The 115,343-nt window shown below is 33.6% G+C and carries 103 protein-coding genes and 1 tRNA gene (2 of these 104 cut by a window edge); 61 read left to right on the top strand and 43 right to left on the bottom strand.

Features of this window, described 5'->3' with window-relative positions:
• From B0I10_RS01580 to B0I10_RS01465, 24 genes are all read left to right on the top strand, one after another.
• Nucleotides 1-261: the final stretch of a glycosyltransferase family 2 protein gene (locus B0I10_RS01580; RefSeq protein ID WP_112084726.1), read on the top strand. It extends 771 nt beyond the left edge of the window; 261 of the gene's 1,032 nt are visible here — the last part of the coding sequence; the start codon falls outside the window, past its left edge; it ends in the stop codon at nt 259-261.
• Between the two features lie 5 nt (nt 262-266).
• Nucleotides 267-1,424, top strand: a complete 1,158-nt coding sequence (locus B0I10_RS01575) for a polysaccharide pyruvyl transferase family protein (protein WP_112084725.1) — start codon at nt 267-269, stop codon at nt 1,422-1,424.
• A 1-nt stretch (nt 1,425) separates the two neighbouring features.
• Nucleotides 1,426-2,616 carry a glycosyltransferase gene (locus B0I10_RS01570; protein ID WP_112084724.1) on the top strand — a complete coding sequence of 397 codons (1,191 nt, stop codon included), beginning with the start codon at nt 1,426-1,428 and terminating at the stop codon, nt 2,614-2,616.
• Nucleotides 2,558-3,802, top strand: a complete 1,245-nt coding sequence (locus B0I10_RS01565) for a glycosyltransferase (protein ID WP_112084723.1) — start codon at nt 2,558-2,560, stop codon at nt 3,800-3,802. The genes B0I10_RS01570 and B0I10_RS01565 overlap by 59 nt, the downstream gene beginning before the upstream one ends.
• A 5-nt stretch (nt 3,803-3,807) precedes the next feature.
• Nucleotides 3,808-5,244 (top strand): MBOAT family O-acyltransferase, encoded by a 1,437-nt coding sequence (locus B0I10_RS01560; protein WP_112084722.1) that lies wholly within the window; start codon nt 3,808-3,810, stop codon nt 5,242-5,244.
• A gap of 5 nt (nt 5,245-5,249) precedes the next feature.
• On the top strand, nt 5,250-6,179 hold the full coding sequence (locus tag B0I10_RS01555) for a hypothetical protein (RefSeq protein WP_112084721.1): 930 nt from the start codon (nt 5,250-5,252) through the stop codon (nt 6,177-6,179).
• Complete coding sequence (locus tag B0I10_RS01550; protein WP_112084720.1) at nt 6,180-7,139, top strand: hypothetical protein; 960 nt, start codon at nt 6,180-6,182, stop codon at nt 7,137-7,139. It begins immediately after the preceding gene.
• A gap of 27 nt (nt 7,140-7,166) precedes the next feature.
• Nucleotides 7,167-8,327 (top strand): glycoside hydrolase family 88 protein, encoded by a 1,161-nt coding sequence (locus B0I10_RS01545; RefSeq protein WP_112084719.1) that lies wholly within the window; start codon nt 7,167-7,169, stop codon nt 8,325-8,327.
• A gap of 165 nt (nt 8,328-8,492) precedes the next feature.
• Nucleotides 8,493-9,044, top strand: coding sequence for an acyltransferase (locus B0I10_RS01540; protein WP_112084762.1), 552 nt, complete (start codon nt 8,493-8,495; stop codon nt 9,042-9,044).
• Nucleotides 9,045-10,595: a lipopolysaccharide biosynthesis protein gene (locus B0I10_RS01535; protein ID WP_112084718.1), complete on the top strand. Its 1,551-nt coding sequence runs from the start codon at nt 9,045-9,047 to the stop codon at nt 10,593-10,595.
• Nucleotides 10,595-11,707: a glycosyltransferase family 4 protein gene (locus B0I10_RS01530; RefSeq protein ID WP_112084717.1), complete on the top strand. Its 1,113-nt coding sequence runs from the start codon at nt 10,595-10,597 to the stop codon at nt 11,705-11,707. The genes B0I10_RS01535 and B0I10_RS01530 overlap by 1 nt, the downstream gene beginning before the upstream one ends.
• Complete coding sequence (locus B0I10_RS01525; RefSeq protein WP_112084716.1) at nt 11,704-12,915, top strand: glycosyltransferase; 1,212 nt, start codon at nt 11,704-11,706, stop codon at nt 12,913-12,915. Before B0I10_RS01530 ends, B0I10_RS01525 begins: the two co-directional genes overlap by 4 nt.
• 176 nt (nt 12,916-13,091) lie before the next feature.
• On the top strand, nt 13,092-14,003 hold the full coding sequence (locus B0I10_RS01520) for a hypothetical protein (protein ID WP_112084715.1): 912 nt from the start codon (nt 13,092-13,094) through the stop codon (nt 14,001-14,003).
• Between the two features lie 3 nt (nt 14,004-14,006).
• Nucleotides 14,007-15,104 carry an EpsG family protein gene (locus tag B0I10_RS01515; RefSeq protein WP_146740290.1) on the top strand — a complete coding sequence of 366 codons (1,098 nt, stop codon included), beginning with the start codon at nt 14,007-14,009 and terminating at the stop codon, nt 15,102-15,104.
• The gene (locus tag B0I10_RS01510) at nt 15,105-16,034 is read left to right on the top strand and encodes a glycosyltransferase family 2 protein (RefSeq protein ID WP_112084713.1); all 930 of its coding nucleotides are present in this window, start codon (nt 15,105-15,107) and stop codon (nt 16,032-16,034) included. It abuts the gene before it with no gap.
• The gene (locus tag B0I10_RS01505; RefSeq protein ID WP_112084712.1) at nt 16,035-17,012 is read left to right on the top strand and encodes a DUF6625 family protein; all 978 of its coding nucleotides are present in this window, start codon (nt 16,035-16,037) and stop codon (nt 17,010-17,012) included.
• On the top strand, nt 16,990-17,988 hold the full coding sequence (locus tag B0I10_RS01500) for a glycosyltransferase family 2 protein (protein ID WP_112084711.1): 999 nt from the start codon (nt 16,990-16,992) through the stop codon (nt 17,986-17,988). Before B0I10_RS01505 ends, B0I10_RS01500 begins: the two co-directional genes overlap by 23 nt.
• A 15-nt stretch (nt 17,989-18,003) precedes the next feature.
• A complete protein-coding gene (locus B0I10_RS01495) occupies nt 18,004-19,152 on the top strand; it encodes a glycosyltransferase family 4 protein (RefSeq protein WP_245942927.1) in 1,149 nt (382 codons plus the stop codon).
• Nucleotides 19,153-19,224: 72 nt separating this feature from the next.
• Nucleotides 19,225-19,827: a sugar transferase gene (locus B0I10_RS01490; RefSeq protein ID WP_112084709.1), complete on the top strand. Its 603-nt coding sequence runs from the start codon at nt 19,225-19,227 to the stop codon at nt 19,825-19,827.
• Nucleotides 19,817-20,437: an acetyltransferase gene (locus tag B0I10_RS01485; RefSeq protein ID WP_112084708.1), complete on the top strand. Its 621-nt coding sequence runs from the start codon at nt 19,817-19,819 to the stop codon at nt 20,435-20,437. Before B0I10_RS01490 ends, B0I10_RS01485 begins: the two co-directional genes overlap by 11 nt.
• Nucleotides 20,430-21,569 (top strand): DegT/DnrJ/EryC1/StrS family aminotransferase, encoded by a 1,140-nt coding sequence (locus B0I10_RS01480; protein WP_112084707.1) that lies wholly within the window; start codon nt 20,430-20,432, stop codon nt 21,567-21,569. The genes B0I10_RS01485 and B0I10_RS01480 overlap by 8 nt, the downstream gene beginning before the upstream one ends.
• Before the next feature lie 60 nt (nt 21,570-21,629).
• Nucleotides 21,630-23,597: a polysaccharide biosynthesis protein gene (locus B0I10_RS01475; RefSeq protein WP_112084706.1), complete on the top strand. Its 1,968-nt coding sequence runs from the start codon at nt 21,630-21,632 to the stop codon at nt 23,595-23,597.
• A 66-nt stretch (nt 23,598-23,663) separates the two neighbouring features.
• The gene (locus B0I10_RS01470; protein WP_112084705.1) at nt 23,664-24,419 is read left to right on the top strand and encodes a polysaccharide biosynthesis/export family protein; all 756 of its coding nucleotides are present in this window, start codon (nt 23,664-23,666) and stop codon (nt 24,417-24,419) included.
• Nucleotides 24,420-24,421: 2 nt separating this feature from the next.
• Nucleotides 24,422-26,785, top strand: a complete 2,364-nt coding sequence (locus tag B0I10_RS01465) for a GumC family protein (RefSeq protein ID WP_112084704.1) — start codon at nt 24,422-24,424, stop codon at nt 26,783-26,785.
• Here B0I10_RS01465 and B0I10_RS01460 read toward each other — a convergent pair.
• The 3 genes from B0I10_RS01460 to B0I10_RS01450 form a co-directional block, all read right to left on the bottom strand.
• Nucleotides 26,762-27,508, bottom strand: a complete 747-nt coding sequence (locus B0I10_RS01460; RefSeq protein ID WP_112084703.1) for a tyrosine-protein phosphatase — start codon at nt 27,506-27,508, stop codon at nt 26,762-26,764. The two genes, B0I10_RS01465 and B0I10_RS01460, sit on opposite strands and share 24 nt — an antisense overlap.
• A 52-nt stretch (nt 27,509-27,560) precedes the next feature.
• Complete coding sequence (locus tag B0I10_RS01455; RefSeq protein WP_112084702.1) at nt 27,561-27,773, bottom strand: hypothetical protein; 213 nt, start codon at nt 27,771-27,773, stop codon at nt 27,561-27,563.
• A gap of 109 nt (nt 27,774-27,882) precedes the next feature.
• A complete protein-coding gene (locus B0I10_RS01450; RefSeq protein WP_112084701.1) occupies nt 27,883-29,472 on the bottom strand; it encodes a peptide chain release factor 3 in 1,590 nt (529 codons plus the stop codon).
• 187 nt (nt 29,473-29,659) lie between these two features.
• Here B0I10_RS01450 and B0I10_RS01445 point away from each other — a divergent pair, with 187 nt between their 5' ends.
• The 5 genes from B0I10_RS01445 to B0I10_RS01425 are packed head-to-tail and all read left to right on the top strand — an operon-like array spanning nt 29,660 to nt 36,010.
• Nucleotides 29,660-31,627 carry a peptidylprolyl isomerase gene (locus B0I10_RS01445; RefSeq protein WP_112084700.1) on the top strand — a complete coding sequence of 656 codons (1,968 nt, stop codon included), beginning with the start codon at nt 29,660-29,662 and terminating at the stop codon, nt 31,625-31,627.
• Complete coding sequence (locus tag B0I10_RS01440; RefSeq protein WP_112084699.1) at nt 31,627-32,478, top strand: hypothetical protein; 852 nt, start codon at nt 31,627-31,629, stop codon at nt 32,476-32,478. Before B0I10_RS01445 ends, B0I10_RS01440 begins: the two co-directional genes overlap by 1 nt.
• A complete protein-coding gene (locus tag B0I10_RS01435; RefSeq protein WP_245942926.1) occupies nt 32,462-33,874 on the top strand; it encodes a peptidylprolyl isomerase in 1,413 nt (470 codons plus the stop codon). The genes B0I10_RS01440 and B0I10_RS01435 overlap by 17 nt, the downstream gene beginning before the upstream one ends.
• A 36-nt stretch (nt 33,875-33,910) precedes the next feature.
• A complete protein-coding gene (locus B0I10_RS01430; protein WP_112084697.1) occupies nt 33,911-34,864 on the top strand; it encodes an AAA family ATPase in 954 nt (317 codons plus the stop codon).
• 24 nt (nt 34,865-34,888) lie between these two features.
• Nucleotides 34,889-36,010, top strand: coding sequence for an acyltransferase family protein (locus tag B0I10_RS01425; protein WP_112084696.1), 1,122 nt, complete (start codon nt 34,889-34,891; stop codon nt 36,008-36,010).
• On the opposite strand, the gene B0I10_RS01420 is transcribed toward B0I10_RS01425, so the two are convergent.
• A complete protein-coding gene (locus tag B0I10_RS01420) occupies nt 36,011-37,150 on the bottom strand; it encodes a hypothetical protein (protein ID WP_112084695.1) in 1,140 nt (379 codons plus the stop codon).
• 22 nt (nt 37,151-37,172) lie between these two features.
• On the opposite strand from B0I10_RS01420, the gene B0I10_RS01415 reads away from it, so the two are divergent.
• From B0I10_RS01415 to B0I10_RS01405, 3 genes are all read left to right on the top strand, one after another.
• Nucleotides 37,173-38,318: an acyltransferase family protein gene (locus B0I10_RS01415; RefSeq protein WP_112084694.1), complete on the top strand. Its 1,146-nt coding sequence runs from the start codon at nt 37,173-37,175 to the stop codon at nt 38,316-38,318.
• Nucleotides 38,293-39,408, top strand: coding sequence for an acyltransferase family protein (locus tag B0I10_RS01410; protein WP_112084693.1), 1,116 nt, complete (start codon nt 38,293-38,295; stop codon nt 39,406-39,408). Before B0I10_RS01415 ends, B0I10_RS01410 begins: the two co-directional genes overlap by 26 nt.
• A gap of 247 nt (nt 39,409-39,655) precedes the next feature.
• A complete protein-coding gene (locus B0I10_RS01405; protein ID WP_112084692.1) occupies nt 39,656-41,923 on the top strand; it encodes an aconitate hydratase in 2,268 nt (755 codons plus the stop codon).
• A gap of 62 nt (nt 41,924-41,985) precedes the next feature.
• On the opposite strand, the gene B0I10_RS01400 is transcribed toward B0I10_RS01405, so the two are convergent.
• The 3 genes from B0I10_RS01400 to B0I10_RS01390 all read right to left on the bottom strand — a co-directional run bounded on the left by B0I10_RS01400 (nt 41,986) and on the right by B0I10_RS01390 (nt 45,967).
• A complete protein-coding gene (locus B0I10_RS01400; RefSeq protein ID WP_112084691.1) occupies nt 41,986-42,711 on the bottom strand; it encodes a hypothetical protein in 726 nt (241 codons plus the stop codon).
• A 269-nt stretch (nt 42,712-42,980) separates the two neighbouring features.
• Nucleotides 42,981-44,432 (bottom strand): glyceraldehyde-3-phosphate dehydrogenase, encoded by a 1,452-nt coding sequence (locus B0I10_RS01395; RefSeq protein ID WP_112084690.1) that lies wholly within the window; start codon nt 44,430-44,432, stop codon nt 42,981-42,983.
• 146 nt (nt 44,433-44,578) lie between these two features.
• Nucleotides 44,579-45,967 (bottom strand): S1C family serine protease, encoded by a 1,389-nt coding sequence (locus B0I10_RS01390; RefSeq protein WP_112084689.1) that lies wholly within the window; start codon nt 45,965-45,967, stop codon nt 44,579-44,581.
• Between the two features lie 131 nt (nt 45,968-46,098).
• Here B0I10_RS01390 and dapF point away from each other — a divergent pair, with 131 nt between their 5' ends.
• The 5 genes from dapF (at nt 46,099) to B0I10_RS01365 (ending at nt 50,131) form a co-directional block, all read left to right on the top strand.
• A complete protein-coding gene (gene dapF, locus B0I10_RS01385) occupies nt 46,099-46,881 on the top strand; it encodes a diaminopimelate epimerase (RefSeq protein WP_112084688.1) in 783 nt (260 codons plus the stop codon).
• Nucleotides 46,882-46,893: 12 nt separating this feature from the next.
• Nucleotides 46,894-47,424 carry a GNAT family N-acetyltransferase gene (locus B0I10_RS01380; RefSeq protein ID WP_112084687.1) on the top strand — a complete coding sequence of 177 codons (531 nt, stop codon included), beginning with the start codon at nt 46,894-46,896 and terminating at the stop codon, nt 47,422-47,424.
• A 12-nt stretch (nt 47,425-47,436) separates the two neighbouring features.
• Nucleotides 47,437-48,477, top strand: coding sequence for an endolytic transglycosylase MltG (gene mltG, locus B0I10_RS01375; RefSeq protein WP_112084686.1), 1,041 nt, complete (start codon nt 47,437-47,439; stop codon nt 48,475-48,477).
• Complete coding sequence (locus tag B0I10_RS01370) at nt 48,478-49,395, top strand: DUF2279 domain-containing protein (RefSeq protein ID WP_112084685.1); 918 nt, start codon at nt 48,478-48,480, stop codon at nt 49,393-49,395.
• A 97-nt stretch (nt 49,396-49,492) separates the two neighbouring features.
• The gene (locus tag B0I10_RS01365; protein WP_112084684.1) at nt 49,493-50,131 is read left to right on the top strand and encodes a peptidoglycan-binding protein LysM; all 639 of its coding nucleotides are present in this window, start codon (nt 49,493-49,495) and stop codon (nt 50,129-50,131) included.
• Between the two features lies 1 nt (nt 50,132).
• Here B0I10_RS01365 and B0I10_RS01360 read toward each other — a convergent pair whose 3' ends face one another.
• The 3 genes from B0I10_RS01360 to dnaA form a co-directional block, all read right to left on the bottom strand.
• Nucleotides 50,133-50,855, bottom strand: coding sequence for an SAM-dependent methyltransferase (locus B0I10_RS01360; protein WP_181456868.1), 723 nt, complete (start codon nt 50,853-50,855; stop codon nt 50,133-50,135).
• Nucleotides 50,856-50,913: 58 nt separating this feature from the next.
• Nucleotides 50,914-51,378, bottom strand: coding sequence for a low molecular weight protein-tyrosine-phosphatase (locus B0I10_RS01355; protein WP_112084683.1), 465 nt, complete (start codon nt 51,376-51,378; stop codon nt 50,914-50,916).
• A gap of 66 nt (nt 51,379-51,444) precedes the next feature.
• The gene (gene dnaA / locus B0I10_RS01350) at nt 51,445-52,872 is read right to left on the bottom strand and encodes a chromosomal replication initiator protein DnaA (RefSeq protein WP_112084682.1); all 1,428 of its coding nucleotides are present in this window, start codon (nt 52,870-52,872) and stop codon (nt 51,445-51,447) included.
• 198 nt (nt 52,873-53,070) lie between these two features.
• On the opposite strand from dnaA, the gene B0I10_RS01345 reads away from it, so the two are divergent.
• A complete protein-coding gene (locus B0I10_RS01345; protein ID WP_112084681.1) occupies nt 53,071-53,487 on the top strand; it encodes an acyl-CoA thioesterase in 417 nt (138 codons plus the stop codon).
• On the opposite strand, the gene B0I10_RS01340 is transcribed toward B0I10_RS01345, so the two are convergent.
• Genes B0I10_RS01340 through ribD form a run of 4 tightly spaced genes read right to left on the bottom strand, consistent with a single transcriptional unit; the run spans nt 53,484 to nt 56,601 of the window.
• The gene (locus tag B0I10_RS01340; protein ID WP_112084680.1) at nt 53,484-54,098 is read right to left on the bottom strand and encodes an IMPACT family protein; all 615 of its coding nucleotides are present in this window, start codon (nt 54,096-54,098) and stop codon (nt 53,484-53,486) included. The two genes, B0I10_RS01345 and B0I10_RS01340, sit on opposite strands and share 4 nt — an antisense overlap.
• Before the next feature lies 1 nt (nt 54,099).
• Nucleotides 54,100-54,960 (bottom strand): DMT family transporter, encoded by an 861-nt coding sequence (locus B0I10_RS01335; protein ID WP_112084679.1) that lies wholly within the window; start codon nt 54,958-54,960, stop codon nt 54,100-54,102.
• Entirely contained in the window at nt 54,957-55,565 is a 609-nt protein-coding gene (locus B0I10_RS01330) for an HAD family hydrolase (RefSeq protein ID WP_112084678.1), read from the bottom strand. The genes B0I10_RS01335 and B0I10_RS01330 overlap by 4 nt, the downstream gene beginning before the upstream one ends.
• On the bottom strand, nt 55,558-56,601 hold the full coding sequence (gene ribD / locus B0I10_RS01325) for a bifunctional diaminohydroxyphosphoribosylaminopyrimidine deaminase/5-amino-6-(5-phosphoribosylamino)uracil reductase RibD (protein ID WP_112084677.1): 1,044 nt from the start codon (nt 56,599-56,601) through the stop codon (nt 55,558-55,560). Before ribD ends, B0I10_RS01330 begins: the two co-directional genes overlap by 8 nt.
• A gap of 76 nt (nt 56,602-56,677) precedes the next feature.
• Between ribD and B0I10_RS01320 the strand changes: the two genes are divergently transcribed.
• Together B0I10_RS01320 and prmC are read left to right on the top strand one after the other, a co-directional pair.
• Complete coding sequence (locus tag B0I10_RS01320; RefSeq protein ID WP_112084676.1) at nt 56,678-57,157, top strand: GNAT family N-acetyltransferase; 480 nt, start codon at nt 56,678-56,680, stop codon at nt 57,155-57,157.
• 11 nt (nt 57,158-57,168) lie between these two features.
• On the top strand, nt 57,169-58,020 hold the full coding sequence (prmC, locus tag B0I10_RS01315) for a peptide chain release factor N(5)-glutamine methyltransferase (protein WP_112084675.1): 852 nt from the start codon (nt 57,169-57,171) through the stop codon (nt 58,018-58,020).
• A gap of 549 nt (nt 58,021-58,569) precedes the next feature.
• Here prmC and B0I10_RS01310 read toward each other — a convergent pair.
• Entirely contained in the window at nt 58,570-59,817 is a 1,248-nt protein-coding gene (locus tag B0I10_RS01310; protein ID WP_112084674.1) for an ABC transporter permease, read from the bottom strand.
• A 255-nt stretch (nt 59,818-60,072) separates the two neighbouring features.
• Here B0I10_RS01310 and hisS point away from each other — a divergent pair, with 255 nt between their 5' ends.
• Nucleotides 60,073-61,440: a histidine--tRNA ligase gene (gene hisS, locus B0I10_RS01305; protein WP_112084673.1), complete on the top strand. Its 1,368-nt coding sequence runs from the start codon at nt 60,073-60,075 to the stop codon at nt 61,438-61,440.
• Nucleotides 61,441-61,494: 54 nt separating this feature from the next.
• Here hisS and B0I10_RS01300 read toward each other — a convergent pair whose 3' ends face one another.
• The 17 genes from B0I10_RS01300 to B0I10_RS01215 form a co-directional block, all read right to left on the bottom strand.
• Nucleotides 61,495-61,908 carry a type II toxin-antitoxin system VapC family toxin gene (locus B0I10_RS01300; protein ID WP_112084672.1) on the bottom strand — a complete coding sequence of 138 codons (414 nt, stop codon included), beginning with the start codon at nt 61,906-61,908 and terminating at the stop codon, nt 61,495-61,497.
• Nucleotides 61,905-62,156, bottom strand: coding sequence for a DUF6364 family protein (locus B0I10_RS01295; RefSeq protein WP_112084671.1), 252 nt, complete (start codon nt 62,154-62,156; stop codon nt 61,905-61,907). Before B0I10_RS01295 ends, B0I10_RS01300 begins: the two co-directional genes overlap by 4 nt.
• Nucleotides 62,157-62,259: 103 nt before the next feature.
• Nucleotides 62,260-62,547, bottom strand: coding sequence for an addiction module antidote protein (locus B0I10_RS01290; protein WP_112084670.1), 288 nt, complete (start codon nt 62,545-62,547; stop codon nt 62,260-62,262).
• Nucleotides 62,548-62,550: 3 nt separating this feature from the next.
• The gene (locus tag B0I10_RS01285; RefSeq protein ID WP_245942925.1) at nt 62,551-62,877 is read right to left on the bottom strand and encodes a type II toxin-antitoxin system RelE/ParE family toxin; all 327 of its coding nucleotides are present in this window, start codon (nt 62,875-62,877) and stop codon (nt 62,551-62,553) included.
• Nucleotides 62,878-62,906: 29 nt separating this feature from the next.
• A complete protein-coding gene (locus B0I10_RS01280) occupies nt 62,907-64,007 on the bottom strand; it encodes a pyridoxal phosphate-dependent aminotransferase (RefSeq protein ID WP_112084668.1) in 1,101 nt (366 codons plus the stop codon).
• A 242-nt stretch (nt 64,008-64,249) separates the two neighbouring features.
• Nucleotides 64,250-65,089, bottom strand: coding sequence for a hypothetical protein (locus B0I10_RS01275; protein ID WP_146740289.1), 840 nt, complete (start codon nt 65,087-65,089; stop codon nt 64,250-64,252).
• Nucleotides 65,090-65,330: 241 nt separating this feature from the next.
• A complete protein-coding gene (locus tag B0I10_RS01270; protein ID WP_112084666.1) occupies nt 65,331-70,610 on the bottom strand; it encodes a LamG-like jellyroll fold domain-containing protein in 5,280 nt (1,759 codons plus the stop codon).
• A gap of 739 nt (nt 70,611-71,349) precedes the next feature.
• Entirely contained in the window at nt 71,350-72,399 is a 1,050-nt protein-coding gene (locus B0I10_RS01265) for an endonuclease (RefSeq protein WP_112084665.1), read from the bottom strand.
• 330 nt (nt 72,400-72,729) lie between these two features.
• Nucleotides 72,730-73,692 carry a hypothetical protein gene (locus B0I10_RS01260; RefSeq protein ID WP_146740288.1) on the bottom strand — a complete coding sequence of 321 codons (963 nt, stop codon included), beginning with the start codon at nt 73,690-73,692 and terminating at the stop codon, nt 72,730-72,732.
• 342 nt (nt 73,693-74,034) lie between these two features.
• On the bottom strand, nt 74,035-74,292 hold the full coding sequence (locus B0I10_RS01255; protein WP_112084663.1) for a GIY-YIG nuclease family protein: 258 nt from the start codon (nt 74,290-74,292) through the stop codon (nt 74,035-74,037).
• A gap of 119 nt (nt 74,293-74,411) precedes the next feature.
• Nucleotides 74,412-74,669, bottom strand: coding sequence for a GIY-YIG nuclease family protein (locus B0I10_RS01245; RefSeq protein ID WP_112084662.1), 258 nt, complete (start codon nt 74,667-74,669; stop codon nt 74,412-74,414).
• Between the two features lie 223 nt (nt 74,670-74,892).
• On the bottom strand, nt 74,893-75,852 hold the full coding sequence (locus B0I10_RS01240; protein WP_181456867.1) for a DUF6371 domain-containing protein: 960 nt from the start codon (nt 75,850-75,852) through the stop codon (nt 74,893-74,895).
• A 78-nt stretch (nt 75,853-75,930) separates the two neighbouring features.
• Nucleotides 75,931-76,125 (bottom strand): hypothetical protein, encoded by a 195-nt coding sequence (locus B0I10_RS01235; RefSeq protein WP_112084661.1) that lies wholly within the window; start codon nt 76,123-76,125, stop codon nt 75,931-75,933.
• Nucleotides 76,125-77,174 carry an AAA family ATPase gene (locus tag B0I10_RS01230; RefSeq protein WP_112084660.1) on the bottom strand — a complete coding sequence of 350 codons (1,050 nt, stop codon included), beginning with the start codon at nt 77,172-77,174 and terminating at the stop codon, nt 76,125-76,127. The genes B0I10_RS01235 and B0I10_RS01230 overlap by 1 nt, the downstream gene beginning before the upstream one ends.
• Nucleotides 77,175-77,180: 6 nt before the next feature.
• Nucleotides 77,181-77,672, bottom strand: a complete 492-nt coding sequence (locus B0I10_RS01225; RefSeq protein ID WP_112084659.1) for a ribbon-helix-helix domain-containing protein — start codon at nt 77,670-77,672, stop codon at nt 77,181-77,183.
• 2 nt (nt 77,673-77,674) lie between these two features.
• On the bottom strand, nt 77,675-77,971 hold the full coding sequence (locus tag B0I10_RS01220) for a helix-turn-helix domain-containing protein (protein WP_112084658.1): 297 nt from the start codon (nt 77,969-77,971) through the stop codon (nt 77,675-77,677).
• A 108-nt stretch (nt 77,972-78,079) separates the two neighbouring features.
• Nucleotides 78,080-79,078, bottom strand: coding sequence for a hypothetical protein (locus tag B0I10_RS01215; RefSeq protein ID WP_112084657.1), 999 nt, complete (start codon nt 79,076-79,078; stop codon nt 78,080-78,082).
• Nucleotides 79,079-79,204: 126 nt separating this feature from the next.
• On the opposite strand from B0I10_RS01215, the gene B0I10_RS01210 reads away from it, so the two are divergent.
• From B0I10_RS01210 to B0I10_RS01155, 12 genes are all read left to right on the top strand, one after another.
• Entirely contained in the window at nt 79,205-79,762 is a 558-nt protein-coding gene (locus B0I10_RS01210; RefSeq protein ID WP_112084656.1) for a restriction endonuclease subunit S, read from the top strand.
• A gap of 1 nt (nt 79,763) precedes the next feature.
• Nucleotides 79,764-81,287 (top strand): type I restriction-modification system subunit M, encoded by a 1,524-nt coding sequence (locus tag B0I10_RS01205; protein WP_112084655.1) that lies wholly within the window; start codon nt 79,764-79,766, stop codon nt 81,285-81,287.
• Between the two features lie 4 nt (nt 81,288-81,291).
• Nucleotides 81,292-82,380: a Fic family protein gene (locus tag B0I10_RS01200; RefSeq protein ID WP_112084654.1), complete on the top strand. Its 1,089-nt coding sequence runs from the start codon at nt 81,292-81,294 to the stop codon at nt 82,378-82,380.
• Nucleotides 82,381-82,498: 118 nt separating this feature from the next.
• Nucleotides 82,499-82,687 carry a hypothetical protein gene (locus tag B0I10_RS01195; RefSeq protein ID WP_112084653.1) on the top strand — a complete coding sequence of 63 codons (189 nt, stop codon included), beginning with the start codon at nt 82,499-82,501 and terminating at the stop codon, nt 82,685-82,687.
• The gene (locus tag B0I10_RS01190) at nt 82,665-83,921 is read left to right on the top strand and encodes a restriction endonuclease subunit S (RefSeq protein WP_112084652.1); all 1,257 of its coding nucleotides are present in this window, start codon (nt 82,665-82,667) and stop codon (nt 83,919-83,921) included. The genes B0I10_RS01195 and B0I10_RS01190 overlap by 23 nt, the downstream gene beginning before the upstream one ends.
• Before the next feature lie 17 nt (nt 83,922-83,938).
• Nucleotides 83,939-84,661, top strand: a complete 723-nt coding sequence (locus B0I10_RS01185; RefSeq protein WP_112084651.1) for a hypothetical protein — start codon at nt 83,939-83,941, stop codon at nt 84,659-84,661.
• Nucleotides 84,662-84,684: 23 nt separating this feature from the next.
• Complete coding sequence (locus B0I10_RS01180; protein ID WP_112084650.1) at nt 84,685-85,104, top strand: DUF3010 family protein; 420 nt, start codon at nt 84,685-84,687, stop codon at nt 85,102-85,104.
• 3 nt (nt 85,105-85,107) lie between these two features.
• Nucleotides 85,108-86,199, top strand: a complete 1,092-nt coding sequence (locus tag B0I10_RS01175) for a protein kinase domain-containing protein (RefSeq protein ID WP_112084649.1) — start codon at nt 85,108-85,110, stop codon at nt 86,197-86,199.
• Nucleotides 86,200-86,221: 22 nt separating this feature from the next.
• On the top strand, nt 86,222-89,374 hold the full coding sequence (locus tag B0I10_RS01170) for a helicase-related protein (protein ID WP_181456866.1): 3,153 nt from the start codon (nt 86,222-86,224) through the stop codon (nt 89,372-89,374).
• Nucleotides 89,375-89,377: 3 nt separating this feature from the next.
• Nucleotides 89,378-92,539 (top strand): type I restriction endonuclease subunit R, encoded by a 3,162-nt coding sequence (locus B0I10_RS01165; RefSeq protein WP_112084647.1) that lies wholly within the window; start codon nt 89,378-89,380, stop codon nt 92,537-92,539.
• A 1-nt stretch (nt 92,540) separates the two neighbouring features.
• Nucleotides 92,541-93,233, top strand: a complete 693-nt coding sequence (locus B0I10_RS01160; protein ID WP_112084646.1) for a M48 family metallopeptidase — start codon at nt 92,541-92,543, stop codon at nt 93,231-93,233.
• Nucleotides 93,234-93,267: 34 nt separating this feature from the next.
• Nucleotides 93,268-93,822, top strand: a complete 555-nt coding sequence (locus B0I10_RS01155; RefSeq protein ID WP_112084645.1) for a PD-(D/E)XK nuclease family protein — start codon at nt 93,268-93,270, stop codon at nt 93,820-93,822.
• A gap of 93 nt (nt 93,823-93,915) precedes the next feature.
• Here B0I10_RS01155 and B0I10_RS01150 read toward each other — a convergent pair whose 3' ends face one another.
• A complete protein-coding gene (locus B0I10_RS01150) occupies nt 93,916-98,046 on the bottom strand; it encodes a T9SS sorting signal type C domain-containing protein (RefSeq protein ID WP_112084644.1) in 4,131 nt (1,376 codons plus the stop codon).
• A gap of 4 nt (nt 98,047-98,050) precedes the next feature.
• Entirely contained in the window at nt 98,051-99,034 is a 984-nt protein-coding gene (locus tag B0I10_RS01145; protein ID WP_112084643.1) for a right-handed parallel beta-helix repeat-containing protein, read from the bottom strand.
• A 139-nt stretch (nt 99,035-99,173) separates the two neighbouring features.
• Between B0I10_RS01145 and B0I10_RS01140 the strand changes: the two genes are divergently transcribed.
• Both B0I10_RS01140 and B0I10_RS01135 read left to right on the top strand, forming a co-directional pair.
• On the top strand, nt 99,174-102,149 hold the full coding sequence (locus tag B0I10_RS01140; RefSeq protein ID WP_112084642.1) for a histidine kinase: 2,976 nt from the start codon (nt 99,174-99,176) through the stop codon (nt 102,147-102,149).
• Nucleotides 102,130-102,879, top strand: coding sequence for a response regulator (locus B0I10_RS01135; protein WP_112084641.1), 750 nt, complete (start codon nt 102,130-102,132; stop codon nt 102,877-102,879). Before B0I10_RS01140 ends, B0I10_RS01135 begins: the two co-directional genes overlap by 20 nt.
• Here B0I10_RS01135 and B0I10_RS01130 read toward each other — a convergent pair whose 3' ends face one another.
• A complete protein-coding gene (locus B0I10_RS01130; RefSeq protein WP_112084640.1) occupies nt 102,880-104,229 on the bottom strand; it encodes a tyrosine-type recombinase/integrase in 1,350 nt (449 codons plus the stop codon). It lies immediately after the preceding gene.
• A gap of 54 nt (nt 104,230-104,283) precedes the next feature.
• A tRNA-Met gene (locus B0I10_RS01125) sits at nt 104,284-104,357 on the bottom strand.
• A gap of 147 nt (nt 104,358-104,504) precedes the next feature.
• Here B0I10_RS01125 and B0I10_RS01120 point away from each other — a divergent pair.
• Nucleotides 104,505-104,897 carry an START-like domain-containing protein gene (locus B0I10_RS01120; RefSeq protein WP_112084639.1) on the top strand — a complete coding sequence of 131 codons (393 nt, stop codon included), beginning with the start codon at nt 104,505-104,507 and terminating at the stop codon, nt 104,895-104,897.
• A gap of 48 nt (nt 104,898-104,945) precedes the next feature.
• The gene (locus B0I10_RS01115) at nt 104,946-105,782 is read left to right on the top strand and encodes an aminotransferase class IV (protein WP_112084638.1); all 837 of its coding nucleotides are present in this window, start codon (nt 104,946-104,948) and stop codon (nt 105,780-105,782) included.
• Here B0I10_RS01115 and B0I10_RS01110 read toward each other — a convergent pair.
• The 7 genes from B0I10_RS01110 to B0I10_RS01080 form a co-directional block, all read right to left on the bottom strand.
• Nucleotides 105,779-106,339, bottom strand: a complete 561-nt coding sequence (locus tag B0I10_RS01110) for a YqgE/AlgH family protein (protein ID WP_112084760.1) — start codon at nt 106,337-106,339, stop codon at nt 105,779-105,781. The genes B0I10_RS01115 and B0I10_RS01110 overlap by 4 nt on opposite strands.
• Nucleotides 106,340-106,460: 121 nt before the next feature.
• Nucleotides 106,461-106,733, bottom strand: coding sequence for an HU family DNA-binding protein (locus tag B0I10_RS01105; RefSeq protein WP_112084759.1), 273 nt, complete (start codon nt 106,731-106,733; stop codon nt 106,461-106,463).
• Between the two features lie 179 nt (nt 106,734-106,912).
• Entirely contained in the window at nt 106,913-107,860 is a 948-nt protein-coding gene (fmt, locus tag B0I10_RS01100) for a methionyl-tRNA formyltransferase (protein ID WP_112084637.1), read from the bottom strand.
• Nucleotide 107,861: 1 nt separating this feature from the next.
• On the bottom strand, nt 107,862-109,754 hold the full coding sequence (locus tag B0I10_RS01095; RefSeq protein WP_112084758.1) for a RecQ family ATP-dependent DNA helicase: 1,893 nt from the start codon (nt 109,752-109,754) through the stop codon (nt 107,862-107,864).
• A gap of 4 nt (nt 109,755-109,758) precedes the next feature.
• Nucleotides 109,759-110,298: an AAA family ATPase gene (locus B0I10_RS01090; RefSeq protein ID WP_112084636.1), complete on the bottom strand. Its 540-nt coding sequence runs from the start codon at nt 110,296-110,298 to the stop codon at nt 109,759-109,761.
• 528 nt (nt 110,299-110,826) lie between these two features.
• Nucleotides 110,827-111,600 (bottom strand): hypothetical protein, encoded by a 774-nt coding sequence (locus tag B0I10_RS01085; protein ID WP_245942924.1) that lies wholly within the window; start codon nt 111,598-111,600, stop codon nt 110,827-110,829.
• A 54-nt stretch (nt 111,601-111,654) separates the two neighbouring features.
• Nucleotides 111,655-111,960 carry a helix-turn-helix domain-containing protein gene (locus B0I10_RS01080; protein ID WP_112084635.1) on the bottom strand — a complete coding sequence of 102 codons (306 nt, stop codon included), beginning with the start codon at nt 111,958-111,960 and terminating at the stop codon, nt 111,655-111,657.
• A gap of 203 nt (nt 111,961-112,163) precedes the next feature.
• Here B0I10_RS01080 and B0I10_RS01075 point away from each other — a divergent pair, with 203 nt between their 5' ends.
• The 4 genes in view from B0I10_RS01075 to B0I10_RS01060 are tightly spaced (at most 8 nt apart) and all read left to right on the top strand, a layout consistent with a single transcriptional unit that may run on beyond the window.
• The gene (locus B0I10_RS01075) at nt 112,164-114,119 is read left to right on the top strand and encodes a SprT-like domain-containing protein (RefSeq protein WP_112084634.1); all 1,956 of its coding nucleotides are present in this window, start codon (nt 112,164-112,166) and stop codon (nt 114,117-114,119) included.
• 8 nt (nt 114,120-114,127) lie between these two features.
• Nucleotides 114,128-114,610 (top strand): CYTH domain-containing protein, encoded by a 483-nt coding sequence (locus tag B0I10_RS01070; protein ID WP_146740287.1) that lies wholly within the window; start codon nt 114,128-114,130, stop codon nt 114,608-114,610.
• Nucleotides 114,579-114,929 carry a hypothetical protein gene (locus B0I10_RS01065; RefSeq protein WP_146740286.1) on the top strand — a complete coding sequence of 117 codons (351 nt, stop codon included), beginning with the start codon at nt 114,579-114,581 and terminating at the stop codon, nt 114,927-114,929. Before B0I10_RS01070 ends, B0I10_RS01065 begins: the two co-directional genes overlap by 32 nt.
• A gap of 3 nt (nt 114,930-114,932) precedes the next feature.
• Nucleotides 114,933-115,343: the 5' portion of an imm11 family protein gene (locus B0I10_RS01060; protein ID WP_146740285.1), read on the top strand. It continues 303 nt past the right edge of the window; 411 of the gene's 714 nt are visible here — the first part of the coding sequence; it begins with the start codon at nt 114,933-114,935; the stop codon falls past the right edge of the window.

Here is a 115,343-nt window from a genome sequence, read left to right as displayed (position 1 = left end):
ATTCGTTTAGTTGAGAATGTACTTTCTTATATCAATATTTATCTGGAACCTAATCCATCGATTTCTTTGAAGTACGGAATGCGGTATGTCAAAAAGATGATTACCCATTCCACCGTACAAAATTCCATTCTCAACTATGAAAAATTACTGCTTCAACATAAATCAAGTTACCAACAGTTTCTTTTGAAGAGCATCAAAAATAAAAGCGTAATCGCACTATTATTAGCTGTTCGATATAGTGCTTTTAGAAATAAAAAATAAAAACTATGAAAATTCTACTATTTTTCCACGGAGGAAGTAAAAACAGAGGATGTGAAGCTATTGTTCGATCGGGTATTCCCATCATCAAAAAGTATATTCCCAATGCCGAAATCAGTTTGCTGTCTCAAGATTTTGAGTCAGACAAAAATATGCCCGGCCTTACAAATTTATTTGACGATAGCCGAGTGGAAATCAAAAAATATAGCTTAGAATGGTTTGTTAGTTTGCTTAATGTAAAGTTGTTTGGCAATGAAAATTATGCGATTCGAATTATTTACCAAAAGATTTTTAAACATATCCCTACCCATGACGTATTTTTATCCATCGGAGGAGATAATTATTGTTATGGTGAGCAACCTTGGTTGTATGAAGTGGACAGACAAGTTAAAAAAGCCGGTAAAAAATTAATTCTTTGGGGAGCTTCTATTGGTAGTGAAGATTTATCACCTGCTAAAGTAACCGATTTAAAATCGTTTGATTTATTGCTCGTTCGAGAGACATTGACATATCAAAACCTTATTGAAAAAGGCATCCAAAACGTAAAACTGTGTGCCGATGGTGCTTTTACGATGGAGAAAGAAGAGCTTCCTTTACCGGAAGGTTGGCAAGAAGGTAATACACTTGGGTTTAATTACAGTCCGTTAGTGTATAAACGAAATAAAGCGTCTAAAGAAGCTTCTATCCAATTGATTCAACATATTTTGGATACCACTACTATGACTGTAGCTCTAACGCCTCACGTTATGATTAACGGGAATAACGATAATGAAATTTTACAAGAATTTTACCATCATTTCAAATCTACAAACCGGGTTATTTTGTTGCCGGACCATTTGAATGCGATTCAATACAAAGGCTATATTGCCCGAATGCGATTTTTTATTGGGGCAAGAACACACGCCACCATTGCCGCTTATTCTAATCATGTGCCTACCATGGTATTGGGTTATAGTGTAAAATCAAAAGGAATTGCGAGAGATATTTTCGGAGCAGAGCGATTGGTTTTAGGCATTACCGAAATAGCTGATACTCAAAAATTAATTCAGAAGTTTGAAGAGTTACAACGCGATGAGTTAGAGCTCCGTGAATTGTTAACTAAAAAAATACCTGAAATTAAAGCGATGTCTTACAAAGCTGGTGAATATTTAGCCGAAATACTTTAACATGAAAAAAAAATTGCTGTTTGTCATTCCTTCTTTGGATGCCGGTGGCGGGGAAAAAGGCCTCGTTAATCTGCTCAATACGATTGATTTTGACAGCTATGAAGTTGATCTTTTAGCTTTTCAGCCCAAAGGATTATTTTTTTCCAGTATACCGAAACAGGTTAATGTTCTCACGATTCAGGGTAATTATGCTGATTTTACCAGCGGTTTAGTGAATTCTTGCCTTACTTTTTTGAAATCAGGCAAAATAGCTTTGATTTTTCATCGCATCGTCTATTCACTTAAAAATAAATTGATTAGCAACACCGGTTTTGCAGAACAATCTTCTTGGAAAAACTTGCGAAAAGCCATTCCGATGCAAGAAAAAAACTATGATGTCGCTATCGGGTTTATGGAAAAATCTTGCAATTATTATACTGTTGACCGTGTGAACGCTACCCAAATAATAGGCTGGATTCATACGAATTATTCCAAGTCAGGGATGCAACCCTCCTTTGATTTGCCTTACTTTTCAAGAATGGATTTTGTCGTTACGGTTTCCCACGAATGTGAATTAGATCTTCAAGTCAATTTTCCCAACTTACCACACAAATTTAAAACTATTCACAACATTGTTTCAGCTCAATTGATTCGTCAATTAGCCGCAGATAAGCCTGCTGTAGAATTGGATTGGACACTGTTTACCATTATTACCGTGGCTCGACTTAGCCATGAGAAAGGCTGCGATATGGCTGTAGAAGCCTGTCAACTTTTGGTTCAAAAAGGGCTTGACGTTCAATGGCTTTTGATTGGTGATGGCAACGAACGCCACAACTTGGCAGAAAAAGTCACCGCTTACGGTCTGCAAAATCGCTTTTTGTTTTTGGGCCTGCAAGCCAATCCCTATCCTTTTGTGAAAAATTCAACCTTTTACGTGCAACCCTCTCGTTATGAAGGCAAATCGATCGCTATTGATGAAGCAAAGATTCTTCAAAAACCCATTGTTGTTACCGACTTTTCCACTGCCAAAGACCAAATTGTTCATTTGAAAAATGGTATTATTTCGCCCATGGATCCGCAGGGTTTGGCAGAAGAAATTTTTAAACTCTATCAAAATAAATCCATTCAGAGCGATTTAGTATTAAATTTGTCACATGAACAGATCGATTCTGAACTTGAAATCGAAAAATTATACGCACTTATTCATGACTAAAACAAAGAAGAAAATACTTTTTATCATTAACAACCTTAATTGTGGCGGAGCAGAAAATGCGCTTGTTTCGCTACTACAAGTCTTTGATTATCAAAAGTATGATGTGGATTTGCTCTTGATGAAAAATGAGGGAGTGTTTTTAAAAAAATTACCCAAGGAAGTTCAATTGTTGCCGGCTCCTCAAGAGATTGCCTATTTTGATATGTCAATCAAAACAGCCCTTTTAGAAAGTTTAACCAGATTTCGGTTGGATATTGTTTTGGCTCGTTTGGTTTATTTTTTCTATGTTAAGAATGAACCGGTTCCGACAATCAAAGATCAGAAATTATGGAGAGTTTTACGTACTTGTTTACCAAAGCTTCCTCAAACTTATGATGTAGCCATCAGTTATCTCGAAAATATTCCAAATTGCTATAATGTTGATAAAGTTACTTCTACTAAAAAAATTGCTTTTATTCGAAATGACTATGCAAAATTGGGCATGGATCCTGCCTTGGATCGACCTTATTTTAAACAATTAACCGCTTTGTTAACTGTTTCCAAGTCCTGCGAAGCCATTTTGCACAAACTTTTTTCCGATTTACCTATTCATATCGGAACGATGCAAAGTGTTTTTTCATTGGAAACCATTAAGGTGATGGCAGAAGAACCGATTCAAGAGGATTTTTCAGGAATCACTATTGTTTCTGTCGGGCGATTGTATCCTCAAAAAGGATTTGATCTGGCCATAGCCGCTTGTTCTCTTTTGGTTCAAAGGGGCTATGCTCTTCGGTGGTTTATCTTGGGCGAAGGAAGTTTGCGAAACGAATTGCAACAGCAAATTAATGCTTTGCAACTTGCGGATCATTTCTTTTTAATCGGTCAAAAGGAAAACCCTTATCCCTATTTACAAAAAGCTTCGATTTATGCTCAAACCTCTCGATTTGAGGGGAAATCACGTGCTACCGAAGAAGCTAAAATTCTTCAAAAAATTATTTTAGCTACTAATTTTCCAACGGTTTCCGACCAACTGACGCATCTTGAGAATGGCTACATTGTTGATTTGAACGCTGAAGCCATTGCCGAAGGAATCATACAACTACTTGAAAATGATGAGATTGGTGTACAGCTAAAACGCAATTTAAGTACTTGTCAAATTGACAACGAGCAAGAGTTAAAAATTTTATATAATCTAATTGAAAAATAAAAAATATGTTGTTCAATTCCATTGATTTTGCCCTTTTTTTACCAATCGTTTTTATACTGTATTGGTTTGTGACTAACCGTAACTTAAAGTTGCAAAATTTATTGATTGTGGTAGCCAGTTATGTTTTTTATGGTTGGTGGGACACTCGTTTTCTGTCGTTGATACTTTTTAGCACTTTAGTTGATTATCTGGTTGGGGTAGGGCTCTTGAAGCAAGAAAACCTCACCAAGCGGAAAATTTTACTTTGGATTAGTATTGTTGTCAACCTTGGTTTTCTTGGCTTTTTTAAATATTATAATTTCTTTTTAGATAATTTTATTACTGCATTTACCTTTTTTGGAATGCCAATTAAAGCCGGTATGCTCAACATTATCCTTCCGGTTGGAATTAGTTTTTATACGTTTCAAACCTTGAGTTACTCGATTGATGTGTATCGACGAAAATTAGAACCTACTAAAGATTTTGTTGCTTTTGCTGCTTTTGTGAGTTTCTTTCCCCAGTTAGTTGCCGGTCCTATCGAACGAGCGACTCATTTATTACCTCAATTTTATAAAAAAAGAGTGTTTAATTCTACGCTTGCCGTTGATGGTTTGCGTCAAATTTTATGGGGATTATTCAAAAAAATTGTTATTGCCGACAATTGTGCTGAATATGCCAATATGATTTTTAACAATTCCGATTCCCATTCCGGAAGTACCTTGGTGTTGGGAGCGTTGTTTTTTACGTTCCAAATCTATGGTGATTTTTCGGGTTATTCTGATATTGCTATTGGTACCTCGCGTTTGTTTGGATTTGATTTGATGCGCAATTTTGCTTTTCCTTATTTTTCCAGGGATATAGCCGAATTTTGGCGTCGCTGGCATATTTCTCTTTCCACCTGGTTTAGGGATTATCTTTATATTCCGTTGGGTGGCAGTCAGGGTGGCATGAACATGAAAATCAGAAATACATTTATTATCTTTATCGTGAGCGGTTTTTGGCACGGAGCCAATTGGACTTTTATTGTTTGGGGATTTTTGAATGCGTTGTATTTTTTACCTTTATTACTTGCCAATAAAAACAGACACAATCTTGAAGTAGTAGCAATTGGCAGACTGCTGCCCTCTGCCAGGGATTTTCTGGCTATATTAACCACTTTTAGTTTAACTGTGTTTGCCTGGATTTTCTTTCGAGCAGACAACATCACGCATGCTTTTAGTTATATTAAAGGCATATTTACATCCAGTTTACTGAGTGTGCCCACGGTTCTTCCCTTTTCCCTTTTTGGTTTGTTGGCCTTTTTTATGACGGTTGAATGGATAGGAAGAGGAGAGCAATATGCTATTGAAGCAATAGCTTCGAGGTGGAAACGACCGTTGCGTTGGGGCTTTTATTACGTGATTATCTTTTTGATTTTCTTCTTTATGGGGAAAGAGCAAGAGTTTATTTATTTCCAATTTTAAAATGTATGAAAGTATTTTCATTAAAACTGATTATATTTTTTCTACCGATTGTGGTTGTTGCAGTTGGGTTGGAAATTTATTTTAGAAATGTAGAAAACGCTTTTAAAATTAAAGCTGATTTTCAACAACAAAATATAGATAAAATTGAGACGCTGGTTTTGGGAACTTCTCATAGTCAAAATGGTATAAATCCAAAATATTTTGACAACTTAACATCAAACTTGTCATTTGGTTCGCAGGATATCCAATTAGATTCTGCACTTTTCTTTAATTATATTGATAAAATGAAAAGTTTAAAGAACATAATTATTGAATTAGATTATCATCGATTAGATATCGAAAATGATAAAAATTATTTTCGACTACCTTGGTATTATATGTATCATCAAGTTCAAGTTTATCCTATAAAACTAATTAAGAAGTTTTCATTGTATTCGTCTAATATTAGTTTTTTTAATCAAAATTTAATTAATGCCCTAAAGGGAACATCTAAAAAGCAAAAAATTAATGAGTTTGGTTTTGTTGAAGAAAATTATATTGATGATTTTTTGCCTTTAAAATATGATTCCACACTCATTTTTAGGAATAGCCCAGAAAGACTAAAAAATAGACATCAAGAAGATTCAGAAACAATAAGAATTAGTAATAAAAAAAGACTCGATTTCATGATTGATTACGCAATTAAAAAGCGCTTTACAGTTTACATTGTTTCAACTCCTTTATATAAAACATATCGTGATCATAAATTGGTTTTAAAAGATAGTTATCGAAAGAAATACATCGATAGTTTGATAACCCATTCAAAAATTAGATACGTAAACCTCGAGGATTCACCTCTTTTCATCGTAAAGGATTTTAGTAATGATGATCATCTAAATGCAACCGGAGCTAAAAAATATTCCTCATTGTTAAACGAAGCAATTAATTCCAATTAAATGAAAAGTTTTCTACTAAAATGTACAGCTTTCATTGTTCTTCTACTTTTAGTATTAGTGGGAATTCGTTCTTTTATTATTCAGCAAAAGCAAAATCCCGAGCGGTATAGACTTAATACTTCCATTGAAAACATAGTATTAGGGCATTCGCAACCGGAATGTGGTTTGAACGATAGCTTACTATCTCATACCAAAAATCTCAGTCAAGGTGGTGAGGCTTATTTTTATACTTATGCCAAACTCAAGAAACTGATAGAAGTTAATCCGACTATCAGGACGGTTTACTTGTCGTTTTCCAATAATCAATTGGAGAAAAAAATGGATGATTGGACGTTTGACGACGAGTTTATCAATGATAAATATCCTGCTTATTTTTTCGCCATGGATTCGGAAGAAAAAAAAGTGTTGTGGAAAGCGAATCCAAAAGCGGTTTTGCAATCAGAGCAATTACTTTTAAAAAATAACATGGTCGATTTGGTGAAGTATAGAGGTAAAATCAGACCTGAAACTTATTGGGGTGATTACCTTTATTTGGAGCGTGAAAAAACAGATTCGTTGATTCGTGTGAATTATATTGAAACTATGGTTAAAGAAAGAGGCAAAGGTATTTCTGAAATTAATCTCACCTATTTAAAAAAAATTGTGCAATGGTGTAAAGACGAAAACATTCAATTGATATTCTACCGAACACCTGTGCACCCTATTTTGCGTTCAACGTATGATGAAAAAGCATTTGATTCCATTCGGAAAAAGCATTTTAGTACGATACCTTTTTTGGATTGTATTGATTTTCCGTTATCCAATCAGGAGTTTGGCGATTTTGATCATTTGAATTATAAAGGTGCTAGAAAATTTTCCACCTTCTTTAATCACGTAGTACAACGAAAAATTACTTCTGAAATAGAAATAAAAAAGATAATTTCATCCGAAGGTCAACCTGAGAAAAATATTTCTGAGTAGTAGATTTTCAAACCTAAACAGAAAGCCATGATTATTATTCTCCTCCTAATTGCACTTGTTATTTTAGTATTGCTTATCGACTGGATACCACAATTCACTACGTGGCAAAGTCGTATCAAAATTGGTCGGGTTACCGATACAAAACAATGGCAAGCTGCTGTTACGCAAAAATCATTACACTGGCTAAAAAAAACACCTACTATTAAATTAACGGACAATAGCCGATTGATTATCATCGATATTTTACGAGGCAATTATAAACGCGAATCCATTCAGCATTGGCAAGAAGCCGCTTTGGTTTTAGGTTTAACAGCTCAGTATGCACAAACTAAACGGGAAAACATCAAGCAGCAAATTGATGTGTATGTGAATCGAAAAATCAAACCCGATGGTCATTGGGTTCATCCCATTACCGAAAGCGATGGCGTTATATTAGGTTATGCTTTCATTCAAACACCGTGGTTAAATCACCAACAATTGAAACCGGCTTATGACCGTTTGTGGCAATTGATTCAAGAACTGAAAGGCGAACATGCTACTGTGACATACAAACGCCATACTCAAAAATTCCGTTATGTGGATACGATTGGGTTTATTTGTCCTTTTTTAATTGAATATGGTCAAAAGTTTCAAGTTCCTGAAGCGGTTGATTTGGCCATTGCTCAATTGGAAGAATTTAATGCGTATGGCATGTATCCCAACCAATTTATCCCCTGCCATACCTATGCCACCAAAACAAAACTTCCGGTAGGTCTTTTTGGATGGGGTAGAGGTTTGGGTTGGTATGCTATTGGTTTGATTGATGCATGGAAAGCTTTAGACCCATTGCACCCCAAAAAACAAGCAATGACCCAATGGGTGGAACAATTTGTCCGAATGGCTATGCAATTTCAACGGGAAAATGGTTCTTGGGGTTGGTTAGTAATGAGTGAAAATGCACAAGCTGATTCTTCCGCCACTGCTACCTTGACTTGGTTTTTAATGAATGCTTCTGCTATTTCTTCTCTTGAAATCGAATGTAAACAATCTACAGAAAAAGCAATTCGCTACCTGATGAAAGTTACCCGTAGAGATGGTGCTATCGATTTTTCGCAAGGCGACACGAAAGGAATTGGTATTCACTCTCAGGAATTTGATATTTTACCCTTTACACAAGGGTTTGCATTGCGGTGTGTTTCGCATAGTTAATAAACGACATGAAATTTAAAATCCAATAGAGTATATTTGCCTAAATTATTGAAATGTAAAGCAAAGAAAATTTTTTTCATGAAAAAAATAATTCAACTTTTATTTAGCAGATCACTATTCAAAGGCAGTAACCTTGTTTTGAATTTTTTGACAAAGGGAGAAAGAATGTCAAATTTAATTTTTTCAAATGGAAATTTTAGGTTTGAAAAACATTCCTCTGCGGTTATTAATCTAAAAAAGGGAGATTTCTACTTAAATAAGTCGATGCGTGTTAAAGAGCCTTTTGCAGGGATGTTAGAGATGAAATCGAATTCTGAAATTAATGTAGAAAATATATTTTCGATTCATTCCGGTTGTCATATTATACTGCTTGAGAATGCCAAATTGAATTTAGGTTCCGGTTATATTAATCGAAATGTGAAAATACGTTGTTATCAAGAAATTACAATAGGTGAAAATGTTGCCATTTCAGAAAATGTAACTATCTGGGATAGTGATGCTCATCGAATTATTGGAAGAGAAAGTGAAATGACCAGACCAATAAAAATAGGCAATCATGTTTGGATTGGCAATAATGTGACCATTTTAAAAGGTGTTACAATCGGTGATTCAGCAATCATAGCAGCCGGTTCAGTTGTAAATAAAGATGTTCCTGAGAAATGTTTGTATGGTGGAGTACCAGCAAAATTAATCAAGAATAATGTAGAATGGAAATAGATGAATAGTAATTCCCGCATTAGTAATTCCGTAAAAAACATTTCCCTTGGATTGCTCACCCAGGTGGTTCAAATGGTGTTGGGTTTCGTTAGTCGTACCATTTTTATTCATTATTTGGTCATTGAATATTTGGGTGTAAACGGCCTATTTACTAGTATATTAACCCTTCTTTCCTTGGCCGAATTAGGCATAACCAGTGCCATTCTTTATGCGTTGTATCAACCACTTGCCGACAAAAACGAAGCTCAAATTGCCGCCTTAATTCGTTTTTTTAAAAAGATTTATCTCATTATTGCCGGTGTGGTAGCCGGTTTAGGTTTATTGGTTTTACCTTTTCTGACACAAATAGTGGATAACCCACCACAACAACTGGCGGATGATTTACATCTAATTTATTTACTTTTTTTATTTAATACCGTTGCTTCGTATTTCTTTTACTATAAAATCAGTCTCTTTCATGCCGACCAAAAAAGCTACGTCATTGCCAAACGGAACATAGTTGTTTTTATCATTCAAAATAGCTTGCAAATTCTTTCGTTGGTTCTTTTTCAGAATTTCTTGCTCTATCTTTCTATTCAATTAATCTGTCAGTTGGGTGGAAATTTGTATTTATCACAATTGGTTAAAAAGCATTATCCTTTTTTAGAACAGTTTAAAAAAGAGGAAGTGGACGAACTTGTAAAGGCAAAAATTTTTTCTGATTTAAAATCCACAGCCATCGTCAAAGTAGGAGGATTAGTGGTAAACAATACAAGTAATATAATTTTAAACTATTTTTCCGGCCTTAAAGCTGTTGGACTCTTATCTAATTATACGTTATTAATTGGTTTAGCTTCAGGTTTAATTATGCAAGTTTTTTCAGGACTTACCGGAAGTATCGCCAACGTGAATGTGAGAGAACCCATTGAAAAAAAACGTGAAGTATTTTTTATCGTCAATTTTGCTAATTTTTGGATTTTCGGAATGGCAGCCACGATGATCATTCTGTTAATCAATGATTTTATCACCGTTTGGATTGGAAATGAATTCACACTTTCCATTCCAGTGGTCTGTGCTTTAGCCTTAAATTTCTACATGGTGGGCATGCAAAATGCGGTTTGGACATTTAAATCAACATTTGGCTTGTTTAAAGAAGGACGTTGGTTCATTTTAGGAACGGCAATCATCAATGTAATCTTATCGTTTATTTTAGGAAGTCACTACGGTTTATTCGGTATTTTAATTTCTATGGCTATCGCACGCGCAGTAACTAACGCGTGGTATGATCCGTTTGTGGTGTTTACAAAAGCATTAGAACTCAATCCGAAATTGTACTTTATCAAATACATATCCTACATCGCGATATTGTTGTTCATTTTAGGGCTACTCTTCGTGCTATTTCATTTTATTCCTTTATCAGGTTGGTTAGGGCTTATAATTAAACTATTTTTGTCGCTAGTAATTTTCAATGGAATTCTTTATATTTTTTATCGAAAGTCACTTGAGTTAAACTATATTTCAAACGTTGTGACCGGAATGATTTTTAATTTAAAATCAAAAATTAAAAAGTAATGCACCAAAATCCAAAAATTAAACTGCTTTACATTACCAATGGTATTAAAGGTCCTGCAGGGCTTGAACGGGTTTTGTCGGTCAAGGCATCTTACCTCGCTGATGAATTGGGGTATGAAGTACATATTTTAACCTTAAATAATAATGGAGCAGTTCCTTTCTACGAATTTAGTACGAATATCATCTATCATGATGTTTCCGTAAGTGGGAATCCATTTCGGTATATCAAAAGTTATCTTGGTGGGATAAAAACAGCCGTCAAGCAAATTCAACCCGACATTATTCTAGTGTGTGATGATGGTTTAAAAGGATTTTTTCTTCCTATTCTTCTCCGAAAACCATGTTCAATGTTATATGAGCGTCATGTCTCTAAAATAATTGAACTGGGAGAGGTGCCTTCTTTTTTCACCAGGGTTAAAATTGGTTTTAAGTTTTTTGTAATGAATCAATTGGCTAAAACGTTTGATCGATTTGTTGTTTTAACTGAGGATAATTTAAAAGAATGGAACGGTAAGAATGTCGTTGTCATTTCAAATCCATTGTCGTTTTATCCTGAACAATCGTCGACATTAGTCAATAAAAATGTAATAGCAGTTGGGAAGCAGGGGTATCAAAAAGGATATGACCGTTTGTTGAATTCGTGGAGAATGGTTGTTGATCAATTTCCCGATTGGACTTTAAGCATTTACGGGAGTTTTGAAGCTTCCGGTGATTTGGTCAATCAATGTAAACGTTTAAAAATAGAAAATTCGGTCTCTTTTTATGAGCCGGTTCAACATATTGAGAATAAATTTCTAGAATCTTCCATTTTTGTATTTTCGTCTCGTTTTGAAGGCTTTGGGATGGTTCTTATCGAAGCGATGGCATGTGGTGTGCCTTGTGTTTCCTATGATTGCCCGTGTGGACCCAATAGTATTATTGCAGATGGTGAGGATGGGTTTTTAGTTGAGAATGGTGATGAAAGTACTTTTGCTTTACGCATTTTAGACTTAATTAAAGACAATGATCTGCGTGTTAGGATGGGAAATAAGGCAAAAAATAATGTTAAACGCTATTTACCTCAACATATTCTAGTTCAGTGGGATACCTTATTTAAAGAATTGTCAGTATGAAAAAGATTTTATTGATTATGCCCTACGGTAGTGTAGGCGGCATGGAACGTTTGGCACTTAATTTTTATTCTAAATACAAGGAACAGGGGTTTGAAGTAAAAGCAATCAAGATTATACAACTTCCTTCTGATATTATTACTTTTAACGAGGACGAAATCGCTTTGTCTAAAGTTGATTTTAATCAGATGTCTTTTATTAGTCGCTTATTATTTTATGTAAAAATTCCTTTTGTAATTAGAAAGGTTGTAAAAAAATATGACATAACACACTCTATCTCTTTTGGCGATATGGCTAATGTTTTTAGTTCATTGAGTTTTACCAAAGAATATAAAATTGCCAGTATTCATGCCTTAAAGAGTGTTGAGTTTGTAAATAAAAATTTTTTAGCAACTGTTTTTAAATTAGCCTTTAAGACAAGTTACTACTTCTTTGATAAAGTGGTTTGTATAAGCGAGGCAATAAAAAAAGATTTGATTCAGAATTGTGGGTATGCGTTTTCTCGTAATCTAACGGTTATTTATAATCCTCATGATGTTCAAGAGATCAATCGGTTGTCGATGATTGAAATTGATTTAGAAGATGAAATGAAGCTATTTCAAAATAATAAAGTTGTTTTGTTTTTGGGGAGATTATCTTGTCAAAAAGCACCTTGGCATTTGATTAAATCTTTCAGCTTAGTTGTAGGAGAGGAAAAGAATTTAAAATTAGTTTTGATTGGAGATGGAGATGAAAATGTAACAAGCTATTTAACTCAATTAGTTGCAACCCTCGATTTGACCGAGTCAGTTGTTTTTCTGGGAAGAAAATCTAATCCCTATCACTATTTAAAATCGGCTACTGTTTTGGCATTGAGTTCCTATTATGAAGGAACACCGAATGTTATTGTTGAGGCAATTGCAACAGAAACTCCCATCGTTTCGTCAAATTGTACAGATGGAATTATGGAATTAATGAGTATTCATCAACAAGCTACTTCAAGCGATTTAATTATCACAGAAAGTGGGGTTGTAACCCCCAATTTTTTTAAAGGAAGTTTAGCGATACCTCACAATAATGATTTTACACACGAAGAAAAATTATTTGCAAAAGCTTTATCTCTTGTTTTACAAGACTCAACATTTAAAGAAAATTTAATTACTAATCAAGAGCAATTACTTTCTAAATTTGATTTAGATCGCATAGCAAGCAGCTATTTAAAACCATTGTAGGATGTAAATGGTTTTTATTAATTTATATTTTGTTAATTTGTGGGTGATAATTTTTTTAGCCATTTAAATTCTGCAGCCATTTTGATGTTACTTATTTTATCGACTTTATGGAGTATTTTATCAATTAATTTGCAAATGAACGGTATTTCAGGTTTTTATATTTATTTTCAATTTTAATGAAAAATTTTTTATTTAAAATAGTTTTGTTTTCGGCTTTATTAACTGCTGCTATCTCTTTTATATTGATAGGGTACGGTGGTAATGTTGATTATTTTTATCTTAAGTTTACAACTCCTAAGCAATCGTCTTTTATTTTAGGTGATTCGAGAAGTATGCAGGGCATACAGCCGCGAGTAATTAATGAGTATTTTGTAGATAATGAATTTGATTTGCCCATGTTTAATTATAGTTTTACAATCACGCAAGCTGCCTACGGACCACCCTACACACAAAGTGTGAAAAACAAACTGCTGAGTACAACAAAAAATGGATTATTTATTTTAAGTGTTCACCCGTGGCTTTTTGCTCAGAGAGAAGCGGATAATTTCGATCGGAATATATTTGCAGAGGAAAATACACCACCTCATAACATGAGATTTGTTACTATGAATCCTAATTTCGAATATTTGTTCAAGAATTTTCACTATTTCCATTTCAAAGCAATCATCAAAAAAAATTCTGAACTCCATAAAGATGGTTGGTTGGAAGAAAAGAATTTACCTAAGGATACTTTAACCTTGAATAAATGGAAAAAAAATCAAATAGATATCTACAATGGTTTTGCTAATCGCTGGAAAAAATGTTCTTTTAGGATGGAAGAGTTTGAAAAAATGATTGTTTTTTTACAAAATCACGGAAAAGTTGTACTTGTCCGAATGCCAATTGATCAGGAATTGTTGGATATTGAGCAAAATTTTTGGGTTGGTTTTGATGACGATATTAAAGCTCTTTCAACAAAAAGAAATGTTAGTTTTATTGATTTTTCAAAAAATAATATTTACCAAACCTATGACGGAAACCATATTGATAAATTTGGAGGAGTTAGTTTTACAAAAGCATTATGCGATTCAATAAAAAAATCACTTTAAATTTTGAATACGCTTATACCCATTGACTATTATGAACTTATTTACTACAATGTATTACTATTGATTGTTGTAGTTATTTTTATGCAATCTTTTAAGTTAGAAGTTCAAGATGTAGCGAATCTAAAAGGTAAAAATGTCTTTGGTATTTTATTTCTGTTTTTTTTGATTTTATATATTGGTCTGAGGCCAATTAATTATCGTTTCGGCGATATGTTAAATTACTACAATGAATTTTTAGAATATCAAAATGGTTATCCATTTGATACTAGCAAAGATTTTGTTTTTGAGGTTTTTAAATATTTTTTCGCAAAAAACTTGACCGCTCCTTTGTTCTTTTTTACTTGTGCGTTGTTGTATCTATTACCATTATATTTTGGTGCAAAAAAAATATTTAATGATTATTGGTTCTATGCTTTTTTAATGCTTGCTATTTCTTTTTCTTTTTGGGGGTATGGTGTTAACGGAATTAGAAACGGAATTGCCTCTTCTTTGTTTATTTTGGCAATTTCAAAAGATAAATGGATATCAAAATACATGCTCTTTCTTTTGATTATTTTTATACACAAGTCATTGATTATACCGATCCTTGTTTATTTTTTGGTTTCAAAATATTCAAATACAAAAGTATATTTGTATTTTTGGTTTTTAACGATACCTCTATCCTTGGCAATGGGTGGTTTTTGGGAAAATTTATTTTTATCTGCCGGATTTAATGATGATAAATTAAGTCTTTATATAGGAGGGGTTGACCAGGCAAGTGAGGGTGTGACTTTAAAAATAGGTTTCAGATGGGATTTTTTACTCTACAGTGCAACCGGAATTTTTGCGGCTTGGTTTTTTATCATAAAAAAGAAATTTAACGACAAAACATATAGTTTAATTTGCAACATTTATATTGTTGCCAATGGGTTTTGGATATTAGTAATACGTGCCTCCTACAGCAATAGGTTTTCCTATTTATCATGGTTTTTACTTGGACTTGTCATTATTTATCCGCTTCTCAAAAATAAATTTTATGAAAATCAACATCGAAAGATAGGAATTATAATTATACTCTATTTTGGATTCACCTATTTATTAAATGTCATTTTAGCAAAATAAATGGAAAAAACAATAACAGTATTCACACCCACATTTAATCGGGCATTTTGTCTTGGTGATTTGTATGAAAGTTTATTACATCAGACGAATAAAGACTTTTTATGGCTAATTATTGATGACGGTTCTTCAGATGCTACCGATGAATTGGTTCAACGTTGGAAAGACGAAAATCAAATTGAAATTCACTATTTTTATAAGGAGAATGGTGGAATGCACACTGCACATAATCTTGCCTATGAGCACCTCCATACAGAGTTAAGTGTGTGTATCGATTCTGACGACATGATGACTCATGATGCAATTGAAAAAATACTTTCTTTTTGGGAACAAAATAAAAGCGATCAATGTGGCGGTATTTATGCTCTTGATGAGGATAAAAAAGGGAACATTATCGGAGAAAAGTTTCCTGATGATTTAAAATCATTTCAGGGTTGGGGATGTAAATATATATTTTACGGGGAGAACAATGAGAAGAAAGTTAAAATTACCGGAGATAAAAAGTTTATTTCAGTTACCAAAATATTAAAAAAATATCCCCCAATTCCAGTATTTGAAGGTGAAAAATATTATTCTCTGTATTACAAACAATATTTTATTGAGCGTGATTACACGATTTTGATTCTTAATGAACCTGTTTGTATTGTTGAATATTTAGCTGATGGTTCTAGTTTGAATATGACCAGCCAATATTTAAAAAATCCGCGTGGTTTTCAACATTTGCGTCTATTGATGATGAACATGGCTCCCAGTTTTGAGATTCGATTTACACAGGCTATTCACTATATCAATTCCTGTTTAATTTTAGGGCATTATAATTTTTGGAGAGGAGCAGCCAAAAAAGGATTGATAACTCTAGCCATTCCCTTTGGTTTCTGTTTATATCTTTTAACGATGTATCAAAATTATCAAAATAAGAAACATAAACGATAAATGAGAACAGTATTAATTCTTCCTTATTTTGGTAAATTTCCCAATTATTTCAGACTTTATTTAGAGACGATTAGACTTAATGATGCTGTCGATTGGTTATTTTTTACAGATGACAAAACAGAGTACGACTTTCCGGATAATGTAACGGTTGTATATAAAAAATTTGATGAAATTCAACTACTGTTTCAGTCAAAATTTGAGTTTAAAATCTTCTTAGAGAGTCCTTTTAAGTTATGTGACTTTAGGCCGTCGTTTGGTTACGTTTTTGAAGAATATTTAACTAACTATGATTATTGGGGGCACTGTGATCCTGATATATTATGGGGTAATTTTAATAATTTTTTAAATTGGGATATTTTATCAAAATATGACAAAATTTTTACATTTGGTCATTTAACGTTGTATAAAAACACACAAGAAATCAATAAACTTTTTATGTCGCCTTTAAACGGTGCTGAACGATTTAAAACAGTTTTTACCCACCCGAAAGGTTTTGCATTTGATGAAAAGCAGAATAATAGTATAAATTCTATTTTTGATAGTCATTCTCTTCCGGTTTTTCAAACTAGTTACGCTGCTGATATTGACCCTTATCACACCAACATGATTTTAAGTAATTATAATTATACTGCAAATACATACACTACTGACTTAATCAAAGAGCAACTTTTTACATGGGAAAACGGTTGTGTTTACAGGTACTATATTGAAAAAGGTAAATTAATTAAAGAGGAATTCTTGTATATTCACCTGCAAAAGCGGCAGATGAAGTGTAACTTCACTGATTTCAATGTAGATAAAATATTAATTAGTTTTGATGAGTTTTTATTGTTAGAAGAGGTGATAACGCTTCAAAATTTTACTACCTTTTACAGAAAAAAGTGGTTCAATAGACAATTTTTTAAAGTGAAATGGAACAGTTTTAAATATAAATTAAAATATAAAGATTATTTTTATGGAGCAAAGAAAAATCTTTAGTGTTATCGTTCCGGTTTATAATGTTGAGACGTTTTTACATCAGTGTATTGATTCAATTTTAAAGCAAACTTTTACTAATTTTGAGTTATTGCTGATTAATGATGGTTCCAGCGATTCTTCTGCAGCTATTTGCCTTGCCTATCAAAAAAATGACGATCGCATAAAACTGATTAACCAAGAGAATGGAGGAGCTTCCTCTGCCCGAAATAATGGTATTCATCATGCAACCGGCGATTATCTTATTTTTGTAGATAGTGATGATTTTTTAGATAGTGATGATTTGTTTTATGAATTAAGCCAAACGATTCAGAAACATAATGCCGATGTTGTTTTATACGGGGGTAAAAATTATAATGTTTCTTCCAATAACTATTCAATTTCCAGGGGTAATTATGATTTGACCATTATTAAATCATTTAGTTTAATTCAAACATTTGAGTATTTAATTCAAAAAAAATTATTTCCTGGTTCCGCTTGGGTTTACACTACCAAAGCAAAGCTCATTAAAGAAAATGGAATATTTTTTAGAACAAAAATAATTGCTGAGGATATCGATTGGAACACCAAAATATTTGGTTGTGTTTCTTCGATCGATGCTGTGAATGATTTATATTATGTTTACAGAAAGAACCAAGTGAATTCTGTTACCGGCAATGCAGGGGTAAAAGGGATCAACAGTATCTTGTTGATTATTGAAGATTGGCTTCCTAAATTAGAGATAGAAAATAAACCTGTAAATTCTTTTCTATTGCACAATCTTGCCTACTATTATTTTACCATACTCGTACTTTATTCTGCCATTTCTGCCGACGATAAAATTAAATTAAAACAGCGTCTTAAAAATTGTTTTGTCGTTACAAAGTATAGTAGAACAGTTAATTTAAAGGTCTTACGATTTTTTTGTCAACTACTTGGTATACCGTTGACATCTGCTATTGTATCCAAGTTATACTATCTTAAAGAAAGGTATATTTAATTTAACTATAAATAATTGAAGTCAGCAAAAATCATACGGATTTCTACAATTGCTATGTCTTTGGATTTACTTCTCAAAGGTCAATTATCTTTTTTGAATAAGTTTTATGAGGTTATTGCCGTTTCCGGTGAAGATCCTCACTTAGAAAATGTGCGAAATCGAGAAAATGTGCGAACCATTGGTGTTTCGATACAACGGCAAATTTCCCCACTTAAAGACTTAATATCATTGTATCAATTATATCGGGTTTTTAAAAAAGAAAAGCCCTTTATTGTTCATTCGATGACACCGAAAGCAGGGTTGTTGAGTATGGTAGCGGCTTATTTTGCTGGTGTTCCGCACCGTGTGCACACTTTCACCGGCTTAATTTTTCCCTCGAAAACCGGACTAATGAAGCAACTTTTGATTATGATGGATAGGGTTTTGTGTGCTTTTGCCACACAGGTCTATCCGGAAGGTTTGGGTGTGAAAAATGATTTGTTACGTTATAAAATCACAAGCAAGCCTTTACATGTTATCGCAAATGGCAATGTAAACGGCATCGATACCACCTTTTTTTCCAAAGCCCATTTTTCTTTTGCTCAAAAAGTCGCTTTACGCGAGTCTTTGCAACTTGTTGACAGTGATTTTGTCTTTGTTTTTGTGGGTCGTTTGGTTTCCGATAAGGGTATCAATGAAGCGGTGCGTGCTTTTAAAAAAATCAGCATTACTTATCCTCATGCTAAATTTTTGCTGGTAGGGCCATTGGAGAGCGATTTGGATCCGCTAACTCCTGAAACATTGGAGGCCATTCAGCATTGTTCGGGTATTATCTCGGTTGGGTATCAACACGATGTTCGTCCTTATTTGGCTATTTCCGATTGTTTGGTTTTTCCGAGTTATCGGGAGGGTTTTCCGAATGTGGTGATGCAGGCGGGTGCGATGGAATTGCCCTCGATTGTTTCGGATATTAATGGGTGTAATGAAATTATTATTCAAAATAAGAACGGTCTTATTATTCCGCCCAAATCGGAGCAACGAATTCTGGATGCCATGCAGTTAATTTTAGACAATGCGGCATTACGACTTCAAATGAAAAGCAATTCCCGTAGCATGATCGTGGAACGTTATGAACAAAAGGTAGTTTGGCAAGCCTTGTTGGCGGAATACCAGAAAATGAAATAATTTCTTAATCTTGCTTTTTCATTTGATTTAACAAATATTGCTTACTTTTGCATTTCGTAATAGCAGATTTTCATGTATAAAAATGGTCTCAAGCCTTTGTTGGATTTTGTAGCAGCTTTAGTAGGTTTACTGCTGTTATCGCCCATTTTTATATGTATTACCGTTTTTTTATATTTCTCCAATGACGGTAAACCCTTTTTTTTTCAGCAACGACCGGGTAAAAACGGGAAAATTTTTAAGATTATCAAGTTCAAGACCATGAATGATAAAAAGGACCGTCATGGTCATTTGTTGCCGGATGCCGATCGATTGACTAAAGTGGGTTTGTTTGTTCGAAAGACATCGTTGGATGAGCTTCCTCAATTGCTGAATGTGCTGTGTGGGGATATGAGTTTGATTGGCCCACGCCCCTTGCTGACCCATTATTTACATTTATACAATGATTTTCAAAACCGTAGGCATGAAGTGAAACCCGGGATCACCGGATGGGCTCAGGTTAATGGTAGAAATGCTATTTCATGGGATAAAAAATTTGAATATGATGTCTGGTATGTGGATCACCTCACGTTTTGGTTGGATATAAAAATACTTTTAAAAACAGTCATGAAAGTTATTAAAAGCGATGGAATAAATGCCGCAGATGCAGCCACAATTGAACCTTTTAATGGACAATAAAGTTACCTTATACGGCGCCAGTGGGCATGGAAAAGTAATAGTGGATATTCTTGAATCTCAGGGTATCGTCATTGCAGCCATTTTGGATGACAATCCCAATTTGACTCAACTCTTGCATTATCCCATTGTTAAACCCACTCCTGAATTTCATGCGGATTGCCGTAACGTGATTTTTTCTATCGGGAATAATCACGTTAGAAAAATGCTTTCTGACAAAATGAATTGTACTTTTGCCACTGCCATTCATCCTTCCGCCATTATCTCTAAGCACTCTAAGGTGAAGGAAGGAACGGTGGTTATGGCCGGTGTGGTTATCAATCCGGCGACCACAGTCGGAAAGCATTGTATCCTTAATACCGGAGCGGTTATTGAACACGATTGTGTTATTTCCGATTTTGTGCATATTTCGCCTAATGTTTCATTGGCCGGAAATGTTCACGTTATGGAGGGAGCTCACGTTGGCCTTGGCGCTAGTGTGATTCAAGGTATAAAAATAGGAAAATGGGCGACCATCGGTGCAGGAGCAGTCATTTTAAAAGATGTGCCTGATTACGCAGTGGTAGTTGGTAACCCGGGAAAAATCATAAAATATAACTCAGCAAATGAATAAATCAAAAATATGGCTTTCTTCGCCGCATATGGGAGGAAATGAGCAGCAGTTTGTAAAAGAAGCTTTTGATGCCAATTGGGTCGCTCCGTTGGGTCCGAATGTGACTGGTTTTGAAACCGATTTGGAGCAGTATTTAGCTGACGATGTGTTTGTAGGCGCGTTGAGTTCCGGCACAGCAGCCATCCATCTCGGATTAGTACTTTTAGGCGTACAGCCGGGAGATGAGGTACTTTGTCAGAGTATGACCTTTTCTGCCTCAGCTAATCCAATTGCTTATTTAGGAGCAACTCCCATTTTTGTGGATAGTGAACCGGAGACCTGGAATATTTGTCCGAATGCCTTGGAAGAAGCCATTAAAGACCGAATCAGTAAAGGGAAAAAACCCAAAGCAATTATTGCTGTTCATTTGTATGGTATGCCATTTAAAGTGGATGCGATTTTAACCCTGGCCAATCGTTATGAAATTCCGATTTTAGAAGATAGTGCCGAAGCCTTGGGCAGTTCGTATCAAGGGAAAAAATGCGGTACCTTTGGTGCTCTTGGTGTTTTATCCTTTAATGGCAATAAAATTATCACCACTTCGGGCGGTGGTGCCTTGGTTGCCCATTCCAAAGCCCTTAAGGAAAAAGCTGTTTTTTTAGCGACTCAAGCCCGCGATGCCGCTCCTCACTATCAACATTCTGAAATTGGCTATAATTATCGGTTGAGTAACATTTGTGCCGGAATCGGGAGAGGGCAGATGGAAGTGCTGGATGCGCATGTGCAGCTCCGGCGAAAAATGCATGCTTTTTATCAAAGTGAACTGGATAGCGTTTCAGGTATCCTTGTTTTTACTGAGCCTTCTACCGATTTTTATTCCAATCATTGGCTTTCGGCTATCGTGATAGACCCTAAAAAGACCAACGGAAAGACCCGCGAAACGCTTCGATTGGCCTTTGAAGCTGAAAATATTGAAAGCCGACCGTTGTGGAAACCGATGCATTTGCAACCTATTTTTGAAAAGTATCCGTATTATGGTGGTACCCTTGCAGCAAATTTGTTTGAAAACGGTTTGTGTTTACCGTCCGGTTCTAACTTGACCGACGCTGATCGGAGCCGCATTGCTTCGGTTTTGACCCATTTTAAAAATTAAGATTTTTTTATGATTTAATTTTTTTTATATCTTTACTATTCCTAATTAAAAAAAATAATTTTGAACGATTCGGAAAAAAAGCATTTTCTTCACGAGTTCTCTCAGTTCGCCGCGGGTCTAAGCCTACGATTTAGTTTTAAAAATCTGGGTTATCTGCCGCGTTGGATTGTTTTGTTGTTGGATACTTTTATTGTCTCCTTTTCCGGCGTAGTTACTTATTTGTTATTTAAAGGCGTTAAGTTAAGCTATATACAAACTGCGAATGAATTACCCCCTTTTATTGCCTATATCGCCTTTAATGTTTTTTTCTTTTGGGTTTTTAAAACGTATTCCGGTATTATTCGGCATTCTTCTTATATTGATGCTTTAAAACTTTTCTTTGCACAATCGGCCACTTTGGTGGTGATGGTGCTTATTAATTTTGTATTTCTGTTAGCCGGTGAGGATAAGTTGTTCCTCAACACCGGTTTATTTATTAATGCGGTGCTTTCTTTTTCTTTTTTGTTTTTTTATCGGGTTATTGTTAAGCAATCGTTTGAAAAATTTTTTAGCGGGAATGACAAAAAACAGCTTACCCGTGCTATTATTTATGGTTCGGATGCCAATGCGATTGCTGTTGCTAATGCTTTGAAATCGGAAGTGCCCGGGCGTTTTAAATTGATTGGTTTTATTGATAAAAATAATCAAAACACGACCAAACGGATTTTGGATTTGCCCATTTTGAATTTGAACCGAAAGGTGCCTGTTTTGATGCGTTTTGTGAAAGCAGAAGCCTTGATTATCGCCGATAAAAGTTTAAACAAAGAGGAACGGTCAATTATTGTGGACGATTGTTTGGAGTTTAACTTGAAAGTTTATACCATTCCCTTGGTTACCGATTGGGATGATCAGAAGGAGATTTCTAAAAACATCAAGAGTTTTGAGATCCATGATTTGTTGGAGCGTAAGCCAATTGTTTTGGATACCAAATCTATCTCCAACCAATTGGATGGAAAAACGATACTCATCACGGGTGCAGCCGGATCGATTGGCAGTGAGATTGTTCGGCAAGTTTTGGAGTTTAATCCGAAAAAAATTATTATGCTTGATCAGGCGGAGACGCCGTTGCATAGTTTATCGCTTGAAATTTTAAGTAAGGAGAAAGATGTGGCACTGCGGAATGTGATTGCCGATATTCGGAATCTAGATTCCTTGGAAAAGGTATTTAAAACGTTTCAACCGCAAGTGGTTTATCATGCGGCGGCTTATAAGCATGTTCCGTTGATGGAAGAAAATCCCTCGCAGGCCATTTTTACCAATGTAATGGGGACCAAAAATTTAGCCGACTTGTCTAAGCAATTTAATGTGGAGCATTTTGTGATGATTTCTACCGATAAAGCCGTTAACCCTTCGAGTGTGATGGGGGCAAGTAAACGCATTGCGGAGATGTATGTTCAGTCGCTTCATTTTAAAAACGCCGGTAATCGCTCTTCTCGACAAACCAAATTTATCACTACCCGCTTTGGGAATGTCTTGGGTTCTAATGGTTCGGTAGTACCGTTGTTTACTAAACAAATTCAGGAGGGTGGCCCTATCACTATTACGCATCCGGAGATTATTCGTTACTTTATGACGATACCGGAGGCTTGTCAATTGGTATTGGAGGCGGGAGCTATGGGTAATGGGGGAGAGATTTTTATTTTTGATATGGGTAAACCAGTCAAGATAATTGATTTGGCCAAAAAAATGATACGTTTAGCCGGTTTTACGCCGGACAAAGATATTGCGATAAAAATTGTGGGCCTTCGTCCGGGCGAAAAATTGTATGAAGAGCTTTTGAACAATTCGGCGAAAAACTTACCCACTCACCACGAAAAAATAATGATTGCGGAAGAAATTTGTACCGCATTTCATCAGCTCACGGATGAGGTAGAAGATTTGATTATTTTATCTCATTTGAAGTCTAACGCTACCATTGTGGCCAAAATGAAGAAAATCGTTCCTGAGTTTAAAAGTATGAACTCTGTTTTTCAAGAGTTGGATAGTTAATGGTTTTATTTTTAGATTTTTGCCTATTTAAAACCTATCTTTGCCAAGATTTTTTTTACACTATTTATGAAAGTTAATTTTTTATACTACTTGGGTGTTGTTGTTTTGATGACCTCTTGTGCTTCTAAGCAAAAAATGATTTATCTGCAGGGGATTGAGCAAACTGCCACTTCTGAGGTTGTGAACTATGAGCCTAAAATCCAATTGGATGATTTGATTTATATCAATGTATCGTCAGAATCTATGGAAGCAGCTGCTCCTTTTAATTTCGGGGGAGCTGTTCAGCAGACTGCTGCAGGTAATGCTGTTCAGTACAGTAGTTATTTGGTTGATAATCAAGGGTATATTAGCTTGCCTATTATTGGTTCTGTCAAAGTTGCTGGTTTGACCAAGACGGAGTTGCATGATTTTTTAAAAATTAAATTGGAAGAATATTTAAAAGATCCAATTCTTATGGTAAGAGTCATCAACTTTAAAGTGACGGTAATGGGCGAAGTGAAAAGCCCGGGTAATTTTACAATCAATTCAGATCGTTTAACTATTATGGAAGCGTTGGCTCAAGCCGGTGATTTAACACCTGTTGCCAACCGTGAGAACGTGTTAGTGGTTAGAGAGGAATCGGGTATTAAATCGTATTACCGTGTTAACTTAACGGATTCTGAAGTACTCAAATCGCCTATTTATTATTTGAAACAAAATGATTTGATTATTGTTGAACCGCGGTTCACTAAACCTGAATCCTCGGTTGTTGGCGCCAATCTTCCTATTACTTTATCAGTCATCAGTTTGTTACTCACAATCACCATCCTAGCCACTCGATAACTATGCAAAATTCTCCTTTACCTACCGCTGATTCAACTCAAAATAGCGTTGACATTAAAGAACAAGTATTTATTTATTTGTCGTATTGGAAATGGTTTGTACTAGGCGTCATGCTTAGTTTAATAGGGGTTTATTTTTATTTACGTTATTCTGTTCCACAGTATGGCGTTAACGCGACGATATTGATTAAGGATGAGAAAAAAGGCGGTTCCAGTGAGCTTTCTGCTTTTAGTGATTTGAATATTTTTGCCGGCAAGAACAATGTGGACAATGAAATAGCGATATTAAAATCTAAATCACTCTCACAAAGTGTTGTTGAAGAACTGGGTTTGGATTTGACTTATTATGTTGAAGGACGGGTGATTAATCCAGAATTGTATAAGGATTTGCCTTTACGGATTGTATTTCAAGACAAGTCTGAGCGATACAATTTGATTGACACTTCGTTTGTTGTTTCTCCGCTTTCTAATGAAAAGTTTAAACTTTCTGACTTTGCCAAATCAAATGGTAGTGAGTACACCTACGGGCAATTAATCACGACCAACTTAGGTAGTTTTATTGTTGAAAAAGTTACTGATTTTAAAAATTTTGACAATGATGTTTTTGTCATCAAATCGAAGTTAATGAACAAAGCGAATGAATACAGCAATCGCGTGCAGATTTTGAATCAGGACAAAACCAATGTTATTCAATTAAACATTGTAGATAAAGTTGAGCAAAAGGGAATTGATTATATAAACATGTTGATTCAAAAATACAATGAGGATGCTGTAGCTGATCGAAATCAAATTGCTAAATCGACTGAAAAATTTATTAATGAGCGGTTAGAAATCATAACATCAGAATTAGAAGGGGTAGAAAAAAATGCCGAGGCTTTTAAAAAGGATAACCGCTTAACTAATTTAGAGGAGGATGCTACGTTAAGTTTAAGCAGTGCCGCTGAGTATGAGCGGTCCGTTGTGGCCACTGAAACTGATATTAGTATAGTAAATGAACTACTACGATCTGTTTCAACATCAGCATCGCAGGAATTGATTCCCACCATCTATTTGCCAAACAATTCTGCTGCAGGACTAATTGAACAGCATAACAAATTGATTCTTGAGCGACAACGTTTGCTTAAAAGCGGCACAATTTCAAATCCGCAAGTAAAAAATATTGATAATCAATTAGACGGTTTAAGGTCGAGTATTGTTGACGGCTTAAAAAGTCAGTTGGCTTCGCTTCGTATCACTAAAAATAATTTGGCTCGTCAAGAAAACCGATATAATAGCAAAGTTGGTCGCGTGCCAACTATTGACCGAATTTTTAAAGGTATATCCAGACAGCAGCAAATTAAAGAATCACTTTATTTGTATTTACTTCAAAAGCGTGAGGAGACTGCTATTTCGCTTGCTGTTACTTCTCCAAAAGCTAAAGTTATTGATTCAGCTTATGCCACCGGACAAGTTTCATTAAATCGAAATATTTTTTATTTAGGAGCCATCGTGGTTGGTTTACTGATTCCGTTTGGTATTATCTATTTGCTATTCCTTTTGGATACTAAAATTAAAACTCGTCAAGATATTGAGGGGAAAGTTTCCATCCCTATTTTGGGGGATATTCCTAAATCGGACACCAGTGATCAGATTATCAAGGCGAACAGTCGCTCCAGTTCGGCTGAAGCTATACGCATTGTCCGTACGAATTTAGAATTCATTTTATCCCATGTTCCGGAGGATAAATGCAAAACTATTTTTGTTACTTCTTCCATTCCGAAGGAGGGAAAAACGTTTGTCTCTATTAATTTAGCTACTACCATTGCCTTGTCGAGTAAACGCGTTTTGTTGATTGGTTTAGATATTCGAAATCCGAAATTAGAGCAATATGTTGATTTGCCATCCAAAGGATTGACGAACTATCTTACGAAGAATACTGCTGATATTCATGAGTATATCGTGAAGTTAGACGGTTACGAAAATTTTTATGCTTTGCCTTCCGGTGTTATCCCGCCCAATCCAGTGGAATTGTTAATGAATGATAAATTGAGTTCGTTGTTTGAACAATTGAAAAAGGAGTATGATTATATTGTTGTTGATACTGCTCCGGTGAGTATGGTTACGGACACTCTGTTGGTTGCTAAAAACGCCGATGCTTTTATTTATGTTATGCGTGCCAATTATTTAGATAAACGTATGTTGAAATTTGCCGAGAGCCTTTATAAAGAAAAGAAATTACCTAATATGGCTATTGTACTGAATGATACCGATTGGAAAAAAACATATGGGTATGGGTACGGGTATGGGTATGGGTACGGGTATGGGTACGGAGCTGAAACGGAGGTTGCCCCGTGGTATAAACGACTATTTACGTTCAAGTCCAAATAGCTGATTGTTACGGATTGCTTCTTTTAAAGCGTCTTCCTCTTTGATTACCAATCGGTTTTCGAAACTTTGCACATGGTTGAGGTGGTGCACATCTGAACCAACGAAGTCAATCATGTTGTTGGTTACTAACTTTTGTGCTGTTTTTGCGACACTTTCGCCATAGTAACCGGTTACTGAAAGTAAGTTTAGCTGGAGTAGGCAGCCCGCTTTTTTTAGTTTGTAATAGGCATCGAAGTTTTCATGGTAGAATAGGTAGCGTTCCGGGTGGGCTAGAATCGGTTTGTAACCTGCTACTTGTATTTCAAATACTATCTCCATTAGTTGTATTGGAGGATTTAAATAAGACATTTCTACCAGAATATAGGCGTCTTTGAGCGTCAATAATTTTTCATTCTGTAGCCGTTCCATGAAGTACGAATCCATCATGTATTCTGCCGCTGCTTTGATTTTATTTTGCGGTGCCTTTTCTATTAAAAAATCATTTAATGCTTTTTCTCCCTCTTTGATTATCTCGTGGGTATTGTTCCAAACTCCGTGAATGATGTGGGGAGTGGTGATGAATTGTTTGAAACCAATTTTTTCTAATTCTGTTATTAATTTTAAAGCCTCTTCATCCGTTTTTGCCCCATCATCGATTCCGGGAATGAGGTGTGAATGAATGTCGATAAAATTATCAGGAATTAAGTCTTTGAGGAACGATTTTTTTTTACTGAAGAAAATCAAAATAAAAAAATTAGGACTAGTTATAAAAAAACCCCTTTGTGAGGGGTTTATATTATTCTGCTTTTTGAGCTCTCTTGTTCAAATAATAAAATGCGAACAAAATACTTACTATTGCTAACCATATTAGTTTCCCGTCAATAGGGGCTGCAGGCGTATCGTCGCCCTCTAGTCCACCACTTCCGTCATCGTCACCCGGTTGGGCGAAAAGCACGAAATCAGACAATAATAAAAACGTAATGATGTAAATTTTGTAAATACTTTTCATAAACCAACTTTAATAAGGTGCAAATATAGAAATCATTTTTTAAAAACAACGATGAAATGCACTTTTTGTTAAAAAATGCTGTAAAATTAATTCTATGTTCACATTGGATTTATTCCATTTCGGAGGTAAAAAACATTTTGACGTTTGGAAATTTGTTTTGGGTCATTTGAATGGTAAATTCAGAATCGGCTAAAAAAACCAATTGACCGTATTTGTCGTGTGCCAAAAACTTTTGTTTGATTCTTCTAAACTCTGCAAATTCTTCACTTTTAGGGTCTTGTGGTTTTATCCAACAAGCTTTGTGTGCCGGAAAGTTTTCGTACGAACATTTCGCTCCGTATTCGTGTTCTAATCGGTATTGAATCACTTCGTATTGAAGTGCTCCCACCGTTCCGATAATTTTACGGTTGTTCATTTCGAGTGTAAACAACTGGGCAACGCCTTCGTCCATTAATTGGTCTACTCCTTTTTCCAATTGCTTTGCTTTCATGGGGTCGGCATTGTTGATGTATCGAAAGTGTTCCGGTGAAAAACTCGGTACTCCTTTAAAGTTCATTATTTCGCCTTCGGTTAAGGTGTCACCGATTTTAAAGTTTCCGGTGTCGTGTAAGCCCACGATATCACCCGGATAGGAGATGTCGACAATTTCTTTTTTCTCGGCAAAAAAAGCATTTGGACTCGAAAATTTTAGACTTTTATTCAATCGCACATGCGAATAAGGTTTGTTTCGTTCAAATGTTCCCGAAACAATTTTAATGAAAGCCAATCTGTCACGGTGTTTAGGGTCCATGTTGGCATGGATTTTAAACACAAATCCCGCCATTTTTTGCTCCGTTGGTTGCACCAAGCGAGTGTCTGATTCTTTGGGTCGGGGAGAGGGAGCAATTTCTATAAAGCAATCCAGTAATTCGCGAACGCCAAAATTATTTAACGCTGAACCAAAGAATACGGGTTGCAAATCGCCTTGTAAATATTCTTCTCTTGAAAAAGGGGGGTATACTTCGTCTATCAATTCTAATTCTTCTCTTAATTTGATTGCCGCTTTTTCGCCTACAATTTTATCTAATTCCGGATTATTGATGTCTGAAAAGGCAATGGTGTCTTCGATATTTTTTCTACTATCGCCACTAAAAAGGTTGATGTTCTTTTCCCATAGGTTATAAATTCCTTGAAAATCGTAGCCCATTCCGATTGGAAAGCTCAACGGTGTTACTCTCAGTTTAAGTTTTTGTTCTACTTCGTCCATCAAATCAAAGGCATCTTTTCCTTCGCGGTCCATTTTGTTGATGAACACAATCATGGGAATGTTCCGCATACGGCAGACCTCCACCAGCTTTTCGGTTTGTTCTTCCACCCCTTTTGCTACGTCGATTACTACAATTACACTGTCAACCGCGGTTAGTGTTCTAAAGGTATCTTCGGCAAAATCTTTGTGACCGGGCGTGTCGAGGATGTTGATTTTTTTGTCTTTATAATTAAAAGCAAGTACCGATGTAGCTACAGAAATTCCACGCTGGCGTTCAATTTCCATAAAATCGGAAGTTGCTCCTTTTTTAATTTTATTATTTTTAACTGCACCGGCTTCTTGGATTGCACCACCAAAAAGCAGCAGTTTTTCGGTTAAGGTTGTTTTTCCGGCATCGGGATGCGAAATAATTCCAAATGTTCTTCGCCGTTTGATTTCTTCTATAAAACTCATATCTCTTTTTAAAGGTTTGCAAAAATACTATTTCTTAGCCAAAAAAGTATAAACATTTTTCGTTAATAAATTTTTGTTAATAGTAGCCTCTATTCTTGTATAATGTATCTGAATTGTTAATTTTGTGAGTTGCAATGCATCAAACCATTGCTCAATGCTCTACCTTTTACTTTAAATTATTTTGAAAATGAATAAAAGACATTTTTGTTTGGGAATTTTGGTTCTTTTTTCCTTTTTTGGGTTTGCTCAATCAACCAAAGAAGTACTCTTTACCGTTGATGAAAAGCCGTATTACACCGATGAATTTGTTCGTGTTTACAACAAAAACTTAGATTTGGTGAAAGACGAATCGCAAAAAGATTTGGATCATTATTTAGAACTTTTTGTGGGTTATAAATTAAAAATTAATAAGGCGAATCAACTCGGTTTGCAAAACAACACCAAGTATCAAAACGAATTAAAGTCGTATCGCACTCAACTTTCTAAAAATTATTTAACCGATTCTAACGTTACCAAAGAATTGTTGGAAGAAGGTTATGCCCGTTCTTTAAAAGAGATAAAGGCTTCCCACCTTTTGTTGACTCTGGACGAAAATGCTCAACCGGAAGATACGTTGGCGGTGTATAAACAAATTTTGGAGTTAAAAAAACGTGCCGATAACGGAGAAGATTTTGGCGTTTTGGCTCAGCAGTATTCGCAAGACCCCAGTGCGAAAGAAAACAAAGGTGATTTGGGTTATTTTTCTGCCTTTCGCATGGTTTATTCTTTTGAATCAGCGGCTTACAACACGAAAGTAGGAGAGGTTTCAAAGCCGGTGCGAACCCGATTTGGTTATCATTTAATTAAGGTAAACGACATTCGCAACAACAGAGGAGATGTCACCGTTGCCCATATCATGTTGATGAATCCAGCGGAGGAAAATACAGAAGAAGCAGAAAAAAATAAAACGACCATCAACGAAATTTATACTAAAATTCAGCAAGGTGAAGAGTTTGAAGCGTTGGCAAAGCAATTTTCGCAAGACAAATCCTCTTCTGCCAAGGGAGGTGTTTTAAATCGTTTTGGTTCCGGTCAATTGAGTTCAGAAGAATTTGAAACGATTGCTTTTTCTTTAGCACAGCCGAATGAAATTTCTAAGCCCTTTCAAACCCAATTTGGATGGCATATTATGAAATTGATTGAAAAGCATCCTGTTAAGACATTTGAGGAAGCTAAAGCAGACATGGAAAGTAAAATAAGCCGTGATGAGCGTTCCAGAAAAATCACGGAATCGTTGAACGAAAAATTAAGGGCTAAGTATACGGTTAAACGCAATGAATCGATGTATGCTAAAATTAAAAAGGTTGTAACCGATCAGTATTATCAATTAACATGGGAATTGCCAACCGATACAAAAGCATTTGAAGGTGAATTTATTTCCTTTGGAAAGGCTAACGTCACGGGGGTACAATTTTTAACTTACCTTCATTCTCAACAAAAAAATCCAAATCAACCCAAACCCACATCAAAATTGGTGGATTTTCATTATTCAGCGTTTCTTGATGTACAATTGAATCAACATTATAATGAAAGTTTAGAAAGTGAATTTCCTGATTTTGCCGCTGTTATGGAAGAATACCGTGATGGTTTACTGCTTTTTGATTTGATGGAAAAAGAAATCTGGGAAAAATCTAAGACTGATACTTTAGGGTTAGCGGCATTTCATGAAGCTAATGCAGGAAAATATATGTGGAAGAAACGGTATGATGTTGTTATTATTTCGTCTACCAAGGCCGATATGGCTAAAAAAGCACATAAATTGATTAAACAAGGAAAAACAGCAGACGAGATTAAATCGGCTTTAAATACCGATGGTGTTATTAACGTTATGGCGACTTCCGGGATTTTTGAAGAGGGCAATGATGCCTTACCTAAAACCATTCCTTTTCGTAAAGGACTTTCGGAGGTGGTAAAAGAAGGCAACTATCATTATGTTGTTCAAGTTAACGAGGTTAAAGAAGCCGGTGCGAAGCTTTTGGAAGAGTGCAAAGGAAGAGTAATCAATGATTACCAGCAGTATTTGGAAGAGAATTGGGTTTCCAATTTGAAGCAGGAGTTTCAGGTTGTGATCGACCAAGCTGTATTTCAGGCGGTTAAAAAACAAATTAATAAGTAATGAATCGATTGCCGGCTATAGCACTGCTTTATTTTGTTTTTATTTCCTGTTCTTATTTTAAGCCGGAAGAGAAACCGCAAGCTGTGGCTCGAGTGGGTGATACGTATTTATTTAAAAGTGATTTGCGGGATTTGGTTCCTGAGGGCACCTCCAGTGCAGACAGTATATCTATTGTTCATAATTTTATTGATCGATGGGCCACACAAAAGTTGCTGATTAAAGCAGCAGAACTTAATATCGATAAGGAGCAGCAAGAAGAATTTGATGTACTCATACAACAATATAAAGTTGATTTGTATACCAAGGCTTACTTGGAGCAAATTGTGCGTAGAGAAGTAGATACAGTGGTTTTGAATGCGGAAATCAAATTGTACTATGACGAAAACAAAGATAATTTTAGAACAAATGGTTCGTTAATAAAGTTGCGATACATTAATTTGCCAAAAGATCATCCGAAGTTTGAATTGATAAAAGGTAAGTTTTTTGATGCTAAAAAAAGTGATGCGAAATTTTGGGAAACCTATCAATTGCAGTTTAAAAGTTCAGCTTTAAATGATTCGGTTTGGGTAGAAATGAATCAGATTTACAGAAAATTGCCGTTTATTACACCAGACAACAGAGAAAATTATATTGTGGAAGGAAAAGCAATTCAGCAACCGGATTCACTTAATGTCTATTTTGTAAAAATTAGAAGTGTCATCGATAAGAATGAAGTTAGTCCGTTTGAATACGTAAAACCAACCATAAAGGAATTAATCATAAATAAAAGAAAACTAGATTTAATTAAAAAATTTGAGAAGGACATCACTGATGATGCCATTAAAAACAACAAATATGAAATTTATAAATAAAATTGCCATAGCCTTTATTCTCTTGGTCTCATTTGCATTTTCCAGTTTTGCTCAAGAACTAATTGTAGAAGCTACTCCTGCTAAGAAGGACTCTGTGCAGCCTTTTAAAAGAAAAAAAATTGATGGTATTGTAGCCACAGTAGGCGAGTATATTATTTTGGATTCTGATATTGATATGGAGTACGTAGAACTTTCGAGTCAAGGTATTTCTGTAGAAAACGTTTCACGCTGTGAATTGATGGGCAAATTGATGGAAGATCGTTTGTATGCTCATCAAGCCTTACAGGACAGTACGATTGTGGTTAAGGATTCAGAAATCAATAATATGATGGAAGAGCGAATTGCTTATATGCTTGGTCAAATTGGTTCGATGGAAAAAATGTTGAAGTTTTACAATAAAAAGAGTGAAGAAGATTTTAAATCGTTCTTTTTTGATGTGTTAAAGCAAAACAAACTTTCTACTGAAATGCGAAATAAGGTTGTAGAGGAAGTTGAAATCACTCCGGAGGAAGTCCGCACTTATTTTAGAAAAATACCGAAGGAGGATTTACCCACTTTTGGAGCAGAAATGGAAGTTTCTCAGATTGTTATCAAACCCAAAATGTCGGAGGTAGAAAAGCAAAAAGTAATTGATAAGCTGAATGAAATTAGAAACGATGTATTGGTCAACGGGTCAAGTTTTAGAACACGTGCTGTTCTGTATTCTGAAGACCCCGGGTCGCGGTCAAGTGGTGGTTTTTATAAAATGAATCGGAAAACACAGTTTGTCAAAGAATTTAAAGAAGTGGCCTTCAGTTTAAATGAAGGTGAAATTTCGAAACCTTTTGAAACCGAGTTTGGTTATCATATTATTTTAGTCGAAAAAATTAGAGGACAAGAAGTCGATTTAAGACACATTTTGCTCACACCTAAAGTGACCGATGAAGCTTTAAAAGAGGCTAAAGATCGAGCACAATTAATTCGTCAGCGAATTATGGATGGTGAATTAACTTTTGCTGATGCCGCCCGAAGCATGTCGGATGAAAAAGAAACCAAAGCAAATGGTGGTATCTTGTTAAATCCGAAAACCATGGATTCCAGATTTGAATTAACCAAAATGGATCCCACCTTATACGGTCAGGTTTCTAACTTAAAAGAGAAAGAGGTTTCTGTCCCTATTTTGGACGAAGATCCAACCGGGAAAAAAAGTTATAAATTACTGATGGTTACCAATCGTATTGATTCGCACACCGCCGATTACGCCACGGATTACATCAAAATCAAAGAGTTAGCTTTAAAAGAAAAACAATTTGAGGCCATAGGCAAATGGTCGAATGAAAAAATCTTAGAAACCTATATCAAAATTAACGGCGAATACCGAAATTGCCAGTTTATGAATAACTGGTTAAAAAAATAATTTTATCGAATTTCTCAAATCTATACTACTCTCATTATGTCTGATGTAACTGCAGTTCAAAATTTAGTTCAAAAAAGAAAGGACTTAAAACAAGAAATTTCGAAAATTATTGTTGGTCAAGACCTAGTGGTTGATCAGATCTTGCTGAGTATTTTTTCCGGAGGTCACGCCCTTTTGGTGGGTGTTCCGGGTTTGGCCAAAACATTGATGGTGAATACCATTGCTCAGGCATTGGGATTGGATTTTAAACGGATTCAGTTTACGCCGGATTTAATGCCATCTGATATTTTAGGAAGTGAAATTTTAGATGAAAACCGCACCTTCAAATTCATCAAAGGACCGATTTTTTCCAATATTATTTTGGCTGATGAAATTAACCGTACGCCACCCAAAACCCAAGCGGCTTTGTTGGAAGCCATGCAGGAGCGTGCTGTTACGATTGCCGGACATAACTATAAATTGAGTTTGCCGTATTTTGTTTTGGCTACTCAAAACCCAATTGAGCAGGAGGGAACCTATCCGTTACCTGAGGCTCAGTTAGACCGTTTTATGTTTTCTATTAAATTGGATTATCCTTCGTTTGCGGAAGAGGTTGAAGTGGTGAAAAGCACTACTTCTTATCATAAGCCACAGGTTAATCCCTTATTTACCGCCCAAGAAATTATCGATTTTCAACATTTGATTCGACGAATTCCGGTTGCTGATAACGTTATTGAATACGCTGTTACGTTGGTGACCAAAACACGTCCCGACAGTAATTTAGCCACCGACTTTATTAAAAATTACATCGATTGGGGTGCAGGACCAAGAGCTTCTCAAAACCTAATTTTAGCAGCCAAAGCTCATGCTGCTTTTAACGGGAAATTTTCTCCGGATATTGAAGATGTTAAGGCTGTAGCCGAAGGAATTCTGCGTCACCGTGTCGTTAAAAACTACAAAGCCGATGCCGAAGGACTCACGATTGAAAAAATAATTGAAAAGTTATACTAATAAACCCACCCAAACTATTTATACATGTTGGGACTCAACATCGAGCTGAAAAAAAGAGTTCCCGGGTTAGATTTAGCTCGAGCAATAGCCATTTCTTTGGTCGTTTTTTCACATTCGTTATGGATTAGTGAACATTATCATCCTTACATTAAATGGTTCATGAATTTTACACCAACCATTGGTGTGGAAATTTTTTTTGTCATCAGTGGTTTTTTGATTGGAAAAATCATTTACCGAATCATTCAAAAGGATGACTTTTCATTCAACGATGTGCGTGAATTCTGGAAACGAAGATGGTTTAGAACACTTCCCAATTACTATCTTGTTCTGTTGATTAACCTCCTTCTTTGGTATTTAATCTACGGGAAAATCCCTGAAAAGATTGGATTGTATTTCGTTTATCTACAAAACTTTTTCTCTCATTCTCCCGACTTTTCACGAATATCTTGGAGTTTATCGGTGGAGCAGTTTTGCTATATTCTCGGGCCGGTTTTGCTTTATTTATTGATTCGCTTTTTTCCAAAATTGAATCGAAAAAAGCTTTTTTTATGGGTAACGTGTTTTATCATAGCCGTTGTGATTTTAATCCGATTTTGGTTCCATTCAACGCATGAATTGGCTTCTCTTTACGAGTGGAACGAAAACCTCAGAAAAGTATCGGTCTATCGATTGGATGCTATTTATTATGGTTTTTTGGCTTTTTACCTTTATGTAAATTTTCCAATCAATCTAACGGTTAGTAAGTTGCTGTTTACAATTGGTATGTTTGGAATATTCACGCTTCACCTTTTTATTTTCTATTGGGGAATTTCGTTTGAAAGCAATCCGGGTTTTTTCAATATCTTTTACTTATCGCTGAATTCCGTTGCCATTTGTTGTTTGATGCCTTTTTTGTTTACGATTAAAATTCAATCGCTATGGGTTTTAAAGATTATTACTTTATTGAGTCTTTTGTCGTACAGCATCTATCTTTTACATTACACTATCATTTTGCACAGTATGAAAGTTGTTTTTCCTTCTGACCATTTAACCGGGATTCCGTTATTAGTTTACACTTTAACGTATTGGTTGTTAATACTGGTTTTCTCGTATTTATTGTATCGCTTTTTTGAAAAACCAATGACTAATTTACGAGACAGAAAATAATTATTTAAATTTCGAATTCACTATCTCATCCATTTCTTTATCATAAAAAAACAAAAACATACTTCCCATCATATCTTGGTCTTCTTTTGAGGTATTGTTTACTTCCAACACAATTTCATATTCCTGATTTGCATACAACCAAATGCCTTCTTTAGAAGTAAAATTTTCAATATTGGTTAAGCCAATACTGTTTTTATGGTTGGTAACTTCGCTCACAAACACCGGTTTTTGTGTTGTTTTATTCAACAACATAATTCGCGTGGCAAACGGATGAACGTGAATGGCAGCCGCATGCAATCGCAAGCTGTCTTTGATTTCTAATTGATGATTAATTCCACTTCGATAGGTATTTTTTCCTGTTGGTATCACCCAATGTCCGGATAATTTGTTCCCACTTCCATCGTCATAACTGTGGTTTTTGGTTTCTACGGGAATGCAAAAATCGGCACCCGGATCGGTTGGACTTTTATACGGGTCATATTTGTCATACGGTAACATGATGAAAGCCGTTTTACTCATTAACGGTTTGATGTTTTTATCTTCTTGATAGGTGATAGAAACTTTGTGCTTCACTTTATAATACGCTTCTTTTATGTTGTGATTCAGCGTTTGCGTAGTCACAAAAAGTAAATCATTTCCTTTCATCGGTACGCCAAAACCTTCCGGAAAATCAAAATTTTCCATGCCATGCGAAAGCGAAGTTAGTCTTGGATATTGTTTGCCAATGCGATCTTCTAATCCAAAATTGGAATAATATTTCGAATCATTTATATCCACATTCATGTGACAAATAAAATCATTCGACATTTTTTCGCCGGTTTTTGCATCTTGAGCCACCACTTTAAATCCGGTTATCCACAACAAAGTCGAATCCTGCGCAAGCATGACATAATTGGATGCTTTTGGCCCTTCCATTGATTTGTAAATATCGTCAACAATAAACGTTGGCGATAGCATTTTATACTCTTTTGAACTATTTTCCACTTGCCAATCGTTATCAACCAAACCCGTTTTGTGTAACAACGTTGTCTTCACGATTGCCTTGTGGCGGTTGGATAATTGTGCATACCAAATCAATCCTCCCACAATTGATAGAAGCAGTAGCAGTGCTAAAATTTTATATATCTTTGTTCTTCGCATATCCGCAAATTTAAGTATTTCTATGATTGATTATCAAATTGTTGCGTCGAAAAGAATTTTCGGATTGGATTTTCTCAGGTCATTGTCCATTTTGTTGGTGCTTTTCTCCCATATTTCGTGGATTTATCAATCGGAAGGCCTAGTTGGAAAGATGCAAGATTTCTCCGGTTTAATTGGCATTGAGCTGTTTTTAATGTTGAGCGGTTATTTGGTAGGAAGCATTATTTTAAAACAGTTTTTGACCCAGCAATACACGTTTAAAGAAGTTGGCAATTTTGTAAAAAGACGATTATTCAGAATTTTACCAAGCTACTATCTCATTCTGCTTATCAACATATTTATTGCTCTTCTTGTCGGATTTTCCATTCCTAATTGGTGGAAGTATTTTCTGTTTATTCAGAATTTTTCAACCCCAATTCCGACCTTGTTTCCGGAATCTTGGAGTTTACCGATTAAAGAATTGAGTTATGTTTTGGTTGTACTTATTCTTTTTGCTTTTGCGAAACAGGTCACTTTGAACTTTCGAAAAACATTTTTTTTATCGATTGTCTATGGTTTATTGCTATTTTCTGTGGTTTTGAAAATTATTTACCATATCGAAAATCCGAATTTTTCTTTGCAACAATGGACGGCGGAAGTTCGTTCGGTTGTTGTTTACAGAATTGATTCGGTTATGTTTGGCATTTGGTTTGGGTATTATTATGCCGAATATAAATCGTTTTTTCAACACAACAGTTCATTGTTTTTTTGGTTGGGCATTTTGCTGATGACCATTTTTGTGTTCTTCCTCTTGTTTTTTAATCTCAATGCAGTCGCTTGGTTTTGGAATATTGTTGCGTTGCCTTTTATTTCAATGAGTGTTTTGTGTTTTTTGCCCGCCTTACTTTTGTGGGACAAAGCTTCGGACAAACTCAGTGAACTAGTTACTTTTTTGTGTAATTTATCCTATGCTGTTTATCTGATTCATTACAGTATTGTGCTGTTTTTGATGAAGTATTTTATCGATACGAGTACTTTTTCACTGCTTCAATTGCATATCTTTACACTAGTTTATCTGCTGATTACGTTTACGTTGGGTTATTTTTTTTATACTTATTTTGAAAAACCAATCAATACTTTCAGAGTGTCTAATTTTAAACTAAATGGAAAAAAAATCTTTCAACGATAACATTTTTGGTTTGGATTTCATGCGAACCATCGCCATTTTGATGGTCTTGTTCGGACATTGTTTATCGATTTATCCGCCTAGTCAAAGTTTGATTTATCAAGTTGGGCTATTTTTCGGTTTTTTTGGAGTAGAAGTTTTTTTTGTTTTAAGCGGTTTTTTGGTGGGAAGGATGCTTTTTCAACTTTATGTTGACGATGATTTTTCGATTAAAAAGGTACTAGGGTTTCTCAAACGAAGAAGCTTTCGAATTTTACCGAACTATTATTTAGTTTTGATTTTAAACATCATCATTGGTTTTATTGTTGGGTTTACCGTTGCCGATTGGTGGACATACTTCTTCTTTCTTCAAAATTTTAATTCATCGATGTTGCCATTTTTTCCGGAATCCTGGCCTGTTGCAATTGGTGTGTTTGCGTTTTTGTTACTTCTCGTTGCTCTTTATCTTAAAACAGCCCTAGTGAAGCCGAGTAATAAACCATTATTTTTTCTTTTAGTCGTATTGGGACTAACGTTATTCTTTGTTTTTACCAAAATTTACTATTCGTTTACAACTCAAAACACAACTTTAGATCATTGGAATTTAGCACTAAAAGCTTTGGTGATTTATCGTTTGGATGCTTTTTTTATCGGCGTTTTAGCGGCATGGTTTTCCTTACATCGTTTACCTTTTTGGAAAAAAATCCGTTTCCCTTTTGCCTTTTTAGGAATAATTTTATTTGGATTTATGTTTGTTGGCGTTGGGTTTTTTCAACTTACGATTGATCGTTTTCCTCACTTTTGGAACATTTTTTATTTACCGCTGACTTCGTTGCTGTGTGTCTTATTTCTTCCGATTTTATCACAATGGAAATCGACAACATTTACTTTTCTTCAAAAACCGATTATTTTTATTAGTGTGATTTCCTATTCCATTTATTTGCTTCATTATGGCGTACTTCTTCAGTTGCTTCAATTTTATTTCCCAACGGATGATTTATCCATCAATCAATTGCATTTGTATTCACTTTGTTATTTTCTACTGACATTGCTATTGGCTAGCTTATTGCATAAATTCTTCGAAAACCCACTTCGAAAATTAGGTGATCGGTAAAAAACTAGTCGAAACGAACTGATTTGAAGAACTTTTTCATAACTCATTTTACGATATTGATAATTTACGATTCTTATTTTGCCATATTTGTATTTTAATGGCTTGATATTGCTTTTTGTTGAAAATAATATCTAAAATATAGAATTTCTGTAAAAAATGATTTCTAAAAGATATATTTCACTAATAATTTTTCAATGTTCTAACGTTTTCGTAAATTCGCACCACAAACAAATAACACTTATTTATTATGGCATTTGATATAGAAATGATTGAAAAGGTCTATGCTACACTTGGCGAGCGTGTGGAAAAAGCACGTGCGTTAGTGGGAAGACCTCTTACCTTATCTGAAAAGATTTTATATTCTCATTTGTGGGAAGGCACTCCAACCCAAGCCTTCACGAGAGGAAAAGATTATGTTGATTTTGCACCGGACCGTGTGGCGTGTCAGGATGCTACTGCTCAAATGGCTTTATTGCAATTTATGCATGCCGGAAAAAGCAAAGTAGCTGTTCCAACCACGGTTCATTGTGATCACTTGATTCAAGCCAAGGTTGATGCAAAAACCGATTTGGCTCGTGCAAAGCAACAAAGTAATGAAGTTTTTGATTTTCTTTCTTCGGTTTCCGATAAATACGGAATCGGATTTTGGAAACCGGGAGCCGGAATTATTCACCAAGTGGTGTTAGAAAATTATGCTTTTCCGGGAGGGATGATGATTGGAACCGATTCACACACTGTAAATGCAGGTGGATTAGGGATGTTGGCCATCGGAGTAGGTGGTGCTGATGCCGTGGATGTAATGTCAGGGATGGCTTGGGAATTGAAATTTCCAAAATTAATTGGAGTCAAACTAACCGGAAAATTATCGGGTTGGACCGCTCCCAAAGATGTCATTTTAAAAGTAGCGGGCATTCTTACTGTAAAAGGAGGAACCGGAGCTATTGTTGAATATTTTGGTGAAGGTGCAACGGCAATGTCGTGTACCGGAAAAGGGACGATTTGTAACATGGGTGCCGAAATTGGTGCCACCACGTCCACTTTTGGTTATGATGCTTCGATGGACCGCTATTTGCGTTCCACCGGACGACCGGATGTGGCTGATGCTGCCAACAAAGTAGCACAACATTTAACGGCAGACCCAGAAGTATATGCTAACCCTGAACAGTATTTTGACCAAGTGATTGAGATCAATTTATCGGAATTAGAACCTCATTTAAACGGACCTTTTACACCGGATTTAGCTACGCCCATTTCTAAAATGAAAGAGGAAGCCATCAAAAATAATTGGCCTTTAAAAATTGAAGTAGGTTTGATCGGTTCGTGTACTAATTCCTCTTATGAAGATATTGCTCGTGCGGCTTCTTTAGCCAAACAAGTTTCTGATAAAAATTTAAAAACAAAAGCTGAATTTACTATTACACCCGGTTCAGAAACCGTTCGTTATACGATTGAGCGTGATGGATTTATTGACATTTTTGATAAAATTGGTGCCACTGTTTTTGCGAATGCGTGTGGACCTTGTATCGGAATGTGGGATAGAGAAGGAGCAGAGAAAGAAGAACGCAATACTATCGTTCATTCATTCAACAGAAACTTTTCTAAACGTGCCGACGGCAATCCGAATACGTTAGCCTTTGTTGGTTCACCGGAATTAGTAACTGCTTTGGCGATTGCCGGCGATTTAGGGTTTAATCCTTTAACTGATACTTTAATTAATGAAGACGGAGAAGAAGTTAGACTAGATGAACCAACCGGAGACGAATTGCCTCCCAAAGGTTTTGATGCCGAAGATCCGGGTTATCAAGCTCCTGCCGAAGATGGTAGCGGAGTGCAAGTAGCGGTGAGTCCAACTTCGGAACGTTTACAATTGTTGGAGCCGTTTTCACCTTGGGATGGAAAAAATATTACCAATGCTAAATTATTAATCAAAGCATTCGGAAAATGTACCACCGACCATATTTCGATGGCCGGTCCTTGGTTACGATTCCGTGGTCATTTGGACAATATTTCAAATAATATGTTGATTGGAGCAGTGAATGCGTTTAATCAAAAAACAAATTCTGTGAAGAATCAATTAACCGGAGACTACGATGCTGTTCCGGCGGTGCAAAGAGCTTACAAAGCTGCGGGAGTTCCTTCAATTGTTGTGGGCGATCACAATTACGGAGAAGGTTCATCAAGAGAACATGCGGCTATGGAACCTCGTTTCTTAGGTGTGAAAGCCGTTTTAGTAAAATCGTTTGCTCGTATTCACGAAACGAATTTGAAAAAGCAAGGTATGTTGGCGTTAACCTTTGCGAATGAAGCGGATTATGACAAAATCCAAGAAAACGACACCATCAATTTTATAGATTTAGTCAGTTTCACGCCCGGAAAACCATTAACCTTAGAATTCGTTCATGCTGATGGAAGCAAAGATGTAATTATGGCTAATCATTCGTACAACGAAAGCCAAATTGGATGGTTTGTTGCCGGATCTGCTTTAAATTTAATTGCCGCAGCCGGAAAAGCTTAAATTTTAAAATGCCATTTTATAGTAAAACTCCTGAGTAATCGGGAGTTTTTTGTTTTTAAAAACTATTCGTACGAAACAGCGATTAATTCGTAATGGTATTCCATGGCATAAATCGTTTTTACGCCATGCTTTGCATTTTCAAATAAAGGGATTGGACTGACTAATCTTGGTAATTCTGTTTGAAAAACAACTACATTCAGTTGTTTGTTTCCCCCTTGTTCGGTTGAGTCATATTGCCCAATTGTTTTTTCTTCGTTTTGCCAACTAATTTTATTTTTCTGTACAGATTTTATTTGCGTAGTTGCATTTGCATTCATTTCTAAAAGCGAAAAATTCTTTTTATAGGTATAATACTGCGTACTGTTTAATTTATCTTGAGGTAATTCAAAAAGTTGGTAGGCAAAATCTGTTTCCGGTGAACTGTGGTCAATCGAAAATAAGACTTTATTTTTCTTTACGTCTACCAAACCGAAAATGACTGTGTTGTTTTCTGTCATTTTTTTGGTAATTGTTTTTTGGTGAAGTCTATTTAGTTTTGAAAGAGGCACAAAGCCAATTATCGCTCCTGCGTTAGAAGAAATTTTTTCATATTCTAAGTCCGGAAACATTATTTTAAACTGCGTGGTATCTGCATAAAATCCTTTTTCATCTACTCTAAAATTAGATTTTTTTTGATATACAAATTTTATTTTTTGGTAGGATTTTGGCGTGGGTTGAATTTGACTAAATCCTAAAAAGGGAATTATCAAAAGGCCAAGAATCACTAAAATTGCATTATTTTTTTTCATTGTAACTTTTATTGGTTTCAAATATAGTTTAAAAGTATGCATTTTTGATTCATTTGCTTTCAGGTGCTAACAGTTTTGCCACGGATTGCACGAATTTTCATGAATTCATTTTTGCTGGTTTTTGGCGAGAAATGAAGCTCTCTCACCGTTTAGGCTTTCGTCTACCAAAAAAAGTTTATGAACTTCCGGTTCTTCGTGGTTTAATTAAGGTATAAAAAAAATCCGCTTCAAAAACGAATGAAACGGATTTTGATACGAATATAACCTGATTAATAATAAGCGTACCGTTGTACTTTAGAAATATATTTGGCCAGACGAATAACTTGGTGACTATAGCCAAACTCATTATCATACCAAACATAGAGTACTACATTTTTTCCGTCGGCAGACACAATCGTGGCATTGCTGTCATAAATCGATGGGGCATTGGTACCCACAATGTCCGATGAAACCAATTCATTGTTGAGCGAATACTTGATTTGCTCCACTAACTGACCTTCTAACGCGTATTTTTTCATTATTCCATTTACTTCTTCGATTGAAGTTTCTCTACTTACTTCCAAATTTAACACCACCAACGAACCATTTGGAACCGGAACTCGTATAGCATTGGATGTCAATTTTCCAGCTAAACTAGGCAAAGCTTTGGCTACTGCACTTCCGGCACCGGTTTCGGTAATGACCATGTTTAATGCTGCCGCACGACCTCTGCGGTATTTATTATGCATATTATCCACCAAATTTTGATCGTTTGTGTAGGCATGAATGGTTTCTAAATGTCCTTTTACCACACCCAAAGTATCTTCTACTGCTTTTAAAATAGGCGTGATGGCGTTGGTTGTGCAGGATGCTGCGGAGAAGATATCCACTTTATCGGGATTGTGCTCTTTGTGATTCACCCCGTACACAATATTAGGAACCCCTTTTCCGGGAGCAGTGAGCAACACTTTTGAAGCACCTTTGGAAACCAAGTGTCTTTTCAAGGCTTCTTCTGTTGTAAAGGCTCCAGTGTTGTCGATAATCAACGCCTCTTCAATTCCGTATGTTGTATAATCAATTTCTTCCGGTGCATTAGCAGCGATAATATGAACAGTTGTTCCGTTAATAATCAACGCATTATTTTTAGCATCGGCTATCACAGAACCTTGGAAATCGCCGTGAACCGAATCATATCGCAACAAAGAGGCTCTTTTTTCTAAAATCGTCGCATCATTTTTATCTCTCGTCACGATAGCACGTAAACGCAATTGATTTCCTTTTCCGGTCTTAGACATTAATTCTCTGGCGAGTAAGCGGCCAATTCTACCAAAACCGTATAACACAACATCTTTTGGTTTAATGGACTTTGATTCTTTCGCTTTTCGCAGTTTATCAATTACAAACGATTTGGTGTTGTGGTATTTATCGTCTTCCAAGTGATATTCGTAGGTTAATTTACCGATGTCTAATTTCGATGGGGGTAAATCCAGGGATAGCATTTCTCGGGCGATTTCTACCGAATCAAAAACCGAAATTGGTTTGCCTACAAATTCACCGGCATATTCATGCAGGTTTAAAATTTCAGATACATTTTTATCAATCAATTGATTGCGAAAAAGCACGATTTCGATTGATTTGTCATACCATAAATCGCTGATGATTTTGATAAATTCAACGCCGGCTCTTCTACGGTCTGCTTGAAACGAAAGTTCTTTTTCGTACAAAGAAGGATTGTTATTCATAGTTTAAAAATTAGTTGGTGTTGTAAAATTTGGTGCAAAAGTATAGATTTCAATCGTTTTCGTAAACTTTTTTTATGTTTTTTTACATAAAAAAATCCTGCAAAATCAACTGGTGATTTTGCAGGATTCCTGAGCTTTACGCAACTTTATAGTATGATTCGCATTACTTGCCCGTTTCGCAGCATCAATTCCACCCGAACACCCTCTTTTTCCGTTTTACTACCTAACCCTCTTGAGATGGTTTCCACATCGGTGGCTTTTACCCCATCAATACTCAAAATGATACTTCCTTTTAATTCTTCGGCATACGGAACTAATTTTTCATTGGTAATGTCTTTAATTTTTACGCCTTGTTTTAGTTTGAATCGTTGTTTGTCTGCCGGTTCTAAATCTTCCAATTCTAAACCATAAAACTCATAATTCAACAATTCTTTTTTGGTTAATTTCACCGGAATCACCAATGTTTTACCTCCACGATTGACGGTGACTTTTATCTCGTCGTTTGGCCGTTTTGTATTCACATAGCCCGAAAGTTCTGCAAATGATGTTACACTTTGATTGTCTAATTTTAGAATCACATCGCCCGATTTAATTCCAGCTTTTTCCGCCCCTGAATTCTTGGTTACTTTGTTGACATAAAATCCTTGCGTTTCGCTAAGGTTTAGTTCTTTGGAGGCGGCTCCGTTTAATTCTCGTCCTTCAATGCCTAAAATTCCACGTTGAACATTGCCATATTCCATAATATCTTCGATAATTTTTCGGGTGATATTTGAGGGAACCGCAAATGAATAGCCGACATAACTTCCGGTATTAGATGAAATCATCGTATTGATTCCAACTAATTCACCCCGCGTGTTTACCAAAGCACCGCCACTGTTTCCGGGGTTTACCACGGCATCGGTTTGAATGAACGACTGAATTCCGCTCGTATCTAAGTTTCTGGCTTTCGCCGAGACAATTCCGGCTGTTACCGTAGAATTTAGGTTATACGGATTACCTACAGCCAGGACCCATTCGCCCACTTTCACTTGATCTGAATCGGCAAAAATGGCATAGGGTAATTTTTCATCGGTTTCCACTTTAAGCAAAGCTATGTCCATTTTAGAATCAGTTCCAATTAATTTGGCCGGGTATGTTTTTTTATTGTTGAGTGTGATTTCTAGTTCAGTTGCTCCTTGAATCACGTGGTTGTTGGTTACCACATAACCATCTTCTGAGATAATAACACCGGAGCCTGTTCCGATTTGTTGCTGTGGTTGACCACCTCGATTTCCATAAAAGAAATCGATCGGATTGTAAACCGTTCGATACGAAACATTTTTCACGTGCACAACTTGGTTTAAAGCTAAGCCTGCTGCTTCAGTGAAATCGACAGTTTCTGCCGAAAGGCCAACATTTTTAGTGGCAAGCACCGGTGCGGTTGTCACAATGTTTTTGTTGGCTGTTGAATTTTCTTCAAAAAATAATTTGTAAGCTCCCAGTGTGATCACACCACTACATAAGGATACTAAAAATAAATTGGTTACATTTTTCATCTTAATCTAAATTTAGTTATTACTGTAAATTTATATGTTTTATTGTTTTGATAAATCGGGTTTAACGCTCTTTAACAGCCCTTAACTTTTCTTTAAAATAATTGTACTTTTGTATTCTATAATTTTTTCAAATGACCATTCAATTTTTTAAATACCAAGGAACGGGAAACGATTTTATCATGGTTGATAATCGTCAGGCAATCTTCTCCAAAAATGATACCAAACTCATCAAACGACTCTGCGACAGACGTTTCGGAATTGGAGCAGATGGGTTGATATTACTTGAAAATGACAAAATTTCAGATTTTAAAATGGTTTATTACAACTCTGACGGCAACGAAAGTTCGATGTGCGGAAATGGGGGTAGATGTATCGTGGCTTTTGCGAAGCAATTGCATGTTATTGAAAACCAAACCACATTTACAGCGGTTGATGGCGAACATTATGCCAAAATTTCAGCTGACGGAATTGTCTCGCTTCAGATGAAGAATGTGGATGCGATCAAAATGGCAGCTGATTATGTATTTTTGAATACGGGCTCGCCGCATCATATTACGGTGGTGGACGATGTAAAATCAGTTCCGGTAAAAGAAATTGGCAGCCAAATCCGTTACAGTGATTTGTATGGGAAGGCGGGAAGCAATGTCAATTTTGTGGAAATCATCTCCGATTCACTTTTTGCTGTTCGCACCTATGAACGAGGGGTTGAAGATGAAACGTTATCCTGCGGAACCGGCGTTACCGCCGCAGCTATTGCGATGAATGCTATTGGAAAAACCACTTCAACTGAAATTTCATTGTTAGTAGAAGGAGGCGAATTGAAAGTTACTTTCAAAAAAGACGGAAAGCAGTATACGGATGTTTTCTTAATCGGGCCTGCAACTTTTGTTTTTGAAGGAAAAATTGAAATTTAAAATTGCTCAGCGATGAAAACACTACACGGTCAACACATTTATTTGCGGGCTTTGGAACCGGAAGACTTGGACTTTGTTTACCAATTGGAAAATGATGCCACCGTTTGGGAAATCAGTCAAACCCAGACACCTTACAGTCGGTTTTTAATCCGTCAGTATCTTGATAATGCTCAGCAAGATATCTATGAAGCTAAGCAGTTGCGGTTGGCCATCTGTAAAAATGAAACTTTTGAAGCCATCGGTTTAATTGATTTATTTGATTTTGATCCTAAAAACAAACGGGCAGGCATTGGGATTTTGATTCAACATCCCGACAATAGAAATTCAGGCTATGGAAAAGAGGCGTTAGAATTACTCATCGCTTATGCAAAGGATTATTTGCACATTCATCAACTTTTTGCTAATATTTCGGTGAGTAATTTGCCTAGTATCAATTTGTTTACTTCCTTTGGTTTTGAATTAATCGGAATAAAAAAAGAGTGGATTTTCAATGACGGAAATTACTCAGATGAAGCATTCTATCAATTAATTATAAAAAAGTAACTTATCATAAAAATGAATTTTAAAAAAATAATCCTCTCTATTTCCTTAGCGATTTTATTGGTCGTTGCTTATTTCGGATTTAAAGTGTACCAAATTGTTTTTACACCCAATACTAGTTTTTCTGAGGAAAGAGTAATGGTTTTTGTTCCTAGCCATGCCAATTTTGAAGCAGTAAAAGCTATCGTTTCTCCTTATATCAAAGATATGGATAAGTTTGAAACCTTAGCCAACCGACGAGGGTATGCTACAGAAGTAAAAGCCGGAAAGTTTGAACTGACCAAGAACATGAATACCAATGCGATTGTTTCTGCTTTGCGACGAAGTGTTCCGGTACGTGTAACGTTTAACAACCAAGAGCGTTTGGAAAATTTTGCGGGTCGAATTGCTTCGCAAATTGAAGCCGATAGTATTCAATTGTTGGAAGCTTTTAGAAACCCGAAGTTTTTAGCAGAAAACGGTTTTACCGAAGAAACGGTTTTTACGCTGCTTTTACCCAATACGTTTGAATTTTATTGGGATACTTCTGCTGAGAAATTCAGGAATCAAATGGCAAAAGAATACTATCGTTTTTGGACGGATGAACGAAAAGCGAAAGCGGAACAATTGGGATTGACACCGGTTGAAGTTTCCATTTTAGCGTCTATCGTTCATAAAGAAACCGCTAAAGTGGAAGAGCGTCCTCGTGTAGCAAAAGTTTATTTGAACCGAATGAACATCGGCATGCCTTTGCAGGCTGATCCCACGGTAATTTTTGCTTATAAATTAGTGGCGAATGACTTTAATCAAGTTATTAAACGTGTTTATTACAAACATTTGGAAGTTGAATCACCTTATAATACGTACCGCACTGTTGGTTTACCTCCCGGACCCATTTTTATGGCAGATGTCAATGCGATTGATGCTGTTTTGAATCCGGAACAGCACGATTTTATTTATTTTTGTGCCAGTGTGGAACGTTTTGGTTATCATGAATTTGCGACTACCTTAGCGCAACATAACGTGAATGCCAGAAAATATGCCGCTTGGTTAAACGCTCAAACAAGTGTAAAGTAATTGAAAAAGCAATTTTTACTACTCATTGGTTTTGCTGTTCTGTTTTCAAACGGACTATTTTCACAATCTACATTTGATGATTTTTTTAAACCGGTTGATACTTTAAGTACTTCGAGAAGGAATTTAGTTGTAGTTTCAGAGCTCGTTCTGACCACCGCTGCTTTGGTTGGATTGAATGAAGTATGGTATGCCGACTATGAAAAATCATCCTTTCAATTTAAAAATGACAATCAGGATTGGCTTCAAATGGATAAAGCCGGGCATGTTTATTCTTCGTATCATTTAGGACGATTGAGTGCCGAAATGCTTGCTTGGAGTGGGGTTTCCAAAAAAAATCAATTGCTTTACGGAGCCGGTTATGGCTTTTTTTTTCTCACCGCGGTGGAAATGTTTGATGGTTATTCTGCCGAATGGGGATTTTCTTGGGGCGATGTAGCCGCCAATGCCGGCGGAACCGCATTATATGTTTCACAGGAATTATTGTGGGATGAACAACGTATTATTCCGAAGTTTTCTTTTCATACGACTCCGTATGCCAACCAACGACCGGAATTATTAGGTGAACGTTTTAGTGAACAAATTTTGAAAGATTACAACGGTCAAACCTATTGGTTGTCGGCCAATCTTCATTCCTTTTTTAAAGGATCAAAAATCCCAAAATGGTTGAATGTAGCGGTTGGTTATGGAGCAGAGGGAATGCTTACATCCCGGAAAAACACAAATCAATCAATTGAGCTTCCAAACGACGACCGATTTCGTCAATTTTATTTGAGTTTTGACGTTGATTTATCCAAAATTGAAACGAAATCTCATTTTTTAAAGACCCTTTTCTCACTTTTTAATACGATTAAAATTCCGTCTCCAACGTTTGAAATCAATGGTTTAGGAAAGTCGACATTCCATGTTTTTTACTTTTAGAAAAGTTTAACTTGTTGATAGTCAATTTTATAATAAAAATGCGTATATTTGCACCGTGAAATTCAAGATGGTGACAGTGCTTGAGAAATAAACATTTATGTCGAAAAAATGGTATTTTTATTCTTGTATCGCCTTGATTGTAGGCGTAATTACTACAGGTTTTAAACCATATAAATTTGAGAATTTGAATTGGTTTTATGTAAATGAATCGGATGAGGTTTTACATTACACCGTTCCCACTGCAGAAGAATTGGAATATACCAACGTAATCTTCCCACAAACCGGAAAAACCTATGCCGGTTTCAAACAAGCCTTAGCTTTTAAAGAGTCACAAGGAAAGTATCATTTGGTTAATTCCTTTGGATATATGGGAAAATACCAATTTGGTATGGGTACCTTGCGAACGATTGGTGTTCGTGACAGTCTTCATTTTATGAATTCTCCTCAATTACAAGAAAAAGCATTCAATGCCTTAGCATCGATTAACAAATGGATTCTTCGTGATGAAATTGAAAAATACGATGGAAAAGTTATTAAGGGCGTAACCATTACCGAATCAGGCTTGTTGGCTGCTGCTCACTTAGGTGGAGCAGGTTCTGTTAAGAAGTTTCTAAAGAGCAATGGAAACCGCAGTATAAAAGACGGTTTTGGCACTTCTATCAAAAGTTATATCAAGAAATTTGGAGGGTATGACACCTCGCACATTGTGGCGAACAAGAATGCGAAAGTGAAATAAATTAGGATTTTTGAATAATAAAAATAGTAGGTCGGTTGTGTAAATCGACCTTTGTTTTTTTCCAGTCGTTGATAGAAAGTGTTTTGATGAATTCGGTTGGTAAAGTAATATCCGTTGCAATACAAAGTCGTGTAGCGTTTTGAAGGGATTGCATAATATCTTCCAATAATTTATTGTTGCGATAAGGAGTTTCAATAAATAGCTGAGCTTGATTTTTTTCAAACGATAAACGTTCCAAGTTTTTTAAAGCCGCTTTTTTTTCGCTTTTATCGATTGGCAAATAGCCGTTAAAGGCAAAACTTTGCCCGTTCATTCCGGATCCCATTAAAGCCAGTAGAATAGAAGAAGGCCCAACCAACGGTACCACTTGAATTCCTTTTTCGTGAGCTAATTTGACAATCACAGCTCCCGGATCGGCAACACCTGGGCAACCGGCTTCACTCATGAGTCCTACATTTCTTCCGGCTAAGCAGGCTTTTAGCATTTCGGTATATTCTGCCACTTCAGTGTGTTTGTTCAGCACATGCATTCTCAAACTAGACTGTACTTTTTCAGGATTGATTGATTTAATAAACTTTCTTGCGGTTTTTTCATTCTCTACAACATAGTCGGTAATAAAATCAATCGCTCTTTTTACGGTTTGTGGCAACACATCGTCGGGAGCTACTTCGCCTAAAGTGGTTGGAATTAAATAGAGTTTTCCTAAAAAAGTGATGGGTTTCATACAAAGATATTTTTAAACCTAGGTTTTTAAAATCTGTCAGGTTTAAGATGAATAACTATTATTTCTTCTCTAAAAGCTTGTTGGCAATACTCTCACACGCTTCCTCCAACATTTCAAAAACTTGGTCGAAATTACTTTGAATTCCGTTATATGGGTCCGGTACATCAACATTTTCACCGGGGAAAAGTTCATCTAAAATGAGTTGGACTTTCTTTTTATCCTCTTCATTTTTTGCCATACCAATTACATCTGCATAATTGCTGGTGTCCATTACATAAATATGGTCATATTCCTGAAAAAAAGTAGCTTTGAATAATTTTCCACGTTGGTTGGTAATATCAATTCCGTTTTTTTCTGCGGTGAGGATAGATCTTTTATCCGGTGGATTTCCAACATGCCAATGACCTGTTCCGGCGGAATCAACTAAAAAGTCGTTTTTAGGAAGTTTAGATGCCAAAATACCTTCTGCCAATGGCGAACGGCAAATGTTTCCCAAACAAACCATTAAAATTTTAACTGGCATACACTATGGATTCTTTAAAAAATAATTTCAGTATTCAAAGGTACTAAGAATACTGAAATTATTTTTTTATAAGGAAAGTTTTTTGTGAATGTCTTCCACAAATTTTCTAAACTGTTTATCTGTGGTAACTAAGTTGTCAACGGTTTTGCAAGCGTGCAATACGGTAGCGTGATCGCGATCGCCAATTTGTGAGCCAATGTTTGCTAGGGAAGCTTTGGTGAATTTCTTAGCGAAAAACATGGCTAATTGTCTGGCTTGCACCACATGGCGTTTTCTGGTTTTAGATTGTAAGGTATCGATGTCTAATTGAAAATAATCGGAAACCACTTTTTGAATGTAGTCGATAGAAATTTCTCTTTTTACATTTTTAACAAATTTTTCAACTACGCTTTTAGCTAACTCTAATGTTACTTCTTTTTTATTGAAAGAAGATTGAGCGATTAACGAGATGATTGCCCCTTCTAATTCTCTTACATTCGATTTGATATTTCTTGCCACATATTCTATGATTTCATCAGGCATTTCAACACCATCGCGGTATAAAATATTTTTTAAGATTGATATGCGTGTCTCGTAATCAGGCTGATGCAGTTCGGCAGATAGTCCCCATTTAAATCGTGACAATAGACGTTGTTCAATGTCCTGCATGTCAACCGGAGCTTTATCAGAGGTTAAAATAACCTGTTTACCGTTTTGGTGAAGGAAGTTGAAGATATGGAAAAACACATCTTGTGTTCCCGATTTTCCGGATAAGAATTGCACATCATCAATAATCAATACATCAATTAATTGATAAAAATGAATGAAGTCATTACGTGTATTTTTCTTAACGGAATCGATGTATTGTTGGGTAAAAACTTCTGCAGAAATGTACAAAACCGTTTTATCCGGGTATTTGTCTTTAATTTCTACACCAATGGCATGAGCCAAGTGGGTTTTACCTAAACCAACGCCACCAAAAATTAAGAGTGGATTAAAGGAAGTTCCGCCAGGTTTGTTGGCCACCGCCATACCGGCAGAGCGAGCCAAACGGTTGGAGTCCCCTTCTAAAAAGTTATCAAAACTGTAATTTGCATTTAATTGTGATTCGATTTTTAAATTTCTAATTCCCGGAATTACGAACGGATTTTTTAATTCAGGGTTTAGGTTTTTAAAGGGAGCGTCGACATCTTGCGGTTTCACGGGACTACGATGGGCACTTGGCAATTGTTCCGTAAACGGTTGTTTATTGCCATAAGTGTTTTCCATTTTGATTTTATACAGTAACTTTGCACTTTTTCCAAGTTCTTTGGTCAGGGCCACTTTAAGTAATTTTACATAGTGTTCCTCTAACCATTCATAGAAAAATTTGCTGGGTACTTGAATGTATAAAGCATTGTCCGTGAGTTCCACTGACTTAATCGGTTCGAACCAAGTTTTGTAAGCTTGCTCCTGAATATTGTCCTTAATAAAAGATAGACAGTTTTCCCATACCGATTCCGCAGTTTTGCTCATAAATTCTATAAATTTTGTTGTTTACTAAAAGGTTATCTTACAAAGAAAACAGACTGTTTCTTTATTAACTTTTGGGATAACAAATATGTGAACAAAAAAACGTAAAAAAAAATAAAAAGCTATTGATTTTATAAAATAATTGTTGTAAAGATGTTTTAAGACGTCAAAATAATATTAAGAAAAAAATTACAGAAAAATATGAAAGAACATCAAATTGAAGTTAGGGTAAGGTATTCAGAAACCGATCAAATGGGCGTGGTTTATCACGGAAATTACCTTCCGTATTTTGAGATAGGTCGGGTGGAATGGTTGAGAAATCACGGGATTTCGTACAAAAGCATGGAGGAGCGTGGAGTTGCTTTACCGATTGTAAACATTAACATAAATTACAAAAAGCCAGCACGTTATGATGACTTACTTATTGTGAAGACTAAATACAAAAATCAATCATCGGTTAAGATAGAATTTGAATGTAAAATTGAGAATGAAAAAGGCGAGTTATTAACAACCGCGGACTTTGTTTTGGTATTTGTAGACCTTAAAACGGGTAAGCCAATGTTGCCACCGGAAAATATTAAAACGATAATTGATAAAATGGAAGCTTTAGTAAATTAGTCTACTTTTTTTATTTTAATTTCAAATAAATTAGAAAAAATGTCGAAAATACTTTCGGCATTTTTTTTTCGGGTGGAAATTTTGAGTTCGCAGTTCATTTCCATTTTTTGAGCAATAATTTCCAAATTTTTTTCTTTGATTACTCGCATCACTTTGTTCATGTTTTTGTAGTCAAAAGTGAGTTGAAAAAACACCTTCATTGTTTTTTCGATGATTTCGGCATTTTCCAATGTCATTTGTGCGGCTGTTTTATACGCTGAAATTAATCCGCCCACTCCTAATTTGACGCCGCCAAAATAGCGAACCACTACAATTAATATGTTGGTTACTTCAAATGATTGAATTTGTCCGTAAATTGGCATGCCGGCACTGTTGTTCGGTTCTCCGTCATCATTGGCTCTAAAACTAATTTTTTCTGTTCCAATTTGATATGCATAACACCAATGTCTTGCAGAAAAATGTTGCTTTTTTAATTGTTCTACATGCCATTTTACTTCCTCTTCATTCACGATTGGAAAAGCATACCCAACGAATTTACTGTTTTTTTCTTTAAACAGTATTTCTTCGGAGGGTACAGCAATCGTTTTATAGGTATCTTTTGATTCGTTCATCTTAACTTGTTACAAGAAAAATAGCCACTAAAGCCATGGCAATTCCGATTGCATTTCGACTGGAAATTTTTTCATTAAAAAATAAAATGCCCACCAACGTTGAAACCATTACAATGGCAACATTGTGAATCGTAAAAATAGTTGAGCTTTCAAATACTTCGCTATCCAGCATTTTGATTAAATAATAGAGTGAAAAATAATTTGGAATACCGAGGACTATTCCCGCCAACATATTTTTGCCTTCCATTTTTATTTTATTTTTTAGAATGTTTACACCTATAATTGGTACACCGACAAAAAATGCCATTAAAAAGGTATGGGAAGAGAATAATGAAATTTCATTTTCCGGTAAATAATCATTTTGTAAAATTTTCAAACTCGTGTCAATTGCACCGGCACCGAAGAACACTAAAATTGGATACAGTAGATTTTTTGAATCGGCTACCGCACCTTTTTCTTTTTTGGAAGTAAAATACACCGCCACCAACGCCATTAGAATTCCGATGATTTTAGCAATTCCTACGCTGTCATTGAATAAAATAACACCAAAACAGATTGGAATGATGACTGACATTTTTGAAGCCACTGATGCCACTGAAAGTCCGTTTCGTTGTGAAGTTATAGCGGTGGCATAAAAAACGCCTATGAATAGAAATCCAAGCATTAGGCTTCCGGGGTACCATTGTTTTTCGATGATTTTTGAATAATCAAAAGCTTCTTCAGAAAAAAACAATCCCATTGAAAAGGCTACAAAATAGTTGACAACTAAGGCTTGTACAGTATTGATATTGAATTTTGAAAAAAGTTTTAAAATGATAAAAAGAACCGTGTTGAAAAGAACACTTAAAACAATGTAAATCACAGGGTAATTATTTTTTTGGCAAATAAATCGGTTACGTCTTCTTGTCCAACTTTCAAGTTCCACACTTCGATTCCAAGTGAAGCAGCGGCCTCTGTGTTTTCTTTTTTATCGTCTATAAACAGTGTTCGTTTGGGTGACAAATCGTGTTTATTCAGTAGCAGTTTATAACTGTTTTCGTCCGGTTTTCGCATGCCCATTTCGTAGGAAAAATATATTTTTTCAAAGCAATTATAAAAATCTCTTGAAAACGACATTCCTTCTCTGTGTTCAAAATGGTCGATATGAATTTTATCCGTGTTAGAAAGTAAAAATAAGCGGTATTTTCCTTTCAAACTCTGAAGAAAATCCAATCGATATTCGGGGAAATCGCCTAAAACTGAATTCCATGCTTTTCTAATATCATCGATGGATGCATTTGGAAGGTGTTTTTGAAAACCTTGAATAAATTCTAATTCGGTTGCTTTGCCAACTTCAAATCGTTTGTTTAATTCATCTAAATCGGCATGCCATTCTTTTAAACCCAAATTTCGAAATGCTTTATCTACACCAGGCTTGTCTAAATTTATGAAAACATCCCCAAAATCGAAAATAATTGTATTAATCATACCGTTTCAGCATTAAAAGTTCATCGTTTAAAATTGTTGTTCGTTTCACGGTTTCGCCAAAAAGGGTTGGGGCTTTTGTTCCTTGTTTAAAAAGCAAGCTTCCTTTAAAAATTCGGGCTTCATCCCACAAATCGGCATCAATAAAGGTTTGTAACGTTTGAAGTCCACCTTCAATTATAACGGATTGAATCCCTTTTTGAAAAAGTAAGCTACTCATTTTTTCAGCAAGTTGATTATCAAAGATAATAGTTTCGAAGTTACAATTTTCAACAGCAACAAAATTTTCCTTTTCTGATATAAAAATAGTTTGTTGCTTTCCATTTTTTACTTCGTAATCGTTGGAAATTTTTCCTGCACGATCTAAAACGATTCTTATGGGATTATTTCCCTGCCATTCTCTGCTGTTCAATTGTGGATTGTCTACCAAAACAGTATTTGTTCCCACCAAAATGGCTTGTTCTTCTGTTCGCCATTTGTGCACCAATTGCCTGGAATACGGATTGGTAATCCAAACCGGTTTTTGTTCTTTTTTTGATACTGGTGAAAGAAATCCATCGGCACTTTCTGCCCATTTTAAAATAATGAATGGTCTTTTTTTATTGTGAAAAGTAAAGAAGCGTCGGTTGAGTTCAAGGCATTTTTTTTCTAACATGCCAACGGTAACAGTTGCTCCCGATTGACGGAGTTTTTCAATCCCTTTTCCGGCTACTTTTTCATTTGGATCAACTGTTCCCACCACCACATTCGGAATTTTATGCTGAATGATTAAATCACTGCACGGCGGTGTTTTTCCAAAATGACTACAAGGCTCTAAACTGACGTAAATGGTTGATTTTGAAAGTGCTGCTTTATCTTTTACGGAGTTTATGGCATTTACTTCCGCATGCGGTTCGCCTGCTTTTTGATGCCACCCTTCGCCAATAATTTTGTTTTCAAACACAATTACGCTGCCTACCATTGGGTTAGGGTAGGTGGTTCCCAAACCGTTTTTAGCCAGTTCAAGGCAACGTTGCATGTATTTTTTGTGTATCATCAGAACACAAAATTACGCTTTTTGGCTAAAAAAGTAGAAATAGTTTTACTTTTACAACGAATTAAATGAATTCATTTTTATGATAACCATTCGACCCATTCAAAAAGTGGATAATAAGGGGATTGCTACCGTTATTCGTTCCGTTTTAATTGAACATGATGTGCCTAAAGTAGGAACCGCTTATGCGGATGTATCGCTCGACAGCATGTTTGAAACCTATTCTTCACCAAGAAGTCGTTATTTTATAGTTGAAAATGACGGAAAGCTCATTGGTGGAGCCGGTATTAGTCAGTTAGAAAATGAGTCAGTAACCATTTGCGAATTGCAAAAAATGTATTTTCTATCCGAAGCGAGAGGCCTAGGTGTTGGTTCTCAGATGATGGAAAAATGTTTAGCTTTTGCAAAATCGGTTGGGTTTGAAAAATGTTATTTGGAAACCATGCCCTATATGCATGCTGCTCAAAAATTATATTTGAAATTCGGATTTCATTATATCGATGCACCGATGGGATGCACCGGTCACACTTCCTGTCCGGTTTGGATGTTGAAAGAATTATAAGCTGATTGAAAATGACTTTTAAAGAAATCAAATCTTCCTTTCGCAGCAACTTATCTCCTTTTTTTGATGAGCAGGAAATCGATAGTTTCTTTTATTTGGTTTTGGAAAAATTCCATCAATTGAAACGAGTGGATTTGGCATTGCAACCCAGTTTGAAAGTTTCCGAATCAGGATTAGAACAATGGAATGCTGTGTTGGAACAATTAAAAACGCAACAACCCATTCAGTATATTTTAGGAGAAACATATTTTTGCGATTTGGTTTTTAAAGTGAATGAACATACATTAATTCCACGACCCGAAACGGAAGAATTGGTCTATTGGATTTTGGAGGAGTTAAAACAAAAAAACCAAAATTATGCTATCGTTGATATCGGAACCGGAACCGGATGCATTCCCATAACCTTGAAAAAGAATTTACCGGAATCGACGGTTTTTGGCCTTGACATTTCGGAAGAAGCTTTATCAGTTGCAAGAGAAAATGCCACAACGAATGAGGTTGAGGTCAAGTTTATGCAAAAAAATATTTTGGAGACTTCTGATTTGCAGCATCAATTTGATGTAATTGTTTCTAATCCGCCTTATGTACGAAACCTTGAAAAGGCAGAAATCAAAACAAATGTTTTAGCTTTTGAACCACATTTAGCTCTTTTTGTTTCGGATGATGAGCCGCTTATTTTTTATAGAAAAATTGCTGAGCTAGCTCGAAAAAATCTCAAGCAAAATGGTTTGTTGTTTTTTGAAATTAATCAGTATTTGGGAAAAGAAACTGTTGAGTTACTACAAAATTTAGGCTTTGCAACTATCGAATTACGAAAAGATATTTATGGAAATGATAGAATGATTAGGGCTTCAGTTGATTAACGATAACAGGAAATTGGTACGTATCAATTAATAGATCTTATTTTTTTGAACCATATAAGTCATCTAAGTTCAAATACGTTTTTTTCAAACCATTAAGAAATTAAGGGACATTAAGGCTTTTGCCGCGTGGTTTTTAACTTTTTTACACCTGACAGGTTTCAAAAACCTGTCAGGTGTAATTTCGTTGATTTTCTTTTTGGCACTTTCGTTTTAATGGTTTCCTTTTTAGCCCCGCTTTCGCCTTTAGCTCCCGCTTTTTAAGCGGGAGCTAAAGGCGAAAGCATGAACATGGTTTACTGAAAAAGCCCGAGCCATTCGCTTTAAAAAAATTAACGATTTAAGATTTTTAAAAACCTCACCCCCAACCCCTCTCCATCCGCCAAGGCGAGACAGGAAGGAGAGGGGAGACGAGACGTTGAAATGAATGCTAATTTATTGGTAATGAATCTGTTTTTAATACATTTTAATTGAAGCGAATCCAATTAAGAATCTGTGAAAATCTATTTAATCTGTGGCATCCGTGTGCCATTTAAAAGAGTTTATTTAGAATTATTCGTATCTTAGCGCTTCTACCGGATCTAATTTAGAAGCCTTAATTGCAGGATATAAACCCGAAACCAATGCCACAACGAAACTCGTGATTACCGCCGCAATAATTGCCATCCAAGGGATGACGAAACTAAATTCGAGTACTGAGGCAAATACAGAACCGATGGTAATTCCGAGAATGATTCCCAATAAACCGCCTAATTGTCCGATGACGATGGTTTCGGTGAAAAACTGAAAAGCGATCGTTTTTCGTTTGGCACCCAGGGCTTTTCGCACCCCAATCTCGCGGGTTCTTTCGGTCACAGAAACCAGCATGATATTCATTAACGCAATGGAAGATCCAAAAATAGTAATGATTCCTATTATCCAAGCTGAGGCACTCAACACGGAGGTTAACGACAAAATTTGGTTGATTAATTCATCGCTTCGAATGATTCCGAAGTTATTTTCTTCTACCGGGTTTTGCTTACGTACTTGTCGCATTGTAATTATTGCTTGGTCGATAGCCGCTTCGAGTAATTCCTTTTTCTCAACCATCACACTCAAATTATAATTGATGTTCGGTTGTGTAAACAAGGAGCGAGCCACTTGAATCGGAATCATAACCCGTAAATCTTTGCTGTTTCCAAAGGTTGAACCTTCTTCTTTTAAGACACCAATTACTTTGAATTTTGCTCCACGAATGGAAATAATTTTATCGATTGGGTTGACATCTTTTAGTAAGCCTTTTTCAAAATCGGAGCCCACGACGCAAACATAGTTGTTGTTGTCGATATCAAAACCGGTAAAATTTCGTCCGGCCGATAGTTCGAGACCGGAATTGGGTGCATAATATTCATCTACTCCCAAGACCGTAATTTCCGGATCGGTTTTTTTGTTTTCAAATTTCACTTCTGCACCTGCCGTTGCCGTAAACGAAAGTGATGAATAGGTAAACGGATACTTATATTTTTCTTGAAAATCTTTTGCTTGCGGGTAGGAGATGATGGGGTTGATTGTTTCTCGTTCGCCTCGGCGACCTCTACCGATCCGCACTTCCAATTCATATTGACGTATGGTGAATGTATTCGCTCCCATTGAGGCAAAATTGGAGGACAAGGTATTTTCTAAAGCCGAAACCACGGTTAGAATACTCACCAATGCCGTGATTCCAATGGCAATAATGATGATTGTTAATATCGTACGCAACAGTTGCGTTTTAATTGAACCCAACGCAATTTTTATATTTTCTTTTACTAGACTGGCCATATTATTATTTGACACGAATTTACATTTTTTGTTACAGGTTTTCTTTAAAATTCTTTTAAAAGTGAGATATTTGCAGGGAGGTTGTGGGTTGTGGGTTGTGGGTTGTGGGTTGTAGGTTGTAGGTTGTAGGTTGTAGGTTGTGGGTTGTAGGTTGTGGGTTGTAGGTTGTGGGTTGTAGGTTGTGGGTTGAAGGTTGTAGGTTGTGGGTTGTGGGTTGTGGGTTGTTGGATTGAAATTAATATTATAAAATAAGAAATGGCACAAAAACCAAGTATTCCCAAAGGGACAAGAGATTTTTCACCGGTGGAGGTGGCGAAACGGAATTACATCAGCTCGATTATGAAACATCATTTTGAGGTGTTTGGTTTTCAGCCGATTGAAACGCCTTCGTTTGAAAATTCGGAGACGTTGATGGGGAAATATGGGGAAGAAGGCGATCGGTTGATTTTTAAGATCTTGAATTCAGGGGATTATTTGGATAAAGTAAGTCAGGACGAGTTATCAAACATAGAATATAAAAAACTAACAACGAAAATCTCCGAAAAAGCCCTTCGTTACGACTTAACCGTTCCGTTTGCCCGTTACGTGGTGCAGCACCAAAACGAAATTGAGTTTCCGTTTAAGCGGTACCAAATTCAGCCCGTTTGGAGAGCCGATCGTCCTCAAAAAGGACGATTCAGAGAGTTTTTTCAATGCGATGCCGATGTGGTGGGTTCTACGTCGTTATGGCAAGAAGTGGAATTGGTTCAATTGTATGATGCCGTTTTTACGCAATTGGGTTTAGGCGGAGCGACGATTAAAATCAATAACCGAAAAATTTTGTCGGGAATTGCCGAAGTCATCGGAGCAAAGGACAAATTGATTGATTTTACGGTCGCTTTAGACAAATTAGACAAAATAGGCGAGGACGGTGTGAAAAAAGAAATGCTTGAAAAAGGAATTTCTGCCTCCGCCATTGAAAAAGTGCAACCGTTGTTTCAATTTACGGGAACGGTTTCTGAGAAAATTGAAAAATTAAATCAGTTGTTGGCTTCGTCTGAAGAAGGAAAAAAAGGGGTAGAGGAGTTACAATTTATTTGTGAAACGGTTGAAAAACTAGGTTTACAAACTGCTTTAATTGATTTGGATGTCACCTTAGCCAGAGGTTTAAATTATTATACGGGAGCCATTTTTGAAGTCACTGCTCCGCAAGTGGCGATGGGTTCTATAGGTGGCGGAGGTCGTTATGATGATTTGACCGGAATTTTCGGTTTAAAAAACATGAGTGGTGTTGGTATTTCGTTTGGATTAGATCGAATTTATTTGGTTTTGGAAGAATTAGGTTTATTTCCGGACACGGTGACTGCCACAAGCAAAGCACTTTTTATCAACTACGGCAATCAAGAAAGTTTGTATGCCATGGAAGCGATTTCCAAATTACGCCGTAGCGGAATCAAAGTGGAATTGTATCCCGATGCAGCCAAAATCGCTAAACAGTTTCAGCACGCCGATAAACGCGGAATTCCTTTTGCCGTGATTGCCGGAGAATCGGAAATGAAAGAGAATATTTTTGGTTTGAAAAATTTAGTTACTGGAGAGCAGGTGAAGTTGGATTTTGAGGGGTTGAAGGGGGCGTTGATATAGTTTATACAAATTTCATATAAAAACAAACCTCGTAGAAGTATCTGATGAGGTTTTTTATACACTTTTTAAATATTCTTCCGCTGACATAACTGGAAGTAATGAATGTTTAAAATCTTTATGATTTCTAGTAATAATGATTTCACATTTTGAATCTAACGCACAAAAATATTGTAACGCATCTTCAAAATCTTCAAAATCGGAATGTAGAGCTTTTTCAACGATGCTTTCATTGATTGTAGCTATTTCACAAAGAATTTTAAACTTTCTCAATTTTTCTTTTGCGTTTGAAATTCCTTCCGACTTTGCCAAAAAATAATTTACAGTAGCAAATGAAATAGGCGAAACAATTAATTTTACTTTTTTTTGATCCGCCAAAGTAGCCAATTGTGCACTTGGAATATAAAAAGGTTCTCTTTCTCCAAGTAAATCAAGTACAATATTAGTGTCTAAGAATAACTTTTTACTCATTTATGCTTGTTCAAAAGACGTTCAGCATATTCTTTTTTGTAATCCAAATCGGCAGGAATAGAATTACCGGTTTTTATGCTTTTTACAAAAGGAGAGATTTCAACATATTCCTCATTTTTTATATCGTTGGTGAGCGAATTCAAATAATTCTCGATGATTCTAGACAGACTCATTTTCTTTTGAGCAGCATAAATTTTCGCTTTCTCAATGATTTCTTGATTTAATTTTAAGGTCAATTTTGTATCCATAATCACAACTTGTACGTGCAAATATATGAATTATATGCGTACAGTTTTAGTTTTTACATTTTTTTAATCGTGGTTAAGGGCTGCGGGATGCTCTTTTATTAAGTTAATGAGCAGAAGTTGGATTCACTTGTAATTGCCCACCAATCGCTTTTATAACTTTCATTATGGTAGAAAATTGAGGTTTTGCTCCATCAGATAATGCTTTGTATAAACTTGGTCGGCTCAAACCGGTTTCTTCTGCAATTTTTGTCATTCCGATGGCCTTTGCAATATGACCGATTGCATTAATAATATCAGCATCGTCACCTTCTTCCATTACGGTATTGAGATATTCAGCAATCATTTCTTTGCTGTCTAAGTAATCTGCTATTTCAAATTTTGAAGTATCCATTTTTCAACTATTTAATTTTTTCCAAATTTCTTTTGCTTTCTTAATGTCCTTTTGTTGAGTAGATTTGTCTCCTGCAATTAACAGAACGATAATCTTCCCATCTTTTTCTTTAAAGTAAACACGATAACCTTTTGCAAAATTTATTCGCATTTCTTGAATTCCGTCGCCAACGGGTTTACAATCGCCAAAATGCTCATCGTTCTCTAATTTCTGAATTCGGAATAAAATTTTCGCTTTGGCTTTTAAATCGTTTAGTTTGATTAACCATTTGTCAAACTCTGGTGTTTTCTCAATAAAGAACATAAAAAAAGTGTATCTAACTGGATACAAAGTTAATTAATTTTTTGGATAATTTATATTTACGTTAATGCTTTAATAAATTGTTTCATTTCTTTCATTGTACCAATTGTAATTCTCGACCATTTTCCTTTTTCTTCATAAATCTTTGTTCCAAGAATAGCATTCTTTTTTAACTGCTCAAAAAAGTCTTTGTTATAATTTTCTAATGAAAAATAAACAAAGTTTGTATGCGATGGAATACAACGTATTTTTAAATTCTCCAATTGTTCAATCGTGTATTTTCTTGCTTCTGCATTAAGCAAAATGGTTTCTGCTACAAATTTATCATCCTTCAACGATGCTAAAGCTCCCGAAGCAGACGGTATGCTAACACTTCCACTTGCAGAAAAGTGTAATTGGTTCATTTCCGTTATGGTTTCCGGATGTACTATTGCATAGCCAATCCGTGCACCTGCTAAACCATATATTTTTGAAAAGGTTTTGGCAATAATTAGGTTTTTATTCTCTGATACAAGATTGGCAAGTGAGGGTTGGTCTGTAAAATCCAGGTAAGCCTCATCCACTAAAACTTTTGTTCTTTTTGTGGCTTCATTTATAAAATTTAAAAGTGCTTCACTCGCACAAAGTGTTCCCGTTGGATTATTAGGATTACATATATAAATCAATCTTGTATCAGCGTCAATTGCCTTTAACATTGCCGTTAAATCATGTTTTTTATCAGCTGTTAAAGGAATTGCAATTTTTTTAAGCCCAGCATTTTCAGCGGTTACTGTCCAATAATCAAAAGTAGTTTCCGCAATAATTAAATTCCCTGATTTTTTTGAGCAATACAAAGCAACTAAATTTAAAATTTCCGAAGAACCCGCACCCAATAAAATGCTTTGATCAGTTAAATTATGTTTTTGGGCAATTTTTCCAATTAGTTCTTCCAACAATTCCCAATTATAGCGATTGCTGCCATTGATACTATCACGCATTGCATTTCTCGCCAATACCGATGGGCCATAAGGATTTTCGTTTGACCTTAACCGAATTAGGCCTACATTTTTTTCTTCAATGATGTCTTCTTTTGTTGGAATTGCAAAACCCTCAAACGGAATAATACCCAAACCAACAATACCTATACTTGTTTGCTTTAACCAATTTCGTCTATTACTCATTGTGCCTTTTTAAAATTTTAATAGTACACAATAGGTAGGTTGTTTTTAAATTTGTTACAGTTTTTTGGTTTGGGTTAGAAGTGAAATTGGATTTTGAGGGATTGAAGGGGAGTTTATTGTAGGTTTTCTTAATTTAGATAAAAATGAACTTCGTTTGGAATATTTAAGTAGGCATTTATAAAATGTAACGTTTTTGTTTATTGGGAGTGGGATTTTTCAGCAACTAGTTTAGCAGACATTTTTTATTCATAATATTCTATGTCAAATTCAATTGTGTCTGTGGATGAATTTCCAATTATATGTAACGGATAATTTTCTGTATCATAAGTATAATTGTAGGTCGTTAATTCAATATTATTTTCTGAAATTGAAGTTATATTGTTTTTGATGAAAGGAAAACTGTAACCTTCAAAACCGCTGATGTAAATTCCGTCGAAAGGATAAAAGAATTCTATAAAACGCTCAACGTATATTGATGCCAACTGACCATAAAATGGATTTAATTTTTGGTCATAATTTATATTAAAGGTTGACAATAATACATTACTATTATTGTAATTTTTCGCAACAATTAAATTTCCATCTGAATTATATTCAAAGATCGTATAATTATCGTTTTCAGTTAACTTTGTAATTAATCCGTTGAAATTCTTTTCAAGAAAGATTGTAGCATTTTGATTTCCTCCTATTGTTCCAGTTACTGTTATAATATTACCATTATAAGTCAAATTAACTGCGTCATAACTTATTAAATTTCCGCTATTATCATAAGTGAAAAATGTATTGCTTGAAAAAGTTCCAGAGCCAGTTTCTTGATGATTCCATTCAGTTATTTTGTTTGTAGCGTCATATGAGAAGTTAAAAATAAAACCAAAACTATTAAAAATTCCAGTCCCACCAGAGAGTAAATCGTTGTTATTGTATACATAATCGACTTTTCTTGTGTCTGATATTTTTTCAGTTTTTACTAATCTATTTTCGGTTGGTTCAGTTTCTTGAGGTTCAGGATTATCATCGGATGAACAAGAATAAATGATGGTGTTCAATAAAATCAAGGCTAAAAGTATTGTTGTTTTTTTCATATGTCTCAATCTGTAATTTTTGCTAACTTTTACATACCCGAAATAAACTTTCGCATTAAACATAATTATAGTTAGAAAGGCGAAATTTAATTTGGTATTTTTTTAAAATCAAATATATACTATTTTTAATAGTAAAAGTCAAAAATAAATATTTTTAAAATTAACAATTTGAAACTATATAAAAATGAAAAGCCCCTCACGTCGAGGGGCCTTTCGGTGTCAAAAATCAATTATCAAAACCCTATTTAATAATGATTTTTTTGCTAATTGTTCCGGCAGTTGTTTGCACACGAACAATGTAGGTGCCAGCACTCACGTTGCTCACCGGTAGCGAAATGTTGGTTTGGGTTTGGTTTTCAACATTCCAGGTGGCAAGGGTCTGACCCAGGATCGTAAAGATGCTCACTGTTTCCACAGTTACATCGGTTAAGTTATTTTTTATCGTTAGTAGATTTTGGGCATTGGTAAAGGCCACCGCAATTTCATTATCCAAGTTATAGTCTCCTGTTGATAAAGTTCCGTTTCTGAACGTTAATTCAAATCGGTTGTGGGTTTCCCCTTGCGGTAATTCGATGTTAAAGTGTTCATTTTTAATCGAATGATATAATCCTGTTGTTTTATCGTGGATAAAAATTTCGGTGTCATCGGGAACATTTTCGGTTCCGTCTAAGGTAAATTGTACGTTTCCTGCCGCGAAGGTTTTGATTCCTAACGGATAGGTTTTGTTCACATCAAAATACGAAGTCCCTTGAATAATTAGTTTTACACCATTATGCAAAAAGTACATGTCATTTTGTTGGTTGTCGATGTGAATAGCATCGTATCCCAAATCAATCTCTTCGGTTGCTAGTTCATTCATAAAACCAATCAACAATTGTCTGTGGTAATTGTTATAGGAATTGAACCCGATTCTGATTTTCATGAATTCATCTTCAGTATACGCATCTTCTTGGTTATTGTCTGTTTCGTATTGCTCTTCCTCTTCATTTGTCACCTCGTTTTGATTTGCAGAGCGGAAAAGCACATTCGAATTGGTATTATTTTCTTTGATGAACAAACGTTGGCTATTATTGAATACAAAGCTTCCACCTGTTGCATTTCCTCTCACAAAGAAACCTTGTCCGACCGGAATAAATCTTCCGGGCGTTCTGGTACTGGAACCTAAACCGCTTACACCAGTTGGAGAAACAGGAGCTGTTCCACCTACAAGATTTCGGGTTGCATAACCACCTTGGTAACCGGCTAAGTTGTGTGTAGTATTAGTTGGGAAATGTTCCCAGAAATATAATGTACCGTTAATAGCACTTAAGTTTTGACTGATAAATTCATTCGCATCTAAGGCAGAAGGGTAGGGATTACCGGATAAATTCAAATTATTAGCCGAAACAAAACTGGTGATTTCGCCATTGTTTGGTTTGCCAATGAACGTGAAATTTTGGTTTGGACTTGCTGCTCCGCTTCCTTTTAACGTATAACCTTGACCCGCTAATAATGCTCCGTTTTGACCCACAGTTGCCCAGTTGGCATAAATTGGAGAAACGTTTTGGAATTTAAAAATCCAGTAGCTACTTAGCGTAATTGGGTTGCTCGTTGCAGGATTATTGGTTCCACTTACCCAAGCGATGTTCATAGGGTTAGCAGGGTTTGTTCCGTCTTTCATTACTCCGGCAACCATATAACCGTGGTTGATGGTGGAATTGTTGATGGAGCTTACCGGCGATGACCAATAGTTATAATTGAATCTATTACTTTGTCCGGTTTGATCACGTTCGATTCTTCCTGAGCTAGTCGGGTCTAATTCACTTTTTTCTGTTTGAATAAGTTGTGAACGATTTTCTAAATCAACTTTACCATCTAATTTCAGGTACCAATCATTTTGAAGTTTGGTATCGTTATTCATGGTAACAGTTACGTTTGGATCAATAAATAATCCCATGGTACTGATGTTTGCAGTTTGAGTAATGTCGTGATTTACTCTGATAATAGCATGGTTATAATCAATCACGTCTAAACCTCGCACTTCATTTTGAGTATTATTTACTGCTGTCGCAAAATTACCTGATTGTGAAGTAACAAAAGGCATTGGTGCTTGTTGACCGATTATGTTTTTGTGATTGAAAATTTTCATTCCAGTATTTGTATCAAAACCGGGTGTGGTTAAATCATCAATAATATCATCTTTGTAAACATCCATTCTGTAATAGCGAATCAAGTTGGCAAACGGTAAATCTTCGATGTCTCTCGGAACGATTGCTCCTCTCACTTGTCCGTTGTTATTTTCAATTTCCTGGTACACCATTCTTTGAATTTGTTCGGCTGAGAGGTTTGTATTGAAAATTCGCACTTCATCAATTTTTCCTTTAAAGAAGCTATTGTTTGCACTTGGGTTTTTGCCTAATGTAAGTAATGTGTTATCGGAATTTATAGCGTCAGTGGTTGGATGGCTCACAACATTGCTTCCGTTGACATAAATTCGTAAAAAGCCATCACCAAGTGTTGCAGCCACATGGTACCATCTAGCGGCAGCCAGAGCGGTATTAAAGGATATAACACTTCCGTTTAGGACGACCTGTAATCTTCGGCTTGCATTCACTCGTATGTAGAATCTGTTTTGTCCTACTACAATTCCGTTGGCATTGTAAGGTGAAGTCAAATTAATCCATGCCATTACGGACACTTGCGAAAGTCCACCCAACACGGCGGCACCTTGGGCATAATCGTTTCTGCCATCAAATTCTAAAAACAACTTTCGGTTTAAATCTCTTGGAGAGCCAAAAAGGGTTGTATTCGTGTCGAAAGTATCAATAATTCCGTCGCTATCGTTATCGGCAGTGCCGTCGATTTTTCCGTCGTTATTTGTATCTAAATGACCATATAATCCAGTTTGAATATCAAAAATACCATCCGCATCAGCATCCAATTGAAGGTAATCACTTACGCCGTTTGCATCAGTATCTTGGGCATATGCTCTTCCGACAGTTCCAAAAGCAGTTGCGTTGTCATAGCGATCTAGAATTCCATCTCTATCGCTATCCGCTCCGTCGCCTACACCATCACCATTGACATCACCATCACCGTTTAATAAACCCGCTTCATCTACATCAAAAAGTGAATCATTATCACTGTCTAAGTCTACATAATCCGGCACTGAATCGCCATCGGTATCAGGAATAACGTACGTGTTAGTTGCTAGTAGGTTTTCAATAAAATCATTCAATCCGTTGTTGTTCGCATCAACCCATAAAGTCGCATCTGTTTTGTCAAACGTTGCAGTTTGGTTGCTTTTGTTTTTGAAACCTGCTTCTTCGATATCCGGAATTCCATCATTATCAGAATCTAAATCTAAATAATCCGGAATTCCATCTTTATCTGTATCCACACATCCTTGATTGATTACAATTTGCACATCATCGATAAAGTTACCAACCGATTGACTACCGGAAGCAGTATATCCAGCTTGAAAAGTAAGCACAATTTGAGTTTGACCTTCCGGAATAACATACACTCCGGAATAGGTTCCCCAAGCCGTGTTTCCATCCACCATTGTGGCAATAGGAGCAGAGGCTAAAGCGTTAGCTAAAGTGGAACCAAATTTTACAAAGGCTTGGTCAATACCTGATCTACCTCTGTGTTTGATAGACCAGTTGATTGTTCCACCGGCACCATTTAGACAGAACGATTGGTATAAAATTCCGGGAACGTTTGCATTTAATTCTGCGAATTGATTTCCGGATGCTGCCGGAACCCCATTGAAACCTGAACTCCAAATTTCAATAAAATTTTCCGCACTAGTTTGCCATCCCGGAACATTATTCGTAGGAAGAATTGCAAAGCTAGCGTTGGCAATCACCGGGTTTTCGAAATCACCATTTTCAAAAGGGTTTATTAAACATGGTTTGCATTCGATAGAATCTAAGATTCCGTCGTTATCAGAATCTAGGTCTGTTTCATCCTCTATACCATCACCATCTGTATCTTTTAAGATTGTAGCAACAATAGGCATTTTTCCCGATAAACAACCAGCATTATTAATTTGAACGTAATAGATTGTTGTAGTATTTAAACTAGGTGTTGTAAAGGTTGAACCTGTATGAAATGGCACAGTATCGGTTTGGGTAGTGTACCAATTTATTGTACCTAAAGAAGTGCTTGCAGCTAAATTTACGGTACCATTTCCAACTCTTGAACCTGAAACGATTGAGGTAAAAGTAGGAATTTGATTCACATTGGCATTTACTGCAACTCTAGCGGATAAACAACTACCATTTACAGTAGATACGTAATATGTCGTAGAGCTGTTTAGTGAAGGAGTAGTAAAATTTGAACCGGTTCCAAGTACCGTTGAACTTGAAGCTGTAGCATACCAATTTAATATACCAGAACTTGCCGTTGCGGTTAACAACACTGTTCCTGCTCCACAACGACTTCCGGGTGTTGTATTTGTTATTGTAGGATTTTTTGAAATACTTCCGGTTAATACGTTGGTTGTATTATGAACTCTGCAATTGGTTGAGCCGGCAATATTGAAACTATATATTCTGTAGTGAATCGTATTGCAAGTTGCTCCTACATTATCTGAAAATGTAGTGTTGCCTTGGCTATTATTAATAGAAACAACCGTCCATGCACCTATAACATTTCCTACGGTTAAAGAGGCAAAGTTGGATGGATTTGTACTAGCGGGAGCGGCACCGGTTGTGATTGCTCTAAGTACAATATAACCGTTTGATGAGGTGCTTGTTTGTGTAAAACTACCATTAATTGTATTTCCGCTTACACTTAAATTTAAGTTTGTAGGTTGCGAAGTTGGTGCGGCAGGAATTGCCGATGTTGCAGGAGATAAAATAGATCCACCTGTATTACCAACAAATAATCCGCTCCCTGTTTGACCATAAACTCCGTTATTAGTGAACGAGCCATTTGCTCTGATTGAGTTGCAATTTGTTCCTGTTCCACCAGTTATTCTTCCTGAACTGTTGTTGGTGATATTGTTGGCTGTAATTGAGCCTGTTACCGTGATGTTTCCGTTGTTTGAGATATTTCCGTTAATCTGCGTCATTCCTCCTAAGGATGCATTTGCTCCTGAATTTACATTGAGCCCTGTTAAGGTTAGATTACCTTCGTTTACAAAACTTACACCAGTATTTACATTGATGGTTCCTAATGCGATTGTTCCGGTTGGGCCATTATAAAAAGAAGTGCCGGAGTTAAAATTTAAATTTCCTGTGTTTTGAAAAGTACCGTGATTTCTGATTGTCCAATTGCCATTGTAGTTTGGTGTAGATGATGGGTTGTAGGTGACACCTGTTCCAATACACAATGTATTGCCATTGAAGTTATCTAACCTCCCATTAAAAGTACCATTTCCAACAATACAAACAACTTGTCCGCTGGTAAGGTTGTGTATTCCATTATTTGGAACTGTAATAGTGTATTGGCAGCCAGTACATTGGCTATTTGAAGTTGTTACATTAAACAATGTTATGGTGAATAACAAAAGATAACGATAAATTGATTTCATTATTTTTAAGCTTTGATTTTTGACAATTCAAAAGTAAAAACAAAAACCATATTATCGATAAAATGTATAAAATAATCGATGAAATGCATTATATTTATCTTTATATAAATAAAAAACTTACAAAAAAATAATTACTGATTTTATATTATCACCCTAAAGTAGGTAGAGGTTCACAAGCAGAATAGTTAGTTCCATGCTTAACAAGTGTAGTTAAATTAGGGTTATCAACGGTTGTATGAGCTAACGTGTTTAGTTTAGGTTATTGCTGAGCAGATAAATACCACGTTTCGGTATTTTTAAAAGATGAATTTCAGTTGAAATCTTATAATTCAAGTTTAGGGATTTGTTTGTTTTAATTGATTTAGTAGTTTGATTAACAAATTAGAGTAAAGCTGGAAGTTACCAGAAAGGCTTGTTTTTAAAACGTTCTCTACTAGAAGTAGTAAAGCCAACATGATTTTTATAAAATTTCTCAGCATGAAATATGTAAACTGAATGTGCAATCAAGCGTTGAAAACTAGAAAGGAGTGCACTTAACACTACACTTATTATTACTTCTTACTTAATCAAAAATACCGCATGGATGCAATGAATAGCTGTAGTATTCATGCATTATATTATTTAGTTTAGTATCGTGACAACCACTATTTTTGGCTTGCTAGCCACAAAAGGTTATTCTTTAGTAAAGATGAAAGGTGCAGTAAGAGCCATTTGGGTTAAACTACCGCCTGCTACATTTTTATTTGCGAAATACTTTGTAGGTTTTGACTCCACCTTGGGTATGAAGTTTAATAATATACATTCCAGGGACACATTCTGCAAGATTAATTTTATCTGAAGTTGTTCCGGATTGAATAAATTGTCCTACATAATTGTAAACACTGTATTCTACTTCTTGGTTTTGCTGATTTGAAATATTTATATAATCATAGGTTATAGTTGGGTATATTGTCACAGCATCACTTGCCGAATTGTTTACGGATAGTATGTTCCAAGAATCCTCCGCTTGTGGACCATTCCAAATTAAAGTCGCCAAGAAGGGATTGTCTATAAAAGGGTTTCTATTTCCTTGAATAGTTTGAAGTATATCATTCCGATTGCGTTCGTGTTGTGAAACCGGATCGAGCATGTTCCACTCTAAAAAGATATTTGGCATATCTCCGAAATCGGAATACGATGTAGGTCCAATACCCACTCGTATTGCTTCACATTGCGAAGGGTATCTCACATACATGTACATGACTATTCTTGCAACATCGCCTATCCATTCATCACCCGGATACCAAAATCCGCCAAAAGTGATGTATGAATTGGTTCCCGCACCAAAATCAAACGCACGATTACTTCTGGTTTCGTTTATAAAACTATCTGCCGATCTAAGATTATGTACATCGGAACCGGCGAACTCAAAACCAAGATTTGGTATTCCCAGTGAGCGTGGGTAAATATGTTCACGATTCCAACGACCAAAGCATGATGAAGAATTACAAGTAAGCTCTTTGTTTCTCGTTCTGTCATTTATTACTGTTTGATCATTATCATCCCACCCATAAATTAAAAATACATTATTGGTATTCTCCGGATTTAAATCGGTTAGTTTTATTACGTCCCATGTATCCGTTTCATTAGAAGTATAGGGTAAAAATGTGGTATGTGTATTTGTGATTAACTCTGTTAACTGATTTTTTAATTCATTTCCCGTTGTGTTAAAATTAACAGGGGAATAGTATGCCGGGATTTGGCAAAAACACAGGAACGGAAAGAGTAAGAAAAGAAATTTTAGTTTCATATACAAATTTAGCAATTTTAAATCTATCAAAAAAAAATTCTTATCGGACAATACTTAAATTGTAGTTAAATATTGGAGATGCGGTCTATGGTCATTATTTTTTATTAACAGCGTAACTAAATTGGTTATGAGATCAAATGTACAGCTGTTACTTTTCATGTTTAATGAAATTAAGTAAATTGAGAGACATTTGCCGGAGTTTAGTTTCAGACTCACTTTAGTTTTAAAATAGTTTCAGCTTGTTTTTTGCTTTACAGCAAATAAAGATTTTTTACGATTTTAGACCATTTAAAATTGTCACTGCTACTTTAACTACGCAAATTAGTTATATCATATCTTCTCTATAACCTTTTGTAAGGATTTAAAATCTTTTTCTTGCACATTAAAAGACATTCGTTCCAAGGCGTTGTATATAACTTCTCCTGTTTGTGAATTTACTACCGAAATAATTTTTTTGGAGTTATCCTGATGATAGAACAAATAATAAAAAACTTCCCCTGCTTGAATTTTTTCGTTTAGTTCAGCATTCGAAACAAAGACTTTTTCAAATTTATAGTCTTCAGTTAGTTTTTCTATGTTTCGTTCATCTCGATTTAGACCAATATTTTTTTGTTTAACATCTTGACTAATATAAAGCTTTTGCTTTTTAAGTTTATTCAGTTCTGATTTATTTATGACCTCTGAATAACCATCATACAGCGTATTTGCTGATAAATTGTTACTCATTACTTTGACGTAATTTTTTAAAAACCCTAAGTGGTAGTTTCGCAAATATTCCGGCGAAATATCCATATAGCTGTGCAGGCCATTGTCTCGCATTCTGGTATAATCGGGACAAAAAGAAATTTTTCCGAAAATTGTTTTGTCATATTTTGTTTCCTTTTTACCAATTTTTATGTCGTTCACAACATAAAATTCAATATCAATAAAAACGTAGTCCACTTCTTTAATTGCACGATTCGGATTGGTGTAATTAATCGTTTTAAGGAAGCCACTATATTCCGCCACCACTGAAGACACTTGTAAGTATTTTGAAGGATTTTCATTAAAATCTTTGATCGGAACAACTTCATATTCGCTAAATGTCCAACTTTCCGACAATAGTTTTTCATAATCAGCTCTACTAAATTTATCCGGTAACACAAATAATATTTTTCTCCCTTTTATTTGTTCCATTACTTTAGCACTATTGGCTTTGGTTTTCTCCGCTAAATAATCAGGAACTCCGACATAAACTTGCGAATGAAGTAATAAAGAAATCATTGTAAAACCAAACAAGAGGAAACGTTTCATTATTTTGCTATTTAAATTAGATTTCAAAAGTAATATATAATTTGGTTTAGAATTTTCTGTTGACTTTTTTAATTTGGTCAACTTTTTCATTCCTTACTATTTATGCCTCCACTGAAGATTAGTGGTTTGGAGTAGTTGGGTTGCATCTTAAAATTGTTTACGTTTTGGCGTACTGTTTGTAAAAGTAGTAAAGAAGAAGGCATATAAAATGGATTAAGAACCCTAATCCGTTTAATTTCGAAGTGATACTCTAGTGGCGAGACCGAGATTTGAACTCGGGTCCGCCAAGGCGGATATGAATCCAACGCTCTAACCAATTGAGCTATGTCATCATTTTTTTAATTAAAAGAAGTTGTTAGATTTTAAATTTTTAATAAAAATTCTTCCGTTTCCGGTTTTGAGCCATTTTTCGCGATTCAAAGCCTCCGTTTTAGAATTGTAAAATTCTAAATAGACTACTTTCCAAGGTCTGAATTTTATCATAAATCCTTTAGTTGCTAATTCGTTATGACTTTTAAATCTTTCTATTAAAGAAGTAGTAAAACCGACATAGGTTTTATCAAACTTTTCAGAATAAAGAATGTAAACAACAAATTCCATAAATAAGAAAGTCCCCTTAGTGGGGACTTTGTAGCGAGACCGAGATTTGAACTCGGGTCCGCCAAGGCGGATATGAATCCAACGCTCTAACCAATTGAGCTATGTCGTCATATTTTTAATTAAAAGAAGTTGTTAGATTTTAAATTTTTAATAAAAATTCTTCCGTTTCCGGTTTTGAGCCATTTTTCGCGATTCAAAGCCTCCGTTTTAGAATTGTAAAATTCTAAATAGACTACTTTCCAAGGTCTGAATTTTATCGTAGATCCTTTAGTTGCTAATTCGTTATGACTTTTAAATCTTTCTATTAAAGAAGTAGTAAAACCGACATAGGTTTTATCAAACTTTTCAGAATAAAGAATGTAAACAACAAATTCCATAAATAAGAAAGTCCCCTTAGTGGGGACTTTGTAGCGAGACCGAGATTTGAACTCGGGACCTTTGGGTTATGAATTTAAAAAATTCTTTGTTTTACCCTATATTTTGCTTAAATAAGATTAATTTACAATAAAATTAGTGTTCGGATTGATGTTCTGTTATTTTCTAATAATTATGCTAATTTAATCAAAATATATTAATCTTAATAAAAGTTTTAATGTAAAATTAATAACTCAAGTCAAATATCTCAATTAAATCCAATATTGCAGAATTTAAAGAGCTAAAGTGATTTATTGTTTTGTCATTTTCAGTCAATTCTTTAACATTATTGATTTCTAAATAAACATCTGCTAAATCATATCCTTCAGGATAATTTTTAGATTCTAAAATCTGGCTGCATTTAATTCTAAAACCTAATTTATTTAATTCCTTAGAAGTTTTATCCCATGATTTAAATTCTGTCATATCTGGAAATGCAATAATTTTGAATCGCTTTATCGGGTTTAGCATTTCAAGTTTAAAATTTGTTTTACTGCCGGTTGCTAGCCACAAATAGTTTGGCATAAATAAACTCATCATAATAGCTGTTTTTTCTGATTCAACAATTGCTACTGTTTCCCCTTTAAATTCATTGATTAAGTGTAATCCGAATAAACATTGATTTAATACAAAATTTTCAATTTTTAGAATTTTATGCATCCAATTGATATGATTGAAAGGTGATTTTACTCTTTTTCCATTTTCTTTATCAAACAACATTACTTTTCCGGAGTAAACTCTATTTTGTTCATCAATTTGCCAAAATACAGTTGAACCTTTCCAATGTGAACTTGTTCCAATTAGGTATCTTAGGATTACTGCTTTTATTTGTTCAACTGAGAAATACTTTTTGAGGAATTGTATAAAGTTATTCTCCTTGAAATTGTTTCCATGAATGGAGACCTCATTTGTATTTATAAAAGACTGGTTTTTTGTTATTAATATTGAAGCATGATCATAGATAGGAAGATTGTTATTTTGTGAAGGTTTTAAATGGTACGCACAATTACTTTCTCGATCACATCTCCCAAATTGCTGTTCCATATAAATTTGATTCTCATTATCAAAGTACTTAACAAATGTCTTTTTTTGACAACTTGGACAAATGAATTTCTTGCTAGATTTATCGAGTGAATATTTAAACATGGCTGGATGTTTTACTTATTAAACTCGTAACAATCGTAATTCTCGTAATGATTACGAATTTTACGAGTATTACGAGTATTACGAATTGTTTTTCTTTTTACTGAATACTGTTTTTATTAAGTATTCAATAATTTGTTCCTTATTCATTGGAGCTTCATCAATGAAATCTTCTATATCAAATGGTTTTATGTGCGGTTCTAACATAGAAAATAGTATTTCCTTTTCCGTCTCCGGTAAGGTCATAATTATTTCATATGCTAGTTTTGCAGTCACTATTTATTTTCTTTTTTCAATATGTTTCTGACAGTTCCCTCGCTAATGTCTAATTCTTCAGCTATTTTTACATTCGAGTATCCTTGTTCTTTTAATTCTAGTATTTTAGAAGTTCTTTCTTCATTTTGCATTTGAGGTATAACTTTTAAATGCTCGAACTCGCTGTCAAACCCTAAAAATTGAAATTCTAAAAAATTGAAATTGTTTACGATTTGGCATAGCACTATGTTATTTGTGTCGTAAATATGTTCGGTATTTCGCTGTTTTATTTGTTTCAAATATCTCTGGCCTTTGATTTGAAAACTTTCGCCTATTGCAAAGCTGCTATCACAAAAATTCATTAACATCTTACTGCCGGAAAGATCATTTTTAGTAATGGCTTTTGTGGTATCACGTTTTGGCGTATGAGCCAAAACTAAAATGGATAAATCATATTTCTTTTTTAAAGCATTGAGTTGCTTCATTAGGTGCAGTGCATCTTTTGCTTTTTCAGTGTCATTTCTCAAATAAGTAATATTGTCTATTACTAAGACTTTTACATTAAGTTTTATTATATTTTTCTCAATAGAATAAATAATGTATTCATCAAAATTTTTAAATCGATCAGGCACCGTTTTTTCCGGGTTTATTTCTGCTCTCAGAAATTTATTATCAAATTGGTAATGGTCTTCAAAATGATTTGAATATCTTTTTTCGAATTGTTTATCTGATAATTCAAAGTCAAGATACAGTACTTTGCTAGCTTCTTTTTGAAGTTTGAATCCATTGATAGCATTTCCTTTACTGATACTGTTACATATTTGAACTGCTAATATTGATTTACCTAAATTAGTATCAGAGAAGAGTATGCACAATTCATTTTCAAACCAAAATTCCCCAAAAAGCATTTTGGGAATTGGTCTTTTTTTAGCTTCATTAATCCATTCATTTGCTCTTTTTACAATTAGACAATCATTGTCAATAGAATCGACATTATCTTCATCTGAATGAGATAATTCCTTTTCAAGTTCTTCTTTGAATGATTCTTTGTTGGAAAATTGATAATCCATATTTTATTAAATGATTTGTATATTAAACCCTTTACTGTATATAAAATCAAATAGAACATTATATTTAAATGCATTTGGATTTTCCGCTACACCAAAATAGAAATAGCGATTTGGATTATTTTCCTCGTTACGGTAACGAAAAATATCATTATAGACTTTATCAAATTCATTTCTTAAAGACATTGGATAATCATCATCTTTAAGTATTTTTAAAACTATCTCTTTTAAATTTTCTAAAAAAATATTGGTATTGTAATCGTAGTAATTAACCCTTTTTTCGAAAATCCAAGCAGTTAGAATTATAAAGTCAAAGGAATCACACCGAACTTTTTTGAATGATTCGATTAAGTTATGATGTTCAATTTCTTCAAATTCCAAATTAGACTGTATCATATTCCTCATCATGTCAGAGAGGGATATGTTACATTGAATTGCTTTTTCTTCCAATTTTTGCCTTAGTTCGTTTGAAAGACGAACATTTAATACTTTTTTTTTCATAATTATTTAATTTGATTTAAATAATTATATACATCCGATTTTTTAAATCGTATCGTTCGATTTAAGCGAGAATAGGGGATTTTGTTGTCTCTACGGAGCTTCCAAAGTGAAACCTCGCTACATTTTAAGATTAAGCATGTCTCTTTGACAGAAATGTATTCTTCTTCAGAAGTAAAACTGTTTGTAGTAGAGTTTTTTTGTCTTTCTAAAATTTGTAACGTTTTAGATTGAAGGTTTTTTACTTCACGAACTTCATCTATTAAGTTGTGAAATTGTTTGAAAAAATTTGCATTATTCATATTAAAATTTATTAAGATTATTTGATTTCAAATATTCTTAATAAATTGTAATACAGCAAATTAAATGTATGTCAGAAAGGTGTGGATTTATGTCAGATTTTAACAAATTTAAAAGAAACCTGTAGAATTGCTTTTTTTTAACTTCATTTTATGGTATTCAGTGTTCATAAATAGAACTCTTGCATCGTGTTCCCAATTTGCTTTATACGGATGAGTTATAATTTTGGATATTTTTAATTTGAATTCATAATAAACAAATTCTTGGAATTTTTCTTTTGTTCTTTTGTGAACTAAATTTTGACTTGTTAATACTTCATATAAGCTTTCAATTTCAGCTTTGTTTAAAGAAGTGGAGTTTTGAACAATATATTTAGTGAATTCATATCCGAAAACTTCTGTAAAAATTTCCTTATTATCTTCAAATTTACATTCATTATAAAATATGTTATTGAAATATTTATCCTCATGAAAATTATTTTTATTGTTTAATTCAATTAATATTTGCACAATCATTTCAAAATAAACAGCATTTTTAATTTCAATATTATCATTATAAAAATCGTCTTCATAAAATTCGATATTACCTATCAAGAAATTTATCATATTCTCAGTTGTGCAGATGCTTTTTTTAAATGATAATTGATACATGTATATTTTGAAAATTTTATCTGTCAAAAGTTGTGTATGCTTATATTCATATTCTGTGTTTACTTCACCAATAATATCTATAAATTTAATTTCTAAATTTTCGTAAATATTATTAAATACAGATAAGGCAATTTTTCTTTTTTCTAATTCAATGATTCCGAAGCATTTCTCTTCTAATTCTAGAAAAAAATTAAATTTTAAATTTATGATCTTTTCTTTGTAATGATTATAAATGAAAAAATAGAACTCGTTCATTAAATCTATTTTAGGTTGAAATATAGTTTCATGAAGCATTTCATTAAAATTATTTTCATCAAGTGGAATCGAATTTACTATTTTCTCTAATATTTTGTTGCTAAATAAATTGTCATAACAATTGTTTTGCTCCAAATAATCCTCTAGTTGATCTTTTGTCAATCCTTCAATTTCTTCTTTTTTTATTATTCCAAAATAGCTCATAACATTATATTTTTTTCAATGCTTGTGTTTAGTACAAAAAATACTAATGTATTTTTAACCAAAATTAATAAAAATTACGTAACTTTGCATAAAAATTATTAAGTATTTAGTGTACTAATAGAATTTATGTTAGAGAGACTTGAAAATATTGTTCAAATGAAGTCGGGAGTTTTTGCCAAAAGTGGCACAAATCCTGACTTGTTTTATATACAATCAACAGATTTTGACAAGCAACTTTCGTGGAATAAAAAGTTGAACCCTATTTTAACCAATTCTTCAAAGTTTAATACTCATTTGTTGAAAGTGGGTGATGTATTATTTGTTTCAAAAGGAAGAAACTTTTTTGCTGTAGCTTATGATGGTGCTTATGCTCCGGCAGTTGCTTCAACAACATTTTTAGTGCTTCGGGTTAAGTCTAAGATTGTATTGCCCGATTATTTAGTTTGGTTTTTAAATCATCCTCAAACCCAAAGTGTATTGTGGAGTTTTGCAAAAGGTTCATCCATCCCTTCTATAAGTAAAACCATTTTAGAACAAATAGAAATTCCAATACCCAATTTATCAAAACAAAATACTATATTAGAACTCCACAAATTGCAGTTGCAAGAAAAAAAGATTCAAAAGCAAATTGGAAAATTAAGACAAGAATATATCAACCAACTAACATACAAATCAATTGAATAATATGAGTAAAAAAATAAACCAGAAAGAAATCAATCAAATCGTTTGGAAAGCCTGTGATACATTTAGAGGTATTATTGATCCATCTCAATATAAAGATTACATCTTGACCATGTTGTTTTTAAAATACATTAGTGATGTAAACAAAGAAAAGCGAGCTGAGTATATGCAAAAATACAATAGTGATGAATCCCGAACTGAGCGAGCTTTAAAAATGGAACGTTTTCAAGTTCCTACTCATTGTAGTTTTGACCATTTATTTGAAAACAGAAATGAAGGTAACATTGGCGAATTAATTAATATTGCATTAGCTGATTTAGAAGAAGCCAACCGAGAAAAATTAAGCAGTGAAGATGGAAGTGGAATTTTTAGAAACATTGATTTTAATAGTAGCAATTTAGGTGACGTAAAAGATAAAAACACCCGTTTGAAAAATCTACTAGGTGATTTTGCAGAGTTAGATTTATCACCTTCACATTTAGAGGGTGAAGATGTTATTGGAAATGCTTATGAATACCTTATTGCAAACTTTGCAGATAATGCAGGTAAAAAAGCCGGAGAATTTTTCACGCCAAGCGAAGTTTCCACTTTGTTGGCTAAATTAACCAAGTCTAAACCCGGTGCAAGAATCTGTGATCCAACCTGTGGATCGGGTTCCTTATTAATTAAAGCAGGTAGAGAAGTAGGAAGCAACAATTTTTCTTTGTACGGACAAGAAGCAAACGGCAGTACATGGGCTTTAGCAGTTATGAACATGTTTTTGCATGGTTTTGATAATGCAACCATTCGTTGGGGGGACACAATCAGAAATCCTAAGTTAAAAGAAGGTGACCAGTTAATGAAGTTTGATACTGTGGTTGCAAATCCACCTTTTTCACTTGACAAATGGGGTGCAGACATAGCGGTTGGCGATGTTTACAATCGCTTTTGGCGTGGTGTTCCTTCCAAAAGTAAAGGTGATTGGGCTTTTATCAGTCACATGATTGAAACATTGAACGAAACAGGAAAAGCCGGAGTAGTTGTTCCACATGGTGTATTGTTCAGGGGAAGTAGTGAAGGGAAAATTAGAGAAAAAACCATTGAAGATAATTTATTAGAAGCTGTCATTGGATTACCTTCTAACTTGTTTTTTGGAACCGGTATTCCGGCAGCTATTTTGGTTTTCAATAAAGACAAAGGAAAAAACACCGATATTTTATTTATTGATTCCAGCAAACATTTTGAAAGCGGTAAAAACCAAAATAAATTGCGTGATACTGATATTGCAAAAATTGTTGCTACCTATGATCAATTTCATAAAGGCAAGTTGCCAAGTGGTATAGTACAAGAAAAATATAGTTATGTTGCAACGGTGGAAGAACTTGTTGAAAACGACTTCAATCTAAATATTCCTAGATATGTTGACACATTTGAAGAAGAAGCTACCATTGATATAAAAGCCGTGCAACAAGAGATTGCAAAATTGGAAGTTGAGTTGCAAGAAGTGCAACAACAGATGAATAAATATTTGCAGGAATTAATTGACTAAGCGTATGAAACCAACTATTTCACTTTTACCATTGCAACGTGATGTTGAAAACAAAACTATTTTAAAGAAAGCTGCTAAAGCACATCAAGCATTAGCTGAGTTGAAAGGTGCTGCTAACGCAATACCTAACGAAAGTATTTTGATTAATACTTTGTCTTTGCAAGAAGCCAAAGATAGTTCTGCAATTGAAAACATTGTTACAACACACGATGAGCTTTTTCAAAGTGATTTCTTGACTCATGATTTTAAAACTTTAGCAGCAAAAGAAGTTTATAATTATGCCAAAGCCTTGCAATCGGGTTTTGCAAAAGTGAAAAAAAATAAACTTTTAATTAATTCTTATATCCTTGAAATGCAGTCAGAGCTTGAGGAAAATAAAGCAGGTTTTAGGAAATTGCCCGGCACTTCTTTGAAGAATGATCAAACGGGTGAAGTAGTTTATACTCCACCACAACACCCCGAAGAAATTGTCAATTTAATGCAGAATCTGGAAATATTTATAAATAATGATGATATGAGTGATTTGGATCCATTGGTAAAGATGGCAATTATTCATCATCAATTTGAAAGTATTCACCCATTTTATGACGGAAATGGTAGAACCGGACGTATTATAAATATTCTTTATCTAGTAAAACAAGATCTTTTAAAAATACCAATACTTTATTTGAGTAGGTATATTAATGAAAACAAAGCTACCTATTACCGTTTGCTTCAAGAAGTTCGAGAAGTTGATAATTGGGAAGATTGGATTCTATTTATGCTTGAAGGTGTTGAACAAACTTCAAAGCAAACTATTTTATTAATTGATGGTATAAAAAACGAAATGCTCAGTTTTAAAAAGAAAATGAGAATAGAATTGCCTAAAATTTATAGTCAAGATTTATTAAATAACCTTTTTAGACATCCTTACACTAAAATTGAATTTGTAAAAAATGAATTAAATGTAAGTCGTATTACAGCCACTCGTTATTTAAATGAATTAGTTAGGATTGGATTATTAGATAAACATAAATTAGGTAGAGATATTTATTATATTAATACTGCTCTTTATACATTATTAAGTAATGCTAATAATAAAAGAGAAAACTAATGTGTATAGAAAATAGGTGTTTTCTATACACATTAAATATGATATGTATAGAAAATGTATATAAATATACATATATGAATGTATATGTACATAAAAGTATGTATTTATATACATATTAATGTACATATATATAGATGAAAAAGATTTCTATACATATTTAAAAAATAGATATAGAAAAGTTGAGTTTTTAGAAGATATAAATAAAGAAGAAAAAGATATAGATAATTTAACTGGTTCTGATGGTATGCTATTAGAATTGAAAGCCATAAGTAAATTAAAAATAAATGAACACAACAACACAACATAAGACCAGCTACAAAAACTCACCTTTAGGTCTAATTCCGAAGGATTGGGAAGTAAAGAAGATTGGAAAAATAGCTAAAACAACTGCTGGTGGAACTCCATCAACTCACAAATTAGAATATTGGAATGGTGATATAAAATGGATGAGTTCTGGAGATTTAAATTTTAAAAGAATTTATGATGTCAAAGGTAGAATTACAGTAGATGGATTAAAAAATTCTAGTACAAAAGTAATTCCTTCTAATTGTGTATTGATAGGTTTGGCAGGTCAAGGTAAAACAAGGGGAACTGTTGCAATGAATATGGTAGAATTATGCACTAATCAATCAGTTGCTGCTATTTTACCATCAAAAGAATTTTATGAAGATTATTTATATCATAATTTAGATTACAGGTATTTTGAACTACGGCAATTATCTACTGGTGATGGAGGAAGAGGTGGTTTGAATTTGAATATTATTAATTCAATTTCAGTTCCAATCCCACCTTTCCCAGAACAAACGGCCATAGCCAATTGCCTCTCCACATGGGATAAAGCAATTGAAAAACAAAACGCATTAATTGCTCAAAAAGAGCTGGCTAAAAAAGCATTAATGCAGCAGTTATTGTCCGGTAAAAAGAGGTTAAAGGGGTTTAGTGGGGAGTGGAAGGAAGTGAGGTTAGGAGAGATTTCAAAAAATAAAGGAGAATATGGAATTAATGCTGCAGCAGTAGAATTTGATGATAAATTACCAGCTTATATACGAATTACAGATATTGATGATGATGGTAATTTTAGTACAGAAAAGAAAAAGTCTGTTGATGATAAAAAGTCTAAGAATTTTTATTTAAATACAAATGACTTAGTTTTTGCTAGAACAGGAGCAACTGTTGGTAAATCTTACCTGTATAATGAAAATGATGGAGAATTAGTATTTGCTGGATTTTTAATTAGATTTAAAATTGATCCTAAAAAAGCTGATTCTTATTTTATATGGTCTTTTACTAAAACAAAGCTTTATTGGGATTGGGTAACATCTGTAAGTATGAGAAGTGGACAGCCAGGAATAAATAGCCAAGAATATTCCTTGATGAAAATAAATTTACCATCAATAGCAGAACAAACTGCCATTGCCAAAGTATTGCAATGTGCCGATGATGAATTACAATTATTAAAAAAGAAACTAGAACAACTCAAAGAACAGAAAAAAGGGTTGATGCAGGTTTTGTTGACTGGGAAAAAGAGGTTGAAGTTTTAAAGATTAAAATTAATAATATGAATTGGATTTCATATAACATAGATGATATAAATAGTAAATATTTATATAAGTTTCTTTCAGAAGAAAATTTGAAAAAATTTTTAGACACTGGAAATATTTGGTTTTCCAGATCGGATAAGTTTGGAGACAGGATGGAATGCGTAATGATTAAAGATTTAATCAAATCTCCGCCAGACTTCAAAGAAATTGAAGCCAGAAAGCGAAGACACCTAATAAGCTGTTTTCATGAGGGCAATATAGAAACATTAGCATTTTGGGATACATACGCTAAAACAGATAAAGACAGAAGAAAGTATGCTTTAAGATTTAACAGAGAAGATTTGATTAAAATGTTAATTTTAAATAAACAAGCATTAACTTCTTTGTCATCTATTTCAAGACTTGTTCATGGAAGAGTTAGGTATTTAAATTTGATTGGAGCAAGTAATAAAAAGTTAGAATCAAAAACGGTTTCATATACAGCATTTAGAAAAGAATATGTTTTTGCATATGAAAGGGAATATCGTTTTGATATTACTTTAAAAAATGAAACCAATAATCTTGGAGTTAATATTAATATTGGTAATCCTAATGATATTGATTTTGTTATACATGTGAATCCACTATTGGAAAGTGAGGATTATATAGATTGTATTAAAAGAATTGATCAAAAGGGTTTTAAAATAAAGTTTGAAGAATCAACACTTGCAAAGTGGTTGAAACCGGAGTTATGGAAGTAAAAATAACTTAAATAAATTTATATATGAAAGTTTTAGGAATTGAAATAAAAGGAAGAGAAGTTAGAATTGTTGCTCTTGAAAAAAAAGATGATAAAATAATTGATTATACTGGGAATTATAAGCCAATAGAATTGTTGGATGATGAAATTTCAGATAATGTGATTTTATTTAAAAATACACTTTTTGCAACTTTTGATAATTTATCACCTGATGAGATTATTGTAAAGTATAGAAACCCAAAAGGGAAAGGACTTCAGGCTCCCTCCCCAATTTCTTTTAAAATTGAAGGAATAATACAAATTTATAACGATTGTAAAATAAGTATTATCAGCCCAAACACAATTGCAGCATTTTACAAGAAAAACAATTTGGAGTTAAAACCAAATTATGGATACAATCTTGAAGCATTAAAGTTTGCATTTCATCATATTAAGACAAATTAGTTTATGAATATTTCAGAATTAGGACTCGATCCAGAAGTTGAACAATTCTTAAATGATCAAAAAGATTTTAATATTGATAGAGTTTCTCAAGAAGGAGGAAATTGTGATATTTTTTTTGGTGAACACAAAATATTTGAAAGAAGAATAGCTTTAAAAATATATTATGGTAGCACAAAAGATACTACTCATAATGAACCTAAAATTTTGTCAAAATTAGATCATCCAAATATTTTGAAAGTTAGAGACGCAAAAAAAATAGGTTTGTATCATAATTATTTCATGACAGATGAGATTGATGGCGGAGATTTGGAAAAATATTATAAAGCAGGTAAACTTGATTTAAAAAAATCTTTAAATATTATTCATGGAATTTTGGTTGGATTAGGAGAACTTCATAAAGAAAAAGTTCAGATCTTACATCGTGATATAAAACCTAAAAATATTTTAATCAATGAAACAACCGGAGAACCTTTGATTGCAGATTTTGGTTCAATCAAACACTTTAATTCTATTGGTAAAATTGCTGGTTCGAGGACAACAACACTTTATATGCCACCAGAGATAATTAAAGGTGAAAATTATACTACACAATCTGATATATATCAAGTTGGAGTTACAATGTTTCAAATTTTAGGTGGGTTTTTCCCTGATACCTATGCAGAATGGCTAAAACCAAAAGAATTGGAAAAATTGAAATCAATTTCAGGAGCATATGAAGAGTCGGTTTACATTGATAAAGTAATTTTCGGATTAGTATTAAAAGACAAACTTTTAAGATATGATTCATTACCTCAATATATAAACAAACCAATAATCAATATTATAAAAAAAGCAACTCATACTAATTTAAAAATTCGGTATTCGAATACAAGTGAGTTTCTAAATGATTTGATGAAGGTTCAGAGGAAATTAACTAATTGGAAATTTGAAAAAGGTTTATTTAATGCAACAAAAATTTCAGGAGGACAATATAGAATTGTTGAATCAAAAAATAAATTTTCAACAGAAAAATTAGGTGCTTCTTGGAGAAGATTTGGAGATTTTTCAAATGATTTGCAAACTCAAATAGATAAGATTAATAGCTTGAGAAAATAATTTTTTAATGAAAATATATCAAATGTCAAAGATAGCAACACTTGTAAGAAAAAAATTTGAAGAATATTCAACTCCTAATTCAATAATTTCATTTAAAGGAATTAAGCTATGTGATATCCCAAATGAATTAAAAGAAAAATATATTGATTTTCCATTTTGGGTAAATGATAAGATTGATGATAAAATTTTATTTTCTAAGAAATCCAAGCTTCATTTATTAAATGAACTTTCATCATCAGAGGATGATGCAAGAATTATTTCTTACGAATCACTAATTTTAGGTTATAAGTTAGCAAAAGAAATAGGTATAGAATCAGAAATTAAAATTATTGATTTTAGCGTTTTTGAATTTACTCCTAACAACTTGAAATGTGACATTCAAAATATTGAAGATATAAATGAACAAGGTGAAGAGATAGAAGATGAAGATTATAATGAAATTTTTGCTTCTTCTATAGTATTGGATGGAAATACTTTTGTTCAATATTCTGACGGAGAATTATTGAAGAACTCAAATTTTATAGAAATCTTTTCCCCAAAAGAATGGGATTACAATTCAATAAATAAAATTGTAGAAAATGATATAAAGACAAATGATTTTGTATTCAATTTCGAGACAAGAGAATATGTAAAACAAGTCAATGATATTATTGATAATGGACTTTCAGAGGTTACTGTTTTAGTAGATAATGTTCTAAGAACCGATTTGAAGGCACATGAACAATTATCTTATATATTAGATTTTTTTGATAAGCTTGGAGTTAAATACTACTTAAAAAGAATAGTTTTTGATCTTTCAAAGGCAACAAGACCAGAATTGAACGAAATCCTTAAGAAATACTGGAATTCTGATGAGTTTAGAACTTTGAAAATATATTCAGATCCCGATATTTCAAAAGAAACTATTGAAATTAGTCAAGCAGAGGTAGTTGAATCGATAATAGACGAATTTGAAAATGGTAATATTAGAAATAAAAACATTCAAGATATTTTTTTAACAGCTCCAACAGGTGCAGGTAAGTCTTTATTGTTTCAATTGCCCGCAATTTATTTAGGTGAAAGATATAAAACGGTAAGTATTGTAGTCACACCACTAAAAGCTCTTATGGTTGATCAAGTAAATCAGCTAAAAGAAAAAGCTAATTATAATAAAGTTGCATTCATTAATTCGGATATAACAGTTGTTGAAAGAGATGAAATATTGAATGACATCCACAGTGGAGCAATAGACATTGTTTATTTAGCACCAGAATTGCTACTATCTTACGATATTAGTTACTTTTTAGGTAATCGGAAATTAGGTTTATATATTGTTGATGAAGCACATACAGTTACAACTTGGGGAAGGGATTTTAGAGTTGATTATTGGTATTTAGGTTATCATATTAGTAAAGTTAGAAAATACGCTAAAGATGAAAATGGTAAAAATTTAAAGTTTGTTGTTGTTGCAGTAACTGCAACTGCTCCTTATGGTAATGCCCATGATGTAGTTTTTGAAACTTTAAAGAGTTTGCAAATGCATTATGCAAAAAAATATATAGGTTATTCTCGAAGAGAAGATATAACTTTTCAAATTAACCATGTTACTATTGAAGGTAATTTGCAAACTCAAAAAATTAATTTGGCAATTCAAAGAGTTAGAGATTTTGAAGAGAATAAAAGGAAAACAATAGTATACTGTCCGTATACCTCTCAAGTAGATCAATTAAGTAGTAAAGCTTTAGAAAATCAAATAATAGTTTTTCCTTTTCATAGCGGCTTACCGCAAGCAATTCGTGAAAATTCTTATGAAGAGTTTAAATCTAACGAGAGCATAACAATGGTAGCAACAAAAGCTTTTGGTATGGGAATTGACGTTAGCGATATTACTCAAGTATATCATTTAGCACCGACAGGACTATTAACCGATTATATACAAGAAATTGGTCGTTTAGCACGGAAAAAAGATTTGCATGGGATTGCTTCTGTTGATTTTAGTTCTAGAGACTTTCAGTTTATCAATGTCTTGCATGGCTTAAATAGAACTTTTGATTGGCAGCTTCGTGAAGTTATGCGGAGATTATATCGATTTTATGAAGAATCAGGCAAGCAAAACCAATTGATCAACGCAGATGATTTTGCTCATATTTTTTCAGCAGAAGGAGGAGAGCTATTACAAAATGCATTAAAAAATGCCTTGATGCTCATAGAAAAAGATTTAAATATTAAGTATAATCGTATTCCAGTAATAATTGCTAGACCTAAAAATTTGTTTGCCACAGTTTATGCTAGTATTGAAGATGATCAACTACAGGAAATTAAAAATTTATTAGACGAAGATTGTTTTACATTAATAAATTATCAAGGATTAAAGCAGCATAATAAATCAATTGTAATTTTAGAATTAGATAAGATATGGGAACGAAATTTCAGAGAAAAATCTTTTGCAATAATAAAAAGAGATTTCTTTAAAGGAACATTGTTTGAAAATTTTAAACTTGAACCCAAATTAAGGATTAATATAGTTCTTAATGGTTCTCTAGCTGATACTCAGTCTGCATTGCAAGATAATTTTAATAAGATATCTATAGCTTTGACTAATCAGCAAGGTTTTTTTACAAATGAACAGTTCAAATTTTCACTTTTGAGATTAGGTATGGAGAAACAAGTAGCTGAAAGAATTTCTGATTATGTTTTACCAATGTTTAGCCAAAGAGAAAATTTACTAAATTTAACAATGAGACAGGTTGCAGAAAATGCCAACTTTTTGCAATCAAAGAAATTTGATATAGAAATTAAATACAGAGTTGTAGATGGAGCTGTCATTTCAATTGTTTCAAATATTAGAAGAACAATTAATACACAATTTCAATCAGGAAGAGAAATAACAAAATATTTATCAAGAGATTCAGCACAAAAAATTGTATACTCTAAAGTAGGGCAAATTTTAGAGGTTTTTGAACTTGGTACTTATACAGTTTCGGGAGGTGAGAATCCTAAAATATTTGTCCGTATAAATGATCCTTTTAGATTGAGACAGGTAATAAATAGTAATTATCAAAACTTATTGTTAGCAGATGTAAGAAATAGACATTTATCAGGTGTTGCATTGATGGAAGAATTTTTCTCTTCGGAATTATCTTCTGATCAAAGATGGGATTTTATTGAAGATTATTTTTTGGGAATTAAAGTATAAATCATGAACACACCCTCCTTCAAAGAAGACCAAATATCACAAATACCGGCATTGCAATTGTTGCAAAAGTTAGGTTATACGTATCTATCACCGCAAGAAGCTGAAGAACTTCGGAGCAATAAAACAGGTCAAGTTATTTTGGAACCTATTTTAAGAAAGCAATTACATGAAATCAATAGTATTCAGGTAAGTTCATCTAAAATGGCTTTTTTTAGTGATGCCAATATCGAGAATGGTATTCAGGCACTCAAAGATATTCCAATGAATGAAGGATATATTGCAACCTCCAAAAAAGCGTTTGAAATCATTACACTGGGTAAAGCACTTGAACAAAGCATTGATGGAGACAAGAAGAGTTTTACATTGCAATACATCGATTGGAAAAATATACACAACAATGTATTTCATGTGACGGAGGAATACAGTGTGATGCGGGTGGGGAGCAAAGACCATTACAGACCGGATATAGTTCTTTTTGTTAATGGTATTCCATTGTGTATTATAGAATGCAAACGACCGGACATCAAAGAACCTTTGACAGAAGCCATTTCTCAACATACCAGAAACCAAAAAGAGGATGGAATTAGACATCTTTACATTTACAGTCAATTACTCATAAGTCTTGCTTGCTTTCAAGCTAAATATGCAACTACAGATACCAAAGAAGAATTTTGGGCTTCATGGAAAGAAGGTAAAGAAGAAACAGAACAACACATTTTTGATTTAGTCAACCTACCGCTAACAACGGAACAAAAGCAAAAACTTTTTCAAAATAGAAAAATTTGGGAACAGCAAATTATTGAACAAAAGGAGTTAGAAACTATTTCTGTTAGTGAACAAGATCGATACCTTTATTGGTTGTGTCGTCCCGAAAGACTTTTGCAATTAGTTAAGGACTATATTTTGTTTGAAGGTGGCTCTTTTAAAAAAATTGCACGTTATCAGCAATTTTTTGCAATTGAGAAAATCATCAAAAGAATTCAAGTAATTGATGAAGGTAAGAGAGAAGGCGGAGTAGTATGGCATACACAAGGCAGCGGTAAATCACTCACAATGGCAATGCTTGCAAAGAAAATTTATTTGACTGTAAGAAATCCTAAAATTATTCTGGTAACGGATAGAACAGATTTAGATAACCAGATAACAGACACTTTTAAAAATGTAGATGTACCAGTACACAATGCAAAAACCGGAAATCAATTAGTTGAGTTATTGCAAAGTAAAAGTGATGCTGTGGTAACAACAATCATCAATAAGTTTGAAGCTGCTGTTAATCAACTTAGCTCAACCCCTTTGCAAAGCAATAATATTTTTGTTTTAATTGATGAAGGGCATCGTACTCAATACGGAACATTCAATGTGAAAATGGAGAAGGTTTTGCCAAATGCTTGTTTTTTGGCTTTTACTGGAACTCCCTTAATGAAAAAGGAAAAAAACACAGCTCAAAAATTCGGTGGAATTATTGATGCATATACCATTTTGCAAGCCGTTGAAGATGGTGCAATTGTACCCATTATTTATGAAGGAAGACATGCGGTGCAAAATGTTAATCAGAAAGCACTTGACAGGGGATTTGATAGCGTTTCAGAACCTTTGGAAGAGTATCAAAAAGCTGATTTAAAACGAAAGTTCAGCAAAGCCAATCTTATTGCAAAAACAGAACAACGAATTGATGAAATTGCAAGAGATATATCAGATCATTTTACGCATAATTGGGGTGTAGATAAAAGTGGAGAAAGAAGCGGTTTCAAAGGTATGGTTGTCACTCCGGACAAAGCCACAGCAGTTAAATACAAAAAAGCATTTGATTTAATTGGTAAAGTTTCTACGGAAGTAATTATGTCATCACCGGATACAAGAGAAGGAAATGACGATATTCATGGTGAACCAACCAATGAAGTAGTTGCCTTTTGGAAACAAATGGAAGTTAAATATGGCAAAGGATTTGACGAATTTTTAATTGGTCAATTTAAGAAAACAGAATATCCGGAATTACTCATAGTAGTTGACAAATTGCTTACTGGATTTGACGTTCCAAGTGTCGTTGTAATGTATGTGTGCAGAAAACTAAGAGATCATACACTTTTGCAAGCGATTGCAAGAGTTAATCGAGTTATGACTGGAAAAGATTATGGCTTTATTATCGATTATGAGGGAATTATAAGTGAATTAGATGAAGCGATGAATGCTTATTCAGATTTTACTGAGTTTGATGAAGCTGATTTAATGGGTACGTTTACCGACATCAAAAAAGAGATTGCAAACCTGCCGCAATTGCATTCCGATTTGAACAATCTTTTTAAACATGTAAAAAACAAATTCGATATTGTTAGTTATTCCGATGTGTTAACAGATGAAGCGATTAGAGTAGAGTTCTATCAAAAATTCTCTTCGTTTGCAAAATGTTTAAAAATGGCATTGTCATCCATTGAATTTGAAAACAACACTCCCGAAAAAACGAAAGAATTATATGTAAGACATCTTAAATTTTATACTGAATTACGTAATTCAGTTGTCAATACCTATTCGGACTCAGTTGATTTCAAGAGATATGAAAAACAATTGCAAAAATTGTTAGATCAGCATGTAACTACTGAAGAAATAATTCGATTAACGGAGCAAGTTTCCATCTTAGATACTAAGAAATTCGAAGAAGAGCTTGAAAAAGTTGTAGGTACAAGGGCAAAAGCAGAAACTATTGCAAGCAGAACGGCAAGACACATTAATGAACGAATGGATGAAGATCCGATTTTTTATAAAAGATTATCCGAACTAATTCAGGAAACCATTTCAGATTTAAGAGCGATGCGAATTTCTGAAATAGTTGCAATCAATAGATTAAAAGAATTAAGAGATCAGGCTATTACAAAAAAATCGGATGACATACCGGAAGCTATTTTGCAAAATGAAAAAACGATACCATTTTTTAGGCTTGCAAAATCAAATAAAAAAATTGCAGGCGAAAAAGCTATTCCGTTTGCAATAGAAGTAGACAAAATTGTAAAACAATTTTTAATTGTAGATTGGTCAACTAAACCGGACATCATCCGAAAAATGACTTTTTATATTGGAGAGTATTTAATTGACGAGTTAAGAATTTCTATTGAGGAAGCAGATGAAATTGCAGAAAAGTGTATAGAAATCGCCAAGTTAATTTATAAGTAAAATGGTGTATTACATAAATTTTGGATCTAAGAAGATTTTGTATACACTTTTGTATACAAATCGTAAGACATTAGGTATTACAGTCAATCCCGAGATGGAAGTGATTGTAAAAGCCCCAATAAATACGCATGTTGGAACTATAGAAGAGAAAATTCGGAAACGTGCTCCGTGGATCATAAAGCAACAAAATTATTTCCTAACCTTTCATCCAAAACCGAATCAAAAGAAATATGTTACCGGTGAATCTCATTTTTATTTGGGAAGACAATACCGAATTGAAGTGATTGAGAGTGATAAAAATGAAGTAAGCTATAAAGGGAGATTTATTCAAATTGCAACCAAAAATAAATCCAACGCAAAGCAATTGCTAAACGATTGGTACAGACAAAAAGCCAAGCAAAAATTTGATGAAATAGCCACTCCAATAATTGAAAAGTTCAAAAAATATAATGTAGAACCAAAAGGTATTTATATTCAAGAAATGAAAACCAGATGGGGGAGTTGCACCCCAAATGGCAAAATTATTTTGAATCCGGAGTTGATAAAAACTCCGAAGGGTTGCCTTGAGTATGTAATCATCCACGAACTATGTCATTTGGTACATCTTAACCACAATCAAAAGTTTTTTGATTTGCAGGCCAAAGAATGTCCGATGTGGGAGAAGTGGAAGCGGAAGTTGGAGGAGTTTGGGTGAAATTAGAAGCAGTAATTTGTAAAACAGTAAAATAATGGGATTACCAAAGTTTTTTATGGATGATTCAGAATCCATGAAATATGAAGAAACAATTGATTTTTTCTTATCATGGACTTTTAGATGTGCAGATATTGTTTACAAAAAAGAGAATGAAATTGTATACAATTATTCTAAGTTGATTTTACAAAAGCTACTATTAAATTTTAGTATTTCTAATGAATCAATATTTAAAAATATTAAAGTTTGGAAGCAACATTCAAATATTGATTTGTGGGTTGAATTGACAATTGAGGTTGATGGAATTGAACAAAAAGCTGCAATGATAATTGAAAATAAAATGTATTCTTCCATACGAAATGGTCAACTTGAAAACTATAAAGAAATTGCGTTGGAATATTATAAAGATGATGATAGAAAGTTTGAATTTATATTTTTAAGACCTGATTACGAAATTGGTAATAAAACTAGTGAGAAGGCAAAATGTGAAGAATTAGGATATATGTATTTAAATTTAGAAGAATTAAAAGATGCTTTACCAAATAAAAAAACCAAAAATCATTTGTTTGATGAATTTTGGTTTAATTGGTAGTAAATAATAAAATTTAAAATAAAATACTGTTTAAAAATTATGTAAACCACACTGGTAAAAGTGACTTTAGGCTACTTTAATAATTTTAATTTATTAATTAATAATTTTTTTTGTGGTAGTTAATTCATCTTGAGTAAAAATCTTAACTATTAAAACTTGTTTAGCAGTTTCAAGATTTATCTTTATATTTTTTTCATTAACGTTTTTCTTTTCAAATAAAAGTCTGCCTTTTAAATCATATATTGCAATACTTTTGATATCTACATTATCAGAATCAATAACAATGGCTTGATTTTGTTTATAAATAATTATATTGTTTAAAATAGTTGGATTTTGAGTTGATAAAGTAGGTTGATAAACTATTTCAAATCTCGAGTTGAACAAACCGGAATCAGTATTAAAGCTATATGATTCGTTGGATAAATTATGTTCTATGTTTAGCAAATTGTCTTTAAGATAAATCATTTGACCATCAGAAAATAATCCATCAACATTATCAATTTCAATGGTGTAATTTCCTGCAATTTCACTTTTAAATCCTAAAGGTACAATGTCTGATACTTCAAAAGGAGATCTTCCTTGAATGACAAATTCCTCTTCGTCAATCAAAGAACTAATTTTAGTAGGTTCCTCTTGAAGAAAATGACCGTCTATTGCTGGGTCAAATTCGTTTGTTGCATTTGATGAATAGGCAATCATGGTTTGACAAAAGAAACCGTCATTATTTGTCAAATTAAGCCATATTCGACTTTTTTGATCAGCTAATCTGAAAAATTGATTTAAACTATCGGCAACACGCATTGAATTTTTAAATGTTAATCTATTTGAAGTTGCTTTAGCAATAAAACCTTGTCCCGTTTGAATAATACCATTAGGCACAATATCTGAACCACCTAAAGCATTCGCTTTTGTGCCTGTGCCTCCCATATAGGTATAGGTTGCGTAAGATGGGTTGTTTGAATTATTTGTTTTTCTCCAAAAATAAATTGCTTCAGTTAAATTGTTTTCTTCGATAAACAAATCGGCATTGATAGGCGATGGATAAGGATTTCCAATAGCATTATAAGTTCCATCTGTTACGTCTAAATCGAATCTACCATTGTGTGGAACTCCTTCAAATTCTCCGTTCCAAATAGTGGGAACTGTTGGATGATTGTTTGGTATTCTAATTAAATAACCGTTGGCATCAGCAAAGTTAGAAGATGAAGGATTTATTACTTCATAGATATTAGTGTTGGGATTGTAGGTGTAAAATCTATTGGTCACTGTATTTGGTGAAAAAGTGAGTAAATTTTGTGCTTCTACAGGCGATGACCACATAGTATAGTCTAATCGCATCAATTCATTAGAATTTCTTTTTACAACTATATTACCAACATTAGGAAATTCGGTAGAATTTTGAATTAAACTGGCATTGTTATTTAGTGTAAAAGTTCCGGAATTTACTTTTATTGCACCGTTAAGTTTTACGTTAAATCCACTTCCAATTATTACATTGGCACTATTATTTACTGTTAAAACACAACCTTCAAGAGTTTTGTTTGGTTCATCAATATTGTCATCATCTGAAACATTATCGTTTGTAGTAGTATAGTTATGCGAAATAATTACATTACTGCCATACACGGGCTTACCGTTTGTCCATTCACCGTTAGGATTTTCTGCGGTTGATGCCCAAATGGTAGTATCATTACAATAACCATTTGGTCCAAATTCTGTCAACTTGATTTCATCAACCTTGAATGAACCTTGTGTATTTGTATCATATTCAATTTGAAAAGTTCCTACATTTCCAACTAAATTATTTGGTAAAGGTATGTATTGCTCGCTATCTGATTGATACAATTCAATTGATACTGGCAATCCTATTGGAACATTTTCGTGATTAAAGAAAGTTACTTTTAAAGATGGTTGATTTATACTTAAAAGCGTTGCTGCTTCGTAAACATTTATTTTTAAAAAGTTATAATTCTGAGGAAAATACATCAAGCTATGTCTTAATTTTGAAACTCTTGGATTAATTGTTGGAAAAAGTTCAGCCGCTATTTCAGCTTTCCCATTATCTATATCAACATCAATGCTAAATCCACCATTCTTATTCCAACCAGCATCATTCTCATTATCAAAATAGCCACCAAAAACTGTATGAAGTGCAACACCATTAGGATATTCAGAAAGCGTCAGACCATAACGCAAGGCAATACTTCTATTCATATCTGTTAAAGATTCTTTATCACTATTTGGAATTTCAGGAATAGGTTCTCCACCACCAATTCTACTGCGATTGAATCCTGTAGTGAATCTATTTTCATATTGCATAAAATCGTTGTTAATAATTGTGCTTGTTATGTTTGGTAAGTACCATTTAGTTGTATTTTCTTCAGCAGTAATATCAATAATTGTTTCAGCACCAAATTGATGTGTTGTTGGATATGCTACATTTTCATTTCTATTTATTGTACCCCTATACCATAAGCGGACTGCAGAATGCGTACCTCCAATACCAGGAGCACCAACACCTAAGACAGTATTGTTTAATTCTCTATTAAGTAATCCTAAATTATCTACAGGTATACCATCAAACGAAAATGCATCAAGTGTGCCTTCATAATACTCGTCTCTTCTAAAATAATTATCAGCTGATATTACATTAGTTGGAATTTTTATGGAGGTGTCCGAACTAACGTAGTAACATCCACCTATCAGTGTACAAGCTAAACCTTGTCCATTAACACATGGTAAATTTGGAGGTGACGTTGTTGTCCATGATGAGTTTGGCTCTTGCTGAATATCTCCGAAAGATGTCGCAGGATGTGGATCTAGTAAAGTAAATTGATTAACTTTAACTTCAGGAAAATAAGTGGCTAAACGATGTAAAAATTGAAGTGTAAGTATGTTTCCTCTGCTATGTGCAATAAAATGTTTTGGTTTTGCTAGAAGTTGTTCTTTTGTTAATAGAGCTGCTTCACCCCATAGAGCACTAGGAACATTTACTATAGTGGCTAATAAATTATCAGCTGCCGATTCCAAATATCCATTGCTTCCAAAATCGACATTAACTACTAAATTATTTGACAAATCTCTCCAATCATAAACTAATACTATTTCTTTTTTATTGTTCAAAGGATAACCCCAATCAGTAGAATTATTATCAACAAATTCAATTTGCCCATTATCTGGGTTATTTTTAAACATAACACCGCCACCAGCACGTTTGATAATTTCTGCTCCCATTTTTTTAAAATCTTCTGTTGAATCAGTTAATTCTCCAAATGCCTGAAACCCATGAACCAATACTGTAATTCCCGGTTCAGTAGGAAAAAATGAAAAAATACTACTCCAGCGGTTCATTTTATCTTTGTAGCGAACATATATGGTATTTTGAATGTTTGGAATTAATGTTAAATCTCTAATATCAAGAAATGCCTCTCCTGTTTGTTCCACCGGCATAGGTGTTCTATTAGCAAAATCGTCATTTAGCCACCATTCTAGTTCAACTATTTTATTATTGCGATTTTCTATTTCATCAATATTTGTTGATTGAATTACACTCCAATTTCCAATTGCATCTTGAAAACGATAATTAACCATTATGTCAGTTTGCGAAGTGTCACTAATAGGATAATTTAATTCTAAATTTATCTCATTGTTAGCATTTGTGGTAACAGTTTGTGAAGCTGGTGGACTACTAAAATCATTTCCAAACCAATATTCTACTTTAACTATTTGATTATTTTCAAGATTTATGTTGTTCAATGAATTGGTTTGAATACTTGTCCATTGATTATATGCACTTTTGAACCGATAATGAATTTTTTGAGCATTGTTTTCCCAAATAATTGGGATGCTATTTTGTAGATTTCCATTTGCCACAGTTGTCAACAATTGTAGCGTATTGGTTGGATTAAAATTATCATCAAACCAATATTGAACTTTAATTTCATTGTTAACAACAGTGTTTTCTGTTACCAAATTTTGTGTGTAGATAGCACTCCAATTGCCGGCATTATCTCTAAATCGACAATGAAAGAAGTCGTCAAGTTCGTTTGTGCCATTATCAGGAAAAGCGATGTCAAAAATAATTTCATTGTAGAAATTGGTAGTAACTAAAGTAGGAACTCTGCCTGCAAAATTATCACCAAACCAATATTGAGCCTCAATTATTTGTTGTGAATGCCCAATTTGGTAAAGTAGTAATATTGATAAAAAGAATATTTTTTTCATATTCTTAATGTGTTTGTGGAACTACTTTTACATTCAGTTTAAAAGTTTGGTTTTGAGCATCTAGATAGCTGTTGTTTTGTTCGATGTTCGGAATTATTGGTAAAGAGCCAACTTTCCAAGGGTAATCACCACTAAAAATTCCACAACTAGCTGCATTTGGAGATGTTGCTAAAATAGAAGGTAATAATTGAAAATTAAATAAAGGATTAAAACTAAAATCAGTTGCATTTACAAAAAGTGTATTAATAGTTCCGAATCCAATTAAATTGGCTTCTGAAATAATACCACTATCACTATATCCAGTTAGACAGGTCTGTGGAATTATATTATTTACAAAAGTAATGTTTGAACTTACAGATAATAAAAGACAATCTGATGTTTTTCCAAAAATATTATCTTGAACTGTCACATTGTCTAAAGCACCAATAGAATTTGAAATAATGCAGTTTTTAATGGTTGAGTTTTTAGTATAAGCTATATATGGAACAATTGAATTTAAAACATAATTACCTTGTCCTAATTCATAAGTACCTAAATGCAAATTTTCTCTTACAACACAATTTATAAAATATGAATTGTTAATTGTACTGTAATAGGGAGGAACTCCAAGCATATTGCATCTTTTAATTGTAATATTTTCTATAGCTACAGTTGGAATAAAATATTCTGTCAAGTAAAATCCTTCAAAAGTAGAGCCATTTGCACCTGCTCCTAAAGTAAGATTACCACTTATTGTTGTCTTTCCTGTAACATTCTGTCCATCTTGAAAACCAGTTCCTATGATATGAACTTGTTTAGTTATTACTGGTGTATGAGTGAAATACCCTCCTGGCAAATATATTTTATCTCCAGTTTGGGCAATTTCAATAGCTTGTTCTAAAGTATTTGCAATTGTATCTGTTACTGCACCTTTTATGGCTATAAGTCGTTGTTGCGCAAAAGTTGATGAGATAAATAGAATTGTTAAAAGTGTTATAAGCTTTTTCATGACGATATGTTATTTAAATTCTCTCAAACTTCCTACAAAAAAAATTAACATAAAAATTTGTTAACACGAAACCGCCAAAAAACGACTTGAAACGGAAATTGACTGAAAATCAAAGCATAAAAAAATATATTTTTGTCTCATGAAGAAAAGTATACTAGCGTTATTTTTTACTATTAAATTATTTACTCAAGAAATTCCAATCTCTGAAAGCAATTATTTTGTTTACGATAAATACAATTATGGTGTTACATTAAATAATATTAATGGTTATTTGTTTCCTCAAAATAATGGTGAATTAGTAGTTTCAGAATATTCTGGTCACATATATAAAATAAGCAATACAGCAATCACAAAAGCATTGCCGGGAATTGAAGAAAAAAACTTAATACTTATTGGATATTTCAAATTAAAAAATGGTTCAGAGTATTATTGTGGTAGCCATGAAATTATTCTTGTAAAAAATAATAAAATCATAAAAAAGGTTAAATTGAATTCTCAAAATGATTTTTCTTTAAGCTATGGTGTATTAAATGATGAGTTGTTTTTTTTAACAAATTATAATAAAGGTGATCTAATACTTAGAAAATTTGACGGAAATAAAGTTTATGATTTATTAAAAATTAAAAAAGACCATCATAGGTATTCAAGACAACTTTTTATAAATAAACAAGTATATATTGTAGAATATGTTGAAAACACAGCAATAATTTCTTGCTATTCAAATAGTAAACTTAAGGTTATTAAAAAGCATATATTCAAGAAATCGGCTAAATTACATGAAATTACTAATCTTACTAATTATGATAATTTTACAGGTATTTTTGAAAGCAATTCTTTTTTTTATTGTCAAGATGGAAACATTTTTTATCTAAATTCAAACTATAAATTGCCTTTTATTTCCTCATTTGAGGAAAATATATTTATCAATAAAAAGAGTACTTTTACTAATTTTGATGTGTTTTCGAATAATAAATTAAGTCCATTGATTACTACATCATTCAATTCTAGTAATTTTTGGAGTTCTTATAATAAAGAAACAAATAGTTTCTACTCAACCACGAATACCTCTTTTTTGCGTTTTTTTCCGCATATAAAAAAATATCCTCGGCTGTTTAATAATTCCAATAGTACTGCTGTTTTTTCTTTATTGCAGGATAATAAAGGTAAAATTTGGGCAGGAAGTTATCAAGGATATTTGTCAACAATAGATGATAATAAAGTGACGCAAAGTGACATCAACGAATTTATGTTTATGAATGGCGGTCTAGCTCATGAAGATAAAATGCTATTATTTGCTGAATCAGAAAAAGGTGCTTTACTCTTTACAAATGAAAATAATTATAGAAAAATAGCCGATTCTTCAACTTTTTTCTATGCTTATAAAACTAGCAATAATAAACTTTATTTGGGTTCAACTGGTAAAGGATTGTGGTTTACAAATATCTCTAATTTAGAAAAGAATGAAAGGATTAATTGGAAAATAGTTAATCATAAAAACGGGTTATCGCTATATAACATCTTGACTATTTGTGAAGATAAATTTGGCAATATTTGGACAGGGCACATCGTAAATGGTATTTCAGTTTATAATCCTGAAAAGCAAAAAGCAAAAACTTGGTTAGTAGAAAATAAAGAAATTGACTTTGGTTCGATGTCGATAATAAAAGATACTAATAATACAATGTGGTTTGGTCTTAGTAAAGGTGGTTTAGCTTTTTATGACGGAAAATCTAAAACAGATCTTGATGCTAAAAACTTCAAAACCATTAATCACCCATTGCTAGAAAATTCAAATGAAGTAACTTTTCTGCATCAATGGAAAAGTTATTTAATTATAGGAGGTCAAGATAGAATTTTACTTTTTGATTTAAAAAAATGGTATCATACAAAAAAAGTTTTTGTGAGATATCTAAATCCATTAGAGATTAACTTGTCAGGATTTACAGAGCAAAATACAATTTTCACGGATAAAAGAAATGGTGATATTTGGTTTGCTTCTACTGAAATGGTTTACCAATGGGATATTAAAAAATGGCTAACCTTTCCAACCTTCAAAATAAAGCCAGATGTATTAATAAAAAAGGATAGTCTAGAAAAAAAATATGTATCGAACAAATCCATAGAATTCAAACCCACTGAAAATAGTTTTGACATTGAGATAGTTTATCAAACTACTGATAATTTACCAAGGTATATTAATGCCACTTTAGTAAAAAAAGGAGAAAATCCAATTTTTGAAAATCCAAACCTTCAAACTAAGTTTCATTTTGCAAATTTAAATCCTGGGGATTATGATTTTTTAATTAGAGTTTGCCAACAGGATGGATCTTATGGAGTATTCAAATATCCTATTGTAATAAATAAGTTCTTATGGCAAAAATGGTGGTTTTGGATATTAATTTCATTAATACCTATCGGATTTATTGTTTTTTATTTTAAAAAGAAAAATGAAATAGAGCAAACAAAAAAGAAATTATCTCAACTTAATTTAGCTAGCTTAAGCAATCAATTTCGGCCTCATTTTATGTTAAATGCATTAAATAGTATAGGCTCTCAAATGGAAAATATGCCACATGCGGAAAAAGTAATAAGTAGATTGGGAGAAAGTATTAATATTTTGTATGGATTTACACAAAGTAATGATTTTGTTCATTCTTTTAAAAATGAATGGAAATTAGTAGAAAATATCATTGAAATTCAAAAGTTATTATTTATTCCAAATCTTAAAGTAATAATAGAAGGGATAGAGAAGATTAATGATAAGATTAAAGTTCCGGTTGGATTAATACAGATACCAATAGAAAATGCTTTATTACATGGATTAAGGAACAAAGAAGCAGGAAGTTATGTATTGAAATTCAATTTAGATGAAAATAATAATTACTACTTGATAACAATAGTGGATAATGGTGTAGGCAGAAAAATTGCATCTGAAATAAACAGTTATAAAAAAAATGGAAATGGATTGAAAACAATTTTTGAAATGATTGACATAATTAATCAATACGATTCTAAAGCAATTCAATTTCATATTGAAGATAATACTACTGAAATGGGCACAATTGTAAAAATTAAACTTAAAAAAGAGATAGATTATGCTAAAATCAAATTTTAGTTATATAGTAGTGGAAGATGATTTACACGCAAATCAAAGTATTGTTAAGCGAATGAATCAATTTGAAAATTGGAATTGCATAGGTTCCGAAACAACTTTAAATGATGCGATATTAAAAATTGAAGATAAGAAACCAAGTTTGCTTTTTTTAGATTGGGAAGTCATTGGAGGCAATACTTTTACTTTGTTAGAAAAAATAAATAAAATTGAGAAATATAAACCTTACATCATTTATTTTACTGGATATCAAAATGATAATCCTCAAATTCCTGTAGATATTGTAAATAAATACAAAGTGAATAAATATTTGGTTAAACCGATTTTTGAAGATTTAACTGAAAATTTGAGTTCTTACATTGAAGAGGCCGAAAATCAATTAAAACATCAGAATAAAGAATTATGGATTACAACCATAGAAAAACAAAAATTAAAAATTGATGCTAATCAAATCGTATGTATATCACAATCAAGAGCTAATCCTAGAAATAAATTTATTCATTGTTCAAATCATGATATATTTGAATTTAAAGCAAGCTGGGAAATTTGCGAAATGATTGCATTGAAGTATGGAATTAATTTCTTATTTGCAAATGCTAGAGATACTTTGGTCAATATAAATTACATTTCAAAAATTCAAAAACCATACATATGGTTAAATCAATCAATAAAAGTTGAAGTAACTAAAGATAAATGGAAAATTTTAGAATTAGAAATACTTAAAAGTAAATAATTACTTCAATAAACTTGAATAATCCTCCGGCAAAGCAGCATCGATATCACGAAGATACTTCTCTAACGCATCCATTGTTTGGTGTCCAGTAATTTGCATTAATCTACTTTTCGTTTCAAAAGGAGTTAATGTTTTACTTAATTCTCTGTACAGATTTGAAATTGAGGTATGTCTGAAACTATACAAACCATAGTTTTTGTCTAATTTAAATTCATCTTTAATTTCCTTAAATTTTTTGGTGAAATAATCTCTACGGTTTGTCTCTAGTGTTTCCCATTTACCTCCAAATTCAGTGGGTGTAAATACTAAATCATCATGGTTTTTTAAGCTTAAATCAGGCAATAAATCAATTAATTTTTGAGGAATCAATTTAGTTTTACCGAGTTTATTTTTTGCGTCTACTGTTAGCGTTTTATCTTTTAAATTGAGATCGCCAACTTTTAATCTACAAACCTCAATTGGTCTCAAGAAATTATAAGTTATAAATTGAATGAACAAAAGTAAAATAGGATCATTTTTTTCTAAGTATTCAAGAAGATCTGATTCTTGTTTTGAGCTGTATGATTTGTTTCTTTGTGGTTTTGATTTGGTAACAGAAATGTTTTTTATGAAATTTTCTGTTATTATATCATCATCTACAAGAGTTTGAAATAATGCACTTAAATCTGCTCGTGTATTGTTTCTATTTGATGCACTTGTTTTTTCAAGTACTTCATTAAGATAGATAATAACTGTGTTTTTATCTAATTCAGTAATAGGTTGCTTTGAGTAATCTTTTTTATATCCATCAAGCCATATTAAAAAACGATTTACTCTTGATTTAAATACAGGATATGAACTTTTTGACCACGTTTTCTCTTTAATGTTTAATACATAATTAAACGCATTCTGAATAGATAAAACAGATTCAACGTTTTCCTTTTCAATTGAAATGGTAATCTGGGTTGCTAAGCTCTCGTTTTTGTTATCCGATTTAGTTTTGTTTTGAGTTAATTTTTCCTCTAATTGTTTGTTTTCATCATATGGATTAAAACCCATTTTTAATAGCAGTTCTAGGTTGTCTCTTACATCAGAGAGAAATTTATATCTTTCTTCTTTTGTTTTTATTCTATTTGCACCTGCTTTGATATTTGCTTGTCGAACTAACTTTCCGGTTTCTGGATTTCTAAACTTAAAATATACATACCAATCTTTGGAAAGTGCTACTTCTTTTTCCTTTTTGGACAGTTTGTTCCATTGATTAATATCTTGACCGCCAGTGTAAATCAGAGGTTTAGAAAAGTTAGGTTTCATTTCGATTTGGTGTACGTTTTGGTGTACTGTCTGTAAAAGTAATAAAATTGAAGACATAAAAAAAACGGATTAAGGTTCTTAATCCGTTTAATTTCAAAGTAATAATCCTTGTAGCGAGACCGAGATTTGAACTCGGGACCTTTGGGTTATGAATCCAACGCTCTAACCAACTGAGCTATCTCGCCAATTTCATGAATTACCACGCCGGTAATGCGGGTGCAAATATATAAATAATAGTAAACCTTGCAAACATAAAATGATAAAATATTTTTATTTTAAAAAACGCTTTTTTTTTGAAGTAATATTCAATATATTGCCACGAAATAGTAAGAATGGACACAAAAGTACGCTACGAAATAGAGTTTCCTTTAAACTCATCACCTCAATTGCTTTATCAATACATTTCAACTCCTTCGGGTTTGTCTGAGTGGTTTGCTGATAATGTGAATTCCAGAGGCGAATTTTTTACTTTCATTTGGAATGATACGATGGAAAAAGCACGATTAGCTTCCAAAAAAACAAATGAGCGAATTAAATTTAAGTGGTTGGATGATCAAGATAAAGACACTGATTATTTTTTTGAATTGCGAATTATGGAAGACGAAATCACTAAAGATGTTTCTTTGGTCGTGGTTGATTTTGCTTTTGAAGACGAATTAAATGAGTCAAAATTATTATGGGAAAACCAAATATCTGATTTAAAGCACGTTATTGGTTCGGTGTAATTAACTGGAATAAACGTATATTTGCCCTGTAAAATCAGGGCTTTTTTTATGGTTAATCTCAACGGAAATTTAGTAGAACACGAGTCAGTGTTAAGTCAGAACCGTGCTTTTCTCTACGGTGATGCTGTATTTGAAACACTTAAAGTAGTAAATGGTAAGGTTTTGTTCATGGAAGATCATTACTTTCGATTAATGGCCTCAATGCGGATTATTCGGATGCAAATCCCAATGAACTTTACGTTAGAAAATTTAGAAGAACAAATTTTAGAATTGACTTCTAAAAATTTTTGTTCAGCTGCCGGTCGTGTTCGTTTCACCGTTTTTCGAAATGACGGTGGATTTTATTTACCAACCGATAGAAATGTATCGTTTCTTATTACTGCATCAAAACTGGAAAATAAGCCTTATTCCTTTAAGGAAGAATCATATGAAGTTGAATTGTACAAAGATTTCTATATTACAAAACAATTACTTTCAACTATCAAATCTACCAACAGATTAATCAATACAGTAGGAAGTATTTTTGCCGATGAAAACGGTTATCAAAACTGTCTTTTACTCAATGAAGAAAAAAACGTAGTAGAGGCATTGAATGGAAATTTATTTATGATTATCGGAAACCGATTGATCACTCCGCCACTTTCTGAAGGTTGTTTGAATGGAATTATGCGTAAACAAGTTTTGGCACTCGCGAAAAAAGTGGAAGGTTTAGAAGTTTCCGAAGAGCCTATTTCTCCTTTTGATTTACAAAAAGCCGATGAACTTTTTATAACCAACATAATTTTGGGGGTCCAACCCATTACAAAATACCGCAAAAAAGATTTTGCCATAAACTGGTCAAAAATTTTATTGGAAAAAGTTAATCAATTGGCTGAAATCAATTAATTCAACATTGGATTTTCAGGTGCGTTTGACCAAATTAGGTATTCGCCACCTAATTCCATGATTTTTTCTTTCCAAAAATTAGAGGATGATTTTTGAAGAATGTTTTGTTTATAGCTATTTTCAATTAAAATCCAGGAATTAGAATTCATTTCGGTTTCTAATTGATTGGCATCCCAGCCGGTGTATCCCAAGAAAAAGCGAATATTATCTTTGTTGATTTTTCCACTATTGATCAAGTCGCGTGTTTTTTCAAAATCACCGCCCCAGTAAATTCCGTTCGAAATTTCAACGCTATCCGGAATTAAATCTGGAATGCAGTGAATAAAATATAAATTATCTTGTTCAACAGGACCTCCGTTGTATATGGTGAAAGACGATTCAATTTCTGGAACTAAATCCATCAAAGTGTATTCTAACGGTTTGTTTAAAATAAATCCAACCGACCCTTCATTGTTGTGATCGGCCAGTAATATTACGGATCTATTAAAGGACAAATCACCTAAAATAGATGGTTCTGCAATGAGTAAATGACCTTTTTTAAGTTTTTCTGAAATCATATCCTTGCAATTTTTAGTTAAATTTAACAATTTTATTTTTAAATACACAACAATTTCAAAAAAAACTATAAAAAAAAGTCTTCCAAAATGGAAGACTTTTCTTTATATCAAATCGATTAGACTAGTTTACAGTACCTTCTAATTCTGCACCTGCTTTGAATTTAACAACATTCTTTGCAGCAATTTTGATAGTTTTTCCTGTTTGTGGGTTTCTACCATCTCTTGCAGCTCTTTTAGATACTGACCATGATCCGAAACCTACTAAAGAAACTCTTCCACCTTTTTTCAAAGTAGCACCTACGTTTCCTAAAAATGATTCTAAAGCCAATTTAGCAGCTGCTTTAGTGATACCTGCGTCTGCAGCAATAGCATCGATTAATTCTGATTTGTTCATAATAATAGTTATTAATTGTTGGTTAAACATAAAGTTAATTGTAACAAATTTAATAGGATTTCCTTACTGTACAAGTGTTTTCGTGAGTTTTCGTCACATTTGTTGATAACTTGGGCTGTATTGTTGATAAAGCCATGTAATTCGTCGGTTTTTTATTCTTTTTTGAGTGTTTTCAGTACCTAAAGAGCCTTAGCCGAGGAAGAAAATTTCATTCCATTCAGCAATTCTTGAATAGTCATTTTCTTTTTTCCCGGGAACTGAATCGCTACAAGTTGAATGAAACCATCCGATACGGCGATTTTCATTTCCTTTTTGGTAGAAATAATTGTTCCTATCGCAATTGAATGCGTTTCTTTTTCAAAAGAAGCTTCGTATATTTTTACATTCCATTCCTGTTCCTCGTCTTGAATTAAAGTATATGCCACCGGATACGGACTTAAACCTCTTATCAGGTTAAAAATTTCTTTACCGGATTTTGTCCAATCAATTTTACAATTGTCTCGATTGAGTTTGTTGGCGGTTTTTATTTGGGGAGAATCAGTTTGTAAAGTTGTTTGCACTGTACCGTTTTCAATAGCGGTCAGCGTTTCTATGACAGTTTTACTTCCCAACACCATTAATCTATCGTGCAATTGCCCCACATTTTCGGTCGGTTCTATTGGTGTTTCGGCAGAAAGGATGATGGCACCGGTATCAATTTTATCATCGATAAAAAAAGTGGTTACGCCGGTTTTGCTTTCGCCGTTAATAATTGCCCAATTAATCGGAGCAGCTCCTCTGTAATTAGGCAGGAGTGAAGCATGTAGGTTGAACGTACCTAGTTTTGGCATTTTCCAAACTACTTCCGGCAACATTCTAAAAGCGACCACCACTTGACAATTGGCATCCAGACTTTTTAATTCGCTTAGAAAAGCTTCGTCTTTTAAATTGGTTGGTTGTAAAATTTTTAACCCTTTTTTCAAAGCATAGTCTTTTACGGCAGATGTATTTATTTTCTGACCCCTACCGGCGGGTTTATCAGGAGCGGTGATTACGCCAACTACATTATATTTATGATGTACAATTGTATCTAAAATTCCAACGGCAAAATCGGGCGTTCCCATAAAAACAATACGTAATTTTTCCATGCTATGCTTTTGTATATTTATTATTAGGAAGAATAATGATTTTTTCTTCATCCAACAGTTCTTGTAAGGCAAAGATAAGTTCCTGTTCTTTACAATCCATTATTTTTTCCAATTCACGGGAAGAATAGGGTTTTTCGGAAATCTTATTCAGAATCAATTGACTAAGTTGATTTGAATTATTGTTTTTTTCTTTTTTGGAAATGCAGTAGGAGCAAATTCCGCAATTGGTTGTATTTTTTTCGCCAAAATATTCCAGTATAAAACGACTTTTACAGATTTCATGATTGGATACGTACTGAAAAACGTCTTCAATCTGTTCCTTTTTTAAATCGTTTTGTTTTTCTAAATATTTTGAAACGCGGTTTATGGTGCGTTCGTCTTCTCTCACTTCGTTAAAAGTGATCATTGCATCGTTATTTTTGGCAATGTAATCTACAATGCCTTTTTCTTTTAATCGATTTAAAACTTGTTCAACTTGTTCTTCTGAATTGTTGCTTTTTCGTGCAACAAGTGAGAGGTTTACAGCGGTTTGGTATTCGTAAATTCCCGGATACGTTCGTAAAAAAGCTAAAATGATTTCCTCTTCAGAGGGATTCAAACTAATGTATCGAATAACCTCTTTGCTTTCGATAATAAATTGTAAATTAATTTTTTCTGAATATTCCTGTGTAAAACTGATGATTCCTTGACGGTCTAAAAATTGCAAACCGGAATACGTTTTGATGATGGGAAAATTATAGTGCGAACAAAAATGATTTAAATTAAACGGAAATTGTTCGTTAATTCCTTCGCCATAAGCAATTTGAAAATAATTACACAATTTAATATATACTATTTTTAGAAATTCTTTATCCGGCAAACCCGCAATAAATTGTCCTCTAGCAGCAATTACATCGCTTGGACCAACCAATAAAGCGGCATATGATTTTTCACCATTTCTTCCTGCTCGACCGGCTTCTTGGTAATAATTCTCAATATTTTCTGGCAATTGAATGTGAATGATGGTTTTCACGTTGGCTTTATCAATCCCCATTCCAAACGCATTGGTGGCCACCATGACTTGCACTTTTTCATTCATCCATGAATCCATGTTTTTAGCCTTTTCTTTCATCGCTAAACCACCATGATAAAAAGTAGCTTTAAAACCAAGCTGTTGCAGCTGGTTGGATACATCAAAACACGATTTTCGATTTCTAACGTAAATGATAGATGATTCCGGGTTTTTTTTCAGGATTTGTTCAATCTTATGTAATTTATCTTCCGTTTCTATCACCATGTAGGCAATGTTTTCTCTGGCAAAGGACTTTTGAAAAACGGCTGGTTTTTCTAATTTTAATTGTTCGATGATGTCTTTCTTCACTCTTTGCGTTGCCGAAGCTGTTACTGCTAAAAAAGGTACATTCGGAAAGAACTCTTTTAATCGATTAATTTTTAAATAGGATGGGCGAAAATCGTGTCCCCACTGCGACACGCAATGTGCTTCGTCAATGGCAATTAAATTCAGCGGGAGATTTTTAATTTTTTCTAACACCCAATCTTGTTCTAATCGTTCGGGTGAGAGGTATAAAAATTTGTAGTTACCGAATAAACAATTATCTAACAACGTAATGGTTTCGTCGGAAGAAATTCCGCCAGTTAACGCCAACGCTTTGATATCTCTTTTGGACAGGTTTTCTACTTGATCTTTCATCAAGGCGATTAAAGGGGAAATAACCAAACCTATTCCGTCTTTCATTAAAGCCGGAACTTGAAAACATATTGATTTTCCGCCGCCTGTGGGCATTAACCCAAATGAATCTGAACCGGATAGAACGGCGTTTATAATTTCTTTTTGAGGTGTTCGAAACTCATCAAATCCCCAATATTTTTTTAAAATTTCTTCGGCTTTTATCATTTTTTTATCGCGATATGGCATCTAAGATAAAAAGAATTCTGTTATCTTGGTGATCCAATGGAACTTCTATGAGTTCATATCCATATTTTTCGTAGGTTTCTTTTAAATGATTGTAGATGAGTTTAGCTTGTTCAAAGTTTTCATAACGTTCTTCATCCGATTGATAAATTTCTTCCCACGGTGGTAAAAGAAAGACTTTTGTGTATTTATTTGTATGACATTCTTCATCAAAAAAGGCAGGATAACTATCGCCGATATAATGCATATAAGCCAAAATATCAGGAATGCCACGATCTAAAAAAATTAAGTGTTCTGCATGTTCTTTCGCCTGACTATATTGTTTTTTTCTTCCTTCCAACAACAATTCACTAAACAATAATGGTTTTTCCAGAAATAATTGTTCAATTCCCTGTTTTCGGGCATCGTTAATAATTTCTCTGGAAATTTCAGGAAAACAAGTGTAGCTTTTTTCAATTAAACCGTTAATAATTGTTGTTTTTCCAGTTCCGGGACCCCCGGTAATTACAATTAGTTTTTTATTCACAAGTATTCAATAAGTCGGTAAATTTAGAAAATATCTCAGCTTCTGAACAAACTTTTGACTTTATTTTAATTAGTTTTAATAGATTTTGTTCAAAATGTTTGCTAGTAGGTTAAAGATGTTTGATGGACAATACATGAATAACATAGATATAAAAAAATAGAATTTGTTGTTTGAAATTTCAAGACTAGGTGGTGTTACATCTGTTTAATCTGTAAAGAACTTCATTTTAAAGTATTTTTCTTTGTTTAAAACATTTCATAAAACTAAAAGCACAACATGTACATCTAAAAATGCAGTAACTTTATATTCTCAATTATTATATAATTCTATTGCTGTATAATATAAATTTAAAATTGCATCCTACATGTATCTTGTAGTATAGTAGTTTTTAATTGCTATTTAAGATAATTTTTTTGTTCTATTTAAAAAATCTAAAAATGTTTAACAAATATCAAAAATATGTATAGAGAAATTTAATAAAAGAAAGGAACTTTGAATATTAAAAAGACAAAAGACTTATTGCTACTGCTATAAGTCTTTTTGATTTGAAAGTATAAAATATCCGTTTTTGTTAAAGTCTAGGTTTGTTAAATTTAATACCACTAACCTGAGCATATTGCGGACTGGTTGCACCAAAAACAGATTTAATGTATTTTTTACTTCGCTTGCCGTTTCAAAAATACTGTTTTGATTTGTGTAAAGTGTTTCATTTCTAGAAATTCTAGAATTACTAACACTTGCATATGCTGCGGCAACTGCTGTATTTTTTTCTGTTAGTTCTGTTATTTTTGCATTTATTGTATCTATTTGTAAATCTGTTTCATTAGGTGTGTAACTTGGTTCTGATTCTAATACTGATTTTAGGCCAGTTAAGTGCTGGATTAGCTGGTCATAAGACTGTTGACTAGTAGAAATTGTAGCGGGAGCAGGAGCATTGGTATCCGTTGGTGTTTGTGTTGCAGAAACTTTTTTGCCTTGCATTTTGCGATTAAAAGTTTTTGCATCGTTAATTGTTTCAATTGTTGCTTCAGTTGTTTGTAATGCATTGACTAAACGTGTTGATAATGCTTTTACATTGCTAAAAGCTATCATGCGTTCGTTTACCTTATTATTGTAGTTTGTGTTTTTTGTGATAACATCGGCAAGTTTTGCTTCTGCTTCTACTTTTAAAGCGATAAGTTCTGATAGTTTTAAACTATTCTTTGAAGGATTATAGGTTGCACCGTAACCTGTTACAAATTCTATTAGGTCTTGAAAATTGGCTACATTTTTAGCGTGACCTACTTCTGATGTGGATGTCATGATAATAAAATTTTAAGTTAATAATTAGCATAAAAAAAAGATAAGTGATTTATTTTAAATGCTATTTTTTATTTTCTTTTCTAATTCTTCAATAATTTCATTTTTAAAATCCAATAAATTTATTTCTGACTTGTTTAAGTCATAGATTGGTTTATTATGTACAGCAGATAAAATTTGATTTGAGTCAATGTCAAGAATTTCAACAATTTTAGAGAAAATTTTAAAACTTAATTCTCTTTCTCCTCTTTCTAGACGAGCGTAATGGGTTTGAGATATTTTGAGCTTCTTGGCTAGCTCATTTTGAGTAAGTTTCTTTTTTACTCTTTCAATTTTGATTATTTCGAAAACAAGTAGCCCCATAGTAAAATGCGAATTTAGATGTTAAGTTTAAGTTCATTGGGGCTGAACAATTGCAAATATAAATAAATATTCAAAAATCACAACATTTTTTTTAACAAGAATTACATTATGTCTATACCGCATATTTAATGACAAAATATTTTTGTTTTTTTAAGTTTTATATTATATTATTGTGACTTTATTTACCGTAAAATACTTTCATCATGAAAAAAATCCATGTTTTTATTACTGTTTTTTTATTAGTTGTTGTACCCTTATTATTTTTAAATTGTTCTTCTGAAGAAGATTTTGTTACGGGAACACATTTTTCACCGCATAACAAAAAATTTACTTTTTCTGATTTTAAAAAAGAAACCGGATTAAAAAATTTTAGTTTTGTTAAAAAAGCGAGACTAAATACAAGTATACATGCAAGAGATATTGATAGCGATTTTTTAATAGATACATTAGAAATCAAACGACACATAAATCCATCGAACGATAAAACAACTTATTCTTTTAAGCTATATCCAATTTCTGAACAATTAGAGAGTAAAGAATATTACAATTTAGTTTTTGAAAAAATAGGTGAAGAATGGAATGAATTAATTTTTTTTAATAAAGAGAAAATTAACCCAATAGAAGGTGAACCTAAATTAGAAAGTTCTGAAATGGTTTATAATCGTATGAGCTTAGCTTTATCTCAAGGATATTCTGAAATTATTACTTATAATTTTCATTGTACCGGAACAGGGAAATGTTCCACAGGAACTTGCGATGAATGCCATCTTTGCATATCTGAAACAGTAACATATGTTTACACAGGCATAAATCACCATGACCCAGGTTCAGGAAGCTTGCCAGGTAGCTCTGATCCAGGAAGTGGAGGAAATAGTTCCGGAATATATATACCTAATCCATATGATGGGGCGGAGGATCTAAATAATCTTGGATTTATGTTGGCAGGTGATGTCGTCGCATATTTCAATACCTTGCCAAATACAATACAATCGTTGACAATTTCTTATCCATGGATTTTTAATTATTTAATTGATTATTTCAGTAATAATGGGGGAGTAAATCCAATTAGTGAACAAAATGCAACTATAGCGTTAACTACTTTTCAAACGTTAACACAAAATTTTAATAGTCCAAACTGGTTGACAACCTCAAATGAGCAAATAAATTTTTGGGCATTTTACACACTTTTAAATAACACTAATCAACGGGGTTTTAACCCTCAAGATCTTTTTGAAATTAAGGATTATTTATTATCTGCAAACCCACAAACAGCTGAGTCTATTATAGACTATTTGTTTAGTAATTTTAATGATACTGAATCGATGGAGTTTGTATTGGATTTTTTGAGAAATGTTGAAGAAAGCGGTTTAAATTTAGATTTTGAAAAAACATTAAATTCACCAGCAAATATTGATGACTCTGCAATTGACAAAAGCACTCCTGAAGGACAGAAATTTGATTGTATATATAAAAAATTAATGGAATCCCCTTCATTTAAAAATCTTTTTGTAAATACTTTTGGAGGTGAACAAACTAAGCTTAATGTAAAGTTTGAAATTGCTGAGAATTTACCAAATACTACGAACGGCAATTGTCTTTTATTACCCGCTAGTAACGGTAACTATACTAATTTGATACGAATTAATAAAAATATCTTAGCTGGCCCCAATGTTAGAAGTAATTTTAAAATAGCAAAAACAATTTTACATGAGTGTATTCACGCTTATTTAAACATTAAAAAAATTAATTGTAATTTAGGCTCTACAATTACGGAACTAAACGGTCTTGATTTACAACAATTAATAGGGACTTTTTATCAAAGTTTTGGATGCCATATTAGCGTTAACGGCTCACCTCAAAGTCAGCATGAATTTATGTTCAATCATTTAGTGCCAACTTTTCAGAACATATTTTCAGAAATTAGAGATTTACTAGCTCCTCAATCAAATATTGATTATGTAAATAATAATACATATCTAAATACTATCAATAATCAAAATTTCACTTGGAATTGGAATGACTTTTATAAATATTTTTCCTTAGAAGGTTTACATTTGTGCGAATCTTTCGTTCAAAATATTACTCAAGTTCCCGTTGAGAATTTCTATTATGATTTTTATAGATCACAAGCACAACAATTTTCAAAAGATTGTCAATAAAGATGGACATGAAAAACTTTAAATATAAAATTACAATAATTGCTTTGTTTCTATATCATTTAGAATATGCTCAAACAATGGAAAGCATCAAAAGTGCGGATACAGTTTATATATATTTTGATCATTCTGATTTTCAAAAAGCAAAAAATCCAAATGTAAATAGTGACAAATTATTGGAGGAAATCAAGATTTATGAGATCAGAGTTGACAGTATAAATTTTATAAATTTTTCTGAGAGAAAATATAAAGATTTTGACGAATATGAGAGAAAAAATGAATTGGAAAGAAAAATCATTTCAAAGAAAAAGCTAAAGCAAGAGAAAAATGCTATTATCGATATAAATTTTATAAAAAAATATGGATTAGAAGAAGTGTATTTTGCTATATACTATAAGAAAATATTTTTAATAGATAGCAAGGAAATTTTTAAGCGAAAAGTCATTTTAAAAGAAGTTGTTTTTGGATTGGCAAGTTATTCCTTCGAAGAATAATTTTGAAATTTTAAATCTAGTAATTTTTTTCTGTGAACATTCTAATTTTTCTATTGCTAAGACTATTTTACATGAGTGCATACATGCTTATTTAAACATAAAAAAAATAGATTCAAATTTAGGCACAACTATTGCTGAGCTTAGCGGTCTAGACCTTGGTCAATTATTAGGTAGCTTAAAAGGTGGTTTTGGAGGTGCGCCTATAGCAAATGGTATGTTAATTCAACAAGCATATGATGGTGTACTAGATTTAATAAATGATATCAGAATTGCAATTCAAAACAATCCTAATGTTCCAATTAATCAATTAAATTTTTAAGCCATGTATTACTCTATTCAATTCAGTATGAATAATAAAATTGTAGGTAAGTTTTTTCAATCTGAAAATATTGTATATAATTATGAAGATTTTTCAAATCCTAAATTTTTGAATAACATTTATTTCAAGAAAATAGATTTTGAACCAATTGTTTCAATTCCTATTTTGCATAAAAAAGCAAAAATTACAGATTTGATAAGTAATGTCAACGCAGGAGGTAACCTACATTTAATCATTAGTGAAAAGTTTAAAAATATCATTGAAAAATACAGAACAAAAGGATTACAGTTTTTTAAAACTTCTATTATTAAAGACAATGTAGAATATTATAACTATTTTTCTATAAATATGTACGAATCTAATATGGATTTCATTGATTTTGAAAAAAGTAATGTTGTGGTAAGAATTAAAAAA

It is taken from the genome of Flavobacterium lacus (genome assembly GCF_003268815.1).
Classification (GTDB): Bacteria; Bacteroidota; Bacteroidia; order Flavobacteriales; family Flavobacteriaceae; genus Flavobacterium; species Flavobacterium lacus.
Note: the sequence above shows the minus strand (reverse complement) of the source record. Positions and strands in the feature narration are given on the sequence as shown.

Coding starts and splice junctions, on each gene's coding strand:
- B0I10_RS01575 (WP_112084725.1), top strand. CDS start 267: ATGAAAATTCTACTATTTTTCCACGGAGGAAGTAAAAACAGAGGATGT.
- B0I10_RS01570 (WP_112084724.1), top strand. CDS start 1,426: ATGAAAAAAAAATTGCTGTTTGTCATTCCTTCTTTGGATGCCGGTGGC.
- B0I10_RS01565 (WP_112084723.1), top strand. CDS start 2,558: ATGAACAGATCGATTCTGAACTTGAAATCGAAAAATTATACGCACTTA.
- B0I10_RS01560 (WP_112084722.1), top strand. CDS start 3,808: ATGTTGTTCAATTCCATTGATTTTGCCCTTTTTTTACCAATCGTTTTT.
- B0I10_RS01555 (WP_112084721.1), top strand. CDS start 5,250: ATGAAAGTATTTTCATTAAAACTGATTATATTTTTTCTACCGATTGTG.
- B0I10_RS01550 (WP_112084720.1), top strand. CDS start 6,180: ATGAAAAGTTTTCTACTAAAATGTACAGCTTTCATTGTTCTTCTACTT.
- B0I10_RS01545 (WP_112084719.1), top strand. CDS start 7,167: ATGATTATTATTCTCCTCCTAATTGCACTTGTTATTTTAGTATTGCTT.
- B0I10_RS01540 (WP_112084762.1), top strand. CDS start 8,493: ATGTCAAATTTAATTTTTTCAAATGGAAATTTTAGGTTTGAAAAACAT.
- B0I10_RS01535 (WP_112084718.1), top strand. CDS start 9,045: ATGAATAGTAATTCCCGCATTAGTAATTCCGTAAAAAACATTTCCCTT.
- B0I10_RS01530 (WP_112084717.1), top strand. CDS start 10,595: ATGCACCAAAATCCAAAAATTAAACTGCTTTACATTACCAATGGTATT.
- B0I10_RS01525 (WP_112084716.1), top strand. CDS start 11,704: ATGAAAAAGATTTTATTGATTATGCCCTACGGTAGTGTAGGCGGCATG.
- B0I10_RS01520 (WP_112084715.1), top strand. CDS start 13,092: ATGAAAAATTTTTTATTTAAAATAGTTTTGTTTTCGGCTTTATTAACT.
- B0I10_RS01510 (WP_112084713.1), top strand. CDS start 15,105: ATGGAAAAAACAATAACAGTATTCACACCCACATTTAATCGGGCATTT.
- B0I10_RS01505 (WP_112084712.1), top strand. CDS start 16,035: ATGAGAACAGTATTAATTCTTCCTTATTTTGGTAAATTTCCCAATTAT.
- B0I10_RS01500 (WP_112084711.1), top strand. CDS start 16,990: ATGGAGCAAAGAAAAATCTTTAGTGTTATCGTTCCGGTTTATAATGTT.
- B0I10_RS01490 (WP_112084709.1), top strand. CDS start 19,225: ATGTATAAAAATGGTCTCAAGCCTTTGTTGGATTTTGTAGCAGCTTTA.
- B0I10_RS01485 (WP_112084708.1), top strand. CDS start 19,817: ATGGACAATAAAGTTACCTTATACGGCGCCAGTGGGCATGGAAAAGTA.
- B0I10_RS01480 (WP_112084707.1), top strand. CDS start 20,430: ATGAATAAATCAAAAATATGGCTTTCTTCGCCGCATATGGGAGGAAAT.
- B0I10_RS01470 (WP_112084705.1), top strand. CDS start 23,664: ATGAAAGTTAATTTTTTATACTACTTGGGTGTTGTTGTTTTGATGACC.
- B0I10_RS01465 (WP_112084704.1), top strand. CDS start 24,422: ATGCAAAATTCTCCTTTACCTACCGCTGATTCAACTCAAAATAGCGTT.
- B0I10_RS01455 (WP_112084702.1), bottom strand. CDS start 27,773: ATGAAAAGTATTTACAAAATTTACATCATTACGTTTTTATTATTGTCT.
- B0I10_RS01450 (WP_112084701.1), bottom strand. CDS start 29,472: ATGAGTTTTATAGAAGAAATCAAACGGCGAAGAACATTTGGAATTATT.
- B0I10_RS01445 (WP_112084700.1), top strand. CDS start 29,660: ATGAATAAAAGACATTTTTGTTTGGGAATTTTGGTTCTTTTTTCCTTT.
- B0I10_RS01440 (WP_112084699.1), top strand. CDS start 31,627: ATGAATCGATTGCCGGCTATAGCACTGCTTTATTTTGTTTTTATTTCC.
- B0I10_RS01435 (WP_245942926.1), top strand. CDS start 32,462: ATGAAATTTATAAATAAAATTGCCATAGCCTTTATTCTCTTGGTCTCA.
- B0I10_RS01430 (WP_112084697.1), top strand. CDS start 33,911: ATGTCTGATGTAACTGCAGTTCAAAATTTAGTTCAAAAAAGAAAGGAC.
- B0I10_RS01425 (WP_112084696.1), top strand. CDS start 34,889: ATGTTGGGACTCAACATCGAGCTGAAAAAAAGAGTTCCCGGGTTAGAT.
- B0I10_RS01420 (WP_112084695.1), bottom strand. CDS start 37,150: ATGCGAAGAACAAAGATATATAAAATTTTAGCACTGCTACTGCTTCTA.
- B0I10_RS01415 (WP_112084694.1), top strand. CDS start 37,173: ATGATTGATTATCAAATTGTTGCGTCGAAAAGAATTTTCGGATTGGAT.
- B0I10_RS01410 (WP_112084693.1), top strand. CDS start 38,293: ATGGAAAAAAAATCTTTCAACGATAACATTTTTGGTTTGGATTTCATG.
- B0I10_RS01405 (WP_112084692.1), top strand. CDS start 39,656: ATGGCATTTGATATAGAAATGATTGAAAAGGTCTATGCTACACTTGGC.
- B0I10_RS01400 (WP_112084691.1), bottom strand. CDS start 42,711: ATGAAAAAAAATAATGCAATTTTAGTGATTCTTGGCCTTTTGATAATT.
- B0I10_RS01395 (WP_112084690.1), bottom strand. CDS start 44,432: ATGAATAACAATCCTTCTTTGTACGAAAAAGAACTTTCGTTTCAAGCA.
- B0I10_RS01390 (WP_112084689.1), bottom strand. CDS start 45,967: ATGAAAAATGTAACCAATTTATTTTTAGTATCCTTATGTAGTGGTGTG.
- dapF (WP_112084688.1), top strand. CDS start 46,099: ATGACCATTCAATTTTTTAAATACCAAGGAACGGGAAACGATTTTATC.
- B0I10_RS01380 (WP_112084687.1), top strand. CDS start 46,894: ATGAAAACACTACACGGTCAACACATTTATTTGCGGGCTTTGGAACCG.
- mltG (WP_112084686.1), top strand. CDS start 47,437: ATGAATTTTAAAAAAATAATCCTCTCTATTTCCTTAGCGATTTTATTG.
- B0I10_RS01365 (WP_112084684.1), top strand. CDS start 49,493: ATGTCGAAAAAATGGTATTTTTATTCTTGTATCGCCTTGATTGTAGGC.
- B0I10_RS01360 (WP_181456868.1), bottom strand. CDS start 50,855: ATGAAACCCATCACTTTTTTAGGAAAACTCTATTTAATTCCAACCACT.
- B0I10_RS01355 (WP_112084683.1), bottom strand. CDS start 51,378: ATGCCAGTTAAAATTTTAATGGTTTGTTTGGGAAACATTTGCCGTTCG.
- dnaA (WP_112084682.1), bottom strand. CDS start 52,872: ATGAGCAAAACTGCGGAATCGGTATGGGAAAACTGTCTATCTTTTATT.
- B0I10_RS01345 (WP_112084681.1), top strand. CDS start 53,071: ATGAAAGAACATCAAATTGAAGTTAGGGTAAGGTATTCAGAAACCGAT.
- B0I10_RS01340 (WP_112084680.1), bottom strand. CDS start 54,098: ATGAACGAATCAAAAGATACCTATAAAACGATTGCTGTACCCTCCGAA.
- B0I10_RS01330 (WP_112084678.1), bottom strand. CDS start 55,565: ATGATTAATACAATTATTTTCGATTTTGGGGATGTTTTCATAAATTTA.
- B0I10_RS01320 (WP_112084676.1), top strand. CDS start 56,678: ATGATAACCATTCGACCCATTCAAAAAGTGGATAATAAGGGGATTGCT.
- prmC (WP_112084675.1), top strand. CDS start 57,169: ATGACTTTTAAAGAAATCAAATCTTCCTTTCGCAGCAACTTATCTCCT.
- B0I10_RS01310 (WP_112084674.1), bottom strand. CDS start 59,817: ATGGCCAGTCTAGTAAAAGAAAATATAAAAATTGCGTTGGGTTCAATT.
- hisS (WP_112084673.1), top strand. CDS start 60,073: ATGGCACAAAAACCAAGTATTCCCAAAGGGACAAGAGATTTTTCACCG.
- B0I10_RS01300 (WP_112084672.1), bottom strand. CDS start 61,908: ATGAGTAAAAAGTTATTCTTAGACACTAATATTGTACTTGATTTACTT.
- B0I10_RS01295 (WP_112084671.1), bottom strand. CDS start 62,156: ATGGATACAAAATTGACCTTAAAATTAAATCAAGAAATCATTGAGAAA.
- B0I10_RS01290 (WP_112084670.1), bottom strand. CDS start 62,547: ATGGATACTTCAAAATTTGAAATAGCAGATTACTTAGACAGCAAAGAA.
- B0I10_RS01280 (WP_112084668.1), bottom strand. CDS start 64,007: ATGAGTAATAGACGAAATTGGTTAAAGCAAACAAGTATAGGTATTGTT.
- B0I10_RS01275 (WP_146740289.1), bottom strand. CDS start 65,089: ATGAAAAAAACAACAATACTTTTAGCCTTGATTTTATTGAACACCATC.
- B0I10_RS01270 (WP_112084666.1), bottom strand. CDS start 70,610: ATGAAATCAATTTATCGTTATCTTTTGTTATTCACCATAACATTGTTT.
- B0I10_RS01265 (WP_112084665.1), bottom strand. CDS start 72,399: ATGAAACTAAAATTTCTTTTCTTACTCTTTCCGTTCCTGTGTTTTTGC.
- B0I10_RS01260 (WP_146740288.1), bottom strand. CDS start 73,692: ATGAAACGTTTCCTCTTGTTTGGTTTTACAATGATTTCTTTATTACTT.
- B0I10_RS01255 (WP_112084663.1), bottom strand. CDS start 74,292: ATGGAATTTGTTGTTTACATTCTTTATTCTGAAAAGTTTGATAAAACC.
- B0I10_RS01245 (WP_112084662.1), bottom strand. CDS start 74,669: ATGGAATTTGTTGTTTACATTCTTTATTCTGAAAAGTTTGATAAAACC.
- B0I10_RS01240 (WP_181456867.1), bottom strand. CDS start 75,852: ATGTTTAAATATTCACTCGATAAATCTAGCAAGAAATTCATTTGTCCA.
- B0I10_RS01230 (WP_112084660.1), bottom strand. CDS start 77,174: ATGGATTATCAATTTTCCAACAAAGAATCATTCAAAGAAGAACTTGAA.
- B0I10_RS01225 (WP_112084659.1), bottom strand. CDS start 77,672: ATGAAAAAAAAAGTATTAAATGTTCGTCTTTCAAACGAACTAAGGCAA.
- B0I10_RS01220 (WP_112084658.1), bottom strand. CDS start 77,971: ATGAATAATGCAAATTTTTTCAAACAATTTCACAACTTAATAGATGAA.
- B0I10_RS01215 (WP_112084657.1), bottom strand. CDS start 79,078: ATGAGCTATTTTGGAATAATAAAAAAAGAAGAAATTGAAGGATTGACA.
- B0I10_RS01210 (WP_112084656.1), top strand. CDS start 79,205: ATGTTAGAGAGACTTGAAAATATTGTTCAAATGAAGTCGGGAGTTTTT.
- B0I10_RS01205 (WP_112084655.1), top strand. CDS start 79,764: ATGAGTAAAAAAATAAACCAGAAAGAAATCAATCAAATCGTTTGGAAA.
- B0I10_RS01200 (WP_112084654.1), top strand. CDS start 81,292: ATGAAACCAACTATTTCACTTTTACCATTGCAACGTGATGTTGAAAAC.
- B0I10_RS01195 (WP_112084653.1), top strand. CDS start 82,499: ATGTACATATATATAGATGAAAAAGATTTCTATACATATTTAAAAAAT.
- B0I10_RS01190 (WP_112084652.1), top strand. CDS start 82,665: ATGAACACAACAACACAACATAAGACCAGCTACAAAAACTCACCTTTA.
- B0I10_RS01185 (WP_112084651.1), top strand. CDS start 83,939: ATGAATTGGATTTCATATAACATAGATGATATAAATAGTAAATATTTA.
- B0I10_RS01180 (WP_112084650.1), top strand. CDS start 84,685: ATGAAAGTTTTAGGAATTGAAATAAAAGGAAGAGAAGTTAGAATTGTT.
- B0I10_RS01175 (WP_112084649.1), top strand. CDS start 85,108: ATGAATATTTCAGAATTAGGACTCGATCCAGAAGTTGAACAATTCTTA.
- B0I10_RS01170 (WP_181456866.1), top strand. CDS start 86,222: ATGTCAAAGATAGCAACACTTGTAAGAAAAAAATTTGAAGAATATTCA.
- B0I10_RS01165 (WP_112084647.1), top strand. CDS start 89,378: ATGAACACACCCTCCTTCAAAGAAGACCAAATATCACAAATACCGGCA.
- B0I10_RS01160 (WP_112084646.1), top strand. CDS start 92,541: ATGGTGTATTACATAAATTTTGGATCTAAGAAGATTTTGTATACACTT.
- B0I10_RS01155 (WP_112084645.1), top strand. CDS start 93,268: ATGGGATTACCAAAGTTTTTTATGGATGATTCAGAATCCATGAAATAT.
- B0I10_RS01150 (WP_112084644.1), bottom strand. CDS start 98,046: ATGAAAAAAATATTCTTTTTATCAATATTACTACTTTACCAAATTGGG.
- B0I10_RS01145 (WP_112084643.1), bottom strand. CDS start 99,034: ATGAAAAAGCTTATAACACTTTTAACAATTCTATTTATCTCATCAACT.
- B0I10_RS01140 (WP_112084642.1), top strand. CDS start 99,174: ATGAAGAAAAGTATACTAGCGTTATTTTTTACTATTAAATTATTTACT.
- B0I10_RS01135 (WP_112084641.1), top strand. CDS start 102,130: ATGCTAAAATCAAATTTTAGTTATATAGTAGTGGAAGATGATTTACAC.
- B0I10_RS01130 (WP_112084640.1), bottom strand. CDS start 104,229: ATGTCTTCAATTTTATTACTTTTACAGACAGTACACCAAAACGTACAC.
- B0I10_RS01120 (WP_112084639.1), top strand. CDS start 104,505: ATGGACACAAAAGTACGCTACGAAATAGAGTTTCCTTTAAACTCATCA.
- B0I10_RS01115 (WP_112084638.1), top strand. CDS start 104,946: ATGGTTAATCTCAACGGAAATTTAGTAGAACACGAGTCAGTGTTAAGT.
- B0I10_RS01110 (WP_112084760.1), bottom strand. CDS start 106,339: ATGATTTCAGAAAAACTTAAAAAAGGTCATTTACTCATTGCAGAACCA.
- B0I10_RS01105 (WP_112084759.1), bottom strand. CDS start 106,733: ATGAACAAATCAGAATTAATCGATGCTATTGCTGCAGACGCAGGTATC.
- fmt (WP_112084637.1), bottom strand. CDS start 107,860: ATGGAAAAATTACGTATTGTTTTTATGGGAACGCCCGATTTTGCCGTT.
- B0I10_RS01095 (WP_112084758.1), bottom strand. CDS start 109,754: ATGATAAAAGCCGAAGAAATTTTAAAAAAATATTGGGGATTTGATGAG.
- B0I10_RS01085 (WP_245942924.1), bottom strand. CDS start 111,600: ATGACATCCACATCAGAAGTAGGTCACGCTAAAAATGTAGCCAATTTT.
- B0I10_RS01080 (WP_112084635.1), bottom strand. CDS start 111,960: ATGGGGCTACTTGTTTTCGAAATAATCAAAATTGAAAGAGTAAAAAAG.
- B0I10_RS01075 (WP_112084634.1), top strand. CDS start 112,164: ATGAAAAAAATCCATGTTTTTATTACTGTTTTTTTATTAGTTGTTGTA.
- B0I10_RS01070 (WP_146740287.1), top strand. CDS start 114,128: ATGAAAAACTTTAAATATAAAATTACAATAATTGCTTTGTTTCTATAT.